This is a genomic window from Niastella populi, assembly GCF_002078015.1.
GTDB lineage: Bacteria > Bacteroidota > Bacteroidia > Chitinophagales > Chitinophagaceae > Niastella > Niastella populi.
Genome location: NZ_LWBP01000078.1, coordinates 1 through 115,343 on the forward strand (window position 1 = coordinate 1; position 115,343 = coordinate 115,343).

The 115,343-nt window shown below is 45.8% G+C and carries 98 protein-coding genes and 3 tRNA genes (1 of these 101 running past the window's edge); 50 read left to right on the forward strand and 51 right to left on the reverse strand.

Annotated elements, in window-relative coordinates; all coding sequences use genetic code 11:
- Positions 1-65: 65 nt before the first annotated feature.
- From A4R26_RS08275 to A4R26_RS08295, 5 genes are all read right to left on the reverse strand, one after another.
- Positions 66-677 (reverse strand): hypothetical protein, encoded by a 612-nt coding sequence (locus tag A4R26_RS08275; protein ID WP_081163320.1) that lies wholly within the window; start codon positions 675-677, stop codon positions 66-68.
- A gap of 497 nt (positions 678-1,174) precedes the next feature.
- Positions 1,175-1,260 (reverse strand) — tRNA-Leu (locus A4R26_RS08280).
- Positions 1,261-1,393: 133 nt separating this feature from the next.
- Positions 1,394-1,466: transfer RNA gene (locus tag A4R26_RS08285), tRNA-Gly, on the reverse strand.
- Positions 1,467-1,737: 271 nt separating this feature from the next.
- Positions 1,738-1,941, reverse strand: coding sequence for a hypothetical protein (locus A4R26_RS08290; RefSeq protein ID WP_081163321.1), 204 nt, complete (start codon positions 1,939-1,941; stop codon positions 1,738-1,740).
- Positions 1,942-1,986: 45 nt separating this feature from the next.
- Positions 1,987-3,015: a glycosyltransferase family 2 protein gene (locus tag A4R26_RS08295; RefSeq protein ID WP_081163476.1), complete on the reverse strand. Its 1,029-nt coding sequence runs from the start codon at positions 3,013-3,015 to the stop codon at positions 1,987-1,989.
- A 64-nt stretch (positions 3,016-3,079) separates the two neighbouring features.
- On the opposite strand from A4R26_RS08295, the gene A4R26_RS08300 reads away from it, so the two are divergent.
- Entirely contained in the window at positions 3,080-4,258 is a 1,179-nt protein-coding gene (locus A4R26_RS08300; protein WP_081163322.1) for a sensor histidine kinase, read from the forward strand.
- 72 nt (positions 4,259-4,330) lie between these two features.
- A tRNA-Leu gene (locus A4R26_RS08305) sits at positions 4,331-4,417 on the forward strand.
- Positions 4,418-4,585: 168 nt separating this feature from the next.
- Here A4R26_RS08305 and A4R26_RS08310 read toward each other — a convergent pair.
- The 3 genes from A4R26_RS08310 to A4R26_RS35415 all read right to left on the reverse strand — a co-directional run bounded on the left by A4R26_RS08310 (position 4,586) and on the right by A4R26_RS35415 (position 7,680).
- The gene (locus tag A4R26_RS08310) at positions 4,586-6,979 is read right to left on the reverse strand and encodes an ABC transporter permease (RefSeq protein WP_081163323.1); all 2,394 of its coding nucleotides are present in this window, start codon (positions 6,977-6,979) and stop codon (positions 4,586-4,588) included.
- Positions 6,980-7,220: 241 nt separating this feature from the next.
- On the reverse strand, positions 7,221-7,412 hold the full coding sequence (locus A4R26_RS35410; RefSeq protein ID WP_207625711.1) for a hypothetical protein: 192 nt from the start codon (positions 7,410-7,412) through the stop codon (positions 7,221-7,223).
- A 61-nt stretch (positions 7,413-7,473) separates the two neighbouring features.
- Positions 7,474-7,680: a hypothetical protein gene (locus A4R26_RS35415; protein ID WP_207625712.1), complete on the reverse strand. Its 207-nt coding sequence runs from the start codon at positions 7,678-7,680 to the stop codon at positions 7,474-7,476.
- Between the two features lie 156 nt (positions 7,681-7,836).
- Between A4R26_RS35415 and A4R26_RS08325 the strand changes: the two genes are divergently transcribed.
- Positions 7,837-8,454, forward strand: coding sequence for a hypothetical protein (locus A4R26_RS08325; protein ID WP_081163325.1), 618 nt, complete (start codon positions 7,837-7,839; stop codon positions 8,452-8,454).
- Positions 8,455-8,634: 180 nt separating this feature from the next.
- On the opposite strand, the gene A4R26_RS08330 is transcribed toward A4R26_RS08325, so the two are convergent.
- The 3 genes from A4R26_RS08330 to A4R26_RS08340 form a co-directional block, all read right to left on the reverse strand.
- Positions 8,635-8,970, reverse strand: coding sequence for a GIY-YIG nuclease family protein (locus A4R26_RS08330; RefSeq protein ID WP_081163326.1), 336 nt, complete (start codon positions 8,968-8,970; stop codon positions 8,635-8,637).
- Positions 8,960-10,537, reverse strand: a complete 1,578-nt coding sequence (locus A4R26_RS08335) for an Eco57I restriction-modification methylase domain-containing protein (protein ID WP_081163327.1) — start codon at positions 10,535-10,537, stop codon at positions 8,960-8,962. Before A4R26_RS08335 ends, A4R26_RS08330 begins: the two co-directional genes overlap by 11 nt.
- Before the next feature lie 119 nt (positions 10,538-10,656).
- On the reverse strand, positions 10,657-10,983 hold the full coding sequence (locus tag A4R26_RS08340; RefSeq protein WP_081163328.1) for a DMT family transporter: 327 nt from the start codon (positions 10,981-10,983) through the stop codon (positions 10,657-10,659).
- A gap of 139 nt (positions 10,984-11,122) precedes the next feature.
- Between A4R26_RS08340 and A4R26_RS08345 the strand changes: the two genes are divergently transcribed.
- From A4R26_RS08345 to A4R26_RS08355, 3 genes are all read left to right on the forward strand, one after another.
- On the forward strand, positions 11,123-12,115 hold the full coding sequence (locus A4R26_RS08345; protein ID WP_242674862.1) for a GlxA family transcriptional regulator: 993 nt from the start codon (positions 11,123-11,125) through the stop codon (positions 12,113-12,115).
- Positions 12,116-12,130: 15 nt separating this feature from the next.
- Complete coding sequence (gene gap, locus A4R26_RS08350; RefSeq protein ID WP_081163330.1) at positions 12,131-13,141, forward strand: type I glyceraldehyde-3-phosphate dehydrogenase; 1,011 nt, start codon at positions 12,131-12,133, stop codon at positions 13,139-13,141.
- Between the two features lie 158 nt (positions 13,142-13,299).
- A complete protein-coding gene (locus A4R26_RS08355) occupies positions 13,300-13,833 on the forward strand; it encodes a hypothetical protein (protein ID WP_081163331.1) in 534 nt (177 codons plus the stop codon).
- A 212-nt stretch (positions 13,834-14,045) separates the two neighbouring features.
- Here A4R26_RS08355 and A4R26_RS34820 read toward each other — a convergent pair whose 3' ends face one another.
- From A4R26_RS34820 to A4R26_RS08370, 3 genes are all read right to left on the reverse strand, one after another.
- Positions 14,046-14,186, reverse strand: coding sequence for a hypothetical protein (locus A4R26_RS34820; RefSeq protein WP_165760193.1), 141 nt, complete (start codon positions 14,184-14,186; stop codon positions 14,046-14,048).
- Positions 14,187-14,419: 233 nt separating this feature from the next.
- Positions 14,420-15,133 carry a Crp/Fnr family transcriptional regulator gene (locus tag A4R26_RS08365; RefSeq protein WP_242674863.1) on the reverse strand — a complete coding sequence of 238 codons (714 nt, stop codon included), beginning with the start codon at positions 15,131-15,133 and terminating at the stop codon, positions 14,420-14,422.
- Positions 15,134-15,710: 577 nt separating this feature from the next.
- Positions 15,711-16,013: a hypothetical protein gene (locus A4R26_RS08370; RefSeq protein ID WP_081163334.1), complete on the reverse strand. Its 303-nt coding sequence runs from the start codon at positions 16,011-16,013 to the stop codon at positions 15,711-15,713.
- A 1,477-nt stretch (positions 16,014-17,490) separates the two neighbouring features.
- Between A4R26_RS08370 and A4R26_RS08375 the strand changes: the two genes are divergently transcribed.
- Entirely contained in the window at positions 17,491-19,812 is a 2,322-nt protein-coding gene (locus A4R26_RS08375; protein ID WP_081163335.1) for a YCF48-related protein, read from the forward strand.
- 120 nt (positions 19,813-19,932) lie between these two features.
- Here A4R26_RS08375 and A4R26_RS08380 read toward each other — a convergent pair whose 3' ends face one another.
- Together A4R26_RS08380 and A4R26_RS08385 are read right to left on the reverse strand one after the other, a co-directional pair.
- Positions 19,933-20,409, reverse strand: coding sequence for a CAP domain-containing protein (locus tag A4R26_RS08380; protein ID WP_165760194.1), 477 nt, complete (start codon positions 20,407-20,409; stop codon positions 19,933-19,935).
- A 23-nt stretch (positions 20,410-20,432) separates the two neighbouring features.
- On the reverse strand, positions 20,433-21,197 hold the full coding sequence (locus A4R26_RS08385; protein WP_081163337.1) for a GH12 family glycosyl hydrolase domain-containing protein: 765 nt from the start codon (positions 21,195-21,197) through the stop codon (positions 20,433-20,435).
- Positions 21,198-21,502: 305 nt separating this feature from the next.
- Between A4R26_RS08385 and A4R26_RS08390 the strand changes: the two genes are divergently transcribed.
- Positions 21,503-22,255 carry a sulfite exporter TauE/SafE family protein gene (locus A4R26_RS08390; RefSeq protein WP_081163338.1) on the forward strand — a complete coding sequence of 251 codons (753 nt, stop codon included), beginning with the start codon at positions 21,503-21,505 and terminating at the stop codon, positions 22,253-22,255.
- A gap of 6 nt (positions 22,256-22,261) precedes the next feature.
- Here A4R26_RS08390 and A4R26_RS08395 read toward each other — a convergent pair whose 3' ends face one another.
- On the reverse strand, positions 22,262-22,645 hold the full coding sequence (locus tag A4R26_RS08395; RefSeq protein ID WP_081163339.1) for a response regulator: 384 nt from the start codon (positions 22,643-22,645) through the stop codon (positions 22,262-22,264).
- Positions 22,646-23,251: 606 nt separating this feature from the next.
- Positions 23,252-24,724 (reverse strand): aminotransferase-like domain-containing protein, encoded by a 1,473-nt coding sequence (locus A4R26_RS08400; protein ID WP_081163340.1) that lies wholly within the window; start codon positions 24,722-24,724, stop codon positions 23,252-23,254.
- 84 nt (positions 24,725-24,808) lie between these two features.
- Between A4R26_RS08400 and A4R26_RS08405 the strand changes: the two genes are divergently transcribed.
- Positions 24,809-25,453 (forward strand): pyridoxamine 5'-phosphate oxidase family protein, encoded by a 645-nt coding sequence (locus A4R26_RS08405; RefSeq protein ID WP_081163341.1) that lies wholly within the window; start codon positions 24,809-24,811, stop codon positions 25,451-25,453.
- Positions 25,454-25,608: 155 nt separating this feature from the next.
- Here the strand turns inward: A4R26_RS08405 and A4R26_RS08410 are convergent, their stop codons facing one another.
- The 10 genes from A4R26_RS08410 to A4R26_RS08455 all read right to left on the reverse strand — a co-directional run bounded on the left by A4R26_RS08410 (position 25,609) and on the right by A4R26_RS08455 (position 40,378).
- Positions 25,609-26,676, reverse strand: coding sequence for a hypothetical protein (locus A4R26_RS08410; RefSeq protein ID WP_081163342.1), 1,068 nt, complete (start codon positions 26,674-26,676; stop codon positions 25,609-25,611).
- Positions 26,677-26,882: 206 nt separating this feature from the next.
- Positions 26,883-28,265 (reverse strand): T9SS type A sorting domain-containing protein, encoded by a 1,383-nt coding sequence (locus A4R26_RS08415; RefSeq protein ID WP_081163343.1) that lies wholly within the window; start codon positions 28,263-28,265, stop codon positions 26,883-26,885.
- A gap of 168 nt (positions 28,266-28,433) precedes the next feature.
- Positions 28,434-29,831: a T9SS type A sorting domain-containing protein gene (locus A4R26_RS08420; protein WP_081163344.1), complete on the reverse strand. Its 1,398-nt coding sequence runs from the start codon at positions 29,829-29,831 to the stop codon at positions 28,434-28,436.
- A 722-nt stretch (positions 29,832-30,553) separates the two neighbouring features.
- On the reverse strand, positions 30,554-31,822 hold the full coding sequence (gene preA, locus A4R26_RS08425; RefSeq protein ID WP_081163345.1) for an NAD-dependent dihydropyrimidine dehydrogenase subunit PreA: 1,269 nt from the start codon (positions 31,820-31,822) through the stop codon (positions 30,554-30,556).
- A gap of 172 nt (positions 31,823-31,994) precedes the next feature.
- Positions 31,995-33,332, reverse strand: a complete 1,338-nt coding sequence (locus tag A4R26_RS08430) for an NAD(P)-dependent oxidoreductase (protein ID WP_081163346.1) — start codon at positions 33,330-33,332, stop codon at positions 31,995-31,997.
- Between the two features lie 74 nt (positions 33,333-33,406).
- The gene (locus A4R26_RS08435; protein WP_207625713.1) at positions 33,407-34,273 is read right to left on the reverse strand and encodes a nitrilase-related carbon-nitrogen hydrolase; all 867 of its coding nucleotides are present in this window, start codon (positions 34,271-34,273) and stop codon (positions 33,407-33,409) included.
- 137 nt (positions 34,274-34,410) lie between these two features.
- Positions 34,411-35,793, reverse strand: coding sequence for a dihydropyrimidinase (gene hydA / locus A4R26_RS08440; protein ID WP_081163348.1), 1,383 nt, complete (start codon positions 35,791-35,793; stop codon positions 34,411-34,413).
- The gene (locus A4R26_RS08445) at positions 35,777-37,261 is read right to left on the reverse strand and encodes an NCS1 family nucleobase:cation symporter-1 (protein WP_242674864.1); all 1,485 of its coding nucleotides are present in this window, start codon (positions 37,259-37,261) and stop codon (positions 35,777-35,779) included. The genes hydA and A4R26_RS08445 overlap by 17 nt, the downstream gene beginning before the upstream one ends.
- 132 nt (positions 37,262-37,393) lie before the next feature.
- Complete coding sequence (locus A4R26_RS08450; RefSeq protein ID WP_081163350.1) at positions 37,394-38,746, reverse strand: aminotransferase class III-fold pyridoxal phosphate-dependent enzyme; 1,353 nt, start codon at positions 38,744-38,746, stop codon at positions 37,394-37,396.
- A 174-nt stretch (positions 38,747-38,920) separates the two neighbouring features.
- The gene (locus A4R26_RS08455; protein ID WP_081163351.1) at positions 38,921-40,378 is read right to left on the reverse strand and encodes a CoA-acylating methylmalonate-semialdehyde dehydrogenase; all 1,458 of its coding nucleotides are present in this window, start codon (positions 40,376-40,378) and stop codon (positions 38,921-38,923) included.
- Between the two features lie 117 nt (positions 40,379-40,495).
- On the opposite strand from A4R26_RS08455, the gene A4R26_RS08460 reads away from it, so the two are divergent.
- From A4R26_RS08460 to A4R26_RS08475, 4 genes are all read left to right on the forward strand, one after another.
- The gene (locus A4R26_RS08460; RefSeq protein WP_081163352.1) at positions 40,496-40,966 is read left to right on the forward strand and encodes an Lrp/AsnC family transcriptional regulator; all 471 of its coding nucleotides are present in this window, start codon (positions 40,496-40,498) and stop codon (positions 40,964-40,966) included.
- A 414-nt stretch (positions 40,967-41,380) separates the two neighbouring features.
- Positions 41,381-42,775, forward strand: coding sequence for an FAD binding domain-containing protein (locus tag A4R26_RS08465; RefSeq protein ID WP_081163353.1), 1,395 nt, complete (start codon positions 41,381-41,383; stop codon positions 42,773-42,775).
- A 67-nt stretch (positions 42,776-42,842) separates the two neighbouring features.
- Entirely contained in the window at positions 42,843-45,152 is a 2,310-nt protein-coding gene (locus A4R26_RS08470; protein WP_081163354.1) for a xanthine dehydrogenase molybdopterin binding subunit, read from the forward strand.
- Positions 45,115-46,122 (forward strand): XdhC family protein, encoded by a 1,008-nt coding sequence (locus tag A4R26_RS08475; protein ID WP_081163355.1) that lies wholly within the window; start codon positions 45,115-45,117, stop codon positions 46,120-46,122. Before A4R26_RS08470 ends, A4R26_RS08475 begins: the two co-directional genes overlap by 38 nt.
- Here A4R26_RS08475 and A4R26_RS08480 read toward each other — a convergent pair.
- Positions 46,097-46,282, reverse strand: coding sequence for a hypothetical protein (locus A4R26_RS08480; protein ID WP_081163356.1), 186 nt, complete (start codon positions 46,280-46,282; stop codon positions 46,097-46,099). The two genes, A4R26_RS08475 and A4R26_RS08480, sit on opposite strands and share 26 nt — an antisense overlap.
- The gene (locus A4R26_RS36215; RefSeq protein WP_439330555.1) at positions 46,279-46,659 is read right to left on the reverse strand and encodes a DUF6934 family protein; all 381 of its coding nucleotides are present in this window, start codon (positions 46,657-46,659) and stop codon (positions 46,279-46,281) included. The genes A4R26_RS08480 and A4R26_RS36215 overlap by 4 nt, the downstream gene beginning before the upstream one ends.
- A gap of 311 nt (positions 46,660-46,970) precedes the next feature.
- Here A4R26_RS36215 and ureA point away from each other — a divergent pair, with 311 nt between their 5' ends.
- From ureA to A4R26_RS08525, 8 genes are all read left to right on the forward strand, one after another.
- Positions 46,971-47,273 (forward strand): urease subunit gamma, encoded by a 303-nt coding sequence (gene ureA / locus A4R26_RS08490; RefSeq protein ID WP_081163358.1) that lies wholly within the window; start codon positions 46,971-46,973, stop codon positions 47,271-47,273.
- Between the two features lie 93 nt (positions 47,274-47,366).
- On the forward strand, positions 47,367-47,738 hold the full coding sequence (locus tag A4R26_RS08495; RefSeq protein WP_081163477.1) for an urease subunit beta: 372 nt from the start codon (positions 47,367-47,369) through the stop codon (positions 47,736-47,738).
- Positions 47,735-49,456 (forward strand): urease subunit alpha, encoded by a 1,722-nt coding sequence (gene ureC / locus A4R26_RS08500; RefSeq protein WP_081163359.1) that lies wholly within the window; start codon positions 47,735-47,737, stop codon positions 49,454-49,456. Before A4R26_RS08495 ends, ureC begins: the two co-directional genes overlap by 4 nt.
- Positions 49,457-49,480: 24 nt before the next feature.
- Positions 49,481-49,984, forward strand: coding sequence for an urease accessory protein UreE (ureE, locus tag A4R26_RS08505; protein WP_081163360.1), 504 nt, complete (start codon positions 49,481-49,483; stop codon positions 49,982-49,984).
- Positions 49,981-50,667, forward strand: a complete 687-nt coding sequence (locus A4R26_RS08510) for an urease accessory protein UreF (protein WP_081163361.1) — start codon at positions 49,981-49,983, stop codon at positions 50,665-50,667. Before ureE ends, A4R26_RS08510 begins: the two co-directional genes overlap by 4 nt.
- Positions 50,668-50,687: 20 nt before the next feature.
- Positions 50,688-51,323, forward strand: a complete 636-nt coding sequence (ureG, locus tag A4R26_RS08515) for an urease accessory protein UreG (RefSeq protein ID WP_081163362.1) — start codon at positions 50,688-50,690, stop codon at positions 51,321-51,323.
- A complete protein-coding gene (locus tag A4R26_RS08520; protein WP_081163363.1) occupies positions 51,320-52,135 on the forward strand; it encodes an urease accessory protein UreD in 816 nt (271 codons plus the stop codon). Before ureG ends, A4R26_RS08520 begins: the two co-directional genes overlap by 4 nt.
- Entirely contained in the window at positions 52,125-52,826 is a 702-nt protein-coding gene (locus A4R26_RS08525; protein WP_081163364.1) for a hypothetical protein, read from the forward strand. Before A4R26_RS08520 ends, A4R26_RS08525 begins: the two co-directional genes overlap by 11 nt.
- 61 nt (positions 52,827-52,887) lie before the next feature.
- Here A4R26_RS08525 and pucL read toward each other — a convergent pair whose 3' ends face one another.
- Positions 52,888-53,733, reverse strand: a complete 846-nt coding sequence (gene pucL, locus A4R26_RS08530) for a factor-independent urate hydroxylase (protein ID WP_081163365.1) — start codon at positions 53,731-53,733, stop codon at positions 52,888-52,890.
- Between the two features lie 79 nt (positions 53,734-53,812).
- On the opposite strand from pucL, the gene allB reads away from it, so the two are divergent.
- The 6 genes from allB (at position 53,813) to A4R26_RS08560 (ending at position 59,607) form a co-directional block, all read left to right on the forward strand.
- Positions 53,813-55,162 carry an allantoinase AllB gene (gene allB / locus A4R26_RS08535; RefSeq protein ID WP_081163366.1) on the forward strand — a complete coding sequence of 450 codons (1,350 nt, stop codon included), beginning with the start codon at positions 53,813-53,815 and terminating at the stop codon, positions 55,160-55,162.
- Complete coding sequence (locus A4R26_RS08540) at positions 55,149-56,402, forward strand: allantoate amidohydrolase (RefSeq protein WP_081163367.1); 1,254 nt, start codon at positions 55,149-55,151, stop codon at positions 56,400-56,402. Before allB ends, A4R26_RS08540 begins: the two co-directional genes overlap by 14 nt.
- 1 nt (position 56,403) lies before the next feature.
- On the forward strand, positions 56,404-57,150 hold the full coding sequence (gene allE / locus A4R26_RS08545; protein ID WP_081163368.1) for a (S)-ureidoglycine aminohydrolase: 747 nt from the start codon (positions 56,404-56,406) through the stop codon (positions 57,148-57,150).
- Positions 57,151-57,245: 95 nt separating this feature from the next.
- Positions 57,246-57,758, forward strand: a complete 513-nt coding sequence (gene uraD, locus A4R26_RS08550) for a 2-oxo-4-hydroxy-4-carboxy-5-ureidoimidazoline decarboxylase (protein ID WP_081163369.1) — start codon at positions 57,246-57,248, stop codon at positions 57,756-57,758.
- A gap of 13 nt (positions 57,759-57,771) precedes the next feature.
- Positions 57,772-58,110, forward strand: a complete 339-nt coding sequence (gene uraH / locus A4R26_RS08555) for a hydroxyisourate hydrolase (protein WP_081163370.1) — start codon at positions 57,772-57,774, stop codon at positions 58,108-58,110.
- Between the two features lie 66 nt (positions 58,111-58,176).
- Positions 58,177-59,607 carry a DUF6986 family protein gene (locus tag A4R26_RS08560; RefSeq protein ID WP_081163371.1) on the forward strand — a complete coding sequence of 477 codons (1,431 nt, stop codon included), beginning with the start codon at positions 58,177-58,179 and terminating at the stop codon, positions 59,605-59,607.
- Positions 59,608-59,687: 80 nt separating this feature from the next.
- Here A4R26_RS08560 and A4R26_RS08565 read toward each other — a convergent pair whose 3' ends face one another.
- Positions 59,688-60,257: an RNA polymerase sigma factor gene (locus tag A4R26_RS08565; protein ID WP_165760195.1), complete on the reverse strand. Its 570-nt coding sequence runs from the start codon at positions 60,255-60,257 to the stop codon at positions 59,688-59,690.
- Positions 60,258-61,147: 890 nt separating this feature from the next.
- On the opposite strand from A4R26_RS08565, the gene A4R26_RS08570 reads away from it, so the two are divergent.
- Positions 61,148-61,468, forward strand: coding sequence for a hypothetical protein (locus tag A4R26_RS08570; protein WP_081163373.1), 321 nt, complete (start codon positions 61,148-61,150; stop codon positions 61,466-61,468).
- 126 nt (positions 61,469-61,594) lie between these two features.
- Here A4R26_RS08570 and A4R26_RS08575 read toward each other — a convergent pair whose 3' ends face one another.
- The 3 genes from A4R26_RS08575 to A4R26_RS08585 all read right to left on the reverse strand — a co-directional run bounded on the left by A4R26_RS08575 (position 61,595) and on the right by A4R26_RS08585 (position 67,693).
- Positions 61,595-62,803, reverse strand: a complete 1,209-nt coding sequence (locus A4R26_RS08575; protein WP_165760196.1) for a RagB/SusD family nutrient uptake outer membrane protein — start codon at positions 62,801-62,803, stop codon at positions 61,595-61,597.
- A gap of 195 nt (positions 62,804-62,998) precedes the next feature.
- Positions 62,999-66,271, reverse strand: coding sequence for a SusC/RagA family TonB-linked outer membrane protein (locus tag A4R26_RS08580; RefSeq protein ID WP_081163375.1), 3,273 nt, complete (start codon positions 66,269-66,271; stop codon positions 62,999-63,001).
- 126 nt (positions 66,272-66,397) lie between these two features.
- Positions 66,398-67,693 carry a FecR family protein gene (locus tag A4R26_RS08585; RefSeq protein WP_133054597.1) on the reverse strand — a complete coding sequence of 432 codons (1,296 nt, stop codon included), beginning with the start codon at positions 67,691-67,693 and terminating at the stop codon, positions 66,398-66,400.
- Positions 67,694-68,343: 650 nt separating this feature from the next.
- Here A4R26_RS08585 and A4R26_RS08590 point away from each other — a divergent pair.
- Positions 68,344-69,597: a DUF2130 domain-containing protein gene (locus tag A4R26_RS08590; protein ID WP_081163377.1), complete on the forward strand. Its 1,254-nt coding sequence runs from the start codon at positions 68,344-68,346 to the stop codon at positions 69,595-69,597.
- A gap of 59 nt (positions 69,598-69,656) precedes the next feature.
- Here the strand turns inward: A4R26_RS08590 and A4R26_RS08595 are convergent, their stop codons facing one another.
- Positions 69,657-70,301 (reverse strand): 4'-phosphopantetheinyl transferase family protein, encoded by a 645-nt coding sequence (locus tag A4R26_RS08595; protein ID WP_081163378.1) that lies wholly within the window; start codon positions 70,299-70,301, stop codon positions 69,657-69,659.
- A 90-nt stretch (positions 70,302-70,391) separates the two neighbouring features.
- Here A4R26_RS08595 and dcd point away from each other — a divergent pair, with 90 nt between their 5' ends.
- On the forward strand, positions 70,392-70,928 hold the full coding sequence (dcd, locus tag A4R26_RS08600; protein WP_081163379.1) for a dCTP deaminase: 537 nt from the start codon (positions 70,392-70,394) through the stop codon (positions 70,926-70,928).
- 181 nt (positions 70,929-71,109) lie between these two features.
- Here the strand turns inward: dcd and A4R26_RS08605 are convergent, their stop codons facing one another.
- Complete coding sequence (locus tag A4R26_RS08605) at positions 71,110-72,189, reverse strand: DUF3810 domain-containing protein (RefSeq protein ID WP_081163380.1); 1,080 nt, start codon at positions 72,187-72,189, stop codon at positions 71,110-71,112.
- A 198-nt stretch (positions 72,190-72,387) separates the two neighbouring features.
- Here A4R26_RS08605 and A4R26_RS08610 point away from each other — a divergent pair, with 198 nt between their 5' ends.
- From A4R26_RS08610 to rnhA, 4 genes are all read left to right on the forward strand, one after another.
- The gene (locus A4R26_RS08610) at positions 72,388-73,023 is read left to right on the forward strand and encodes a hypothetical protein (protein ID WP_081163381.1); all 636 of its coding nucleotides are present in this window, start codon (positions 72,388-72,390) and stop codon (positions 73,021-73,023) included.
- Positions 73,016-73,681: a catechol O-methyltransferase gene (locus A4R26_RS08615; RefSeq protein WP_081163382.1), complete on the forward strand. Its 666-nt coding sequence runs from the start codon at positions 73,016-73,018 to the stop codon at positions 73,679-73,681. Before A4R26_RS08610 ends, A4R26_RS08615 begins: the two co-directional genes overlap by 8 nt.
- A gap of 160 nt (positions 73,682-73,841) precedes the next feature.
- Positions 73,842-75,479: an acyl-CoA carboxylase subunit beta gene (locus A4R26_RS08620; RefSeq protein ID WP_242674866.1), complete on the forward strand. Its 1,638-nt coding sequence runs from the start codon at positions 73,842-73,844 to the stop codon at positions 75,477-75,479.
- Positions 75,480-75,514: 35 nt separating this feature from the next.
- Complete coding sequence (gene rnhA, locus A4R26_RS08625; RefSeq protein WP_081163383.1) at positions 75,515-75,994, forward strand: ribonuclease HI; 480 nt, start codon at positions 75,515-75,517, stop codon at positions 75,992-75,994.
- A gap of 353 nt (positions 75,995-76,347) precedes the next feature.
- Here rnhA and A4R26_RS08635 read toward each other — a convergent pair whose 3' ends face one another.
- The gene (locus tag A4R26_RS08635) at positions 76,348-76,914 is read right to left on the reverse strand and encodes a DUF6580 family putative transport protein (RefSeq protein WP_081163385.1); all 567 of its coding nucleotides are present in this window, start codon (positions 76,912-76,914) and stop codon (positions 76,348-76,350) included.
- Between the two features lie 110 nt (positions 76,915-77,024).
- Positions 77,025-78,245 (reverse strand): mannose-6-phosphate isomerase, class I, encoded by a 1,221-nt coding sequence (gene manA, locus A4R26_RS08640; protein WP_081163386.1) that lies wholly within the window; start codon positions 78,243-78,245, stop codon positions 77,025-77,027.
- Positions 78,246-78,280: 35 nt separating this feature from the next.
- Here manA and A4R26_RS08645 point away from each other — a divergent pair, with 35 nt between their 5' ends.
- Positions 78,281-78,640 carry a YraN family protein gene (locus A4R26_RS08645; RefSeq protein ID WP_081163387.1) on the forward strand — a complete coding sequence of 120 codons (360 nt, stop codon included), beginning with the start codon at positions 78,281-78,283 and terminating at the stop codon, positions 78,638-78,640.
- Positions 78,641-78,673: 33 nt separating this feature from the next.
- On the opposite strand, the gene A4R26_RS08650 is transcribed toward A4R26_RS08645, so the two are convergent.
- The gene (locus tag A4R26_RS08650; protein ID WP_165760197.1) at positions 78,674-79,213 is read right to left on the reverse strand and encodes a YkgJ family cysteine cluster protein; all 540 of its coding nucleotides are present in this window, start codon (positions 79,211-79,213) and stop codon (positions 78,674-78,676) included.
- Between the two features lie 146 nt (positions 79,214-79,359).
- On the opposite strand from A4R26_RS08650, the gene xerD reads away from it, so the two are divergent.
- From xerD to A4R26_RS08665, 3 genes are all read left to right on the forward strand, one after another.
- Positions 79,360-80,259 carry a site-specific tyrosine recombinase XerD gene (gene xerD / locus A4R26_RS08655; RefSeq protein WP_081163389.1) on the forward strand — a complete coding sequence of 300 codons (900 nt, stop codon included), beginning with the start codon at positions 79,360-79,362 and terminating at the stop codon, positions 80,257-80,259.
- Positions 80,260-80,392: 133 nt separating this feature from the next.
- Positions 80,393-80,920, forward strand: coding sequence for a DUF6934 family protein (locus tag A4R26_RS08660; protein ID WP_207625714.1), 528 nt, complete (start codon positions 80,393-80,395; stop codon positions 80,918-80,920).
- On the forward strand, positions 80,883-81,068 hold the full coding sequence (locus tag A4R26_RS08665) for a hypothetical protein (RefSeq protein WP_081163390.1): 186 nt from the start codon (positions 80,883-80,885) through the stop codon (positions 81,066-81,068). Before A4R26_RS08660 ends, A4R26_RS08665 begins: the two co-directional genes overlap by 38 nt.
- A 156-nt stretch (positions 81,069-81,224) precedes the next feature.
- Here the strand turns inward: A4R26_RS08665 and A4R26_RS08670 are convergent, their stop codons facing one another.
- Both A4R26_RS08670 and A4R26_RS08675 read right to left on the reverse strand, forming a co-directional pair.
- Positions 81,225-81,890 carry a peptidase associated/transthyretin-like domain-containing protein gene (locus A4R26_RS08670; RefSeq protein ID WP_165760198.1) on the reverse strand — a complete coding sequence of 222 codons (666 nt, stop codon included), beginning with the start codon at positions 81,888-81,890 and terminating at the stop codon, positions 81,225-81,227.
- 119 nt (positions 81,891-82,009) lie between these two features.
- Positions 82,010-83,065: a T9SS type A sorting domain-containing protein gene (locus tag A4R26_RS08675; RefSeq protein WP_081163392.1), complete on the reverse strand. Its 1,056-nt coding sequence runs from the start codon at positions 83,063-83,065 to the stop codon at positions 82,010-82,012.
- Positions 83,066-83,251: 186 nt separating this feature from the next.
- On the opposite strand from A4R26_RS08675, the gene A4R26_RS08685 reads away from it, so the two are divergent.
- From A4R26_RS08685 to A4R26_RS08700, 4 genes are all read left to right on the forward strand, one after another.
- Positions 83,252-83,854 carry an RNA polymerase sigma factor gene (locus A4R26_RS08685; RefSeq protein ID WP_207625715.1) on the forward strand — a complete coding sequence of 201 codons (603 nt, stop codon included), beginning with the start codon at positions 83,252-83,254 and terminating at the stop codon, positions 83,852-83,854.
- A 40-nt stretch (positions 83,855-83,894) separates the two neighbouring features.
- Positions 83,895-85,358, forward strand: a complete 1,464-nt coding sequence (locus A4R26_RS08690) for a carboxypeptidase regulatory-like domain-containing protein (protein WP_081163395.1) — start codon at positions 83,895-83,897, stop codon at positions 85,356-85,358.
- A 69-nt stretch (positions 85,359-85,427) separates the two neighbouring features.
- A complete protein-coding gene (locus A4R26_RS08695; RefSeq protein WP_081163396.1) occupies positions 85,428-86,267 on the forward strand; it encodes a DUF2911 domain-containing protein in 840 nt (279 codons plus the stop codon).
- 144 nt (positions 86,268-86,411) lie between these two features.
- Complete coding sequence (locus A4R26_RS08700; RefSeq protein WP_081163397.1) at positions 86,412-87,368, forward strand: bifunctional helix-turn-helix transcriptional regulator/GNAT family N-acetyltransferase; 957 nt, start codon at positions 86,412-86,414, stop codon at positions 87,366-87,368.
- Between the two features lie 30 nt (positions 87,369-87,398).
- Here the strand turns inward: A4R26_RS08700 and A4R26_RS08705 are convergent, their stop codons facing one another.
- The 5 genes from A4R26_RS08705 to A4R26_RS08715 all read right to left on the reverse strand — a co-directional run bounded on the left by A4R26_RS08705 (position 87,399) and on the right by A4R26_RS08715 (position 94,886).
- Entirely contained in the window at positions 87,399-89,147 is a 1,749-nt protein-coding gene (locus A4R26_RS08705) for a sodium:solute symporter family protein (RefSeq protein WP_081163398.1), read from the reverse strand.
- The gene (locus A4R26_RS35805; RefSeq protein WP_278248411.1) at positions 89,144-89,269 is read right to left on the reverse strand and encodes a hypothetical protein; all 126 of its coding nucleotides are present in this window, start codon (positions 89,267-89,269) and stop codon (positions 89,144-89,146) included. The genes A4R26_RS08705 and A4R26_RS35805 overlap by 4 nt, the downstream gene beginning before the upstream one ends.
- Positions 89,270-89,289: 20 nt before the next feature.
- Positions 89,290-89,445, reverse strand: coding sequence for a hypothetical protein (locus A4R26_RS34825; protein WP_165760199.1), 156 nt, complete (start codon positions 89,443-89,445; stop codon positions 89,290-89,292).
- A complete protein-coding gene (locus A4R26_RS08710) occupies positions 89,446-91,962 on the reverse strand; it encodes a PIG-L family deacetylase (RefSeq protein WP_081163399.1) in 2,517 nt (838 codons plus the stop codon).
- A 386-nt stretch (positions 91,963-92,348) separates the two neighbouring features.
- On the reverse strand, positions 92,349-94,886 hold the full coding sequence (locus A4R26_RS08715; RefSeq protein ID WP_081163400.1) for a M14 family metallopeptidase: 2,538 nt from the start codon (positions 94,884-94,886) through the stop codon (positions 92,349-92,351).
- 452 nt (positions 94,887-95,338) lie between these two features.
- On the opposite strand from A4R26_RS08715, the gene ggt reads away from it, so the two are divergent.
- The 4 genes from ggt (at position 95,339) to A4R26_RS08740 (ending at position 104,036) form a co-directional block, all read left to right on the forward strand.
- The gene (gene ggt / locus A4R26_RS08720; RefSeq protein ID WP_081163401.1) at positions 95,339-97,051 is read left to right on the forward strand and encodes a gamma-glutamyltransferase; all 1,713 of its coding nucleotides are present in this window, start codon (positions 95,339-95,341) and stop codon (positions 97,049-97,051) included.
- Between the two features lie 201 nt (positions 97,052-97,252).
- Positions 97,253-97,810 carry a DUF1572 family protein gene (locus A4R26_RS08725; RefSeq protein ID WP_081163402.1) on the forward strand — a complete coding sequence of 186 codons (558 nt, stop codon included), beginning with the start codon at positions 97,253-97,255 and terminating at the stop codon, positions 97,808-97,810.
- A gap of 200 nt (positions 97,811-98,010) precedes the next feature.
- Entirely contained in the window at positions 98,011-98,835 is an 825-nt protein-coding gene (locus A4R26_RS08730; RefSeq protein WP_081163403.1) for a KilA-N domain-containing protein, read from the forward strand.
- A gap of 584 nt (positions 98,836-99,419) precedes the next feature.
- Positions 99,420-104,036 carry a translocation/assembly module TamB domain-containing protein gene (locus A4R26_RS08740; protein ID WP_081163405.1) on the forward strand — a complete coding sequence of 1,539 codons (4,617 nt, stop codon included), beginning with the start codon at positions 99,420-99,422 and terminating at the stop codon, positions 104,034-104,036.
- A gap of 164 nt (positions 104,037-104,200) precedes the next feature.
- On the opposite strand, the gene A4R26_RS08745 is transcribed toward A4R26_RS08740, so the two are convergent.
- The gene (locus tag A4R26_RS08745; protein WP_081163479.1) at positions 104,201-105,403 is read right to left on the reverse strand and encodes a bifunctional 3,4-dihydroxy-2-butanone-4-phosphate synthase/GTP cyclohydrolase II; all 1,203 of its coding nucleotides are present in this window, start codon (positions 105,401-105,403) and stop codon (positions 104,201-104,203) included.
- A 629-nt stretch (positions 105,404-106,032) separates the two neighbouring features.
- On the opposite strand from A4R26_RS08745, the gene A4R26_RS08755 reads away from it, so the two are divergent.
- Entirely contained in the window at positions 106,033-109,302 is a 3,270-nt protein-coding gene (locus A4R26_RS08755; protein WP_165760200.1) for a TonB-dependent receptor, read from the forward strand.
- A 226-nt stretch (positions 109,303-109,528) separates the two neighbouring features.
- On the opposite strand, the gene A4R26_RS08760 is transcribed toward A4R26_RS08755, so the two are convergent.
- Entirely contained in the window at positions 109,529-110,353 is an 825-nt protein-coding gene (locus tag A4R26_RS08760; RefSeq protein WP_081163408.1) for an alpha/beta hydrolase, read from the reverse strand.
- A gap of 139 nt (positions 110,354-110,492) precedes the next feature.
- Here A4R26_RS08760 and A4R26_RS08765 point away from each other — a divergent pair, with 139 nt between their 5' ends.
- The 3 genes from A4R26_RS08765 to A4R26_RS08775 all read left to right on the forward strand — a co-directional run bounded on the left by A4R26_RS08765 (position 110,493) and on the right by A4R26_RS08775 (position 113,594).
- The gene (locus tag A4R26_RS08765; RefSeq protein ID WP_081163480.1) at positions 110,493-111,479 is read left to right on the forward strand and encodes an ATP-grasp domain-containing protein; all 987 of its coding nucleotides are present in this window, start codon (positions 110,493-110,495) and stop codon (positions 111,477-111,479) included.
- A gap of 160 nt (positions 111,480-111,639) precedes the next feature.
- Positions 111,640-112,752 carry a carboxylate-amine ligase gene (locus tag A4R26_RS08770; RefSeq protein ID WP_081163409.1) on the forward strand — a complete coding sequence of 371 codons (1,113 nt, stop codon included), beginning with the start codon at positions 111,640-111,642 and terminating at the stop codon, positions 112,750-112,752.
- A 308-nt stretch (positions 112,753-113,060) separates the two neighbouring features.
- On the forward strand, positions 113,061-113,594 hold the full coding sequence (locus tag A4R26_RS08775) for a hypothetical protein (RefSeq protein ID WP_081163410.1): 534 nt from the start codon (positions 113,061-113,063) through the stop codon (positions 113,592-113,594).
- 210 nt (positions 113,595-113,804) lie between these two features.
- Here the strand turns inward: A4R26_RS08775 and eutC are convergent, their stop codons facing one another.
- Together eutC and A4R26_RS08785 are read right to left on the reverse strand one after the other, a co-directional pair.
- Entirely contained in the window at positions 113,805-114,566 is a 762-nt protein-coding gene (gene eutC / locus A4R26_RS08780) for an ethanolamine ammonia-lyase subunit EutC (protein ID WP_081163411.1), read from the reverse strand.
- A 153-nt stretch (positions 114,567-114,719) separates the two neighbouring features.
- On the reverse strand, positions 114,720-115,343 hold the 3' end of the coding sequence (locus A4R26_RS08785; protein WP_081163412.1) for an ethanolamine ammonia-lyase subunit EutB. 756 nt of this gene lie beyond the right edge of the window; only the last 624 of its 1,380 coding nucleotides appear in the window; its start codon lies off the right edge, out of view; its stop codon occupies positions 114,720-114,722.

Genomic DNA, 115,343 nt, shown 5'->3' on the forward strand with positions numbered 1-115,343 from the left:
AGTTCGTTCGCTATTTTCATAATAGCGCATGTCGACCTTAGTAGAGATAGAAATAATTCAATACGTTATGTTTTAACCAAATCCTTTCTGAATATTTTTAGAATTGTTCCGTGTGCTACAATCCTTGCCCCTTCTGTTATATCAAATATAAGCCCTTCATATAATCTACCAATTTGTGCTTCTGGTGCAGCAAAGGCCATGTATGCGTTTACTATATTACCTGGATAACATTTAACCTGGCCAATAAATTCTTGTGCAGCCGAATTATATTGGCCATCGTAATGAAATGTACCCCGATAGCCACTGTAAATAAATGAAGATCTTCCGCCTTCTTCAGTTGTTAAGAACTGAATTTCAGCTTCAATTTCCTTCTCCTTGAGAGAAAAATTCTTTGCTTGGTTAAACCAGAAATCTGAAATTTTATTTTTGATTATTTCCTGTATATGCGTCAATTCCATTAATCCGGCAGCCTTATCGAGATTAAGCCAGAATTCATAAGTAAACCTGTCTTCCACTTCATCCGATAATTCGATTAAACTATCTAATGCCAGTTCATATTCATGGCGCTCCATGAACTCATGAAAATTTATAAGTTGCCTTTGTGCAAGAAACTTTTTGTCAACTAGTGTAGACGTGGCAATTAAAATATCTCTGGCTTTGCTTATTTGGTTAGGCATTTTGTCTTCACCCGATTAAATAAAATTAAACATATCCACCACAACTTAAGTAATTTGAGGCGATTGACCAGAGATCAGGATTACCTCCTTATTCGTACCCGATATAAGTGTTCGTCCCTTTTCGATCTTCATTGCCTCTGAGCAAATAAATAAGGTTTTGGTTGCTTTCCAAATGCTTTATTTTTCCCAAAGACAGACCGGATATTATGCCTTCCTGGTGAAGTCTATCAAAAAGAGATGTATTCAAGAATTTAGAGGTTGTTGACAGAAGGTAAATATAATTCTTTAAGTCCGCCCGTAAGCGTGCCTTGCGCCGCTTATATCAATGGCGTCTCCGCTGTTGTAACCGCGAAGGACAAACTAAGTGAAAAAGAGTAGTAGAGCTTAAAGATTTTATCCCAATTCGCGTGCCTGCTAAAAAACGTAAGTATTGAAGGAATATGGAGTTTCCTACAACGGCAAAAGCCCTCCGATGTATCGGAGGGCTTTTGTAAGAGTACCCGGGATGGGAGTTGAACCCACACTAGCATTGCTGCCAACAGGATTTTAAGTCCTGCGTGTCTACCAGTTCCACCACCCGGGTGTACCTTCTTCGCGTTTACTGGTTTTTCAACCAGGTAAACCGTATCTTAAATCTACACCAAATACCTGATCCCGGTACATAACCTTAGGACCTGTTCGAAACAAAAAATTCCACCTTGTGGATGGAATCTTTGAGCGGAAGACGAGGCTCGAACCCGCGACCTCAACCTTGGCAAGGTTGCGCTCTACCAACTGAGCTACTTCCGCATATGTGACCGAATAAAATTCGGTCTATTTTTAAAGAACTTATACTATTTTTTTCAGCCGCGACCTCAATCCGCCAACTGGCGGATTGCGCTCTACCAACTGAGCTACTTCCGCATATAACCGCCTTTTTCAAGGCGATCAAATTATTTTGAAAAGAACTTTTTTCCTACTTTAACCAGCTGATCTTCTTGTGATTAGCTATTTCGTTATTGGGATTGCAAAGATAGGATTTGTTTGATATCGGCAAAATTTTTTTTCGAAAAATTTGCCACTATTTATACTGTGGCGTGTACTGCGTATTCGCAGGAACTTCCACCTTCGGCTTTCCTTTATAACGATGCGTATACAAACTGTAGCAACCGCCCAGTACGAACGCCAGAACACAAAATACTTGCAGGTAAAACAAAAATACCGACGAATTTACCCAGCTACGTTTAAAGTCTTTATCGCGGGGATCTTTTTCCAGTTGTGCCATAACTCATTTAATTGCAGTGCAAAAATAATAGTTCAATCTAAAAATTCACCTTTTATTATCAACAATTTCTGTAAAAGTCTTTTTGCCTTTTACAAAATAACTCCACACCACGCTTTTGTGCAGATATCCGCCCAGCTCCCCTTTCTTTTTTGGCAGGAACGAACCCTTCTTTCTCGTCACGAATAACCACTTCAAAAAGGCGCCATGCGCCTTCATAACCGACCTGTAATAGGTTTTCTGCCCCGAAAGCAATGATTTAAAGGCAGAAATATAATCCAGCCAAAAACGATAACTTATCTTCCATATTGCCTCCCACCGCGGTAGATTCTTTGCCATCATCACCAGGTTGTTCCTGAAATTCAGAAAAACCTTCCGCGCATTGCCCTTCGGCAGGGTTCCTCCACCTACATGATATACAACTGATTGCGGACAGGCAAATACCCTGTACCCGGCCAGTTGCACTCGCCAGCAGAAATCGATCTCCTCCTGGTGGGCAAAAAAATATTCGTCCAGCCCCCCCAGCGCATGATACAGATTGGCCCTTACGAACATGGCGGCGCCACTGGCCCAAAAGATGGGCTCCGCCGTATCATATTGCCCCTCGTCCTTCTCGCAAACATCAAAAATGCGCCCCCGGGCAAACGGATACCCGAGGTGATCGAGCCAGCCGCCTGCCGCCCCTGCATATTCAAACAGGTCTTTTTGCGCATACTGCAGGATCTTGGGCTGACAAGCCGCTATGGTTCTGTCTTTCTCCAGCAGCGCTACCATGCCATCGATCCAGTTGGGCGTTACTTCCACATCGGAATTCAGCAGCACGTAATAATCCGCCTGAATATGTTTCAGGCCCTCATTATACCCCTGCGCAAAACCATAATTGTCTTTATTCTGCACAATACGTACTGTTGGCCAGTGCCGTTGCAGGTAACTCACCGAATCATCGGTTGAGGCATTATCGATCACCACCACTTCCTTATTATTATAAGTAGTAGCCAAAACCGAAGGCAGAAACTGTTGAAGGAAATTTTGCCCGTTCCAGTTCAGGATCACTATCGAAACACGTGGTGCCGCCATGCTGGTGTAAAAATAAATCAACGAAATAAAGGATGCAAAGGAACGGTTTTTATAAATTAGTTGAATGATTCAACCGCTTTTTAACTGGAGAACCGGATTAGCACTCATTGCCATAGCTATTGTAAGCGGAAGTATTTTCTATTCGCAGTATCTCGCCCGCAAAATTGCCCGTGAAGAACGGCAAAAGGTAATAGAATGGGTAGAAGCCACGAAATTGTTATTAAATGATACTACCGGTTTAAGCGATAAACTGGTTACTATTATAATAACGGAGAATAATACCGTACCCATCATAGTTACTGACGAGCAGGGGCACATTCTCGATCATGTGAACCTCGATTCGGCCAGTGTTGCCAGTGATAGCGGTTATGTTCGCAGGAAACTGAATGAATTCCGGGCGCAGAACCCGGCCATTGAATGGATAGATCCCCTGAAACCGGTGGAGAAAAACCTCTATTATTACGGACATACCTCATTATTAAACCAGGTGCGCTATTACCCGCTTGTGCAGTTGTTTATCGTAAGCATGTTCATTATTATTACCATTCTGGCGCTTACTACCAGTTTCCGCTCTTCGCAAAACCAGGTTTGGGCAGGAATGGCCAAAGAAACTGCCCACCAGTTGGGAACACCATTAACATCACTGCAGGGTTGGGTAGAAATTTTGAAAGATACCTACGCCGGCGAGAAGATCGTGCACGAAATGGAAAAGGACGTAGACCGTTTAAAGCTTGTGAGCGACCGGTTCGGTAAGATAGGCAGCACGCCGCACCTCGAAAAGCATAATATAGTAGCCCAGGTATCGAGCATGGTAGAATACATTCGCAAACGGGCCACAGGCAAAGTGCAGTTTGTGCTGAACACCAGAAATATCAATGAGATCTATGCCATGATCTCACCGCCCCTGTTCGACTGGGTAATTGAAAACCTGTTGAAAAACGCCCTCGACGCTATGGAAGGCAAGGGATCGATCACCCTCAATATCTGGCAGCAGGAAGGACAAACATTTATCGATGTCACCGATACGGGCAAGGGAATAGCCAAACAGAATATCAGCAAGGTTTTCAAACCGGGGTTTACCACTAAAAAACGCGGCTGGGGCCTGGGTTTGAGCCTGTCAAAACGTATTATTGAGCAATATCATAAAGGACAGCTGTTCGTAAAGGCTTCTGAACCGGGAAAGGGTACTACGTTCAGGATCGTGCTGAAGGAGATTGCCCAGCCTCAAAAGGCAAAAAAATAAGGTTCTGTATTTTTAGAAAAAAACATTTCTACATATCAGTAAATCAATTAAATTTGCAGCCCAATTTGAAGTGCCCAGGTGTTGAAACTGGTAGACAAGCCACTTTGAGGTGGTGGTGCTGGAAACGGCGTGCAAGTTCGAATCTTGTCCTGGGCACCAAAACTAAAAAGGCTTTAAGTCGTTGGACTTGAAGCCTTTTTAGTTTAGAGTAATTTCTCTTTTATCGACTAGAAATATTAAGTGATGGTAAAAGAGTAGTTTGGGTGGTTCGATTCCTGACGCCGGGCATAGCAGAAAACCAAATGTTGGTGGTAGTTTCTCTCCTAATTATTCCGTTCTCAAACTCTTTACAGGATTTGCAAGTGCTGCTTTTACTGTTTGAGTACTTAATGTAACAATTGCAATCAACAACATGGCAAATCCACATGCAGCAAAAATCCACCAGCTAATGCTGGTTCGATAGGCAAAATCCTGCAGCCATTTATTCATTGCCCAGTAAGCCAGCGGCGTTGCGATTACAGTTGCCACAATTACCAATTTCAAAAAATCTTTACTGATCAATTGAACAACGCTGCCGACACTTGCACCCAGCACTTTTCTGATGCCGATTTCCTTGGTCTTTACCTGTGCTGTATAAGTGGCTAATCCAAATAAACCCAGGCAGGAAATAAAAATGGCGATGGCTGCAAAAGTTGTAAACAAAGTGCCTGCACGCTGTTGGGATTGGTAATGCGATTCAAATGTCTTATCAAGAAAATTATAAAAGAAAGGTGCGTTGTTTGCATATTTTTTATACTGCTGTTCTACGGCTTTGATGGATGCCTGAGCACCTGCTCCGGTTGTTCGCACATATAAAGTGTTCTTTAATCCAGACGTTCTTATTAATAAAGGTGCAATAGGATCTTTCAACGATTTAAAATTAAAATCTTTTATTACACCTACTATTTCTCCATCGGCTTTCCCGTAGCCAATTTTTGTGCCGACATAGGGAGGTTTTAAACCCATAGCTTTTACTGCCGTTTCATTCAAAATATATTTATTATCATCAGAAGACGTTCCCGTAAAATTTGTTCCTGCAATAAGCTGGTACTTCATCGTAGGTATAAAATTTTTATCAGCCTGTACACGCCAAACTATAAATGGAACATCATCTGTTTTTCCATCCCAAATAATATCTCCTGAAATCTCTGTTACATTTGTAATGTCTGCCGCGCTGCTAAACGAAACATTTAATATGCTCTTTTGCAATTGCAATTCATTTTCTATAGCGTCAGCACTTTTCGCCGCTTCTTTGGGAAATGAAACCATAAAAACATAGTTCTTATCGTAACCCAAATCTTTATTTATTATATATGCCATTTGTTTTCCCATTACAATTGTGCTAACTAACAATATGAACGAGATTACAAATTGAAGAACGACTAATGATTTTCTAAATGAAGACGCTTTAATACCCAAAATACTTTTATCGCGTATGGCGCCTAAAGGATTGAAAGATGATAATAACAGTGCGGGATAAATGCCCGAAATTAGTATTGTTCCTAAAAAAGCGAAAAACAATACTTTTAACATAGAAAAATTGGAGAGGGAAAGAACTAATTGTTCGCCTGTAATTCTATCATACAGCGGCTTCAATAAAGTGATTAAAACAATTGCAATAAAAACAGCAAACCCGAATGTCAATACTGTCTCAGTAATGAATTGCAAAAACAATTGCCTTCTTTTTGCTCCAATGATTTTTTTTATACTTACTTCTTTACTTCTTACAAGTGCACGAGCCGTAGAAAGGTTTACATAGTTAATACTTGCTATGATCAATATTAATATTGCAACAAGCAACATTATTCTTACCATTTTTAATGCAGAATTGTCGCCATCAATTCCTGTAAGATGAAGGTCTCCTAAGTTCTGCAATTGAAAAGTTGTCGCAGCCTGACCATTGTCTGTTGCATTAAATAAATGTGTAAGTTTTGTTTCAATACCCGGAATACTAGCATTTGGATTTATCAGAAGAAATGTTCTGAAACTATAATCGTTTACATCTTCATCAATTGTTTTCCAACCATGATTGCCGCCATGAGCTGTGAATTGCTGAGCATAATAATCTACTGGAAAAATAGCGTCGTATTGCAGAGAAGAATTATGAGGAAAGTCTTGCAAAACGGCTGATACCGTGAAACTGTTTTTATCAAACCGCACAATTTTGCCAACGGCGTCATCCGTACCAAATAATTTTTTTGCTGTTGATTGTGTAAGTGCAACAGAATGCGCATTCGGCAAAAAGGCATTAAGGTTGCCATGCAACAATTTGTAGTTGAAGAAGCTTATAAAATTACTGTCGGCATAAAGAATATTGTTATTGTCGAATACTTTTGTAAGATCGATATTGGACAATACTTTATCAGACAGTGTTGGATTTTCATCATCACTTACTAATCTTAAAACAGAAATTACACCCGGAATTTGTTTTGCCATTATAGATAATGGTGCGGGTGACCCTTGCCAGACAAGTGATTTTTCTTCTAAAGTAATGTGCGAATTTACCTGGTAAATATTTTTATACAGATGGTTATATTTATCGTAGCTGAGTTCATTCTGCACCCAAAGCAGCAACATAAATCCTGTAGCCAATCCTACAGCCAAGCCGCCTATGTTCAGGATACTGTAAAATTTGTTGGCTTTCAAATTGCGCCATGACGTTTTGAAATAATTTTTCAACATTTAAAACGATTTTATAATTACCGGACACTAATCTAATGCAATTGATTCATAATCTTGGCAACCTAACTAAATTATCAAGTAAGTGATTTACAGTTGGTGTATGCTTTTGATATGGAACTTCCTGATTTTAATACAACTAGATTGAAATAAATTTGAAGTTGTCAGGTTGTGTCCAAATAAAATTGCCACCAACACTTTAATATATGCCGTTAACCGGCTTTCGCCCATGGGCGCTGTTATTTTACTCAGTTCCAAATATTTTTCCATTAAATGTATGTGTGCAACAACTGCAAAATGGTTTCATATCAATCGCTCTTAAATTTGGATTATTTTTTTGCAAAATGCGATTTTCGTCAACGAATAAACCAGAAAAATAGGTCGATTCACCAACTCTAATATAATCTTTCTTTTTTTCTTCATTTAAAGCAACCATCCAAAATATTGGTTCAGATTTATCTAACCTTGATTCTGCCTCACCAAAAACTTCATCCCAATCAGAACCAACTTTTGATAATAAAAATGGAAAGAAGTGGAGTATAATCTAAACCTCTTTCTTTTTTGCCTAACATTGTCCCTCTTATTTGTTGCAATGTTTCTTTCTTCTTATTTCTTGTATATTTATATTCTCCACCAAAATCATGGTGAACACCCCTTGTCTTAGTGTTCACTTTTCTATATAGTTTAGATTTTCCCCTATCCATTTTCGAATTTATTGCCTTTCGCTTAAATATATGCCGTTAGTTAGTCTTAACCCAAAAACAGGTATTTATAATCATAGCACAACGGCGGTTTTTACCACTCGCCTTGTATTCTTCAAAATTCTATTCTATTTTAGGCTGCCAAAACCTTCCATATATATGCCTCCTTCTAAACTGCTGGTCACTCTCTCCTTATTAATTCTTTCCTGCAATTATGGGCAGGTAAAAAAGCAGCATGCCGGCGCCGTTCAAATCGATACAAACCTGAAGAAAGCAATTGAAATTTCAAAAGAGGCGGCAAACCAGACAATGGCTATCCCCGCTGATACCACCTCATCAGATTATTTAATTTATTTATTAAAAAATGAAATGCCTGTAACGAGCTATTGGACACAGCAATTAAATAAGCTCGATGCATTTGAAATTCCATTCGACTCCACAACCCGTTTATCAATAACCCGTACCTGGCCAATCAACGATTCTGTTTCGGTTATTATTCTGCAATATTCCACTAATGTAGGTAGCGATGAATTTTTATTAACCGTAAAAAACAAAAAGCATTTTGTTGCGAAGGCTCATATCAGTAACCAGTACGACAGTGATGTAAGCCAAGAAAATCCAGATTACTATTATACGGAATATCAACTGATCGATGATAGAAAAATAAAGTTACTGCAGCATAAAATGAAAGATTACGACACAGGTAAGGAAAATGACATCGTTACCGTTGAGTATTTGTCAATACTGGGCAATGGGGATATACTTAAAAAAATATGATAAGATATCGTATTATTTCACTAAGACCCTCTACCGATAGTCTTTGCAAACCGCCCCGGCATATCCTCATTCACAAAACATGATGCGGTGTACAAGTTCAAAAGATATGAGGATGCCAGAAAGTGACAGGCCTGAACGTAAAAGACTTTTAGCTGCTTGTTAGCCTTGGTGTTTTTTGCATTAATAGAGATCAAAAAGCGGAATAAAGAACGAGGATAACCGTACGCTTGATTTTACCATGCGCCCGGAACAGGGATTCTTTATTTTTTTCTTTCTTAACAACCTGTGCACTTCCCTGTCTATAAATGCAGTGCCATCATTCTTCATAGCAGATTCCTCGTGAAGGATCCTGTATTTAACAGCTGCTGTTTTAGTTTGCTCATCGATCCGTATTTCGGATGAACGAAATGTATAGCCTACCTTCAACAATCCTGTATGTGATGGCACATCAATCAATTCATATACATAAAGTATAGGGCTGGCAACTGGCCGTTTGGGGAAGAATTTATTGCTCATTGTCTAATTTCATTCGACGAACTAATGTATTTATAAACTCCTGCTCACTTTTTGTGATACCATATTTTTTATAGAGCTTTTCATCGGTCCACGGTTCATTGAAGTCCTGCATGGGAACAAAAGCATACACCCCTTTGGGCACGTCCTGTGTATTTTTAATCAAGATCACTAAAAATCTTAAAAAACGCGTACATAAATACGTCATTACATTTTGTGCGGTTTCCTTTTTTTCAAACGGTCCAATTACAATGTAGGTTTCCGTACAACAGGAATCCGGTTCTGATAATAATGGAGTACCTAAAACCTGATGTGGGTATACATCGCTGCCCGGACTGGCCTTTGGAACAAGCACTTTATACTCCTTCACCCAACTTCTATTTTTCTCAACCTGGTTCAAACCAACATACCCGTTATCGCCAAAACGGTAGAGAAAAATATTTTTTTGAGCGGTTTCTGATTTTTCAAAGGCGCTGAAATTCGTTGCGAGGCCAAATGGTTTTCTTGAGCTAACGATCTGTTGAAATGACGCCTCTTTAAACTTTTGAACTTTTCTTAAAATACCAATGGCTTCATTATACCTGATAAATATTTCACTTCCCTCTTCAAGTAAAGGTCTTACCACAGTACTATTTGCAATTCCGGCCTTATGCGTTGTAACTGCACAATTTCCTTTATGCTCTTTGTCCCAAAGGAAATAACACACCCCGCCGCGTATATTCAACCCGGGGAAACAGTCGGAGGTTTCAGGAAAATCATGAATGACGGCAAGCCGGTTATCCGCCAGCATTTCACTTCTGAACTCATCCAGGCCTTTACCGCCTGAATACCACCGGGCCGGAATGATCATCGTAAGATAGCGTGGGTTGAGCTTTTTGGCTTGTTGAACAAATTTATGATAGATCGGACTGGCACTCTTATCATATCCACCATCACTCATCTGGTAAGGCGGATTTCCCACAATTACATCGAATTTCATACTCCTGATTACTTTTTTTGTCATGCTCGTATGAAATGGATATGCAGAAGATTCCAATACATCGCTTCGTTTGATCATCCCGTTTACAGAGGTCCATTCTGAAAACACAATAGGAACCGGGTTTTCGCCGGGTGTTCTTAAATTCAACGCATCACCCCAAATAATATTCATACCCAGGATACATGCTGCCGACCTTAAAAGATCAGCCTTTATTTCTTTGTAATTCTTTTGATAATAGCGGGTAAATACGCCTAATAGCCTGCCCTGGCAGGTTTGAACATTGTCTTCCAGGATATCGATACCATAAATACTTGTTATGGCAAGAATAGCGTATCGTTCATATTCTAACTGGCTTTTAGCGTACCGTTGTTCTATAACAGTCAATTTTCTTTTTAAAATTTCAACCAGAAAATTTCCGGTACCGCATGCAGGCTCTAAAAAACGGGAATCAATTCTTTCTGTCTCCTGTTGTACAAGGTCCAGCATCGCATTTACCTCACGTTGAGCTGTAAATACTTCACCATGGTCTGTAACCCGTTTTCTGGATCTTACCTGGTCTTCCGCTGGCATTTCTCCTGTAAATTCGTTCATACTTTTATTGATACACCTGGTACGCTAATGTACATTTTTAAGACATGTGTTGGCAAAAAAGCAGGGCCATTGCATTGCCTTTGTATAAAGATGGCAATTATTTTACACTTTCCCTACCCCTAATGCGAAACCGCCTTTAACCCCACAATTGACCCAATTAACGTAATTATAAAGAATATGCGCAGAAAATTGGCCGGCTCTTTAAATACCAGGATCCCTACCAACGCAGTTCCTACCGCTCCTATTCCCGTCCACACGGCATAGGCCGTTCCTATCGGAAGCGTTTTACTGGCTTTCATCAATAGCAGCATGCTTACCGTTAACGCCACCACAAACCCCGCGTACCAGCCTATGGCCGTATTTCCGCTCGATGCCTGCGCCTTTCCCAAACATGAAGCAAATGCTACTTCAAACAATCCCGCTACTATCAATATGAACCAATCCATAACATTCGTTTTGCGGGCAAAGGTCGATATACTTCGCTTATTTTCTCATTAAAATGTTGTAAACACAGGTTTGCTCCATGGCCGGAATTGTATAAAATATGTCATTTACGCCATGGCTCATTATTGCTATTTTTACATCATGGCAAAGGCAAAAAAGAAATTAATAGTGGTAGTCCCAATGCCAGGCATCTTTCTGCTCGATATTGCCGGCCCCTGCGATGTATTTGCCGCAGCCGACAAACTCCTCAATGGCAATGGCGGCTACGATATCCTGCTCGCTTCGCCCCTGAACTCGAAAAAGATACCCACCAAAGCAGGCATCGAAGTCATTTGCCAGGCTACCATTGGCACCATAACACAACATATCGATACCCTCCTCATTGGCGGTTTCTCTATGCCGCTGCTTGAAAACGGCGACCGCTTTTTTCACTGGCTGAAAGACGTATACCCCACCGTCAACCGCATCGGTTCTATTTGCGTGGGTGCTTTTGCGTTGGCTGAGGCCGGCATCCTGAATGGCAAAAAAGCCACTACCCACTGGGAATACAGCCAGCGATTCCAGCAGCGCTACCCGCATGTTCAGGTTGATACCGATCCGTTCTATACCCGCGATACCAATGTATATACATCCGGCGGCGTATCATCGGGCATCGATCTGGCGCTGGCCCTGGTAGAAGAAGATCATGGCCGCGATGTGGCCCTGCAGGTTGCCCGCAAACTGATCTTACATCTTAAACGCCCCGGCTATCAATCGCAGTTCAGCAAAGTGCTGGAGATCCACCGGCTTGAAAATTCCCTCGGCGGCAAACTATACGCCTGGATGATCAGGCACCTCGCTGATGACCTCAGCATTGAACAACTGGCCGAACACAGCCATATGAGTGTTCGCAATTTTGCCCGGGTTTTTCAGAAAGAAACAGGCATTACGCCGGCTAAATTCGTTGAAAAGGTTCGGGTTGAAGTGGCCCGCCGTTATCTGGAAGACAGCGACCTGAGCATTGACCAGATCGGCGTAAAATGCGGTTTAGGCGGTATGATCTCCATGCGCCGCACCTTTATCCGCCATATGAATATTTCACCCAGCGATTACCGCCGCACGTTCAGAACATCGCTGCAGGCAATGGAAGAATAACTTAAAATATACTATATGAAAGTAGCTATCAATGGTTTCGGCCGCATCGGCCGAATGACCTTACGCGCCCTGCTGAATAAAAAAGAAGTTGAAGTAGTGGCCATCAATGATCTTACAGATATCAAACTGCTCACCCATCTTTTCAAATACGATACCTCGCACGGTAAATTTCCCGGCGCCGTTGAACACCAGGATCAATACATGATCATAAACGATCAAAAAATATTGCTGCTCAACGAACGTGCACCGGAAAATCTTCCCTGGGCCAAATTACAGATCGACGTGGTAATTGAATCAACCGGCCGCTTTACCCAAAAAGAACAGGCGCAACAGCATGTAACCGCCGGCGCAAAAAGAGTATTGATCACCGCACCGGCCACCGGCTATGTAAAAACCATTGTGGTGGGCGTAAACAATGATCAAATAACGGATGCCGATGAAATACTGTCCGTTGCTTCCTGTACCACCAACTGTATTGCCCCGGTACTTTACCTTATCGATGAAGAATATGGTATTGAATCGGGTTTCATGAGCACCGTTCATGCATTCACGATGGACCAGATGCTGCAGGACGGGCCGCATAAAGATCTCAGAAGGGCAAGAGCGGCCACGCAATCCATTATTCCAACCACTACCGGCGCAGCCAAAGCCATTGGTGATGTGTTGCCCAACCTGAAAGGAAAAATGGACGGCTTTTCTTATCGCGTACCGGTGATCGATGGTAGTATTGCCGATATGTCGTTGAACCTGGTAAAAAAAGCTTCCGCCAGGGACATCAATGAAATGCTCAAACACCATGCAGCCACTTCTCTCAACGGCGTGCTGGAATATACCGAAGAACCGTTCGTATCGGCAGATATCCTCGGAAATTCCCATTCTTCCATCGTAGATGGCACATTGACCCGTTCAATTGACAAACTGACCAAGATCGTTTCGTGGTACGATAACGAGGTGGGTATTTCCAACAGGCTGGCCGAACTCACGGTTGAACTTGCCGGAAAAGTGAAAATGCCGGCTGAAGTATAAGATATGCGGGGATGTTTCCCTTTCAACCCGGCTCACCCAGAACTTGTCAGGTTGGGTTGCCTTACCAGGGCGGCCCAACCTTTTTCATGTACGCTTCATTTCCCGGTACCAGAAAAAAAATATATTTTAGCAGCTGGTAACTACCACAATCCGACATTATGAAAAAACCTGCAATCCGCGGCAAAACAATTGTGCAAAGCATCGACGACACCGCTGAGCCGGAGTCAAACAAACCATCCCTTCGCTGGATCATTCTCATTCCTTTTATAATTGTATTAGGGGTTATGGCTGCCATTGTGCGCGGCGGCGAATCTTCCACTGTTGAAAAAACAGAGAACGGAAAAGGTAAAAAGTCGGCTGTTACCGGCAGCGATGCAAACGTTAAAAAAACGATCAGGAAAAATATCAAACTATACGTACAGGCCGAAAGCAATGACTACGACACCAAAAGCCTCGGCGGTATTGCTAATCTGACGATCAGCGTAAACAATAATTCCGATTATACCATGGACAAAGTGCGTGTTAAGATCACGTACATAAAAGCCAACGGTGAGGTGTACGAAACAAAATATGAAGACTTCTTTTACATCCGTCCCAATTCGAAAGCCACACACAGAATACCCGATTCTAAACGGGGTACCAGCATTAAATATGAAATAGCCTCCATAAGATCAAAGGCGCTGGGTCTTTGATAAATACCAATTGATCACACACCATATTGACCGTGCCACGGCGGCTCCCGGTTTTTACCGGAAAGCAGTGGCACGGTTGCTTTTTTTATCCCTGAAAATACCGTGTTTTCACCCGTGTTATTTGTTGTTGTGTGAAATAATATCGTTAAATGAATGGGTTCGAAACGACTTTATGGATTAATAAAAATCACCCGTTGATCAATGTTATGGCCTTAAGTATGATCGATGTTTGCAGAACTGGGGTAAAAAGCAGGGTTGTACTGGTGGTCTTCGCCATCAGGAATGGTATTGCCCATGCTGAATGATCCGGAAAGAGAGAAACGACGTGGATGGGAAACGCAGACCAGATTCAAACCTGCACAATCTTTTGGCAAAAGAAACAACAGTGTGGGGCAAACCCGGGCGCTGGCCAGCCTTCATCTGCGAACATCAGTATAAAAGATGTAGATCGTGATTACTATGCCGGTGCCATAACAATGCTGTCAGAAAAAAAGGGTGTCCCGCATTGGCGGTACACCCCTGTTACACGAAGCGGCTGCACCCGCTTCGGTCCTATTGTCCCGTTCTAACAAAACCTTACTGAACCTTAGTTCAACATGGTCTTAAGTTTTGCTTCATTCACTATCGTTATATAGCCTTCGCTTATATCTATCAGTTTTTCCTGCCTGAACTCGCCCAGCGTTCTGATCAACGACTCGGTAGCCGTACCGGCAATGGCTGCCAGGTTATCGCGGCTGATCTTGATAGCGTCTTTATACTTTTTGCTTAACAGGATCAATGCTTCGGCTACTTTTTTGCGTAGGGAGTTATAGGCCAGGCCCAGCAGCAGTTTCTCTTTTTCTGATATATCCCTGGCCAGCATATTGATGAACTGGCGGGCTATCTGCCAGTCGGTTTCCATCAATAACTCAAACTCATCTTTGGGAATAACCGCCAACTCGGCATATTCAACGGCCACAGCAATATCTCTATAAACGGTTTCTTCAAGCAGTGCCACATAACCGAGGAATTCACCTTCGCCATAAATGCCGGTTATCAGCTCCTTGCCTTCCGAATTACATTTGAATGTTTTTACAATTCCTTTCTTTATGTAGAATAACTGCGAAGGGTGATTGCCTTCTGTATATATGATCTGTTTCTTCTTAAACTTTTGCAGGCTGGTGTTTTGGTTGAACGAAGCCATCAGCCTGTCGGGTTGTTTGCGCATATACGTATTGGCGCCATTATCGTACAGGTGTATGCTTTCCATTATATTATGGTTTTCCTTGTTATTATTTTCTACAGCAAGCAGTCTTTTCATTTTGGTAAGTTTTAAAATGGTCATGATCATAAATACCGGCGACGGAATTTATGATGATAATATTATTACGTGAGCCAGGCTGTTTTCAGAGAATTTCAGGACTGCAGCATGTTCTGCATGTTCTCAAGACACATTGATTAATGATTGTTTTCAGGAAAATCAGGGTTTAGGCGGCGCAACCAAAGAAGATTAAAACCCATCCGTTAGTGTTAGTCAGGCCACATTCTATCCACTGCCAAACAAATATAACAATTATTTTAAATATTCATAAGGATGGGAATTTTTAAATAGTGCAGTTGAGAGAATTATTGCTTTTTCCGTAAAGGGAAGCAATTAGTAAATGTGCCAATTAGCTAATGTGCAGATGTGCTAATTGAATACAGCTTTTTAGAATGCATTCGCATACGCGTTACTTTATTAAATACCTCAGGTATGTAAATAGTTATACTAACTATGCGTTGCCGCCCAATCGTCGAAATATCACACTAACTATTCGTTCCTACTTTATTCGTATTCCACACTATCACATCGACTCTCTTGTATTTGTATTGCATTATCGAATTATCACATTATCAAATTAGCTAATTGGCAAATTAGCCATCGTATCCGCCAGCATCTTGAACGCCGCCTTTTCTTCTATGGTTGCATTTCCCAACATTGCCGGACAAACGGAAATACCTGTCGATGGGTCATACCTCAACACGGCGATACCGGCGCCGAAATAAAATTGCCAGCAGATCGTATTGTCCTGCTGTTCCTTATTACAAAACGAAATGCCTATCTCATGCCTAAGCCAGTCTGCCGTGCTATAGAAAGTAGATGACTCGCATTGCGGAGCCAATACAACCTCTGGATATCCATTTTTGGTTTGTAATATCATAAAGAAATTTTTAACAGCTACTGAAGGGTGAATTTCGCAGGATATCTGAGTGGAAGGATGAACGTTGCATTAAGATATGTTAATTCCACATCACAAACCATGACGATGGTCATAGTTTTTACTTATCACCAATTAGTTGATCTGGGTTTAGTTTTATATACATGGTTTATCGGGAACATGAAATCAACAGCTGATCCGATGCATAAATAAATGCTGCATTTTCGCTCAGCAGGAAAACACGGTTTAGCTTCAATCACCGGCAAAAATCCCCTGCAATGTGCGCCACCAAACGGTTTCAGCAATTGACATTGATCAAAATAATTTCACAAACTGTCACACTGCTGGTACATATTTATTTGTAGTTCGTATATTAGTATCAGTTCGGTCGGGTGATGAGTTATATGTTTCACCCGATGTAAATTGGTATTTCAAGTATATGTTTGGCTTCCGGTTTAAGTATAGCCGGAAATTTATTTTGGCATCAAAGGCACAAAGAACATTCTTATCCTCTGTAGTTTTTTGTGCGGCGATAGATCCGGCAGTTTCTGTCCGGATCTATTTTTTTATAAAAAAACTACTTCAGTTGTCCGCCACTGTTTTATTCACCTGCACATCGATGTCAGGCTATCAATATCTGTCTGCATCACCTGCCTGTAAATTATAACGATCTGGTATTTGTTTGAACGGCCCTGAAATCATCAGCGCAGCAGCTGCACAGAGGAATAATGGTAGAAATCTGTCAGCGCGGTGTTCGCGCTGACAACTAAAGGTCGAAATCTGTTAGCGCGATACCAAAATCTGTCAGCGCAATGTTCGCGCTGACAACTAAAGGTCGAAATCTGTCAGCGCAATGTTCGCGCTGACAACTAAAGGTCGAAATCTGTTAGCGCGATGCCAAAATCTGTCAGCGCGGTGTTCGCGCTGACAACTAAAGGTCGAAATCTGTCAGCGCGATGTTCGCGCTGACAACTAAAGGTTGAAATCTGTCAGCGCGGCAGCTGCGCAAACAGCTAACGCACCGCTGCAAACAGAAAATGTATCGGTGCAAATAGATATTATACCGCGTCAACAGAAAACCCTGCCAAAAGAAACACTCTCAAACAATGATGAACCGCGAACTGAACAACTGAACAACTGAACAACTGAATAACTGTATTTCCCCAAACTGCCCCCTATTCTCCGGTAGCCGAAAACCATGAACTGAGAACTGAGAACAATGAACTATGAACTGTGAACTATGAACTATGAACTGTGAACTGTGAACTGTGAACTGTGAACTATGAACTATGAACTGTGAACTAAAAAGGGAATATTTTCTCAAAAAGGGAATAAACACTATGTAGAAACAACATCTATTTACTTGTACATCAACCAGTTAAAAAACTGGCAAGGGTATTGCCTTAGGAAACCCGCAAAAAACCCTTATTTCCCGACTGTATCCTATTATGAAAACCGTAATCCCAGTACCTAACCCGTTATGAAAACAGCTCTTTGCACAAAACCCCGCAGGGCATTGTATGCCCTGTTTGCAACATTATTACTTACCCAGGCCGCATCGGCCCAATGGTCGAACCTTAACAGCGGCACAGGCGAAAACCTTGGCGGCGTTCACTTTGAAGACGCCAATACCGGCTGGATCGCAGGCGGCGATGGCAGAATTAGAAAAACTACCAATGGCGGCGCCAACTGGACCACCCAGGGTGCCGGCTTAACCAACCAGCAATTAAACAGCGTATTCTTTGTAAATACAAATGACGGCTACATAGTTGGCGACAATGGTGTTATTCTCAGAACCACCAATGGGACCAACTGGAGCGTTCAAACCGTTGGCGGCAACGACTACCAGAGTTGCTTCTTTGTTGATGCCACTACCGGCTGGGCCGTTGGCCAGAACGGTACCATTCGCAAAACCACCAATGGCACTACCTGGAACGCTCAAACCAGTGGCACCACTGAACGCCTGTACGATGTGAAATTTGTTTCCAACCTTACCGGCTGGGCAGTAGGCGCCAATGGCGTTATTCGAAAAACCACCGATGGCGGCAGCAACTGGAACGGTCAAACCAGCGGCACCGGTCAGGACCTCAATGGTTGTTTTTTCCTGAACGCCAGTACCGGCTGGGCCGTGGGCGACAATGGCGTTGTTCTGAAAACTACCAATGGCGGCAGCAACTGGACGGCCCAAACCACCAACACCGCTACCGACTTCAACTGCGTTTTTTTCACCAACCCCAATACCGGTTACGCAGCCGGCCAGGGCGGTGAAATATATACCACCATCAATGGCGGCGCTACCTGGGGTTTACAAACATCCCCCACCAACCAAATCCTATATGGCATCTTCTTCGCAAACTTCAATACCGGTTATGCGGTAGGTAACAATGGTACATTGATAAAAACTTCCAATTCCGGCAGCTACCTCTGGTCTGAACAGAACAGCGGCACTGCCCAGGACATGAATGATATCTTCTTTACCAGTAACACTATTGGCTGGATCGCAGGTGATAATGGTATCATTCGAAAAACCACCAATGGCGGCAATAGCTGGACCGGCTTAACCAGCGGCACCACCCAGGACCTGCGCAGTATTCACTTTGCCGATGCCAATACCGGCTGGGTGGCTGGCGACAATGGCGTAATTCGAAAATCAACCGATGGCGGCGCCACCTGGACGGCCCAAACCAGCGGCGTTACGCAAACGCTGCGCAGCATACATTTCAATGACGTTAATACCGGCTGGGCAGTAGGATCAAATGGGAATATCGTAAGCACCACCAATGGCGGCAGTAACTGGACCGAACAAACAAGCGGCACAGGAAATGACCTCGAAGATGTTCAGTTTATCAACGCAACCACCGGCTGGGTAGTTGGTGAGAACGGCGCCATTCGAAAAAGTACTGATGGCGGTATAACCTGGACCGCCCAAACCAGCGGCACCACCCAGGACCTGTATGGGGTTTATTTCTTAGACGCCAATACCGGTTGGGCAGTTGGTAATAATGGCGTTATTCGCAAAACCACCAACGGCGGCGCTACCTGGACGGCACAAACAAGCGGTACCGGCCAGCGCCTGAACGAAGTGGTATTCACCACGGCCATCAACGGCTGGGCCGTAGGCGATAATGGCACCATCTTATATACCGAAGATGGCGGCGCCAACTGGACAGACCAAACCAGCAACAACAACGACGATATCAACAGCGTATACTTCGTGAATAACATGTATGGCTGGTCTATTGGAAATGACGGTACGTTACAAACATATATTTCGGTTACGCTTCCGGCCAGTTTTGCTTCCTTTGATGCAAACAGCACCGATTGCAGCATTGCCCGTTTGCAATGGCAAACCGCCGGTGATGCCAGCCACCACAGATTCGAAATCCTGTGGTCAACCGATGGCAGCCACTGGAAAACAGTTGGCACGGTGAACGCAACAGCTGCTGCTGCTTATTCGTATACATATAATGGTTTAGTGAAAGGCGCCAATTATTTCAGGCTGAAAGAAGTGGCGCCGGATGGTCAGGCCGCTTATTCAAAACTTGTTTCCATTTCAAACACGTGCGGGGTAACCAAAGCGATCTCCTTATATCCCAACCCTACCCGCTCAACCGTAACGGTTCAGTTGTTCAATACAACATTGCTGGGAACACAGGCCCGCCTCGTTAATTTGCAGGGTCATGTGCTGCGCCAGTTCACCATCAACAATGTAAAAGAAACTATCAATATGACCGGTATGCCTGCAGGTACGTATTTTATTATTACCGCCGGCAAACAGTCGTTCAGGATCATAAAACAATAAGGTTACTATAGCAAAAGTGCCACTCGTAAAATGAGTGGCACTTTTTTATTTGTGTGTCTTTTGCGAAAAACGACCTGCTTACTTGTTAACCCGTCAACCCGTCAACTGATCAAATCCACGCTAGTGGCCAAACTCCTGCACCCAGTACGAATTCACATTGGCGGCGCCTATAGCTGTTTGCGCACTATCCATCATGGCCTTACAATGTTCTTCACTTTGCAGCCAGGCCTGCATCAACGGTTTAATTGAGGTATACCCCTTTGCAATATTTTCCGTTACATATTTTCCGGAATATCCCAACATAATAGCCCGCTGAATGGGTGAAGTGCCGCCCGGTGAAATATGGCTGAAATAATTATTGGCATTCATATCGCGGGCATGCGCCAGCGCAGCCAGGGCCAGCGTATCGTTCCAGCGCAACGGCTTTACCGCCGGCATTTGGGTGGAACCGCAGGCGCACCCCGACTGGCGAAGCGCATTCACGGCCGCGAGCATTTCGCTTTTGACGGTTCGCTCAATATGGTTTTCCTTGCGGCAGGCCGGCAACATTACAATTACCATCAACAGCCTGCAGCAGCACTTTACAGCGGTATGCATTAGTACCATTATAAATTGCAAAATCAGTTAAAGCTTACAGAGTAACTGTTGGTTGTCCATTGCAAACCATTTCCATTGGTGCCGTAGCTCGAGGTGATCTCGTACCCGAACTGCACATCGCCAATGGTGATATTGCCGAACCAGCCCTGGTTCCTGATCCAGTTGGCGATGGCACGGATATCGACCGTAGTGTTATTGGTCTTCGATGTGCGCAGGAAGGAGTATACGTTGTTGGAGCCATTGCTGCCGCGAAATACATTCCAGGTAGCGCCGCCAACCGATAGGTTGGTGAATACCGGCACCGGGTTGCCCGAAGCGTTCCAATTGTAGGAAATGGGTTTAATGTTGCCCGAACCATTGCTGTTGCTGGTGTAATTCATCCAAAGCATAATTTCGTGCTGGTGGTTATTGTCCCACACATCGAAGCAGGAGGTCCAGGCGCCGCCCGATGGCGAAGTAACACTGATGCTGCTGGTGAGCGAGTTGAGTGAACCCAGCGCCCGGTTCACATTACGGGTACTGTTCGGGTACGATTTTATGCCGCCCGTGTTGGGATGGTTGGCCCAGATGCCCCAGTTGCTGTAACTGTTGGCCCAAATGGTTTGCGAGCCTGCTCCGCTGCCCCAGATATTATTGTACAGGGTATAACCGCCATTGTTCCAGGTGCCCCACTGGGCGCTGCTCGACCAGGCGGCCTGTACTTCAGGTTCGGGAACTGTCTTTTCTTTTTTACAATGAGTCAGCAAAATGGCAGTGCATGCAAGCGCAATCGTTAGTTGTCGATTCATGGTGATTTGTTTTATGGTTAATAATTGAAAAGACGCTCAATGCTGAACGCAAAACGCAGAACGCTAAACTCCGCTCCGGCTGGCTATACCAGTTATCTGAAACTTCGCAAAAATGCAGCGGGCTAAACACCAATACGGAATGCAGCACATTTGTTGCTTCGCGTTAAGCGTTACGCCTTCAGCGTTAAGCATCAGGCGGTCACTATGAATTTAATCAGGCATTCGCACTATGAGGGTAGTGGAATGTTTCAAAAAAGGTACCCGATTGTTATATTTGGCTTTTTTTATAATTATACTGATCGCACATGGATTTGTTTGCTGCATACGCTACCTCCAGCCTGATGCTGATAGCGCTTTCCGCCTTTATAATCGTGCTTTCAAAAGCCGGCTTAAAAGGCATCGATATGCTGAACGTGACCATTATGACAATCGTGTTCGGGGGAAAGGCCTCCACCGGTATCGTGCTGCCTTTATTATGCGTTGCAGATATCCTGGCGGTAAAATATTACCACCGCCATGCGCAATGGCCGCACGTAATAAAGCTGATGCCCTGGATGGTAATCGGCATCTTAATAGGCGTATTTGTGGGAAAAGACCTGAATGAAGCTATTTTCAGGAAGGTTATGGCCACCATCATTGTGCTTACGGTGGTGATCATGCTGGCGATCGAATTCCGGAAAGCAATGGTGATCCCCGGCAATAAATTATTTACCGCCGGTATGGGACTGGTTTCGGGTTTTACCACCATGCTGGGCAACCTCGCGGGCGCCTTTTCGAACATTTATTTTCTGGCCATGCGTTTGCCGAAAAATGATTTTATCGGAACCGGCGCGTGGATCTTTCTTATCATCAACCTCTTTAAATTGCCCTTCCAGGTATTTTACTGGAAGAATATTACCGCCAGCTCCCTGCTCACCGATCTGGCACTGGTACCATTTCTGTTGCTTGGGTTCTGGTGCGGCATAAAACTGGTGGCCCGCATAAAAGACGATCTGTACCGCCAGGTAGTGATCGTGCTCACGCTTATAGGCGCCATCTTTATATTTTTAAAACGGTAATATCGCTTATTCAGGCATTGTAACCGATAAAGCCTTTTTCAATTCTTCCATGGAAGCATCTTTCGACAGGAAGCCATCGGCTCCCAGTTGTTTGGCTTTATTCACAAACGCTTTACTGTTATGCATGGTAAAAAAAACGACTTTTATCTGCGGCCAGTCTCTTTTTAAAGTTGCCGCCGTTTCAAAACCATCCATTACCGGCATATTGATATCGAGCAGGCAAACATCGGGCGGCTCCGTCAACACAGATAATTTATCAAAAAAGTCTCTGCCATTCTCCGCTTCCAACACAATTTTATATCCCAGTAAACTCAATCGTAAATGAATGGCCTGCCGTAACATCGAATGATCATCTACAATAGCAATTGTAACCAACTGTGCATTTTCCATAGCTACTATTCAATAAGATATTTTAGACAAACAACCCTGCTTACCGGTTGATAAATATCAATGGTAATAACCTGTACTCTGTAATAAAGAAAGGGTTAAACCTTCAGCAGGGATGTAAAATGAACTACACTGGTTTCAGAATCGAACAAATCATTCCGGTGAAAGACCGGTAAGCCTAAAGCATTCGAAGGGATTGGAAGGCTCAGCAGGCAGAACAATGCTATTCGCGTTTGTATAACATATTGTCTGCTGATTGCATGCGAAATTAATTTAATAATTGCAACACTAACAAATATGGATGTGTGTAAAGATTGAAAAGCGTTTAATATTTTAACGCGATACATACTTTTATTTATTCGCCCCTAAAACGGGCTTGCTTTAAGTCAATAATTGCTAAACTGCTGTAGCGTATGATTAACCGAATTTGCTGCATCCGGCTTCTGGCCCGCAGCTGCATTTCCCTTTCAGCTGTATTTCGCTTACAGCTTACAGCTTGAAGCTTGCAGCTGTATTTGCCCTTCAGCCTTGTATTTCGCTTACAGCTTACAGCTTACAGCTTGAAGCTTGAAGCTTACAGCTTACAGCTGCACCCATAACCCTCCCCACTCACCTCTTCAACACCTTCTTCATGATCTCCACACAGGTTACCAGTTCATCGGGCGTAGAGGATGCAAAGCCCAGCCTTGTGGCATTCAGCACCGGTGTTACATCATCATTTCTGTACCCGGGCGAAAAGAATAATTCATGCGCCAATGCCTTTTGCGCTACGGCGTTTATATCAATGGCCGGATCAAAATGCGTCCATACGGCCATACCACCCACCGGCACCTGAAATTGGAGATAATCGCCGAGGTTATTTTTCAACAGCTCGCAAAACACATCGCGCCGCTGTTTGTACGTGCGCATCGCCTTGCGCAGGTATCGCTGAATGATACCATTCTGCAACAATTCGGCAATGGCATTCTCCAGCATATTATCGCCCTGCCTGTCGATGATGCGGCGCAGCTTTGCGAGGTGACGGATCACATTTTCCGAAGCCACCAGGTAACCTACGCGAAAAGCAGGTGAAATAGATTTGGTGAAGGAACCGCAATATAACACCATGCCCGCCTTGTCGGCGCTGGCCAGCGGCAGCAGCGGTTTGCTCAGGTAATGGAAATCGTAATCATAATCATCTTCAAAAATGATAAAGCCGTATTGCCCGGCCAGCCGCAGCAATTCAATTCTGCGATCTGCACGCAAAGCCGTAGTGGTTGGGTAGAAATGATGCGAGGTCACATACACGATGCGTACCCGCTGTTTGCGGCAAATAGCTGCCAGGGCCTCTACCACAATGCCATGTTCATCAACCGGGATCTTCAACAGTTTGGTGCCTGCCTGTAAAAAATTCATGTTGGCGCCATTGTAATTCAGCTCCCCTACTACCGCAATATCGCCGGGTTGTAAAAATGCGGTGCAGGAAAGGTACAGTCCCATTACCGTACCACGGGTGATCAGGATGTTGTTGGCGGTCACTTTCAGTCCGCGCGTATCGTTTAAATAATCGGCCAGCACCTGCCGTAACCACAGCGAGCCCATCGTATCGCCATAGCCTAAACGCACATACGGATTACCGGTAAGGAGTTGGCTGCGGTAAGCGCGTGCCAGTTCTTCCAATGGCGCCAGCCGCGAATCGGGGAAACCATCATCGAGGTGATACTTGTGCTTTGACCAAATGACCGGCCGGTCGAGGTGCGGCGCTTCCTCAAATTCAAAACCGGCCACATGCGCCGGGTTAATGGGTTTGACAGAACCGTTCAGCAAACTGCGCGGATGTATTTCCGGTAAATGTTTGGCCACGTACGTGCCGCTGCCCGTACGGCTTTCGATCCAGCCCTGCGCCAGCAGTTCATCATAGGCCTGTATCACCGTTTTGCGGTGCACCTGCAGCCAGTCGGCCATTTGCCGGGTGCTGGGGAGCCGGTGGCCGGCCTGCAGATTGCCATCTTTTATGAACACCATTAACTGGTTGGCAATTTGCAGATACACAGGTTGAATACTGTCTTTTTCGATCGAAATAAGGGTTGAAAGTGCCTGCATGGTAAAGTGGACTACTTACTTTATAAAAACCGGATGATTATACTCGTCCAATAAAGATACACTTTTGTAAAAAAACCAAGCAACATGGCACCACAACCACACCTGATTCCCAGCCGGTCGGCCAAAAGAGCGCATTACGATAAAGAAACCATCTATCCTATTTTAGACGAGGCGCTTTTCTGCACCATTAGCTATGTGTTCGACAACAAGCCATTTTCCATTCCTACTGCATTCGTCCGGTATGAGAATAAATTATATATCCATGGTTCCGTAGGCAGTCATTTTATCTGGGAACTGGAAAAAGGCGTACCGGTTTGTATAAGCGTTACGCTGCTCGATGCCCTGGTGGTTGCCAAATCGGCTTTCTCGCATTCGGTGAATTACCGGTCGGTAGTGCTTTTTTCAAATGGAGTAAAAATAGATGAAGCGAAATTAAAAGCCGATGTGCTGGAATGGCTTACCAATAAGATCGTACCTGACAGTTGGGATTACCTGCGCCCCATGAAAGACAATGAGGTTAAAAAAACAACGGTGATCGCTTTTGATATCGATGAAGCCTCGGCCAAGGTGCGCACTGGAATGCCGAACGATGAAGAGGAGGACAAACCGCTGCCGATATGGTCGGGTATTATTCCCATAGAAACCATTCGCCGCGATCCGCAGCCCGATCTATTGAGCCAGGAGATCCCGCTGCCGAAACACCTGATGCCGGGAAAGCTAATTAGCTAATGTGATAATTTGATAATGTGATAATGAGGGTTCGCGCTATTGCGCCGGCTTTATAAAACTGTAATTCCTTTCACAGTGGTAATGGCGAAATAAATTATTTACTTTTCAAACTAATTACCGGGTTCAGGATACAACCGCTGTTCAGTATTGAAGAATTATATTTTATCGGGCACCGGTTTGGCGGGCACTTCCGCCACTGGTACTGTTACGGGCACCTTATTCCGGTGGCGATAGAGCATGAAGCCATAGGCAAACATGGAAAGGGCCACGATGGCAATAAGCACACTCCATTTTTTATTGCTGTTATCGAGCGAATGTTTGCTTTCATTATAGCTGTCAACGGTCAGCAACGGCTCGCCGTTCATGGTAAGACTATACGTATAGATCGTAGCCCACTCGTAGTGTTTATCGAAATAACCCGGCACTTCGGTATTCCTGATCTTCACCGCATATTCGTGTTTAAGAATGCTGAGCTCAACCGGCGTACCGCGGGTAGCGCCGCTCAATTTCTTTTGACTGATAGAATTAAAACCCACCCCATCTATATGAAAGTTGATGCCGGGATATTCTATCAGGTATAATTGCATGTAGCTAAATGCGTTTCTGGCGGTTGGCCCTTTTATATCGGGCGGCATGCTGAGGCGGCCATTAAGTGTAATGAGTTTCGTGCCATCAACCGATAATTCGGGCATGATGATCGACTTTATCGTAAACCCAAACAGGAATGCCCCCGCAACCAACAGGATTACCCCTACTCCCCTGTTCTCGTATCGTGAATGGCGGGTAATGGGCAGTTCGAACTTTCGTTTTATTTTCCATTTCTGCAGTTGCTGTATCACATCTGCATAGTTGCTGATAAGCGGTTCGGGCAGCACTATATCTTCGGCCGTTGTTTTTATTACGATGTAATTGATCTGCTTGCGGGTAGTTTCAGAAAAGGCTTTAAGATCTACTTTATTGAATACGCGGGCAGAAAAACGCCATTTTACGGTGAGCCCGTCTTCATAAATATCAACCGACTTGAAACCCTGCATGGTTACCAACAGGATAAAACCGAAGAAAAGCGTTAAACTGGTAGCGGCCACCAATACTTCTACCTGAACACGCCGGTATGCGAATGCATGTTGAAAGATATAAAACGAAATAACCGACATCATGGCAAAAAGGATCAGGATCAAAAGCCACTGCCGGTTGTTGAATTTACCCTTTGATATTGGCGCCATGGTTGTAAAGTAAGATATCCACGGCTTTTTTAAAACAAAAGAGAGAAAAAAATTGCAATGGGGGATAAAAACAGGTAAGCAATTGCTGATTTAGAGATTTTGGATTTTATGATGTTCGGCATTAAACCAAATCTCAAAATCCCGAAATCCCTAAATCAGCAATTTTACCTTCTATTCGTTACTCGCCACAACCCACTGGCCTATTCCTACTTTACAAACTTCTTCGAAACCTGCCGTCCGTCCTTCACATACACCATCACATACACGCCCGGTAACAATGAATTAATATTGATGCGGTTGGCAACCGGTCTCGCTGTCATCACCTGTCTGCCCATAATATCGTATATCCGTACGGGAATGCCGGCCGGCCCCGCTGATCCAGGGAATATTATTTCCTGTTGCCCCGGTATATTTGAGATCCTGTCGTTTGTAGTTACCGTTTGCTCCCGCGCCGCACTGGCGCTGCTGATCACCAGCGACGATACCTTGTCGTTCCAGCCGTCATCGACCAGGCAGGCATCGCTGGTATTTTTGCCGAGAACGGAACCGGCGTAATTGTCGTCCCAGTACAGGGTCACCGAATAACCGCCTTCAACCGTCAGCGAAGAAATATCATCATTTAAAATACCATATGACCTCAGCCTGGTAAGCGTGTAGCTGCCCGTGGCCAGACTAACCGCATACCCCGTATAATTACAATCTTTAAAGAAGCGCGCTGCGGGCGTATTTACGGCGCCGCCGCCGAATACATTGTTGATGGCAGCGGCATAGGCTTCCGTACCGGTTGTATTATCGAAATCATCGTACAGCCACATAAAACCGCCATCGACACCACAGTTATTTCTCCAGGTTGTTAACTGGCTTTGTACCTGGCTGGTTGATTTTTCAGCATCCCACAAACCGGCATATACCGGTATGCTGCCGAAATTCCAGTTACAGGGATTGTTGCCTGCACCGCCGGCATAACATTGCAGATCGACACGGTCAACCGTACCCGGCCGCTGGTTATTGGTGTTGGTGGCAACACTTGTCCAGTACGACTGTGCGGTATACGGCACCAGCGATACCTTAAAACCCAAATTACCCAGCATCACCGCCAGCGCGGTAGAGGAGTTTACATCATACGTGCTTTCATCATCAAAGCCAATGGCATCCACCGCGGGAAACGTATTTCGCAATACTTCGAAATTCCTATACAGGATACTGGTTGAACCGGTGCCCTGCGCATTGATCAGGTTCCTGATATTGGCAAAGGTGGAGGAACCCCAGGCGCTTAAACAGAACTCCAGCCGGTTGATGGAAGTAGGCGCCGATTTCAGCGAGGCAATATCACCCGCGAAGTTCGGATAGGAAGATGCGCCAACATAAGCCCCATTCTGTACCAGCGGGAACTCGGCATTGAAGTTAAAATTACCACTGGCATCGATGTGAATGGTCCACACCACCACGCAGGTATAACCCGAGCCTTTTAATTCGCTGATGGAATAGTTGCGGTTCTTGTAAACAGGGCCGCCGGCGTAGATGCCTGAGTTGGCGTTTACTGTTTGCATAATGCATATAAGCAGGCAAATAGTTAGAAAATGTTTCATAGTTATAGTTTTAGTTATTCAGTTATTCAGTTATTCAGTTATTCAGTTGTTCAGTTGTTCAGTTGTTCAGTTCGAAACTCGCTATTGATTGCTATAGAACTCGGGCGCATCGGCGCCCTTAAAAAGTTAACTCAATAACTGAACAACTGAACAACTTACAAACTTTGATTATTGCTTAACAAACCTTCTTATGAAGCTTTTATCTTTATTGATCACCATTAAGGTATAAACCCCCGCTCCCAGCTTCGACACGTTTATGGTATTCGTAGTATATCGGCTTTGAAGCACTTCGCGGCCTGTTACATCGAGCACCCTGATCGTTGCACCCGACAATGGCAGGGTGGTATTGAAACGTAATTCTTCCAATACCGGGTTGGGATAAATAAGCAACTGTTTATCCGTTGCGGTTTCAGCAATGGTAGCAGCTCTTGCAGCTGCACCGGCGGTAGTTATTCTTACAGAAGTAGCCTTATCGTTCCAACCATTGGCAACCAGGCAGGAATTGTCGGCGGTAAGTGTAAGCGTGGTGCCGGTGAAATTATCGTCCCAGTATAATTGGATCTGGTAACCGCTGTTCACTTTTACCGATGAAATATCATCGTTCAACACCCCGAGGTTTTGTAACTGTCCCAGGGTATAATTGCCAACACCCAATGCCGTTACATAACCGCCATAGTTACAATGTTTGTAAACATTAACCACACCGGTGCCATAGGTGAAAGGAAAATCATTCCGCGCCTGGTTGAACTGGGTTTCAAAAGTGCTCGTCCAGCCGAAAGCCGCCGTAGCCAGCGGTTTAAGGCTTACACCCGCAGCGCCGCTCCAGAAATGAATGAATTCGCCCCAGTTCATATCGCGGCTATAGTTGTTGCCGCTTTTTGGAAAATACTGCGCGAGGTAAGTAAAGAAGCGGTTCAGCACCTGTGTACCGCCGTAGTTATTATAAATGGGATAGAACCAGTCGCGGAACCAGTGTGTGCCGGCCACCGGGAAATTATCGGTGCTGTTTTGCATCTGGTTATACCAGCGGGTAGCTTCACCTGTTTTGCCCAACTTCAGATACACATCATAGATAAAGATCTCGGCCCATTTGCTATCGCCCCAGATGGGAAAGGCCGGCGAACCATGAATACCTTTGCTGGCGCCTTCTACAATATGCGCCACTTCATGCGTAGTGATGTCGAGGTCGCCGCCGGTACCGCTTGTCCAGGGACCCGGGCCCACATCGATCACGTTGCGGTTATCGTGACTGGCATCGAAATAAGTGGAAGGATGCCCGCCGCTGTATTTATTGGTATGAAAAATGGCAAACAGGTGGGGATCGTTGCCAAAGTTGCCATACACGCTTTTTGTATAACGCCATACATCGCCAAGGAATGTATTGGGCCAGGTAACGGAATTACTGACGGCATTGTCGTAATATACCGCCACGTCGTTATCATAAAATTTCCGGCTAAGCAACTGGTTATGCTCAAACCAATGCTCCTGCCAGGTGGCGGGCGGTGTTTGTGCCAATGCCGTTTGTACAATAAAACCCAGGAATAAAGTGTAAATGACAGATTTCATAGTTTCAGTAGTTTAATAGTTATGGAGAATCGTTAGTTCACAGTTCATAGTTCACAGTTCATAGTTCATAGTTCATAGTTCAGTTTACAGTTCTTTGTTCAGGCGCCGGCGCCCGGGTTTCCTACGCATACAGGCATAACAATTTCAGGCTACAGGTTGCTGTAGCGAATACATCGCGAATACGCTAAATAACCGGTCGTTCAGGCAAATACAGCTTAACCCGATGAGCTCATCAATGGGCCAAAACAAAAGAGTGCATATGTTTCCGCTATAGAAACATCATGTTTGCCAATTCAATAAATTGATCTGAGTTGTACGAATTGTCTTTTAAAGAAGCGAGCCTTTCTGTCTATCCCTGTGCGTTAGGTAGTACTAATTTACCTTGTTTAGCAAGTACCAGCCAATAAAAAGGTTGCCTGGGTGGGAAATATTTTTATTCACATGAGTGTCTTCTGTTATATGGGGAGAACAGCCGTAAGCGAAAATACAAATTACGGTCGCAAGCTGCAAGCGAATGCAGGTCAAAGGTTAGGTCTAAAGCCATACATTTAATATCAAAAGGGTTTGGGTATGCCTTTATCAACCCGCCAACCAGTTAACTGGTTAACAAGTCAACAAGTCAACTCGTCAACAAGTCAACTCCTCCTGTATTCCCTTTTTCTTTTCTCATTTCCCTGTATTCACTTCAACATTGAAAATTCTACATTCAACATTCGATATTCCTAGTGATCATTCAAGGGCAGCCCTCTTGCCTGGTACTCCTTCCAGTTCACATAATCGGGTCCCTTGCGTTGTTCAACCATGGTGATGCAGTTATCGACCGGACAAATCAACATACACAGGTTACACCCCACGCATTCTTCCTCCTTGATGGTATACGTGTTGTACGGGTTTCCGTATTGCAGGCCGATCGACTGATGCGACCCGTCTTCACAGGCAATATAACAAAGCCCGCAATGAATACATTTTTCCTGGTCAATATTTGCAACGATATGATAATTGATATCCAGTTCTTCCCACTGGGTAAGATGCGGCACCGATCTGCCAATGAAATCATTGATGGTCCTGAACCCTTTTTCATCCATCCAGTTGTTAAGCCCCTCACACATATCCTCCACAATGCGGAAACCATGTTTCATGGCGGCCGTACATACCTGCACGGTTGTAGCGCCCAGCAACATAAACTCCGCCGCATCTTTCCAGGTGCTTACACCACCAATGCCCGATACCGGCACTTTACTGGTTACCGGGTCCTGGCTGATGGTGGCCAGCATTTTCAGCGCAATGGGTTTTACCGCCGGGCCGCAATAACCGCCAAATACTGATTTACCCGCCACATACGGGTTGGGCACAAAAGTATCGAGGTCGATACCGGTTACCGATTGTATGGTGTTTATCAATGACAATGCATTGGTGCCGGCTTCCACCGCCGCCTTTCCGGTTGGCACAACCGAATGCACATTGGGGGTGAGTTTTGTAATGACAGGGATAGTGGCTTTCTCCATAACCCATTCAACAACCAGGCGGGCTATCTCCGGGTCCTGTCCAACCACTGCGCCCATGCCGCGTTCGGTCATACCATGCGGACAACCAAAGTTGAGCTCCAGTCCGTGTGCGCCGGTATCTTCTACCTGGGCAATGAGCTCATGCCATTTCTCGCGGGTATTATCGGCCATCAGCGAAACGATCATGGCGCGATCGGGAAACAATTTGATGCACTCTTTTATTTCGCGCAGGTTGAGTTCGAGTGGGCGGTCGCTGATCAACTCAATATTGTTGAAGCCCATCACCTTCGAGCCATTGTAATGTAAGGCCGAGTAGCGGCTCGAGACATTTTTTACCTGGCTGCCCAGGGTTTTCCAAACCACGCCACCCCAGCCGGCTTCAAAGGCCCGCAGCACGTTGATCTTTTTATCGGTAGGCGGCGCACTCGCCAGCCAGAAAGGGTTGGGAGATTTTATCCCGAGAAAGTTTGCAGAGATATCAGCCATGTTATTTGTTTGTGGTTTGTGGTTTGTGGTTTGTGGTTTGTGGTTTGTGGTTGTTTATTTCAAGGTTCGCGACTGTTTAAATCCTGCTATTTGTAGTTACGATGCACAGAAAAAACAATAAACAACAAACCATAAACCATAAACTGCCTTTTATAAATAGTAATGTTCATTTCTAAAACAAATATTCTAATATAGCGCCTGCCCCAATTTTCCCCGCCTGCACCGCATCTACCACTTCCTTCCCTCCATTCACGCAATCGCCACCGGCAAATACACCGGCTATATTGGTTGCGCCATTGGTTTGCACCACCACCTTTCCATAAGTATTTTCCAACTGGCTAGCCGTTACCAGTTCTGAAAAAGGAATTTGTCCGGCCGCTTTAATAACCATGTCAACTTCCAGTATGAACTGCTCACCGGTTGCTACCGGGTAACGGCGGCCGCTGGTATCGGGTTCGCCCAACTGCATCAGGCTGCAAACCAGTTGTGTTACTTTTCCATGTTCGCCTTTCAACATAGCCGGCGCCGCCAGCCAGATTACGCGGCAGCCATCGAGCTTCGCTAGATCGAGCTCCGCTTCTGTACAGGGCATTTCCTCCTGCGTTCTGCGATAGACGAGCGTAACGTCTTTGGCGCCGAGTCGTTTTGCCTGCGTAGCCGCGTCGATGGCCGTCATACCCATTCCTATCACTGCAACTCTGTCGCCTACGGGCACCTGTTGGTATGCACCGGCGCGGATGTCATAAATAAACTTAATGGCATCCACCACACCGCCCAGTTCTTCACCGGGAATATCCAGTTGCCGCGCAAGGCCAACCCCAAAACCCAGGAACACCGCATCATAATTATTCTTTAGTTCGGCCAGCGTTAGATCTTTACCCAATTCCTGGTTGTATTTTATATGTATACCACCCAATGAGGTTATATAGTTTACCTCATCTTCACAAAAACGGGGCGTTACCTTGTAAGCGGCAATACCATAGGTCATCAAACCACCGCCCCTGCTTTCTTTTTCATATACAGTTACATCAATACCCTCACGGCTCAACACATGCGCACAGCTTAACCCGGCCGGACCGGCGCCTACGATCGCTACCTTTTTCCCGGTAGCCGGTTTGCGTTCGAACAACTGCCACTTTTTCTCCATGGCCATTTCGGTTGAATAGCGTTGCAACCGGGCAATGGGGATCGGCGGTTCTTCCAACAGGTTGAACACACAGGCGCCTTCGCATAATTTCTCTACCGGGCAAACCCGCGAGCAACCCGCCCCCATAATGTTGGATACAAAAATGGTATGCGCCGATCCTTTTACATTATCGGTAGTTATTTGTTTAATGAACTTTGGAATATTGATACTGGTAGGACAACTCTTGGTACAGGGCGCATCGTAACAGAACAAACAACGATTGGCTTCCACCAGCGCCGATTCCCTGCTGTCGAACGGCGGGTGAATATCACTGAAGTTCTGTTCGTATTGTTCAGCCGTTAAACGGTTATTCTTTATTGGCATTAATTCAATTTGAAATTAGTACATCTGTATTCCATTATCATATTATCACATTATCGAATTATCACATTAAAAATTTACAACTCCACCAATTTCCCATACGTTTCCGGTCTTCGGTCCCGGTAAAACTGCCACACACTCCTTACTTCTTCTATCATTCCCAAATCGAATTCCGCTACCAGCAGCTCATCTTTATCTTCCGAAGCAATGGCAAATATTTGTCCGCGCGGATCAACGAAATAAGAAGACCCATAGAACTTACCGAGGTTCCAGGGCTTTTCCTGTCCCACCCGGTTTATACAACCCATGAAATAACCATTTGCCGCAGCATGCGCCGGTTGCTCCAGCTTCCACAGGTATTGCGACAAACCCGCCACAGTTGCAGATGGATTATAAACGATCTCTGCACCATTCAGTCCCAACACCCTTGCACCATCGGGAAAATGCCGGTCATAACAGATATACACACCTACTTTTGCATACTTCGTATGAAATACGGGATACCCGAGGTTACCGGGTTTGAAGAAAAACTTCTCCCAGAAACCCGATGTATGCGGAATGTGGTTCTTGCGATATTTTCCGAGGTAGGTGCCATCGGCATCGATTACTGCCGCAGTATTGTATAACACCCCGGCCTGTTCTTTTTCATACACAGGCACTATCATCACCATGTTATATTTCTTTGCATATTCCGCCATGCGCTCTGTGGTTGGCCCCGGTACGGTTTCAGCCGATTCATACCAGGCCCTGTCCTGGCCCGGACAGAAATACGGCGTATTGAAGATCTCCTGCAAACAGAGGATCTGCACACCCTGTTCACCGGCGCGTTCAATATATGGAATGTGTTTTTGCACCATCGCTTCTTTGATCTCTTCTATGGTTCCCTCTCCCTCCGTCTTCGGCAAACTCATTTGTATCAATCCCGATTTAATAATTCGAGCCATAAATGCAGTTTATTGTTTATAGTTTATTGTTTATAGTTCTTCAGTTTGAGAAGCGTTTATTGTCTTTGTACCTCCGGTTCTTTCAGCAATCCCGCTACAGGATAACCATACACCAAAAACAATAAACCACAAACCCTTTATATTTTTCCTGCTACTTTATTCCGCTTTATAAACTTCCCGTATCCCTTTTCTATCAAACATTTTCCGTTGTCAATGGCTACCTGCCCGCGCAGCACCACCGTTTTTACTTTACCCGTTACAGGCCAGCCTTCATAGGCCGAGTAATCGACGTTCATATGGTGCGTGGCGGCAGAAAGCGTATGTTGTTCGTTGGGGTCGAAGATCACCAAATCGGCGTCGCTGCCCGGCGCTATGGTTCCCTTGCGGGGAAACATGCCAAAGATCTTTGCGGGATTGGTACAGGCCACTTCCACATATTTGTTCAGGCTGATCTTTCCTTTATGCACGCCTTCGCTGTATAATAATTCCATGCGGTTCTCGATAGCGGGATGCCCGTTCGGGATCTTTGAAAAATCATCTTTGCCCATCAGCTTTTGCTCCCATTTGAACGGACAATGGTCCGTTGCCACTACCTGCACCAGTCCCTGGTTGATACCCGCCCATAAGGTTGCCTGATCTTTTGGCTCACGCAATGGCGGGCTCATCACCCATTTCGCACCTTCAAAATCTTTTTCATACAGCGAGGCGTCGAGCAGGAGGTATTGAATACAGGTTTCTACAAATACTTTCTGGTTACGCCGCGTTGCATTGCGAACGGCATTCAATGCGCCTTCGCAGGTAAGGTGTACGATGTAACCCGGACAACCGGTGTAGTAAGTCATATCGGCAAACCGCTCCGAAGCTTCGGCTTCGGTTATCTCGGGTTGCGACAGGTAATGATACAAAGGCGATAATTTCTTTTCAGCGCGATGTTTGGCCACCAGGTAATCGATCATATCGCCATTGGTGGCATGTACGTTTATAAGGCCGCCATGCTGTTTTACTTCTTCCATTAACCCGATCATTTGCCGGTCGTCGATCATCAGCGCACCCTTATACGCCATAAAGGTTTTAAAGGAAGTAATGCCTTCCTGTTCTATCATCTTTTTTATTTCGGTGCGCGTGTTATCGTTGAAATCGGTCACCGCCATATGAAAACTGTAATCGCCCACGCAGTTATTATCGGAACGCGAGCGCCATTCATCGAGAGCGCTCTGTAACGAGTTGCCTTGTTTTTGCAGAATGAAATCAATGACCATGGTGGTACCGCCAAATAAAGCTGCCCTTGTGCCGGTTTCGTAATTGTCGCTGGAGAAGGTGCCCATAAATGGCATATCGAGATGCACATGCGGATCGATACCGCCGGGGAAAACCAGTTTACCCGAAGCATCGATCTCCCTGGCGGCTTTTATGTTCAGGTTCCTGCCAACAGCCTGAATAGTTTCACCATCCACGAATAGATCAGCGGTGAAATCAGCATCGGCAGTAATGATCCGTCCGTTTTTAATCAAGAGCGACATGCAGTGTTTCTTCTTTAGCGGTGAGTGAATCGGATACCAGCGGTTTGTACCTGCGCATCAGGAGCAGGTAAGACAACCCGGAAATAAAAAAGCCGACAAACCAGGCATAGTTGTATAAATGCGCGATCCAGGCCGGTACACTGTCAGCGCCAATGACCTTTATGGTAGTCAAAAAGCCCGGGATATTCGGCACTATGCCTGCCAGTAAGGCAATGATGGCGCTGTAATTAAACCCGTTCTTAAAAGTATATAGCCCGCTCACCTTGTACAGGTCGGCGGTTGATAACTGTTGTTTGCGAATGAAATAATAATCGGCGATCATGATACCGCCTACCGGGCCTAATAAACTTGAATATGCAATTAACCACGTAAAAATGTAACCGGTGGGGTCGGCGATCAGTTTCCAGGGAAAGATGAGAACGCCCAGTACACCGGTTATATAACCGCCTTTGCGGAAGGAGATCTTTGAAGGCGCGAGGTTGGCAAAGTCATTGGCCGGACTAACAATATTCGCGGCAATATTTGTTGCGAGCGTTGAAATGGCCACGGCTATCATGGCTGCGCTCACCAGTAGTTTGTTCTCAAATATCCCGGCAAGCACCACGGGATCCCAAATGGTAGTGCCGTAGATGATGGTTGTGGCAGAAGTGACCACCACGCCTATAAACGCAAAAAGCGTCATGGAAGGCGGCAAACCGAGGGCCTGACCTCTTATTTGCGCCTGCTGGCTTTTGGCGTACCGCGTAAAATCGGGAATGTTAAGCGAAAGGGTGGCCCAAAACCCAACCATACCCGTTAGGGCCGGAAAGAAGAAATCGGCAAACTGCCCGGCGGTGGTGAATTTGGAAGGTTGTTGTAATATAGGGCCTAAACCGTTGGATGCGTTGATAGCCCAGAACAACAAGGCCAGCGCCGCCACGGGAAGAAAAATAGCTTTGAACACCAGCAGTTTGCGAATACTTTCAACACCGAGGTAAACGATAAACATATTCAATGCCCAGAAAGCTAAAAAGCAAAGGAACGGAACAGCCTGTGGGAATAAGGCGGACGCATCAATTTCAGGCAACGAAGGACTCCATACCCTTATCATCTGGTAGATCGCTGCACCGCCTATCCAGGTTTGAATACCAAACCATCCACAGGCTACAATTGCCCGCAGCATAGCGGGAATATTGGCCCCACGCACCCCAAAACTGGCACGCGCAAAAACCGGGAAAGGAATACCATACTTCGCACCGGCATGTCCGTTAAGGATCATGGGTACCAGTACAATGGTATTGCCAAGAAATATGGTAAGGATCGCCTGCCACCAGTTCATACCACCGCCTATAAGCGAACTGGCCAGCATGTAAGTAGGGATGCAAAGGCTCATGCTGATCCACAGGGCGGCGTAGTTCCAGGTATTCCACTTGCGGTCGGCTACCGGAACGGGCGCAAGGTCTTCACTGTATAGCGATTTATTGTTCATTTCCATAATATGGTTATTCCATATGGCTATAGCGTGTGGTAAAGGAATTGTTGGGCGGGAACGGAAAAACCGCAGCTACGGTTAAATAGGCCAGGTGTGCCACACTTTAAACGTGTGGCACACCTTCTGATATCAATTTACGAATTCATCGGCAATTTTTATCGCCTCACTTATCATGGCCAGTCCTTCGTCTGCTTCTTCCTTTGTAATACATAATGGCGGCGCAATGAAGATATAGTTCCAGCGTACGAAGGTGTACAGCCCCAGCTCTTTCAGTTTTGCCGCTACTTTGTTCATTATGACCATTTCGTCGGGTTTGGCGTTATATGGCGCCATTGGCTCTTTCGTAGCCCGGTTTTTCACCAGCTCGATACAACCCAGCAAACCGGTGTTGCGGAAATCGCCGATGCTGGGGTGCTTGCTTTTTAACAGTGCTACCTGCTGATCGATATAACGTCCCATTTCGGCAGCATGCTGTAAAAGGTTTTCCTCTTCGTAAATTTTTAAGGTTTCCAGTGCGGCCGCACAACTTACCGGGTGCGCTGAATATGTAAGCCCCAGCCATAACATACGATCATCGAAATAAGAAGCGATGGCGTCACTAACGATCAATGCGCCGAGGGGAAGGTAACCGGAAGTTATGCCTTTGGCGGTGGCAATGATATCGGGCACCACGCCATGATAATCTACCCCGAACCATTTACCGGTGCGCCCAAAACCGCTCATGACTTCATCGGCTATAAGCAGGATATCGTATTTGTCGCACAGGGCCCTTACCTTTTGCAAATAATCCGGCGGATACTTTATACAGCCCGAGGTACCGCTTTCCCCTTCCATTATTATCGCCGCAATATTGCCGGGCCCTTCAAATTCGATCACCCGCTCGATATGGCTAACGCATTCGCGGCTGCAGGAAGTAATTTCCTTTCCCCAGGGACAACGGTAACAATACGGGTCTTCCACATGAACGATGTTTGGCACCTGCTGGCCGTCGGAAGCCAGTTTGCGCGGATCGCCGCCCGCCGTCATGGCGCCGTATGATGCGCCGTGGAAAGCCCGGTACCGGGCGATAATCTTGTGCCTGCCGGTATATAACCGCGCAAGCTTTATTGCATTTTCAATGGCTGAGGCGCCGCAAACGGTGAACAGGGTTTTCGTAAGCCCCGGCGGTGTTATAGCTGCCAGCTTTTTACCGAGGTCGCCGCGCACTTTGGTTACGCAACTAGGGGTTACATAACTTACCTGTTGCATTTGTTCCATAACGGCCTGTGCTATTCGCGGATGGCCGTGCCCGATGTTCACATTCATCAAACCGGAAGAGAAATCGAGATAACGTTTTCCATCGTAATCATACAGGTAAACGCCTTTGGCATATTTTACCGCAATGGGCGCAATGCCTTTTTGTTTGCTCCATGAAAAGAGCGTGTAATCCATATTATCACGAATGATCTCCTGTGATTCCGTAATGGTGGAAGAATATGACATATGAGAATTGATTGAAAATTTGGAATGGGGGGATTGGGGGCGATCGTGAAAACGTGAAACGGCAAACGTGAAAAGCGCTATCATCCTGTTATGCGAGATGCATGAAACGGTAGCGAACCTGCACACTCAGCAACCCATTATCACATTAGCATATTAGCAAATTATCACATTGACCTAACTCATCCAGTTAATCCCCGCTTCGGGGTTCCATTTCACGGTGCTCTTTTTCAGTTTCGTCCAGAATTCGATGGAGCTTTTCCCTGTAATATCGCCCACGCCGAATTTACTTTCATTCCAGCCGCCAAAAGAGAAGGGTTCGCGGGGAACCGGCACACCTACGTTAACACCGATCATGCCGGCGCTGGCGCGGTCGATCACATACCTTGCCATACCGCCGTTTTGCGTAAATACCGATGCTGCATTACCGTAAGGATTGGCATTTTCAATGGCAATCGCTTCATCGACCGTATTGGTGCGCATGATGCTGATGACCGGACCAAAGATCTCTTCTTTCGCCACCGCCATGTCGGGTTTCACGTAATCGATAACGGTAGGCCCAACATAGGTTCCCTGTTCTTTACCGGCCACGGTAGTATGCCTGCCATCAACCAGGATCTTTGCACCCTGCGCTTCCGCTTCGGTAATATAATGTTCAATACGTTCTTTGCTTTCTTTATTGATAACGGCGCCGAGGTTTTGTCCGGGTACTATCTTTTTCGCTTCGTCACAGATCTTTTGAATGATGTGATCGACATTCCCAACGGCCACCATAGCCGAAGCGGCCATACAGCGTTGTCCGGCGCAGCCGCTCATGGAGGCTGCGACGTTTTGTGCGGTCATGTCGGCTTTCGCGTCGGGCAAAACCAGCAGGTGGTTCTTGGCGCCGCCGAGGGCCAGACACCTTTTGTAATGATGGGTAGCCCGCTGATAAACGATCCGCGCCACTTTGGTGCTGCCCACAAACGATACGGCTGCAATACCCGGGTGATCGCAAATGGCGTTCACGATGGTGCTGTCGCCATTCACCACATTGAAAACCCCATCGGGCAAACCGGCCTCTTTCAATAACAACGCCAGGCGGCCCACACTCAGCGGCACTTTTTCAGAAGGTTTTATGATCATGCAATTGCCGAGGGCAATGGCATTGGGAATGGTCCAGTTAGGCACCATACTGGGGAAGTTGAATGGAACGATGGATGCCACCACACCCAGCGGAACATGTTCGGTGCGGCATTCAACACCTTTGCTTACTTCCAGCACTTCACCGGTAACCAGTTGCGGAAGCGAGGTAGCAAACTCGGTGAGCTCGATGCATTTTTCAAGTTCGGCAACCGCCTCACCCATTGTCTTTCCGTTCTCTTCACTTACCAGCGCTGCCAGCTCCTGCAGATCTTTCTCAAGCAAATGCCGGTAGCGGAACAACACCTGTACCCTTTCTTTAATAGGTGTATGCGCCCATTTTTGAAAAGCGATCTTTGCCGATCGCACCGCAGCATCCAGGTCTTTGGCAGAAGACATGGGAACCGCAGACAATACCGTACCATCGAGTGGTGAAATAACGGGCAGTGTCTGGTCTGTTGACGCATCCACAAATTGTCCATTGATGAAATTTTGAACAGGCGCGTACTTCATGAGCGGGTGTTTTTAGAACTACAGAATTTGCAGAAACAAGGATAGTAAATTAAAAATAATTTAGTACTATACCAAAAATTAAACAGTATTTTTATTTTTGTAGCATCATTGTATTGTATGGAGAAAAACGGTTTCCCACTTGACGATCTGGATTTTGCCATTTTATCGTGCCTGCAGCAGGACGGACGGATGTCGTTTACCGTTATTGCGGAAAAACTGAATGTATCCATAGGCACCATTCGTACCCGGGTGAACAAGCTGATCGAAGAAGGCACCATCAATATCATTGGACGCGTGAACCCCGATAAGGTTGGTTTTCGCGCCTATGCCCATATCGCTGTTTATGTAAGGCCCGCCACGTTCAAGGAAAAAGTGGCGCAAAAGATAAGCAAACGCCCCGAGGTGAGTTTTCTGGCAATGACATCGGGCGATTATGACCTCGAAGTGGATGTAATGTGCCGCGACAACGATCACCTGGTGCAGTTTGTAAACGATATTTCGAAAATAGAAGGTGTTTATCAAACGAAGACCACCCTGTATTTCAAAGTATACAAGTATGCACAGCCCGATCTGAAATTGCTGAAATAGCCAGCGCCGTCGCTGTGCATATTAGTAAATCAACTATGTCAAAGACCAGTTAACAAGGGCGCCCATGTTCAGTAAATATACAATACCCCCAGGGCTGCTTTTTCAAATATGTGATGGTGTCCTTCTCCTGATGTGACGGGCTCCGCAAACCGGTATGACGAACAGCGATTTCTCCCCGGAAAGGTATTTTCCGGCGTGACGAAGGGAGCAAAATGGTGTGATGAATGCAGGATATTGGTGTGATGAACTACTCCCGGACCCCGGGTTCTCCTCTTTGGGTCCTCTTTGCCTCCTCGAAACTACCTCGATGGGTCCTCCGGAGCCGAGGCACCAATGAGGTACCATTAAAGTCGCATCGGGCGCCCCCTTACGCTTTGCCCGGTTTTCGTTAACTTTAAAGAAACCGTTTAGCCTTTGATCAAATTCATTCTCAATAATAAAAACATTGCTACCGGCCTGCCGCCCGGGATGGTGCTGCTCGATTTTGTGCGGTATCACCAACATTTAATGGGCAGTAAGGTGGGCTGCAATGAAGGCGACTGCGGCGCCTGCACCATGCTTACAGGTGAGCTGAAAAATAATGAACTGCAATACCGTTCGCTAACCAGTTGTCTTACCCCGTTGGGCAATGTACATGGTAAACATGTGGTCACCGTTGAAGGATTGAATATGGAAGGGCTGAATCCCATTCAGCAGGCCATGTATGATGAGTCGGCCACGCAATGCGGATTCTGCACGCCCGGTTTTGTGGTTTCGCTCGCCGGATTTTGTTTAAGCGCCAAAACCGCCACGGCACAAAACGCCACTGCACATATCGATGGAAACATTTGCCGCTGCACCGGGTATAAATCAATTGAAAGAGCAGCAGCGAAAGTAGCGGAACTGATGCAGGGCAGACAACAGGAGGAACCAACGGCATTTGCTGCGGAGAAAAAGATCCTGCCCGAATGGTTTGCCGGCATCAAACAGCGGTTATATGCATTGGTTACGGAATTGAACGGACAGCTTCATTCATCATCCGCTACAGAATGGGTGGGCGGCGGCACCGATGTATATGTGCAAAAACACGAGGTGCTGCAGGATGCAGCTATCAGGTTCCTGCTCGATGACGAAGGCCTGAAAGGCATCTCGCAAAAAGGGAACCGCTGTATCATCGGCGCTTCGGCCACAGTAACCGAACTGGGTGAATCACCGGTAATGCAGCAATACTTTCCGCGGTTGCCGGAATATATCAGGCTGGTTTCTTCTACCCCTATCCGTAATATTGCTACAGTGGGCGGCAACCTCATCAACGCCTCCCCCATCGGCGACCTCACTATTTTCCTGCTGGCGCTCGATGCTACACTGCTTTTCAGTAATGGCGAACAAAAACGTGAACTTCCGTTAAAGCAATTGTACAAAGGATATAAAACGCTCGATAAACAACCCGGCGAACAACTGGAATCGCTTTCATTTGAGTTGCCGGGCAAGAACACTTTTTTTCATTTTGAAAAGGTAAGCAAACGCACCCACCTCGATATTGCCAGTGTGAACTCGGCTATTTGTATGACCATGCAGGGCGATACCATACAGGATGTTCGCATTTCGGCCGGGGGCGTTGCGCCCATTCCCAAATTGCTTGATAAAACAAATGCCTTTCTGAGAGGAAAAACAGTAAATGACCCAACGATAACAGCAGCCATCGCCATTGCGCAAACGGATATTTCACCCATCAGCGATGCGCGGGGAACGGCAGACTATAAACGATTGCTGTTAGGCCAGTTGATCAAAGCTCATTTTTTTACTGCAGTTGAAACAGTCTTTCGTTAAGCGTTCGGCGTAACGCGATTTGCATTAAGCGTTTTGCGTTCGGCGTTCAGCATTAAATGTTCTACGTATGAAAAATATCGATGCATATACACACGTGCGGGGCGAATCGGTTTATCTCGATGATATTCCCCTGATCCGCGGCACCCTGTTCGGCGCCTCGTTTGGCTCACCGGTGGCGCATGGAGTTATCAGCGCGCTCGATACCAGTGACGCAGAAGCCCTTCCCGGTGTAGTACGCATTTTCACGTATAAAGATATTACCGGCGAGAACCAGATCGGCGGCATTGTTCCCGATGAACCGTTGCTGGCCGGTGATGAGGTACATTTCTGTGGCATGCCTGTCGCTTTTGTCGTTGCCGATTCTGTAGATGCCGCCCGGGCTGCCGTGAAAAAAATTAAAGTAACAATTGAGCCCTTACCCGTCATCACCGACCCGCGCGAGGCGCAGGTACAGGGAGAACTCATTATTCCGCCGCGCACCTTTCAATTGGGCAATACATCGGATAGCTGGCCGCAATGCACGCATGTATTCGAAGGCCGGGCCGATACCAACGGACAGGAACATCTGTATATTGAAACGCAGGGCGCCTATGCGGTTCCACAGGAGCATAACAGCATAAAAATATATTCATCCACCCAGGGACCTACAGCGGTACAACGGGCCGTAAGCCGGGTGCTGGGTTTGCCCATGCATTTGGTTGAGGTGGAAGTGAACAGGCTCGGCGGCGGTTTTGGCGGCAAGGAAGACCAGGCAAATACCTGGGCCGCACTATGCGCACTGGCTGCCCATCATTTAAAACGGCCGGTGAAATATTCTTTACACCGCATGGAAGATATGGCCATGACGGGTAAACGCCATCCTTATTCAGCCGATTTCAAAATCGGGTTGAACGATGAGCTGAAGATAATGGCATACGAAGTAACGTTCTACCAAAATGCCGGCGCTGCTGCCGATCTGTCGCCGGCCGTTTTGGAACGTACATTATTTCATTGCACCAATTCTTATTTCATTCCCAATGTAAAAGCCACTGCTTACAGTTGCAGAACGCATTTACCGCCCAATACGGCTTTCCGCGGATTCGGCGGTCCACAGGGAATGTTCATGATAGAAGCGGCTATTGCCAAAGCCGCTGAAGCGCTGGGAATACCCGCTTCCGTTATACAGGAAAAAAACCTGCTGCAAACGGGCGATGAATTTCCTTACGGACAAAAAGCGCAAAGTGAAGCGCCCGAATGCTGGCATAAGGCCAGCGCATTATACAACCTCGCACAAATGCATAAGGAGGTGGAATCCTTCAACGCTTCCGGTAAATGGCGCAAAAAAGGCCTGGCCTGTATGCCCATTTGTTTTGGTATTTCATTTACAAAAACCCTGATGAACCAGGCGCGGTCGCTGGTGCATGTGTATACAGACGGAAGTGTAGGCATCACTACCGGCGCAGTTGAAATGGGCCAGGGGGTGAATACAAAGATCCTGCAGGTAGCCGCACAGGTGTTCTCCATTCAACCCGGTAAAATAAAGATCCATACTACCAATACTTTTAAGATCGCCAACACCTCTCCTTCTGCGGCCAGCGCCACCGCCGATCTCAATGGCAAGGCCACCCTGATGGCCTGCAACGCCATTGCCGGCAGGCTGAAGAAAATGATAGCGGAAGAACTGAATACCGATGTAGCTGCTATTACGTTAAAAGATGAATACGTTTGGGTAAACGGGGAAAGAACCGATCGTGACTGGAAATCGCTGGTAATGGCCGGACATATAAAACGCATTGGCTTATCGGAGCATGCCCATTACGCTACACCCGAAATACATTTCGATGCCACAAAAGAAAAAGGTCATCCCTTTGCCTATCATGTTTATGGCACCGCCATTGTTGGCGTAACGGTTGATTGTATCCGTGGCACTTATACCGTTGACACGGTAAAAGTAGTGCATGATTTTGGCGCCAGTATGAATATGGCGGTAGACCTGGGACAAATTGAAGGCGGCATTGTACAGGGCATTGGGTGGATGACCATGGAAGAAGTGGTGTATGACGACAAAGGAAAACTGCGCTCCAATGCGCTTTCAACATATAAGGTGCCTGATATTTATTCAGTGCCGGAAGAGATAGCTGTCGATTGTCTGCAAACACCGAACGACAACCTCGCCATCTTCCGGTCGAAAGCCGTTGGCGAACCGCCATTGATGTATGGCATTGGCGCTTATTTTGCATTACGTAATGCGGTACGCGCATTCAATGCTACAGGAGAATTTCCGTTCTCCGCCCCTATGACACCCGAAAAAGTATTGATGGCGTTATACGAAAAACAAAAGGAAGGAGCTATTGAAACCCATGAAGAAACAATTAACCATCTGGCAGTTGATAAATAAAAGCCTGCAGCAACAGGTACCGGTGATGTTGTTGTATGTGCTGCAGAGCGAAGGAAGCAGTCCGGGCCGGCAGGGATTTTTTATGGCGGTGAATGCAGCCGGCGACACCGAAGGATCGATCGGCGGCGGTATAATGGAGCACAAATTTGTAGAAATGGCAAAAGAGCAGTTAAAGGAAAACGTGCACCTGGGCTTTTCCGATCTGCGAAATGCGTATACGGTGGAACCGCAGATCACGATCAAAAAACAATTTCATAATAAATCTGCTGCCGGCAATCAAAGCGGTATGATCTGCTCGGGTGAACAAACAATGCTGCTTTACCGCGTTATGCCCCAGGATACTCCTGTAATACAAAAGATCATTAAAAGCCTTGAACAACATCAAAACGGCACATTGCAGTTATCTTCTTCCGGAATACAATTCAATGCGAGCGTTCCTGCCGGCAATTTCTATTTTTCCATGACCTCGGAAACAGACTGGGTGTATCGCGAAAAGACTGGTTTTATCAATCACCTGCATGTTATCGGGGCCGGGCATTGTGCACTGGCGCTTTGCCGTATGATGCAGGACATGGATTTCTATGTTCATTTGTATGACGATCGTTCAAGCCTGAAAACTTTTATCGAGAACCGGTATGCCCATCAGAAAAAAGTGATCGATGACTATGAAGCGCTGGCCTCCCTGGTGCCGGAAGGCGATAACCAGTATGTGGTGGTGATGACGGTAGGTTACCGAACCGATGACATGGCGCTGCGGGCGCTTTGGAAAAAGAAATTCAGGTACCTGGGCTTGTTGGGAAGTAAAAGTAAGATCGAGAAAATGTTCACTGATTACCGGAAGGAGGAGATACCGGAGACGCTATTACAAAATATTCATGCGCCGGTAGGAATTGCCATCCATAGTGAAACGCCGGAAGAAATTGCCATTAGCATTGCGGCGGAGATCATTCGGGTGAAGAATAGCGTTTGAGTATCTCATCCAGATTTTTAATTTTAGACAAATGCTCGTTTGCCTCTTCTATTTTACGAGCAACCGCGCCTGTAGGTTTCGCAGGCTTCAAATTATCATCAACAGTAAATGTAAACTCTCTTTTAAACAGCTTACTGTAAAATTTCAACTTCTTTTTCATATTTCAAATTTAATCAATTTTCTCTTAACTAAAAACGCCTTGACATTCAACTCCTTATGAAATGGAACAAACTCCCAGTTTCCATTTAGGTCAGCTAATATATCAAATGTCTCAGACAGCTCCTCCAAATGCAAACTAATCGCCATCCTATACAACCGGGTCCTATGCTCTGTACTACCTGCAAAGAATATATACCGTTCAGGAAATCTATTTGTATATCTATCAACGACATTTACGATAGTAGCTAAAATCTTATTCCTATCACCATTATTACTAATGGATAGATCATCAAGATTTCCATATTCATTAATATCTCCAAATGCCAGGTTAAAAATATAAGGTATTAATGTAGGTGTAAACAACACCTGCTTAGTAATATTGCCATTATGCCTTTACTGATAAACTCAAATGAGCTAAAGTCTGCACCAGTATTCACATTCTCGTATACCTCATACTTCATCCCTCAAAAATATAGGATACCCCTAACTGTTCCCCAATACCCTCAGCCTATTTCAATATTTCTTGATCATAAACAAATCAACACATCACATCAACCAGTCCCATTTTAAACTCACCCCACTAAAATTATTTACCCGCTGCACAAAACCGTATCGCTTTTTTGCTTAACTTAAATAATTGCCTGCCATTCGTATTTCCATTAATACATACCTGAATTTCATATTTATCTATGCATCTGACACCAAGAGAATCGGAAAAACTATTACTGTTTTTAGCCGGCGAACTGGCAGAAAAACGAAGGGCGCGTGGATTGAAATTGAATTACCCCGAAGCGATTGCGCTTATCAGCAGCCACCTGCAGGAAGCAGCCCGTGACGGCAGATCGGTTGCCGAACTCATGCAATACGGCGCAACTATCTTAACCCGCAACGATGTGATGGAAGGCGTGCCTGAAATGATCCCCGAGATCCAGATCGAAGCCACTTTTCCCGATGGCACCAAACTCGTAACGGTGCATGATCCTATCAGGTGATCTGGCCATTATAAATTTCATTATGGGTGCCATTAATAGCGAGCCTTGAAACGGAACAACCAGAAACAAAAAACAATAAACCATAAACTGCCTATGATCCCCGGAGAATACATTTTACAACCTGACGATATCATTGCCAATGCCGGCAGGGTAACCGCGGTTGTCACTGTTGTCAATACCGGCGACCGGCCGGTTCAGATCGGTTCTCATTTTCATTTCTTTGAAGTGAACCGGCAATTACAGTTCAACCGGCAGGCTGCATATGGTATGCGGCTTAACATACCGGCAGGCACAGCCGTAAGGTTTGAACCCGGGGAAGAAAAAGAAGTGCCGCTGGTGGCTTTTGGCGGCGCACAAAAAATATATGGATTCAACAACCTGGTAAACGGTGACCTCGCCGAAGAAAACAAAGCCCAATCGGTTCAAAATGCGTTGAGCAATAATTTCAAAAACCAGTCTGCATGAGCCTGCCCATCAACCGCATCAAATACGCCAATATGTATGGCCCAACAACGGGCGATAAAGTACGCCTTGGCGATACAGAACTAATTATAGAGATCGAAAAAGATCATACGGTATATGGCGATGAAGCCAAATTCGGCGGCGGCAAAACCATACGCGACGGCATGGCGCAATCTGCCCGCGCCACACGCAATGAAGGCGTACCTGATCTGGTGATCACCAGTGTAATGATCATCGATCATTGGGGTATAGTAAAAGCTGATATCGGTATCAAAGACGGGAAGATCGTGGGCATTGGCAAAGCAGGCAACCCCGATACCATGGATGGCGTGGATGCCAGCCTGGTCATCGGCGCGGCTACCGAAGTGCATGGCGGCGCAGGCCTCATTGCAACTGCCGGTGGTATCGATTCGCATATTCATTTCATTTGTCCGCAACAGATAGATCATGCATTGTTCAGCGGCATCACCACCATGATCGGCGGCGGTACAGGGCCGGCCGATGGCACCAACGCCACCACTGTTACCCCCGGCGCATGGAACATACAAAAGATGCTGGAAGCGGCAGATGCTTTTCCTGTGAACCTGGGCTTTTTAGGTAAAGGCAATTGTGCGGGATTACCGCCGTTGGAAGAACAGATCGCGGCAGGTGCATTGGGATTGAAGATCCATGAAGACTGGGGCAGTGCGCCGGCCGTTATCGACGCTTCGCTGCGGATCGCCGATCAGTTCGACGTTCAGGTGGCTATTCACACCGATACATTAAACGAAGCCGGATTCCTGGAAGATACCATCAACGCTATCAATGGCCGCACCATTCACACTTATCATACGGAAGGTGCCGGTGGCGGACATGCGCCAGATATCATAAAGGCTGCTATGTACCAGCACATTCTCCCCTCTTCTACCAACCCTACCCGCCCCTTCACCGTAAATACGATCGACGAGCACCTCGATATGCTGATGGTTTGTCATCACCTTGATAAATCGGTACCCGAAGATGTATCCTTTGCCGATTCGCGGATTCGCCCCGAAACAATTGCAGCGGAAGATATTTTACACGACATGGGCGTTTTCAGTATGATGAGTTCCGATTCGCAGGCCATGGGGCGGGTGAGTGAAGTAATTACCCGTACCTGGCAAACCGCCCATAAAATGAAGATCCAACGGGGCGCTTTACCCGAAGACAGCGGTAAAGGCAACGATAATTTCCGGGTAAAAAGATATGTAAGCAAGTATACCATCAACCCGGCCATCACGCACGGAATTGCTGCGTATGTGGGTTCGCTTGAAGTTGGCAAACTGGCGGATCTCGTTTTATGGAAACCTGCTTTGTTTGGCGCGAAACCTGAAATGATCATCAAAGGGGGTATGATCATCGGCAGCAGAATGGGTGATCCCAATGCTTCCATCCCTACCCCGCAACCTGTGCTCTACCGGCATATGTTCGGGGCTTATGGCAAAGCATTGCATACGACCTGCGCAACATTTGTGTCGAAATTATCGCTGGAGAAAAATATAGTACAGCACTATGCATTGCAAAAAATGGTGTTGCCGGTAATGAACTGCCGCAATATTGCAAAAAAGGATATGGTCCATAACGACGCCACACCCGTTATTGAAGTGAACCCCGAAAATTATGAAGTAACTGTAGATGGCCGGCCGGTAACCTGCGAGCCGATAGCCGTGGCGCCGCTGGCGCAACGATATTTCCTGTTCTAAGTTTAAAACCACCAATTTCCACGAATGATAATACAACAAAAATCAGGTAACCTAAACACGATCGACATCAACAACCGCAGTATCGACTGGCTGCAACTGGAATGGTTTGAGGCCAGTAAACGGATCCTGCGTAAACAAACCCGCTCAGGCAACGATATTGCATTAAAATTTCCTGACAGGAACCCGGCGTTCACCCAGGGCGATGTGCTGTATGAAGATGACACGATTATCATCGCTGTAGATATTTTGCCATGCGAAGTGCTGGCTATTCAACCGGCCAGCCTTTTTGAGATGGCATCGGTATGTTATGAGATCGGTAATAAACACCTGCCTTTGTTCTATGAAAAGGACGAACTGATGGTGCCTTTTGAAATGCCGTTGTTCCGGTTATTATCTGCCCAGGGTTATGTTGTAAAACAGGATAAAAGGAAATTGTTACAACCGCTAAAAACGACAGTTGCGCCACATGGGCATGGCAACAACAGCCTTTTCTCAAAGATCATGCAACTCACAAACGCCGGTGTATGAACCCTTCCCTGCTGCGTCTTTTACAATTAAGTGATCCCGCTTTGCCTGTTGGCGGCTTTTCGCATTCCGCCGGCCTGGAAACCTATGTACAATCGGGAATGGTAAACGACGCGGCCACAGCCAGCGCATTTATCACCGGCATGTTATCGCAGAACATTCATTATACCGATGCGGCCCTTCTTTCAATGGCATACGATAAGATTACCGATAATCAGTATACCGGCATTCAACAACTCGATGATCTGTGCACTGCCGTCAAACTCCCAAAGGAAATGCGGCAGGCCAGCCAGAAGCTGGGCATACGGCTCATAAAGATCTTTCAACCCTTATGCAATGATGAATGGCTGAACCGGTATGCAACGGCTATCCGGTCAAAACAATTGCACGGGCATTATTGCCTTGCATTTGGGATCATAGCCCACGCCCTGCAAATAGAAAAAACAGATGCGCTTACCGGTTTCTATTACAATGCAGCGGCAGGTTTTGTAACCAATTGCGTTAAACTGATCCCGTTAAGTCAGCAGGTGGGACAGCAGCTGTTGTTCTCCTTACAACCGCTCATCGCAGCGCTTGTTCAAAAGAATCAGCACCCTGATATTGAAATGACCGGCCTTTGCTGTACGGGTTTTGATCTCCGCAGCATGCAGCACGAGCAATTGTATTCGAGATTGTATATGTCGTGAAACCGAACAAAAACAAACACATGAACAGAACATATATAAAAATAGGCATCGCAGGCCCGGTTGGCTCGGGCAAAACGGCATTGATAGAACGATTGACCCGGCGATTGTATCCCGCTTATAGTATCGGCGTTATCACCAATGATATTTATACGAAAGAAGATGCCGAATTCCTTACACAAAACAGCGCCCTGCCTGCCGATAGAATTATTGGCGTGGAAACGGGTGGTTGTCCGCACACGGCCATCCGCGAAGATGCCAGTATGAACCTGGAGGCCGTTGAAGAAATGGCTGCGCGATTTCCCGGCGTGCAGATCATATTCATTGAAAGCGGCGGCGATAACCTGTCGGCTACGTTTAGTCCAGACCTGGCCGATTGTACCATATTTGTGATAGATGTGGCAGAGGGCGATAAAATTCCCCGCAAGGGCGGTCCCGGCATAACCCGCAGCGACCTGCTGGTGATCAATAAAATTGATCTTGCGCCCTATGTTGGCGCCAGCCTCGAAGTGATGGAGCGCGATGCGCGCAAAATGCGCAATGGCCAGCCATTCGTATTTACTGACCTGGTGAAGGGCGACGGGCTGCCCGATGTGATCAGCTGGATAAAAAAGTATGCATTACTGGAAGAAACAGCAGAACCGGTTTTATTCAGATGATCGCCCATTTGCACATACAAACCGCTTTGCGCAATGGTATCACTTACCTTAAGCAAAGTTATTGCACGCCGCCCTTTAAGGTTGCCAATATTACCGAAGATAAACAGGCCGGCCCGTTACACCTGATGCTGATGTGCTCATCGCCCGGCATCCTGGAGGGCGACGATTACCGGATAAAGATAAGCCTGGGAGAAAACAGCCACCTGCACCTGCATACGCAGTCGTACCAGCGATTGTTCAATATGAAACACGGCGCCCGGCAAAACATGGAAGTATACCTGCAAAAAGGCGCCGCACTTATTTACATTCCACACCCGGCAGTACCTCATAAGCAGGCCCTTTTCACCACCAACAATAAAATATACCTGCAGGGTAATAACCGGCTGGTGTGGGGAGAAATGCTCACCTGTGGCCGCAAGCTCAATGGCGAACAATTTGATTTCATCAAATATCACAGTATAACCGATGTATATCTTAACGGGCGGCTGGCCATCAGGGAAAACTGGCTCGTTCAGCCGGGCATTACCGATGTGTATGCCATTGGTCAATGGGAAGGGTATACACACCAGGCCAGTTTGATAATACTTGATGAACAGGAAAACATTACATCATACCACGACAATATCAATAGCTATTTATCGCAACAAAAGGAGATCACTTACGGCATCAGCGCCCTCCCCGTTACCGGCATTATTGTACGTATTTTAGGTTATAAAGCGGAACAATTGTTCAATTGCCTGAATCGCATCGCTGCGCTGGCCACAGCCAGCAATAGTGTTCCTGCAAAAAACCCGGGCAGGCATGTTATCTGAATTACAAATACTGGTATTTACGGCCGCAGGCATTGCCTGTTTGCATACCCTTACCGGGCCCGACCATTATTTACCATTTATTGCGTTGTCAAAGGCAAGGGGCTGGCGTTTTGGCAAAACCCTTATGTGGACCATCATCTGCGGCTGCGGTCATGTGTGGAGCTCTGTGATATTGGGTTTGGGCGGTGCTGCCCTTGGCTGGTCATTATCAAAGATCGCGTGGCTGGAGCATATTCGCGGGGGAGCAGCAGGCTGGTTTTTATTGCTGTTCGGATTTGGCTACGGCATGTGGGGTTGGGTCAGGGCTTACCAAAACAAAACCCATAAACATTTTGATACTGTTGAAGACGGAACTATTTATGTGTACGAGCATAAACATGGCGAAGCGGTGATGCCCAAAGAAAGGTATAAGGTAACACCCTGGGTAATGTTCATTATTTTTTTATTGGGCCCCTGCGAACCGATGATCCCGCTGTTGTATTTTCCGGCAGCCAAAAATAATTGGTGGGGCATGTGTTTGCTGATCATTGTATACACTTTCTTCACCATTGCCACCATGGTAGCAATGGTTATTATGGGTTATTATGGGGTGTCATTTTTGAAAACGGAAAAGCTGGAACGGTATGTTCACGCCCTTGGCGGACTAACCATCTTTATTTGCGGTTTTGGAATGCTGCTTTTAGGCTGGTGAGTGATCTCCATTCGCAGCGTGAAGCTTGCGGCCTGTATTTGTATTCGCTTGCAGCTTGTACTCACTCCCTCACAACAGTGCCGGTAATATACCCATACGGTTCATCGGTAGCTATGAAGATCTCGTTCTTATTATCCACCCCAAACTGCTCGAGGTTGAAAAGGATATGGTGTTTGTTCGGCATGTTCAATGTGATGTCGTTCACCGCTGCATATTTCTCCAGCACCGCCTCTCCCATGGCGAATAACGTATGTTGCACCGAAAGGCTTTGATGATTGGCAAATGTTTGCAACAGGGTAGTTCGTATGCCATTGAATAACTCAACAAAAAGCACATTGGAGGAATTGTAGGTCCAGCTTACTTCGCATTGGGTAGAAAAAATGCGGTCGCTGGTTTCTTTCAATGTGGTATACTGATCTTTTATATAATGCTCAAAACCTGAGTCGGTAGTTTTTAAGATCAACAGATCGGTAATACCGGAAGTAACTGTAATGCCTTTATCATTCTGTACAATTACGGCGGTATGTTTTTCATTGCCCCCGCTGCAATAGGCATGTGGATGGTAAGCGCCGTCAAAACGCAAGCGCTTCCAGCTATGTTCGGTCAATTCAATTCGCGCCTGGGAAATAGACGGGTTATTACTGATAAAGTAATTGGCGAGGTACAAACCAAACGACTCTATGGAAGAAACAAAATGTTCCTTCGCCAATGCATACACCGTGTTCTTTTGCGTATCGGTAGGAAGTATTTTGGTATTGTCGCCAATGGTATGGGCCGTTTCGAAATCACCTTCCAGCACCACATTCACGGAGATCTGCCTGAACTCATGGTATTCGGGGTGCCGGATGATCTTTGACAGGTTTACAGCGTTCTTACCATACGTGTTCTTTCCCAGTTTAATAGACATAGCAGCGTATTTTGGTTAATGTATACTCAATTTAAAGAATTAATTGTCTATTTTTAATAGCAACTACAATTATTCAAATATGAACTTCCGGGTCATCAGCGGTAAGAATATCTGCACACCTGAAGGGATCAGGGAAGGTTATGTATCTATACGTAATGGGCTCATCGAAGGTTTCCATACCGGCGAATCACCAGCCTGCAATCACGAAGCCATTGATATTGGCAACTTGTTGCTGATGCCCGGGCTTGTTGACCCACATGTTCACCTGAACGAACCTGGCCGTACCGGTTGGGAAGGGTTTGCTACCGGCACGAGGTCAGCAGCAGCCGGCGGTATTACCACCCTGGTAGATATGCCGCTGAACTCCTCACCCGTTACCACAACCGCCACCGCGTTTGATAAAAAAGCCGAAGCCGCAACAGGACAGTTACAGGTAGATTGTGGTTTCTGGGGTGGCATTATTCCCGGAAATGAAAAAGAGATACCCCAACTGGCAGAAAAAGGCGTATTGGGTTTTAAAGCGTTCCTTACGCATTCGGGCATCGATGAATTTCCCAATGTTACGGAACACGACCTGCATAAAGCCATGCCCGTTATCGCCCGGTATAATTTGCCATTGCTGGTACACTGTGAACTTAGCAATAACCAGCAACCCCAGCCGGGGAATGATGAGCGTTCTTACCGGCACTATCTCTCTTCGCGGCCAATGGCCTGGGAAGATGAAGCCATTGCATTGATGATACGGCTGTGCGAACAGTACCAGTGCCATGCGCATATTGTACACCTGTCATCAGCGGGTTCAATTGCACAAATAAAACAGGCCAAAGCAAAAGGACTGCCCCTCACTGTTGAAACGGCCCAACATTATTTGTATTTCAATGCAGAAGAAATACCCGATGGGCAAACCGCTTTTAAATGTGCGCCGCCCATTCGCGAAAGAGCAAACAATGAACAACTATGGCAGGCATTGCAGGAAGGAATCATTGATTTTGTTGCTACCGATCACTCCCCTGCCCCTCCGGATATAAAAGAAATAGCATCGGGCAATTTAATGAAAGCCTGGGGCGGCATAGCTTCGCTGCAACTGGCATTGCCCGTTCTCTGGACGGCGGCACGCAGCCGAAATATACCAGTTACCGATATGGCCAGATGGCTTGGCACGAACCCCGCCCAGCTGCCTGCAGGATTAAGTAAACTGAAAGGTAAGATCGCCCGGGGCTATGCAGCCGATCTTGTTGCATGGGACCCCCATAAAAAATTCATCGTTACCCCCGAACAATTGCATCATAAACATAAAACGACCCCGTACCTGAACCAGGAATTGTATGGTGTGGTAGAACAAACCTGGCTGGCCGGAGAATTGATTTATGACAATGGAAAATTCCCTGCACTAAATAAAGGAAAAATAGTTACACTTGATACCCCATAATCAACAACTGGCAACCGTCATCCTGCAACGGATCAATGAACTGGCTTCCATTAGTGAAGCCCCCGGCGTTATAACCCGTACGTTTGGCACCGATGCATTTGTAAAAGGACAAACGCTTGTTGCCCAATGGATGCAACAGGCCGGGTTACAAACCCGCATCGACAATATCGGCAATGTAAGAGGCAGACTGCCATCTTCCGTACCCGGCGCCAAAACCCTGGTGATCGCATCACACATAGATACCGTGTTCAATGCCGGTAAATTCGACGGGCCGCTCGGTGTGCTGCTCGGGCTTGCCCTTATTGAACAACTTATTGAGCAAAAGAGAACGCTGCCCTTTCATCTTGAGCTTATCGCCTTCAGTGATGAAGAAGGGTGCCGGTTTCATACAACCTACCTGGGCAGTAAGGTTGTGGCCGGACAATTTGACGCCCAACTGTTGAATAAACAGGACGCCAACGGAACTTCACTGGAAAATGTATTACAGGCCATGGGCAGCCATACTACATTACTGCCACAGGATGCCATTCGCGCCGGCGAATGGTTGGGATATTTTGAGGTGCACATTGAACAGGGGCCAGTATTGTATGAAAAAAATATTCCTGTTGGCATAGTTACCGCCATTGCAGGGCAAAAAAGAATAGCGCTCACCTTTAAAGGCGAAGCAGGTCATGCAGGCACCGTACCCATGCATATGCGAAACGATGCGCTATGCGCTGCTTCTGAATTTATACTTGAAGTGGAAAGGTTTGCCGGCAGCCATATGCAATCCGTGCTGGCAACCGTTGGCACAATGAACATTCACAATGCCGCCAGCAATGTTATCCCGGGCGAAGTAAGTTGTACCCTCGACCTTCGCAGTCCCAACCACCAGGTATTGTCATCCTGTTATGCCTACCTTGAACAATTGGGCACGGCCATTTGCCAGCGGCGAAATATTATTTTTGAGTGGAACCTTGTGCAGGAAACAAAACCGGTAAATTGTGATGCCAACATGAGCAGGTTGCTGGCTGCTTCGGTTCGCCAGTGTGGTTATGAGGTCGTTAACATGGTAAGCGGTGCAGGACACGATGCGGTGGCCGTTGCACCGGTATCGCCGGTAACCATGTTGTTCGTTCGTTGCTTTAAAGGCATAAGCCATAATCCGTTGGAAAATGTAGAATTGAAAGACCTGGCCGCTGCGGTAGATGTATCGGCAGCATTTTTACAATCACTTATTCAAAAATATAACAAGGGGTAATATGGAAATATCAGCGCTGACAAGAACGGTAGTAAAAAGCAATCATGCGGTTATTTGTCCCGATGGATATGTTAACAGTAATGTGCCCGGCTGGACGAACTGTACGGTCAATGTGATCATCAATGAACAAATGGGCGCACGGCTTTGTCAAACCCTGGTCACTTTGCAAAAAGACGGCAGCCTTACCGGCAGTACCCAACAATCGCAAATATTCTTTTATGTAATAGAAGGCGAATGCAAGGCCTCGGTAAATGGGGAAACAAAAATACTGACCGGCGGACAATTCGTATATGTGCCCATTCAAAAAGAATATGTGTTTGACGATCCTGCGCCCGGCACAAGGATCCTGACCTTTCATAAAGTGTATGAGCCTTTACAGGAAGCGCCGGTGCCGTTAACCCTTTTCGGCGATGCGGCTGCTGTGCCCGGTCCGGTTTACCTTAATGATCCTGCATTGCGGCTACAGGTATTATTGCCCGATAATTTATCGTTCGATATGGCGGTGAATATTTTCACCTATGATCCCGGCGGTCATTTACCGTTTGTAGAAACGCATATCATGGAACATGGTTTGCTGTATTTGCAGGGGCAGGGGGTTTATATGCTCGACAATCAGTGGTATCCAATAAAAAAAGGCGATTCTATCTGGATGGCCCCTTATTGTCAGCAGTGGTTCACCGCCATGGGCAAAGAACCGGCTGTTTATATCTATTACAAGAACGTGAACAGGTTTCCCACAGTTGTATAAAGTGAGAGAATTTGATATTTACAGGACTTTCACAGCCTGCGCCGATGAAGCCGGGGATTTGCCGTTTCACGTTCACGTCTTAAAAATCAATAACTATGACCATTGCCGAATTCGATCATCTTGATGTGGAAGAGAAAAAGAAATTGCTGCATAGCTGTTGTGGAAGCAGTACCTGGGTAAATAAAATGATATCGGCATTACCGGCCGAAGACCTGGTAGATCTGCTGGAAATAGCCGAAGAACAATGGTATGCCTGTCAGGAAGCCGACTGGCGGGAAGCATTTTCACAACATCCTAAAATTGGCGATCTCGATTCGCTGAAAGAAAAGTTTGCCGCTACGGCAAATTGGGCGGAAGGAGAACAATCATCGGTAAAACAGGCATCGGAACAAACCCTTGAACAACTGGGCGAAGGCAACCAGGTATATGAACAACGGTTTGGTTACATCTTCATCGTTTGCGCCACCGGTAAATCGGCCGATGAAATGTTGCAGTTATTAAACCAGCGGTTGTACAACAATCCGGAAGTGGAGATCCAGATTGCCATGGAAGAACAACTGAAAATTACCAGGCTAAGACTGGAAAAACTGTTCGGCATAACGACCTAAATCATAACCATACATGAGCCAGTTAACCACCCATATTCTCGATACCACCCACGGTAAACCTGCGGCTGGTGTGCAGATCGTGTTATACAGGCAGCACCATCCCGATTGGAGAGAAATAGTGCGCGGCTTCACCAATAACGATGGCCGCATTACCGACTGGCTGCCGAAAAACGAATTGCTATCCCCCGGGCAATACAAGTTGAGGTTTGAAACGGGTGAATATTATAAACATTTGATGATCGATCCATTTTATCCGTTCGTGGAAGTGGTATTCTCCATTTCCGATTCATCGCACTATCATGTGCCTTTGTTGTTAAATCCGTTTGGTTATTCCACCTATCGCGGCTCCTGATGGGCAGGCCGGAAAATGGCCACCCAACCTGTTGCAAAAAATCATATTTTACAATAAAGACGAACTATGAAATTTTCCATACCGGAAAATGAGCAATCTGCGCTGATGCAGCAATTGCAAACAGCCAATCTCAGATTCCAGCAAACATATCCCGGCGACAAACCTGATCGCCAACCCGTGCATACGGTATATGGCGGCGCCAATTTATTCAAAGCCGACACCTGTGTTAAAATGGGTGAGATCGCATTGAAGAACCTGCAAACGTATGCGCCCAATTTTGTAGTGCTGGCGAATGTATTGCAGTTGAACGGATATGAACATTTACCAAAGCATGAAAGCGAAATAGAAGCGCTGGCAAACAAACTGGCTGCAATGACCGAAACACAGCGCAAACAGGAACCAGCCTGGCTTGCGTTTACGGTGTACAACAAGATAATTGCCAAACTGCAAACAGAGGCGGTGGAAGATTTCAGAATTGATTTTGAGGACGGGTTTGGCAACCGGCCAAATGAGGAAGAAGATGCTACAGCGGTACAAGCTGCGCGGGAGTTGGCGGCGGGAATGAAAAACAACACGATCTCCCCTTTCATCGGTATTCGCATAAAACCTTTTACCGAAGACCTGAAACTTCGCGGTGTACGCACGTTGGATATTTTTCTGTCTGCCCTGCTTGAACAAACCGATGGTATATTACCGCGTAATTTCGTGGTGATGTTGCCGAAAGTTACTATTCCTGAACAAGTTGTGACGCTTGTTCGTTTGTTTGAAATACTGGAAAAAGCGAATGGGTTAGCCCCGGGGTCGTTAAAAATGGAAACCATGGTAGAGGCAACCCAGATCATAATGGATGAAGAAGGCCGAAACCCTTTGTTACGGATAATCAAAGCCAGCGAGGGGCGATGTATTGCCGCGCATTTTGGAACGTATGATTATACTGCTTCCTGTGGAATTACGGCCAAATATCAAACTATGGCGCATCCTGTTTGCGATTTTGCCCACCACATGACCAAGGTGGCGCTTGCAGGAACCGGTATTTTTTTATCGGATGGCGCAACTAATGTGATGCCCATTGGTGCACACCGGGGGCACCAGCTCAGCTTTGAGCAGATGGCTGAGAACCGGGAATCGGTACACCAGGCCTGGCGTACAGGTTTTCACCACACCATGCATTCGCTTATCAATGGCTTTTACCAGGGGTGGGACCTGAACCCGGCCCAGTTACCCATGCGTTATGCGGCTACCTATAATTTCTTTTTGAATAGTTATGAAGATGCGGTTTTCCGGTTAAAGACCTTTGTTGAACGCGCGGCTATTTCTACATTGACAAAAGACATCTTCGACGATGCCGCTACGGGGCAGGGACTGCTGAATTTCTTTTTAAAAGCGATGAATTGCGGCGCCATTACCGCGGAAGAAGCCACGGCTACCGGACTTACGATCGATGAAATACGCAGCCGGTCGTTTTATCGTATACTGGAAGGAAGAAGAAAAAAATAGTTACTGTTATAAATGCAACAACCCATCAGGGCCCTTCGGCTATGATGGGTTATTGCATTTATATAAATCGGTAAGCCAGATTACAGGATGGGGACAAACTCTTCTCTAAAACGGAAGCGGTTCCTGACCAAGTGCACACCCCTGTTTTTCTGATTCCTGACGGTATGCACCGAAAGCCGCATTTGCCGGGCTATTTCGTGGCAATCGAGGCCTTTGGTATAACTCAGCAACATGACTTCTTTACATTTTTCGGGAAGCTCGTTTACAATATTATGAACCTGTTGTAAAACCTCGGCATGAATAGCTTCATTCATGACCTCAGTTTCAATATCGTTCGATTGCTGACGGATGTTTTCCCTGATGCGGGCTTGGTACTGAGCCTTCTGATTATGGTTTAAACAGGCATTGCGGGTACTGATGTACAAAAACGCTTTTACCGCATAAACCGTTTTAAAGTCTGACTGCCTTTGCCAGAGCTTTACAAATACATCAGTGACTATATCCTGGGCAATGGCAGCATCATTGACAAGGCGGCGGGCAAAGAAACAAAGAGCTGGGTTGAACAAATGAAATACTTTTTCAAACTCGGGTAACTTCTGCTGCTTAAGACGTTTACTTTTCTCATTCGTTAAAGTGTCTGTATTCCTCATGATCATGTAGTTTTTGAAATGTCGCAACACATTTTTTAGTCTTTCCTTTTCATGGCTTCGTTGAACAAGTGGATATTTTGGAGGTTGATACAGGTTTCGTTAAAGACCGGCTGCAGCCCCGATGGCCAAACAGCCGGTGCGTTCTTCCATGTGATAAAAAGTTGTTTATTATGCTGTTAATAAACTGATTGCTGACTTATCATTTCTGTTGTACAAGTTTGCTGTAGCCTTCCCGGGATGAAACAAATTCCATTTTTGTTACTACCGGGCCTTTCCATTGTGTAAAAAACTTTCTAATACTTTCCATTATATAAAAACACCGGTGATGCCCGTTTTTACTAAAGCCGGGAAAAATAATTTCATTTATAATGGTTGCAATGTTAACTATTTATACATATGGGTGATTTTGAATTGATAAGGATCCCTTTGGAAAGCTGCAGGAGATAAACAGAGGAATTCTTTACAATAGCGGCAGAGAGAATAAACAAAGAATGAAGATTTTAACCATAAACATTAAACATTTTACTTAGTCGTATTTTGCGTTTTATCAATAAGTAATCAATAACGAAATATTTTTATAATATCTATTCGCTTTCTCCTAACTTTATTTGAGAAATGAAAATGAGATCATGCTTTCAGCTCATTTTCTACCACCATCCTACTTACCTTCCCGTGCCCCACTTTACCACTACAAGCAAGCCATATTCTTCGTAACCTTTTTCTGGCATCCCGATCCCTGACAAACTTCTCCAATTGCGTTACTGCCACCGCTTTGACTTTCCGCTCTAAACAGCGGACCGGGAGACTTATGCCCATCAACCAACGGGTACAATAATTCTCAATACACTCAATGTTTTTCCTGCTTTTTGAATAATAAAAGCAGCAACATTATGAAACAGACAAGACTACCCTTGTTCCTGTTGGCGTTTGTTATTATGCTAACGGCCCTATCTGCCGTAACCCCTGGTTTCGAATCCAAACCGGTGAAAAAACAGATCAATTATTATTGGTTCGACATTACTAACACCTGGCTTGGCCGACAGAACACCGTTACCAATGAAATGGCGCTTACCGGTCTCGATGAAAGTATATCGAATCCCAAAACACTTGTAGAAAAAGGCTGGGCTCCGGCCAATTGCATGATTGACGGTTTTGGCGTTCCTACACCCATCACATCCAACCCCGACAAAGCGCTGTATTCTCACCCCTGATTCCCGCACCGGCAGGGCGTATCATGTTTAAATACGGATATTCATGCATGCACTTTACGTTAGTAAAGCCGGGATGTGTATGTCCATAAAAAAGGCATGATACGCCTTTCTTTTTATTAGAATTCGTTACTCGTAACCAGGATTTTGTTTCAGGTTGGGCGCAGTTTCCAGTTCAGCAAATGGTATGGGATAGAGTTTATCGTTAGCCTGCCAGCTACTTCCTTTTATTGCACTTAATACTTCATCGGCGCGATTGGTACGTTTTAAGTCGATCCAGCGATGCCCCCATTCGGTAAATAACTCGGTACGTCGTTCCTGTTCTATGGCCTGTAAACATTGCTCTTTGCTGATAGTGGTTGCCAATTCCGGTAAGCCGGCCCGTGTACGGATAATATTGATATCCGATATCGCTTCTTCAACCCTGTTCTGTTTGGCCCGTGCTTCAGCCCGTATCAGGTACTGTTCTGCCAACCGGAATACAACATTATATTCTTCAGGAGGAGTACCGACTGGCGAAAGGTTTAATTTGTATTTGAAAGGAAAATTATAAGTTTGTCCGTTTGCCATGACTGATCTTATCCAACTGCCCTTTCTTAGGTCACCAGTTTCAAAAGCCTTCCACAAGTGATCCGACACACTATAATTAGGCCTGCCGCTCCCCAAAGGAATAAACATAAATCCTTCTGCTGAATTCTGCCTGTTCTGTACCGGCGCCCATTGAAAAATGACCTCCCTGCTTTGTGATTTAAATACCTCACTTAAATTGTCTTCCATATGGAATTGTCCAGAGTTAATGATGTCAGAAGTAAGCTCATCTGCCCTACTCCAATTACTCAAATGCAAATTAACCCTTGCCAGCAACGCCTTTGCAGCAAAAGACGTGGGGAACCTTTTATCGTTCACTCCGGTCAAGGCATCACCGGCGGCATTTAGATCAAGCACTACTTGATTATATACCTGATCTTCCGGCGTACGCGACATAAGCATATTTACATCAGCATTGGTGCCCAGCACCAGGGGCACATCGCCAAATAAATTCACTAAATAATAATAACACAATGCGCGCACAAACTTCACCTCACCGGATAACCGAGTTTTCAATCCCGAAGTAATACTGTTCGATCTCTCCAACCCTTGTATACAAATATTGCATTGGTATATATACGCATATGCCGCCTTCCATAAATTGGAATTAATCAACGTATTATTTGAATTCAAAATATTCCCGGTAAACTGATCTTCGAAACTGAAAACCATATTTCGTACCAGTTCGTCTGAAGAAAGAGAGGGAAACAAGCTCATCCCCCCATTCAACAGGAATTTGCTATTGCTCATAATTTTAATATACAACCCGGATATCGCAGCCTGCGCCAGCGAATCGCTTGAAAAAACTTCTGGTGAAGTCATCGAATCATCGGGTTCGCCCACCTGAACCAATTTTCTACATCCCGCAGCAGTTAGCATACTGCATATTACTGCAGTACAAAAGCATACTTTATATTTTAACCACATCTTTCTCATACTAATAATTTAAAAACTGAGTTCAATACCGGCAGCTATTGTTCGCAATGGTGGCAATGTATTCAAATCACGCAATTCCGGATCAAGTCCTTTATATTTCGTAATAGTAAACAGGTTTTGGGCCTGTAGATATAACCTGCAATGTTTTATAGCAATATTCTTCATCCATAACGCCGGTAACTGCCATGACAGTTCAATATTTCTTAACCGGGCAAACGTAGCATCTTTGATAAATCCATCCGATGCTACAAATCGTTTCATAGATTCCTTTGCAATATCATTGGCGCTAGTAGTATATTGTTGTATCCCACACTGTTCCAAACATTCCGGCCAGCGATGCAATACCATTACCGGTTGGTTTACCAGTTGTGTGCCGGGAGGATAGAATGAATACATTGGATATAAATAACTACTTGCCCGTTGGTTTCTAATCTCCCAAAATATATCCAGCTGCCAGCCTTTATAATGCACATTTGTTTGCACAGAACCATACCATGCTGGATCTGTATGGCCAAGTATGCGGTAATCTTCCGGAGAACTTATTTCGCCATTGCCATCCTGATCAATAAAATCAAATAACCCTGTTGACGGATCTACTCCTTTATATTGAAAACCGGTCAAAGAAGAAAGTGACTCGCCTATCGTCAGCTTGGTTTTATAGGATGATGTGGAAAGGTTTGGAAATGCGATCAATTTATTACGCGGAATAGTCAGCATTACATTTCCACTTAATTGCCAGTGCTTATTCAGCCGGTTCTTTGTTTGCACCTGCAGTTCCCACCCGGAATTTTGTACAAGGGCCGGGGAATTTTTAGCCGCATAATTATTGAAACCGGTTATACCCGGTAACACATATGCGATCAGTTGATTACCGCTACGGTTGCGGTAATGGGCCGCCGTGATCAGTACACGGTCTTTAAACAGCCCCATTTCAATAGCCGCTTCCAGTTTACGGCTAACTTCCCAACTGTAATTACTGTCGGCCAACTGAACAGGTGTAATACCCGCCCGCCCCAGATAAGCCGAACCAATAATATCCTGCCATTTGTCGAGGTATTTATAATCACCAATCTGGTCATTACCCGTAACGCCATAACTGGCCCTTAACTTCCCAAAACTGATAAAGGGCAAGCGGTTTTTAATAAACGCCTCATTGGAGAAGATCCAGCCAAGGCCGGTTGACCAGAACGTACCTACCTGCCTGCCCGCACCAAACCGGCTGCTGCCATCGGTACGGCCGGTAAGATTGATCAGGAATTTATCAAAGAGAACGCTGTTCAACCGGGCAAAAACGCCACCGTACCGGTATTCTGTTTTTAATTCCTTATGAACCAGGTGGCCGGCAGCATGTACATTTCGTAAATGGTCATCGCCGGGAAATTGTGATGCATCAATAGTAGAAACAGTATTATGTTGTACCTGCATTGTGCTTCCCACCAAACCACTGATCCTGCCAAACCCAAAATACCTGTTATACTCCAGTTGCGGTTCGGCAATCACACTGTTATAACTTACTTTGCCAAAATAGGACAAGCCTTTCGGATCGGGCGTTGTAACCGGATTGATACTTGCCGAAGGCACAATGCTTATTTCATCGAATTGCAACCTGTTGTACCCAAGGCTTGTTTTAAAAACCAGGTTCTTTACAATGCGGTAACTAATATCAAGGTTCCCCAAAATATTGGTTGCTTTTGATTCATACTTCTTATTCAATAAAGCCAGCGGATTGTTGAATGAAAGCGTACCCTGCTGCCAGTTAAACTTACCCGCCGAATCGTATAATACCGGCGTATGAGGCACCAGGTCTTTTATCAGCGCTGTGAGATCATTCTGTATCGACCAGTTTTTATCTCTAAGCCCGATTACCGATAATGTAACATTGAAGCCCGAATCCCTGCTTTGGTAATGAAGGTTAACATGCCCGGATAACCGCTCATTCTTCAGATCACCGGGGAAAACCGTTGTTTCGCGGTGATAGCCTGAACCCAGATAATATTGCAACCGGTCACCGCCGCCTGATAAAGAGAACTGAACGTTATTGGTTACCGCTTGCCCGCCAATAAGCATTTCTTTGAAATCGGTATTCCGGGTAGTATCCCAGTCTATAAGGTCAGGCGCATTTTTTGTATCCACTACCAACCCATCATTCTTCAATGCTTCATTACGCATCAGCACATACTGTTGCGTATTCATCATCTCGGGGTACCGGGTTATTCTGCCAACACCGGTTCTCACATTCAGGTTAAAGACCGGCGTCCCGATCTTTCCTTTTTTGGTGGTGATCAGTATTACCCCATTAGAACCGCGGCTGCCATAAATAGCCGTAGCATCGGCGTCTTTCAAAATTTCGATGTGATCGATATCGCCAATATTAATAAAGGAGAAAGGACTTCGGCCCGATTCCCCAAATATCGAACCGGATGTAACGCCAATGATGGGATAGTTATTGGGCGCATAAGGAACGCCATCTATAATAAACAGGGGATCGTTGGGCGGTAAACTGCCGGGCACAATGCCAATGGAACTTTGCCCGCGTAACTGAACCTTATAGGTAGACCCCGACAGGCCATTGCTTTGGGTGATCAGCAAACCCGGCACCCGCCCCTGCAAAGTACCCAGCGGATCGCTTACCGGCTGCCGGGCAATATCTTTATGATCTATTTTATAAATGGAGCCGGTATTGTACCGTTTTGACGTTTTCCCATACCCGGTGATAACGGTTTCATCAAGGTCTATCACCTGGTGCTTCAACCGGATGGTTACATGTGATTTTCCGTTTATAACCCTTTGCACCGGTTCATAACCCACACTGGAAAAACTCAATAATGTATTTGGCTTAACGGTAATGGAGAATTGCCCTGTATTTGAAGAGAAAGTACCTGCACTGGAACCGCTTTCCGATACTGATACATTTTCAACCGGCTCGCCGGTTTCATTTATGACCTGGCCGGTAACTGTAATCAATTCCTGCTGGTGTATCTGCGCGAAGGTTGAATCGGGGCGAACGGTGATCATATTACCAACGATGAGGTAATTTAGCCCCAGGCCTTTCAGCGCCTGCAGCATCACCTCGTCGATGGTCCCGTTTTTTACGTGTACTGTAACACGATCGGCATGTTGTACAAATTCAGTCCTGTATGCGAAATAATATTTACCATACTTTTCAATCTGCTTCATTACTTTCTTCAATGGAACATTATCCACCGATATAGTATAGGTTTGTGATTGCGCATAAACCGGAACACACGCCACCATACAAAGCATTAACAAGATTCTAGTCATGTCCTACTCTTTGTGATTAGCATTACGCTAATATTACACTAAATAAAAACCAATACACCGGTTATAACCGGTTTGCATAATTCATATCGCATCGGTACACTCAGCACTTCTACCCCTAACTACACTTTATTGAGAAACAATTATCTTACGTCCTTCAACTGTAAACTGTACCCCGCCCGACAACTCAATTACCCGTAACACCTGGTCAAGCGTTGATTGCCGGGTCAGCGTGAGCGTATAATGACCATCAACCCTGTCCGCAAACTCCACATCGTAATCATAATGCCGGGCAATTTGTTGCATGATCCTTTTTATATGCTGATCGTTGAACATAAACAGGTCCTTATGCCAGGCCATCACTTCATGAATATCTGCATACTTAATTACCTCCAACCTGCCATTACCGCTTATCTGCGCCTGTTGTCCCGGTATTAGCACCGTTGTTTGCAATGCGGCACTTTCATTGCCCTTTTCCACCGGCTCGTTCACCACTCTGCCGGTGCCTGCCACCTGCAGGAACTGGTTACTGATCTTCACCTTTCCCTGCAACAACGTGGTTTTGATCACCGGTTCATCACCGTAGGCATTTATATTGAAATGAGTGCCCATTACTTCCACTTTTGCACCAATGCCGAGGCTGCCCGGTATTGAATTAACATATACTATAAACGGTTTCTTTTCAACTTTGCCCAGCGCAACAGGTTCATGGTTCACCTCAAAATATACTTCCCCGGTTATTTGAACAATGCGTTCTTTACCAATAAATGCCGTTGGGTAAGTAATGCTTGAAAAAGCATTTAACCAGGCTTTACTGCCATCGGGCAATTCCAGTACAAACTTTCTTGCCCGCGGGGTTATGAGGGTGTTATACTCCAGTTCAGGTTGTGCATTTCCGGTTGACCATTCATACCGTACCATATCACCACGCTTAAATATAGCCGACCGGTACTGTAAAGCGATATGGCCGTCAACCGCACTATCAAGGTATACCACATCACCGTTAGCCAGTTTCAGTTGAACGCGGTGCAGATCCGGCGCTTTATTATCGTTTATAGCCGACCCCCGCTGTTGAACCAATTCATTCTTTTTATATCTGTCTTTTTGTTTATTGAAAATTGAATTCAAGGCAACCGCGGTAAACAGCAAACACATTACAATGCCTGCATATCCCAGGGCTTTTATAAAACGTTTTCTTCGTTGATCCGGAAACAGCGGCCGCACTTTTCCGCCCGTTTCGGTTATGGATAAACTGTTATATAATTCAACCATGTTATCATAACCCGGACCACTCAACCTTTCAAACAGCAATTGGTTCTCCCCGCAAAGGTTACACCATGCATTCAGTTCTTCATTTTCCTGCACGCTTAATGTATTCCTACGGTGTTTGATAATGAGTTCAGCAATATGTTTATGGGTAGCCACGGCGAAGGGTTTGGTAAACAAAATGATTAACCGTTAGATATAACTAATTACCATACGTGTAAATACAAAATCATCATTCGCATACATCCATTGGTAAAATCGGGAAATCAACCTTCATGTTTGAGCTGCCTGATTAGTAATCAGTGCCACCTTTCAGAATTACTAATTGAGGTTTAACCAGTGGTATCTAAGCCATAAGCCGCAGTAAACATATTGTACGGTATAACAATGACTTGAAATACATGTTATAAAGGACAAGGCAGATTGCATAGATCTGAGGGATATAGAATTATTGGCAATCTCAGTTCGCTATTGGCTGGGGCTGCACGGGGAACGTTATGTGCAAGCATATACGAAAGTAGTAAAAAGAATTCTGAATGGTAAAAAAAAATGAGGGCTTGCAATAAAGGTGACCGTTTTCCGGTATAGGCACGTTAAAGGGCAGCTCCTGATCAAAGGTCTTTCAGTAATGTGGAACCTTTTAACTTGTCAACCCGTCAACACGTCAACCCGTCAACCCGTTAACTTATTAACCTGTCAACCAGTACTCATATGTAATCCCCTGTCAGTAACAGTCATTTCGAACCCCGGGGCGGGTATACCGGCCTTCATCCCTTTCGTTTTCCTTAACTTGCGCGCAAAATTCGTACATGGCCACAGATATCAAATGCCCCAGTTGCGGACACAAGTTTGCCATAGAAGATGCTGTTTCTGAAGAATATAAGAAGAAGTTGCGGGAGCAAATGCTGGTTTTTGTAAAACAGAAAGAAGATGATTTTGCCCGGCGCGAAAAAGACCTGATCGCTCAGGCCCAACATAAAGAAGCAGAGTTTGCCAAAAAGTTGCAGGATGAAACCACCCGCATTCAGCAATCTGTTGAAGTGAACCTTCGCAAAACCATTTCAGCAGATTTCGAGACCAAAATGCAAATGCTGCTGCAAACCAATAAAGACCAGGAGAACAAACTGGTGCAGGCCCGGCAAAAAGAACTGGAATTCCTGCAAAAAGAGCAGGCCCTTAAAAACAAAGAGGCCGAGCTGGAGCTTTCGGTTCAACGTAAACTGCAGGAAGAACGCGTAAAGCTGTCGGAAGAATTGCGCAAACTCGAAGAACAGAAAACAGCTGCCCGGGAAACCGAATACCAGTTCCGGTTACGCGAACTGGAAAAACAGCTCGACGACCAGAAAAAACTGGCCGAAGAAATGCGCCGCAAAGCCGAGCAGGGTTCCATGCAATTACAGGGCGAGGTACAGGAACTTATCCTGGAAGAAATGCTCAAAGCCACTTTCCCCTTCGACCTTGTGAGTGAAGTAGGGAAAGGCGTGCGCGGGGCCGACTGTATCCTCATCATTCGCAATAACCTGGGACAGGAATGCGGAAAGATCATTTTTGAAAGCAAACGCACCAAACATTTCGATAAGAACTGGATCGAAAAACTAAAGGCCGATATGCGCAGCACCTCGGCCGATATAGGGGTTATTGTAACCCAGGCCCTGCCCGACCAGGTGAATACGTTCGGCCAGCTCGACGGCATCTGGATCTGCTCTTTCAGCGATGCGCTGGCATTGGTGCATGTGCTGCGCGATGGGATCCTCAAGATCTTTATGGCCACCAAAACACAGGAAAACCGGGGCGACAAAATGAATATGTTGTATTCCTATTTAACCAGCAATGAGTTCGGTGAACAGTGGAGCGCTATTCGCGAAGGGTTCAGGGCCATGAAACAATCCCTGCAAAAGGAACGCGATGCCATGGAAAAGCTTTGGAAGATGCGCGAAAAGCAACTGGAAAAAGTACTGCTCAACGCGGCCCATATCAAGGGCTCCATTGAAGGCATCGCCGGCAACGACAATATTCAACTGGACCTGATCGATGATGCAGATGCTTTGTTGGTGGATGAATGACCGTTAATATCAGAAGCCAGCCTACTTACAACTTAAAACCTACAACTTAAAACTTCCAACTACCCTCCCGTGATCACCCAGGCAAGCGCCACCTGATCGAAGATCCTGGCCTCTACCGTTAAGGGAATGGGTTCCTGTTTTTTGAACACGAACGGCAGTACAATGGTTTCGTCGGCCTTGAAGGTGATGGGCCCCGATAACTGCATGTGCTGCCTGAAATCAAGTTCCCCATGGCCATACCATTTATAAATGGCCTCTTTGGCGCTCCATAATACAGTAGTGAGCTCGAGGTGCATTTTGGTGAGGTGCAGCCAGTCGTTCAGGAACACCTTTTCGTTGTGATGCAGGAATTTATGTGAAATAGCTACTATACGTGGCGATACCAGTTCAATATCGACCCCCACCCTGCTGGTGCTGCTCACAATAGCTGCAGCGAAATTACCGCCATGGGAAATGGAAAAATGGTACTGCTCGCGCTCCAGGAATGGTTTACGGGTGTCGGCTACCAGTATCTCTTCCAGCGGAAAATCTTCAAACAGGGTCGGCAGCAGGAACCGGCCTGCCAGGTGCTGCAACCGTTTATATGGGTGAGATACTCCCTTTTTAAGGGGTACTTTTTCGAGGTAAAATGCTTCGGGCTCTTCTATTCGCCAGATGCCCAATTTTGTATGTACGTTAATATTATGTGTATAAAACAATGCCACAGTAGCGTTTTAGATTTTACATTGCACCAATTTTCGGGCCGCAGCAAAAAGCCTGTTAATCAACAATCAAATATAAACTAATCACATCACATGATCTTGTCGGATAAACGCATACTGGAAGAAATTGAGAAAGGCAGCATCCGCATTGAACCCTATAAACGTGAATGCCTGGGCAGTAATAGTTACGATGTGCACCTTGGCAAATACCTGGCTACCTACCGGGAGCATATTCTGGATGCCAAAAAACATAATGAAATTGAGTATTTCGAAATACCTGAAGACGGTTTTGTGCTGTACCCCCATGTGTTTTACCTGGGCGTAACGGCAGAATATACCGAAACCCACGCCCATGTGCCTTTCCTGGAAGGAAAATCATCTACCGGCCGCCTCGGTATCGACATTCATGCCACCGCCGGCAAGGGCGATGTTGGTTTTTGCGGCAACTGGACGCTGGAGATCTCGGTAAAACAACCGGTAAAAGTGTACAAAGGCATGCCCATCGGACAACTCATCTATTTCCCGGTAGAAGGGGAAATTGCCGTTAAATACAATGAAAAGAAAAACGCCAAATACAGCGGTCAGCCCGATAAACCGGTTGAAAGCATGATGTGGAAGAATAAATTCTAATGTGCTGATTTGCTAATGTGCTGATGTGCTAATGAATACAGGTAATGAGGATGGATGCTTCGCGGGAGCTTTGCGAATTTAAAGACTGCCAGCGCCTGAATATATTAGCACATTAGCTAATTATCACATTAACACATTTGAACCTCCCCGGTACAAATAAATCAATTCAACAAACACTTTTTTATATAGCAGCTGGCCCATATTTCTTATAATAAGCCACCAACCACGCCACCACTTCATTGTAACTTAATTTTCCGCCTGGCTGGTTATTGGCTTTGAGGTATTCCCCATACAAAAGATCGATGACCGCCTCTATGGGGTTACGGTATTTTTTCACGAACTCCCTTAATTCGCGGTAATCGGCTTTGATACCTGCAGGCAATTGCGCATCGAGCTTCTTGGCTGCCATCGAATCCTGCGCAAACAGGTAATATCTTGAATAGCTGTAAAGGTCAAAATAAACCGAATACCTGAACAATGCATCCTTTGATGATTTGGCTGAAAGATACCCGGCAAAATTGGCTTCGTTCTCCTTTGCATATCCCAACTGGTGGCCTATTTCATGACAGGTGGTAAACGGTTGAATAAACAGCGGCACCGTTGTATTCACCTGCGCTTCACCGCTAAACGGATTATAATAACCCGTATACCCAAGGTAATTGCCGAGATAACTGTATAACGAAGGTTTTACCGACCGGAATGAATAGGTAAAATCCGCCTCACTGCGGGCCAGTTGATCATATGCCGAAACAGCGCCATCGAATAAATTCCTTTTGCGTGATATCGCTTCGCGGTTTACCCGGGAAGCGGAATCGAGCGCATTCAACCGGAACACGATCTGTTCCATCAGCTTTATCAGGTCTTCTTTTGAATAGCGTTGAACGTTCAGCTCTAACTGGTAGGCCACCCCGCGACGGTTGTAATTCAAACCCCATAATAAATTGAACGATACATACACTATTACCACAACAAAGGCGGTTTGCAACAGGGCATACCGCCAGTATTTTTTACTGGTTTGCCTTTTTAAAACACGCCTCACCGTATGATACAGTTTGTATATCAGCCATACGATCACCGATCCGTAAAGTATATCGCCCACACTAAATGGCAGCCAGCCGAAAATGATACGTTGTAATTTAGAAACAACCGGATAGATCCCTTCAGCATAATATTTTTCCACCGCATCGGGGAATAATGAAAAGATTTTAATACAAATAGCCAGACCTAATAATACTAACCAGGCTGTTTTTTTCCTCCACATAAATTGTTAATTAGCTAATTTGCTAATGTGATAATATGCTAATGCTTCAAGATCGGGCAGCTCCTATAAAGCGAAGCTTACGCGGAAGCATTCATAGTAGCCTGTATTTCATTAGCACAACTTGTCCCGGCTTTAGTCGGGATTAGCAAATTAGCACATTATCGCATTATTCTTTAAATTCACAATAACAATACTACTATGAAAAGTTTATTTTTTGTTGTGGGTATGTTCATAACCTGGTCTGTACGTGCGCAAAACTACCCGTTTGCACAGGAATTTGTACCGGGAACCATTATATTAAACGATGCTACCCAAAAAAAGGGACTGATAAAATGGTTCCCTTCGCCCTATGAAAAACTCCGGTTCAAACAGGATGTGGAACAGGAGGAAAAATTCGATGTTACCGATCTGCAGGGGTTCTCTACCGATAGCCTGCATTTCAAAACACTTACCAACCTGGAAGTATATGGAGAAGAATTTACTTCACGCAACAGGTTATCGGTGCTAAAACAATCGTTCGCCCAGGTTATTTATACCGGCAAGATCAATATTTACTACGTGCTCTATTATGGATACGATGCGCGGCGTGGGGGCATTACCACTTTCCCCAATATCATTTTTGAAAAGACCCGGGCCGAAAGGCAGGAGTATGCAGCATTTCCTGTTTTAACAAAAATGAATGAAAAGAAGTACGAACAGGCCAAACAGAACCTTTATCCTTTCTTTTCCGACTTCCCGCCCATTCTTGAAAAACTGAAAAAATACCATCAGCAAAACAATATCATTTCTCTGGTAGAATTCATTAAACAAATTCCGGATACTACAAATGAATAATGAAATTTTTGAATCGGTTGACCATTACATCGGTAATTTGCTTGGCCATGAAGATGAAGCACTGATCGCTGCCACCAGGTCGTTGAAAGAAGCCGGTATGCCGGCTATCAGCATCTCCCCCAACCAGGGTAAATTCCTACAGATACTAGCGTTGTTATGCAATGCCAAAAACATACTTGAACTGGGCACCCTGGCTGGCTACAGCACCATCTGGATGGCCCGCGCTTTACCGAAAGACGGCAGGCTGATAACACTCGAATATGATCCCAAGCATGCGGCAGTAGCACAAAAGAACATTGAACGGGCAGGCCTGGCTGAACAGGTGCAGATTAAAACAGGCAGGGCACTGGATATACTTCCCCAGTTGCATGCCGAAGGCGCCGGCCCTTTCGATATGATCTTTATTGATGCCGATAAACCGCCATATGCCGATTACTTTGAATGGGCGCTTAAGTTATCGCGTTCCGGTACCCTTATCGTTGCCGACAATGTGATACGCGAGGGTAAAGTACTGGATGAGAACAGCACCGAGGCAGCCGTGAACGGTGCCCAACGCTTCAATAAAATGCTGGGCGCCAATACCGCCGTTACCGCCACCATTCTTCAAATGGTTGGCGTAAAGGAGTACGATGGAATGGCGCTTGCAATAGTGAAGTAATGTGATAATTCGATAATGTGATAATGGAATACAAAAGAAGGAAATACTAAAAAAATCAGCATACTGAATACAAAGGCAGGAATCATGAATAACAGAGGGCCTTTCACAGCCTGCCCCGATGGAGTCGGGGTTTGCCGATCACAACTCATTATAAAACTACATGGATAATATAAACATCGAATTTAACCGCAACGAAGACATAATGAAACGGGCGCTTAGCGAAATGCAACAACGTTTTGCACAGGTAGCCCTGGGCGGTGGTAAAAAAGCGATTGCCAAACAGAAAGAAAAAAACAAATTAACGGCGCGTGAGCGCATTAGTTATCTGCTCGATGCCGACACCCCTTTCATAGAGATCGGGGCTTTTGCCGGTTGGGAAATGTATGAAGAACAGGGTGGTTGTCCGTCGGCCGGAACGGTTGCCGGTATAGGCTATGTAAGCGGCCGCCAGTGCGTAATTCTCGCCAACGATCAAACCGTAAAGGCAGGCGCCTGGTTCCCCATCACCGGAAAAAAGAATCTGCGTTTACAGGAGATTGCCATGGAGAACCGTTTGCCGGTAATCTACCTGGTTGATAGCGCTGGCGTTTTCTTACCCATGCAGGATGAGATCTTCCCCGATAAAGAACATTTTGGCAGAATATTCAGGAACAATGCCCGCATGAGCGCCATGGGTATCACCCAAATTGCAGCGGTAATGGGCGCCTGTGTGGCAGGCGGCGCTTACCTGCCCATCATGAGCGATGAAACGCTGATGGTGGAAGGCAATGGTTCAATTTTTCTCGCAGGTCCTTACCTCGTTAAGGCGGCCATTGGCGAAACCATCGATACCGAAGCATTGGGCGGCGCCGTTACGCACAACGCCATCAGCGGTATTGCCGACTATAAATTCAAAACCGAACAGGAGTGCCTCGACCAGGTAAAAAAGATCATGTCGAAACTGGGACATCCTACCAAAGCCGGCTTCGATCGCATAAAACCAAAAGCGCCTAAAAAAGAGGCGCAGAATATTTACGGTATTCTACCCGCCGATGCTACCCGCCCCTACGATATGCTGCAGATCATTGAGCAAATTGTCGACGATTCGGCATTCGAACCCTTTAAACAGGATTACGGTAAAACCATCCTTTGCGGTTATGCCCGCATCGATGGCTGGGCGGTAGGCATTGTGGCCAACCAACGCACCATGGTAAAAAGCGCCAAAGGAGAAATGCAAATGGGCGGCGTTATTTATAACGACAGCGCCGATAAAGCCGCCCGTTTTATCATGAACTGCAATCAGAAGAAAATTCCGCTGGTGTTCCTGCAGGATGTTACCGGTTTTATGGTAGGCTCGCGCAGTGAACATTCAGGCATAATAAAAGATGGCGCTAAAATGGTGAATGCCGTGGCCAATTCGGTAGTGCCAAAGATCACCGTCATCGTAGGCAATTCCTACGGCGCCGGTAATTACGCCATGTGTGGTAAGGCTTATGACCCGCGTTTCATTTATGCCTGGCCCAGTGCAAAGATCGCCGTTATGGGTGGCGAACAGGCGGCCAAAACACTTTTACAGATCCAGGTAAGCGCCATGAAGGCCAAAGGCAGCGAGGTATCGCCCGAAGAAGAACAAAAGCTTTTGAACGATATAAAAGGCCGGTACGAAAAACAAACGACCCCTTATTATGCAGCAGCACGCCTGTGGGTTGATGCGATAATCGATCCGGCACAAACAAGACAGATCATTTCTGAGAGTTTGACAGCAGCCAATAACAATCCCGATCTTCCACCTTTTAATACGGGTGTCATTCAGGTATAGTATCTTGCCGGCTGAACCAAAAATCTGTATTCATTTTGGCTACTACTGCGAACAAAGAACTCGTTATATATACTGATGGTGCATCGCGCGGCAACCCCGGCCCCGGGGGCTATGGGGCTATTTTACAATGGGGCGGCAGCCGTAAAGAACTATCGGCCGGTTTTCGCCGCACTACCAACAACCGAATGGAATTGATGGCGGTGATCGCCGCCCTGGAAGCCCTTAACCGCGAAGGGCTGAAGATCACTATTTACTCAGATAGCCAGTACGTAGTAAAAGCCGTTATGGAAGGCTGGCTGAATAACTGGATCAAAACAGATTTCAAAGGGGGCAAAAAGAACAAAGACCTCTGGACCCGCTTTTACAGGTTGATGCAGAAACATCAACTAAAGTTCGTTTGGGTAAAAGGCCATGCCGACAACCCTTTCAATAACCGCTGCGACCAACTGGCCACCGCCGCCGCCGATGGCGGTAACCTGCAGGAAGATGCAGGTTTTGGAAAAGAAGATCTGTAATTTCTAAATTACCTGTTACATTTTTTGCCTTTTTAATAAAATACCCTCCACCCGGAGGGTATTCTGTTTTTGCCCGAACTCAAAGGGTTCCCGGGCTGGCCTTCTTTGGGTTTGATTTTATTTAAGCGCAAACCAACCCCACACCAAACGCAGACCAAGCCCAGACAAACCCCAGGCAATTGTTTGGGTTGGTATGTGTTTGATACGTGGTACAGGTATGCTATATGTATGTTTAATTACAATAAAGTATGGAAAAAGCCAGGCCCAAACCTTACTGATCCTTAAGAGCAGGGCAATAAAAAAAGCCATCCCGACAGATCGGAATGGCTCTCAATATGATTAGTTGGAAAAACCTAGGCGGCAACAACCGGCTTTTGAACCCGGCGGTTGATGAGGTACCAGCCACCGAACAAGGCGGCGCTGAATAAAACGCAGCTTATCAATCCGTTATAATAGAATGGTAAACCGGCCACATAACAGGTAACCAGTCCGGCCCCGGTTTTAGGATACATATCGTACCCGCCTACGCCAGCCCAGGTAAGGAAATTGCTCACCAGGAAAAAATAGGTTGGTGCGGCCAGTGATACCAGCAGCACGTTTACCACCCGCACTTTTTTGATCAAAAAGCCAAACATCACAACGGAAGCATACAGCAGGTAATTGATCCATTGATCGGGATAGAAACCATAAATGGAAGATAAACCGGCATTGTATAAAACCTGGTACAACAGGTCGGAAATGAACATGGAAACCAGCGGTAACACTAAAGCCACTTTTTTATCCTTTATGATCGCGCCGCTGAACAGGGCCAGCGCCAGCTGCGGTTCAAACCCAAATGGACGGCCGGGAATAACGCGGTACAAAGCGGCCACTACGACCATTACTATCAGCGACCAGATGATTGATTTGTTGATTTTCATATCTATAGAATAATAACAAAGTTAATTTAAAATATAAACATTGCAAGACCTTCAAGGTGAGCCACGTTATCCTGAATTGTCGAAAGCAAAAGTGGCACATCGCCTTACCATCAATGCGGTACAGTTGCGTTGAACATCACCGTATGCTGCGATGGGGTCAATTCAAACGAAGCGCCGGCGGTAGCCAGGAGCGTTTCGCCGCTGCCCAATGAAATTTCATTGTTGCCATCGCTGGCCGATACCGCCCCTTCATACACAAACAATATTTCGGCAGTAGCAGCTGTGAGCGTTACGGGCGAACCCGCCTTCAACGTAAGCCGGTGCAGTTCGAAATCGGCAGCCGGCGTAGGGAACACGGTTTCGCCAATAACCGGTCCATCGGTGCCTTTTAAAATATCGGGAATAACCGGCTCAAATTTCGTGTGATGCATAAGCTCCGGTACATCGATGTATTTATTGGTCAGTCCGCCCCGCAATACGTTATCGCTATTGGCCATCAGCTCCATGTTCTGTCCTTCGAGATAAGCATGCGGAATACCGGCATCCTGAAAAATGGCTTCACCGGGTTTCAGGTTCACCAGGTTGAACAGGTAGATGGAGAAGATACCGCGATCGAGCTTATTGGGTTCGCAAAAAGTTTTAGCAGCGCGCGCCGCCCAGAAATCTTCCTGGCTCCGGTTTAAAAATCCTTTTTCGTATAGAGGAACAATGCGATCGAGCAGGGGTTGCAGATGCTCATCCACTTCATGCTGGTCCATGGTCATTACCATTTCATACAACGCATGATAGTTCTTTCCATCAAATACCGGTACCAGGAACTGCAGTTCGGGTGTTTGCATCAGGATGGTCACCAGTGCCTGTGGGGCTTTAAAGCCATGCAGCAGCCAGAAATCGCTCAATGCAAGCATTAATTCGGGCTTATGGTTATCGTCTTTGTAATTACGATTGGGCGCATTCAGCGGCGTACCCTTCCGGTTCTCCGCATCAAAGGCCGATACTGCTGCCTGTTTGGTAGGGTGCACCTGTATCGACAACATATCTTTTACATCGAGCACCTTGAACAAATACGGCAGGCGGCCGAAACGCTCATTAACCGCTTTTCCCAATATGCCGGCTGCATCCTGTTTTACGAAGGCATTCAGCGGTTGCAGGCTACCGTCAGGCAGCACCACTTCCGATGGCACGTTATCATGCGCACCCATCCAGTATTCGGCAAAAGGTTTCTTATCGTTGTTGGGCAAATGCAACAGGGCAGGAATAAAATCCGTTCCACCCCAGGTATAATGTTGAACCTTGCCTTGTAATTTGAATATTTTAGTATTGTTCGCCATATATCTTCAGTAATTTGCAATGATACAAAAATGCAATGAGCTATCAGCATCATGATACCGGTAAAAAAGGGGAAGACATGGCTGTTGATTATCTGCAACAACAGCGTTTCACTATTTTACATCGCAACTGGCGTTATGCGCGGTATGAGATCGATGTTATTGCTTCGCGCGATGACCTGCTGCACATAATAGAGGTAAAAACGAGGTGCAGCCTGCTGTTCGGCCATCCCGAAGAAAGCGTTTCAAAAAAGAAAATAAACAATATGCTTCACAGCGCCAGGGCATATATGAACAAAAACCCGCAATGGCGGCAGGTGCAGTTGAATATATTATCCATTACCATGCTGCCGGGGCAGCCGGTTGAATTCTTTTTTATTGAGGATGTTTATTTATGAGTGCTGAAATATTCAGCAGGCGTTCAGCAATGTTTAGCTTTTTGCCTTGTGTATCTTTCCTTCTTCTTTGAGTTTTGTAACCACAACTTCCGCTTTACCGGCAGTTGTGCCTTCTATCATACGTTCAACGAGCCTGAAGGTAGCCGGACAATACTCAATGTTCTGTTTGAACACGTGCATATAGTCGACCATATGGCGGCGGGTGTGGTGAGGGAAGCCCGAACAGTCTTTGGGCCGCACTTCATAAATTGAACACTTATTATCCCTGAGGTTAAGGAACTGGCACGGCTGGCGGGTATTGATCCAGTCACCGGCGCGGTCTTTCTTCAACCATTTCTTTTTAAACGCATCCTCAGTCATGTTAAGATGGGCCGAAATGCGCTTGATATCGGTATTGGTGAAGGTAGGCGTCATGGTCTTGCAGCAGTTGGCGCAAGCCAGGCAATCTGTTTCTGCCCATACCAGCTTATCGGTTTTTACCGCCAGGTTATCGAGCCCACGGGGCGGCTCCTTCTCCAGTTTGGTAAGGAACCTTCTGAAAAGAGACCGGTTAAGGAGCATCTTTTTCTTCATCTTACTTAAGCTAAGCAGCATGGGAACAGTTGATTTAAAAAGTGGCCAATAAAATGGATGCGTTATTTTTGAGCAACGAATATAGCAAATTTTGTTACGGTTAACAGCGTTGTTGGCATAACCTTATTTAGCATCAACCATACACTATGTGGGACCCTTATAAAAAAGGATTTAAGGCTTTTCTGCAACTGGAAAGATCGCTTTCCGATAACTCGGTGGAGGCGTACCTGCGCGACATTGAAAAGCTGACCCAGTTCCTGCTGGAAAAGAACAATGTGCAAAGTCCGGCCAATGTTACCCTGCCCGATCTGCAACAGTTCATCCGCTGGGTAAATGAACTGGGTATGACGCCCACTTCACAGGCCCGCATTATTTCGGGCATTCGTTCGTTCTATAAGTATTGTCTTATAGAGAACATTGTAACCAAAGACCCCACTACCCTGCTGGAGGCGCCAAAACTAAAACGCGCATTGCCCGATGTACTCACCTTTGATGAAATAGAAAATATCATTGCACAAATTGACCTTAGTAAACCTGAAGGCGGCCGTAACAAGGCCATTCTTGAAACCATGTATAGTTGCGGTTTGCGGGTAAGCGAGGTAGTGAACCTGAAATTGTCGGCACTGTACCTCGATGTTGGTTTTATTCGGGTAACAGGTAAAGGCGATAAGGAACGGCTGGTGCCTATCGGAGATTCAGCCGTAAAATATATTACCATATACAAAAGGGATATACGCGTGCATGTGCCGGTAAAAAAGGGTCATGAAGATTATGTGTTCCTGAACCGCCGCGGCGCCAAACTAACGCGGGTAATGATCTTCCTGATGTTGAAAGACCTGGTAAAAAAAGCAGGCATTACAAAGAATATTTCACCGCATACATTCAGGCACTCGTTTGCCACACATCTTGTAGAAGGGGGCGCCGATCTGCGTGCCGTGCAGGAGATGCTGGGGCATGAAAGCATTACCACCACTGAGATATATACGCACCTCGACAGGGAGTTCCTGCGCGATACGCTGCAGCAGTTTCATCCGGCGTTTAAATGATGAAAGAAAACATTTGCACTCATACAAGTACAAATTTGCATACACACAACTAATGAATTATTTAGTGTATCTATTGTTGTTACTATTAGCGTTTTACTTAACTTAACGGTACAATAATATATGTAGTGGGTATATGAAGTATGAGATGTATACTGAACTGCTTGTGACAAGTGATTACCTTGTGTATGAGTTTGCCAGCGTAGGACCTAAAGGTACTATTCCTAAGATCATTCAATTTTCCTCTTATAAAGATGATAAATCCATATACAATTTAGCATTTGGAACTAAAAAATACGATGGCAGTTTAGACGATTTAGCAAGAGATAATAACAATGATAGAAATAAAATACTTGCAACCGTCGTATCTGTGTTAAGGGTGTTCTTTGACAAATATCCTGACAAATGGGTATACTTCACAGGAAGCAGCCCCGAACGAACAAGACTTTACCGGATGGCAATCACACTAAACCTGGAAGAATTAATTCTTGATTTCGAAATAGTTGGTACACACAATGAGGAGTATACTATTAATAAAGAGCCATTTGAAAAAGGGGTTAATTATTTTGGCTTTTTAGTTCGACCTAAAAACCTTAACTTTAAGTATCAATATAAAATTTTATTGTATGAGCCAGAAAGAGAACAAGGAGGAACAACAACTTGAGAAGGAACGGATCATTAAGTTCGCCGCATCTCTGGGTATTAACTTAACAGTACTCGATAAGCCATCTGATAAAATATATTTCCCTGAAAAGGTTGAAGAAGCCAATAGAGTATTATCCCAACTGAACCTTGACGATTTAAAAAGATAATTTTTTATCACCTATATTCAGCCATCCCGACAAAGTCGCGATGGCTTTTTTATTTATAAAAAATACCGGCCCTGCGGCCGGTATAGAACCATGAAATAGAAATAATCACTACCTCATTTTACTTCCTGATGAACCCGTAGAAAAAGGAAAAGGGATTTATTTTTCTTTCTTACATTTTTCTTTACCCTTGCTTGTAGTATCCAATTGCACTAAAACCGCCCCCATCAAAGCCTCTTCTTTTATTGCCACCTCTACATCATTCCAATCGGCATAGTTATTCAACTGCACTGTATTTGTGAAGAAGTTTTGCGCAGTAACTTCTAATATTACAGCTTTACCGGTATCATTTCCTAAGCTGAACTTACCCATTGAATCGGTAACTGCAGCTTCTCGGGTACTGCCCAATAAACGAACCTGTGCGCCTGCCACCGGTAAACCTGTATTCAAATTGTATACTTTCCCATTTATCTCTAACGGCGGCTGGTGACATGTGACACTATCATCAACTGCTATTTTACCTAGTACTTCGTTATCTTCTACTATTTCAACACGCTCCACCTCCCCTGTTGTACTGTCATCACACGACTCAAAAAACAACATACCGGCCAGCAATACATTCCAAATGTATGGCACTGAAAACCGCCGTTTATTAATCGCCGGTTCTATCTTCCTGTGCAACTGATCATTGGCAAAACGCCCGCACAGCGGCTGGCCTGCTGCTTTGGTGATAGTATCGAGCATTTCCTTATCGCTCATCGCAGTAAAATCAACTACTGTTTTCCGGCACGAACCGCAAAAGCGCCCCTTTTCTTTAGGTGTCATGTTCTGCCAGTTCTCATGGCAGGGTTGCGGTATATGAATTTGTACGGATCTTGACATAAGTGCGGTTTTAATTAAGATGCCCGAGTAAACAAAATTCCATAAGTATTTCGCTGTAAAAACTATTGCAGCAACAATTTACTTTGATAAACATTCTTTGTATCGGGCGATGAAATGCGCAACCAGTAAATACCGGCGCTCCATGCCACCTGTGTATGCAGATCGATCACCTGTTCCTTTGTTTGCATCAACAACGGTTGTACCTGCATAACCTGTCCGGCCGCGTTCAAAACCTCCAGTTTGTATGCACCGGCCTGTTTTAGCGATAAAAGTATCTGCAGGCTGTTACCGCGTACTACCGGGTTGGGGTATAACCTGGTATCTTTCTTCGGCAACAAGTCGTTTATATTGCTTTTTATTTTTTCAGTTCTGGTATGAGTAACACGGTAACTTACACCGCCCATTCTGACATTACACCTCTTTGTAATTTCAGAACTATTAACAGTAACCTCTGCCAACCCAACAACGGCAGGTTTCAATGCAACCTGAATATCACTCCTGTTGGCAAGCGCATCAATTTCCAGGGTTTGCGTTTCATACCCGATAGCACTGAACTCCAACACCACCGCTTCGGTCTTCTCCACTTTAAGGGTGAACTTACCCGCTGTATCGGCCATACACCCAATGCCGGCATCTTTCACGCGTATGCTGGCGCCCATTACCGGCTGGTTATTCCTTTCATCGAGCACCAAACCTTTCATTTCAACAGGTATTACAGTTTTCTTTACACCAGCCCGGGGCCCATAAGCCACCTTCCCCATGATTGGCCGGTCTTCACTAATAATTTCAACCGGTTTCTCAGGTTTATCTTTAACCTGTGCATCTGCCTTTGTCATAAGAAAAGTGGCCACCAGAATATTCCACACGTACGCCCATGAAAAGCGTTTCTTCGTTTCTGTTATTTTCAGTTCCCTGTTCAACTGGTCATCGGCCATACGGCCGCACACGTTGTGATCTGCCTTTAAAAAATAGTTCAATACTTCCTGGTCGCTCATCATGGTGAAATCAACTACCGTCTTTTGACACGAACCGCAAAAACGGCCCTGTTCCTGCGGGGTCATATTTTGCCAGTTCTCATGGCAGGGTTCGGCTATGTTTAACTGTAAAGATCTTGGCATAAAGAACGTATTTGCCAATATTGATGTGGCTGCCGCAAAAATTACATAACCCGGAAATAAAAATATTTAAGCCCATGCCGGGCAGGCTTTTGAACCTGCATAAGAACATGGCAACCAAAGCGCGGAATTATCGTCTTATTATTTACACAACCAACTTGTTATATCTTTTGTTAATTTTAAGCGTCGGTGGCATTTTTAAAGAACATACCAACCAGCGAGTTGCCCGATAGGGAATTGGTCAGCCTGTTTCGCACATCCGGGAATATGGATGTGCTGGCGGCGCTATTTCAACGGTATATGGACCTGCTATATGGCGTTTGCCTGAAATACCTGAAACAACCCGAGCCGGCGAGAGACGCGGTGATGCAGATCTTTGAAGAGCTGGTGGTCAAATTGCCCAAACATGAGGTGGAAAATTTTAAAAGCTGGCTGTATACCCTGGCTAAAAACTACTGTCTCATGCAGTTACGCACACCGAAAAACCTGAGAACCACAGAATTTAATCCCGATAGTATGCAATTGGAGGAAGAAGTGCATCTGAATGGCATACAGGTGAGAGAAGATAACCTGCAAAAACTGGAGCGTTGTTTGCAAACTTTATCAACGGAGCAAAAAACAGCTGTGGAATTGTTCTATTTGCAGAACAAATGTTATAAAGAAATTGCAGAAGCAACCGGCATTGAATGGAATAAGGTTCGCAGCTTTATCCAGAACGGCAGACGGAATTTAAAAATTTGTATGGAGAAACCGGAAACGGAAACCGTTGAAGCCCGTAATACCAGGTATTGAACGGTTAATGGAAAAATAAACTGACCAGGCTTTACCAGTCATGAACGATCATAAAGAACATATCAGTCAATATTCGGCAGCAGATATCCAGCGATATGTGCAGGGGAAACTACCTGCCGCAGAAATGCACGCTATGGAAAAAGCGGCGCTTGACGATCCGTTCCTGGCCGACGCCATTGAAGGTATGCAACAGGCTTTTGAAGAACATGAAGAAAAGGTTGTTACCGGTCAGTTACAACAACTGCATCAGCAATTTCAAACCCGTACAACCGGCAAAGGCCGGGTAGTGGCGTTTAAACCTTTCCGCTACTGGCAGGCCGCTGCAGCCGCGGTTATAGTGATCATCAGCGGCGTGTGGATCTACACCCTTGTTAACCGGAACACAACGGAAAACAATACAACCGCTTTTGCCAAAACAGAAAATCAGCAACAGCAACAAGCGCCCGCGCCTTCGCCTGCCGATAGTAAAAATATCACCATCGATACCGATTCGGTAACACCACCTGTTGAAACACCCAAAACAATCAGTCGATACCCGAATAAACAACAGGTTGTAACGAGCAAAGAAAGCGCACGGGCCGCAACAGGAAAGTCGGAGCAACAATCGAATGTTTTAAATTATTCAACACAGGCGCAGGCTGCACCCAATAAACAGACGTTAGACAACCCTGACAGGTATTTTGCCAATCAGGAAAAGAAAGACGTGCCGGCCGAAAAGAAAGTGGAACCCACGCCTTCGGCTCCTGCTGCCGCTGCAGCGCCGGTAGTGTCTAAAGCCGTTAAAAGTGATGATGCAAAATTTCAGGATAGAGAAGCTGAGACCGAACTGATAACGATAGCCAAACCGGAACGTCGCTTAAAAAAAGCGGTCTCAAAAGACAAGAACCTGTCGGGTTTTATCAAAGGCCAGGTAACGGACCCATTCAACAATCCCGTTGCTAACGCCTATGTACAAATACAAAAAAATAACAATAACAACTTCTTCAATAATTTCACCACCGACAAATCGGGATTTTTTAAAATACCGGTTTCCGATTCGGTAGTGAACGTGGCGGTGAATGTAAGCGGTTATGGAACGCAGAATTTCGTTCTTCAGAACAATGCATCAATGAACCAACTGCAACTGCAACCCGCGAACCATGCGGCCAATGCAAATTATTACACCCCAACCGCACCGGGAGTTGTCAACGGCAGAAAACAGCTGGCAAACAACTATAAACTCCCGAATGTAACCGTTTATGAAGCGGAACCTGCATACGGCTGGGTTGCGTTTGGGCAATACCTGGAAAAAAATAAAAACACACCGGCCGGCGCCGACAGTCTTTCAGGAAATGTAGTGCTCTCATTTGAAGTAAATAAAAAAGGCGTTTTAGCCGATTTCAAAATAGAACAGTCATTGTCAAAACTACACGATGAAGAAGCCATCCGCCTTATTAAACAGGGGCCTTCCTGGAAATTGCGGAGTGGACGTAAAGCCCGGGTTACCGTTATGGTACGTTTTTAATGATCCGTTCATCCAAACTTCTCATTGCGCAATTCTTTTATATCTTACTTTCGCGCAAATACCTTCGTCATGAGAAAGACTATAATGATTGGATGCTTGCTCGCATTTGCTGTTACCACTAAAGCGCAGCTTAAAACACCTGCGCCTTCCAGTACACAAACCATTAAACAGGATTTTGGCCTCGGTTCCATTGAATTGTCATACTCCCGCCCAAACATGAAAGGCCGCAAAATTTATGGCGACCTGGTGCCTTTTGGGAAAGTATGGCGTACCGGAGCCAACCAGGCTACCACCCTTACCTTTTCCGATGAGGTAACTATCGGCGGCACAAAAATACCAGCCGGTAAATATGGTTTGCTTACTATTCCTGATAAAGGTTCATGGACGTTCATCATTACCAAATCAGTAGATGTAACTTCACCATCAGCTTACAAACAGGAAAATGATGTAGTGCGTGTACAGGCAAAACCTGTAAGCATCAAAAACAAAATGGAAACCTTCACCATGCAGTTCGCCAATGTAAAGCCAACAAGCATTGAGCTGCATTTGATGTGGGACCAAACCGATGTGGCTCTTCCCATCAGCACCGATATAGAAGGCAAAGTAATGGCCCAGATCGATGAGCTGATGAAACAGGAAGACGCTAAAAAACATCCTTATTTCGGCGCTGCCATGTATTATATGGACAATGGCAAGGACCTGAACCAGGCCCTTACCTGGTTTAACAAAGCGGCAGAACAAAATCCCAAAGCCTTCTGGGTACTTCACCAGAAAGCCAATTGCCTGGCAAAACTGGGCAAAAAACAGGAAGCTATTGAAACAGCCAACAAATCAATTGAACTGGCAAAAGAAGCCAAGAACGACGATTACGTGGCGTTGAACCAAAAGCTGCTTGCTACTTTAAAATAGCATTCACAATCAATGTTTTAAAGGTGTGTTTCAAAAGAAACACACCTTTTTTAATTACCGCCCATGTATAAAAAACACGTTTTTCTTTTGCCGGAAAATAACAATGTCTTAAATTACGTAATCAATTACATAATTAGTTAAACAATGGACTTTTATAACAATGCCGGCAAAATGGCCCTGGGCAGCCGGTTGCGCCGTCTGAGTGAGCAAATAACCGAAGATGCCGGCCAGGTTTACCAGATGTACAACGTATCGCTGCATCCCAAATGGTTCCCTGTATTTCATGCCCTTTCGCAGGGGCAGGACAAAACCATTACCGCAATTGCGGAAGAGATCGGCCACTCCCACCCTTCGGTAAGCACTATCATCAGGGAAATGGTGAAACAGGGTATCGTAACTGAAAAAAAAGATAAACAGGATGGCCGCAAGAATGTGGTTTGCCTTTCGAAAAAAGGCAAAGAAGTAGTTAGCAGTATTGCCCCGCAATATACAGATGTTACCAATGCCATCGAGGATGCGCTGTCGCAAACCCGCCACGATCTTTGGAAGGCCATTGAGGAATGGGAATTCCTGTTAAAACAGAAATCGCTCCTGCGCCGGGTTCAGGAACAAAAGAAAATGCGCGAAAGCCGCGATGTACAGATCGTGGATTACAATCCAGCTTACCAGGAAGCGTTCAAACAACTGAACGAGGAATGGATCTCCAAATATTTTAAAATGGAAGCGGCCGATCATAAAGCGCTGGATAATCCACAACAAAACATCATTGACCCGGGCGGCCATATACTGGTAGCGTTATATAACAACGAACCGGTGGGTGTATGCGCGTTAATGAAAATGGATGATCCCGTTTATGAATACGAACTGGTGAAGATGGCCGTTTCGCCAAAGGCGCAGGGAAAAAACATTGGCTGGCTGTTGGGAATAGCCGCCATTGATAAAGCCAGATCATTAGGCGCTAAAAAACTATACCTTGAAAGTAATACCATACTGAAACCAGCCATCAACCTGTATCACAAATTAGGGTTTCAGAAAGTAATAGGCCATACCACCCCGTATGAACGATGCAACATACAAATGGAACTGGTGATCGGGATTTGATAATTAACCCAGGAGCAGTAGTATTATAACTTATTTCGGTAATGCTTTTTCCCGTTGCGGGGCGCTAGCCGAAGAACGAAAAAACAGTACCTGCAACAAAGAGCTGAATATAATTACCGCCACTGCGCCTATCAGGTTCAACCATAAGAACGAGAGCCAGTCGAGGGTGTATACGCTGATAACAATGATCTCCGCTATAATAGCACCAATGAAAACAGCATGCCCTCCTATCCATTTAAAGTAAAAAGCTACGAGAAATATGCCGAGGATGGTGCCATAGAACCAGGAACCGAGGATGTTCACCGCTTCTACCAGACTATTACCGAGATTGTAACTGAACTGGGCCACTATTACTGAAAATATACCCCAGATCAACGCATAGGTTTGCGACCAGCGGTATTCCTGTAAAGGCGTAGCGGCCCGCTTCGATAATCGTTTGTGAAAATCTACCATGGTACAGGATGCCAGCGCATGCAGGGCCGCGGCGATGCTGCTCCAGGAAGCCAGGAAGATAATAGCAATGATCAACCCTACCAGGCCATTGGGTAAAAAGTCGCCAACGAAACGAAGGAAAACATAATTGGCGTCATTTCCATCGCTGCCGGGTATGGTCTTTTTTACAATATTCGAAATAGAATCGCGCACCTGACGCGCTTCCTGCTGTTGTAGCTGCAGTTTCGAGCGTAACTGATCAATTTCCGTTTCATTATCATTTTGCAGAGCATTGCCCAATGCCACAACGGTTTTTCTTTTTTCATCCTGCACCTGTTGATATCGCTGATCGGCCGTAGCAAACTCACCGGCGTTGGCGCTTTGCTTTATGGTTTGCTCCTGGGCAAGGTTAAAAAAGGCCGGCGCTTTATTGAACTGATAAAACACAAACAACAATACACCTATCAGCAATATGCAAAACTGCAGCGGAACTTTTACCAGCCCGTTCATCAGCAAACCGATCTTGCTTTCCTGTTCACTGCGGGCAGTTAAATACCGCCCCACCTGGCTTTGATCGGTGCCGAAATAACTCAATGCCAGAAAGAAACCGCCTATTACACCGCTCCAGATATTGTAACGGTCTTTCCAGTCGAACCCTTTTTCAGTAACACCCGTAGTGATCACATTCAGTTTGCCCGATTTACCGCCGATATGCAATGCATCGGTAAACCCAATCCCTTCGGGTAACATTTTAATGGCCCACCAGGCAGCCAGGAACATGGCTGTATAAATAATGATCACCTGCAACTGTTGCGTATAGGCCACCGCTTTGGCGCCACCGCTTACGGTGTAAACGATCAGCAGTCCACCCATAAATATATTGGTTGAGGTTATATCCCAACCCAGCATACTATGTAAAACAATAGATGGCGCAATGATGCTTACCCCGGTTGAAAGGCCACGCGATAGCAGGAAAAGAGAGGAAGTAAGCAAACGGGTCTTTACATCGAACCGCTGTTCGAGGTATTCATATGCGGTAAAGACCTTTAACCGGTGAAAGATGGGTACAAACGAAATACAGATCACCACCATAGCGAGGGGCAGCCCGAAATAATATTGAACAAACCGCATGCCGTCGCTGAAGGCCTGTCCGGGCACGGTTAAAAAAGTAATAGCACTGGCCTGTGTGCCCATGATGCTCAACAACACCAGCCACCAGGGCATTTGGCGGTCGCTTAATAAATACCCTTCCAGGTTCCTCGACGTACGGCTGCGATACACCCCGTACACGATGATAAGCAGCAGGGTGAAAACAAGCACCGTCCAGTCTAACCGGGAAAAGTTCATGCAAAGAATTTAGTGAAGCAATAAAACAAAACCACCAGCACTAACAAAAACCCTATCACCAGCCAATACCAATGCCGCCATTTCTTAAAAACAGGGATCTGTTCTTTATCGATCGTTGACATGCGTATTCGTTTTTGTTGGGTTATTTCCGTTTGTTCGAAACGATCATTACGGCCATAAATGCCAGTAATAATCCCAATGCCAGTCCAATGGTCATTTTTTTCAGCAGCCGGCCCAGTATCAACCCGGCACCAATAGCTATTATAAAAAACCATTCACGCTTTGATAAACGAGTCATCTAAAATCCCTTCTTTTTATTTAATGCAATAATGTTCGCCAGCAACCTGTAAGCGCCCGGTACACCTGCAGGCAGTTCGCGAAAGAACACCAGCCCCGTATAAACGAATTTGCCTTTTCCATGACTGGCAATGATCAGGCTTCCCTTCTGTTCTTTCTCATTCGGGTCGGCCATCGACAAGGGCATTTCATAAGCCGCATCTGCCTGGTCGGCGAAATAAATACCCCGCTCCTGCACCCAGTTGTCAAAATCTTTTGCGGTGATCTTATTAGGATAGTTCAAAACCGCATGCCCGGGCAACAAAAAGTTTACCGTTGCCTTTTCATCAGTTACGCGGTTACGTGAGATCGCAAAGGGATAAGGCCCTATTTTTGAAGTTACCGAACTGATAAAATTGCTGGTATTATACTGAACAATGAGGTTACCGCCATTCTTTACATAATCCATCAGCACCTCGTGTTTTCCTCCAAGGTAATCATGCACATTGTACGCCCGTACGCCGGTTATGACGGCATCAAATTGTTTTAAGTTAAACGGGTTGATGTCCTTTTCTTTTAAAATGGTTACCTCGTAACCCATCTGTTGCAATGCAATGGTTACCTTATCACCTGCGCCTTCAATATAACCAATTTTTTTACCTGCCGTTTTAATATCCATGTTCAGTACCTTGATGGCATCCTGGTAAAAATAATGGATGTGCGGAATATGATCGTAACGGATGTTGTTCAGGTTCAGGTAAGCGGGCTGTTCTTCTTTCCCGTTCTTCAACTCAACAAAGGCCTGCACGAAATCATGCTCTTTATCTTTCAGCATGCCATTGTCGATATTGAAGAGGTATTGGCGCTGCATGCCCGGTTGTAAAGAAAAGTTGCTATCTGTCTTTATACTGTTATCATAAGTAAGCCGCTTCGAGATCTTAGCGGTATAATCCGAGAACCGCTTATTGGCTGTTACGGTAATGGCTACTTCGGCGCTTTGCTTTTCATTTTTACGGAAGATAATAACGCTTGGTTCGGTGGTAACTGTGGCTGAAGGCACAACAACCAGCGGCTGGTATAACTCGCCCTTCACCGGATCGGTATGTTTGTATTGCACCGGTTTTGTAAAAGAGAAAGGCTGGTCTGCGATCACCAGGTCGAAACGCACCTGGTAAGCCGGTTCGTTCTGTGGTTTACCGATCAAAGACTGTTCGTTGACGGTAAAAGAGCCGTCGCTCATTTTATGCTCGAGCCAGTAAGGCTGTGAAATTTTCTTTGTAGTGAACACATAAATTGTGCGCTGCAGGTTTAAGTTACGGTTCTTTTCGAGGCGCTGGTTTATAGTGGTGTCAAGTACATCGAGGTTAACCTTGTTTAAATGTACCGGCGCGCCCAGCCTGTTATTGATAGTAATACTGATCTTTATTGAATCGCCTGAAACAGCCTGCTCATTACCTGTAGTGGCTTCCATGAACAATCCGCTGCAATATTCTACCAGGCGCTGCACTTCTTCCATTTTTTGCCTCTTCCAGTAACCATCCTTCAATGCCTGCATTGCCTTATACAAATTCACCAGGGCGGGAACCGAGTTTTCGGGATTGGCGAGCGAATAATTCTTCATGATATCATCTATCATGTTTTCGATGGCGGCGCCGCCTTCCACTTTTGCCCAGCCAGTATTCACTCCTTCCATGATGTCGTTCTGTGCAGCTTCACCATCGGTGAATGAAAAATACTCAAGTTGTGCGCCTCTGCTTCCCGGTACGCCAAAGCCCTGGCTTTTATGCTGGCTACGGCTCTCCGCCGCTATTTCACCATAACTTTTTCCCACTAAAGCGTTGTAACCGCCTACATCTATTTTTAGCTGTTCATTGCTGGTAGTATTGGTACTGCCGAAATTGTAGGTATTCCAGAAAATGCGTTTCACCTTCCAGGGCTGCACCCCGTTCTTCAGTTGTTCAGGGAATTTTGCAGGGTCGGCCGCGGCACGAAATGCTTCATGGGCTATTACTGCCGATGCAGAATGGTGGCCATGACCGGCGCGGCTGTCTTCCGGGAAACGGGTTATTATAATATCCGGCTGAAAATTGCGAATGATCCAAACGGCATCGCTGAGCACTTTTTCCCGGCCCCATTTTTCCAGTGCTTCGTCTGTACTTTTGCTGAACCCAAAATCAAAGGCGCGGCTGAAGAATTGTTCGGCGCCATCGGTACGGCGGGCGGCCAGTAATTCCTGGGTGCGTATCAGCCCAAGATCGATGCCCTGTTCGTCACCAATGAGATTCTGTCCTCCATCACCACGGGTGAGAGATAAATAACCGGTGCGGTATAACCGTTCGCGGGCAAGCCAGGCTAATAAACGGGTATTTTCATCATCGGGGTGGGCGGCAAAATACAATACCGACCCCAGCACCCTGAGCTTCTTTAATTGCAGGAAAATATCGGCCGACGTATTGGTTACGGGCGGTTGCGCTGAAACTGGCAGTACATACAGTAAAACGATCAGCAGCAGTAAGCGCCCGGGGTAAAAATCATTCATCTAAAAATTATTATTTTCTTTTAGCCAGATGCCCGCCCGGACGACCCGTTCGGACGGGGAACTTACCATAGCAAAATCTTCATTGGCTTTATACTATAATGAAAATTTTGCCGTGGACGTTTCATTCTTATAGTTTTAAGCTGAAAACGGGGGCAAAATAACACAATGCTGAGCAGTGTGCCAATCCGCTGGTAAATTTTAACATGGTGAAAGGTGAATGGTCAATGGTGAATGGGCTCCCTAATCAAATTTTAATATGTGGCTGTTGTGCTGCCCGAAATTTATTGCCTTCTACCTTTGCCGATTTCTCATTATGAGTCCTGAGTAGACGACTTTCACTTTTCACGCTTGCCTATTGTTTTCCATTATCACATTATCAAATTAACCTATTGCCCTACCATAAAAACCGCATTGCTGAACAGCAGCTTTCCATTCTCCCAAAAACTTCTGAACAGCGGGTCATCGGTGAGGTAAATAATATTGCCCTGCCCCATATCCTGCACCCCAAACAGCAAGCCGTCTTTCAGTTTATCTTTCAGCTTCGAACCCACAAAACCGGCCACCTGGTTGTCTTTTTTGATCACTCCCACATTCCAGCCCATTTCTTTAAAGAACTCATAAATGGTATTGTCCTGTTTGAGGGTATAATAAGCGGTATCATAGCCAAAAGCCAGGGGATGTGAATTATCAAGTTCTACTTTATAAATGGATCCGGGATTGTATCCCGGAATAAAATCACGTTCGCGGTTCTCGTAGCGGCGCAGCAGGCTGTAATCTTCTTTTTTGTCTTCTTTTTCCTTTTCCTCATCGTTTTTCTTGATCTTAATGCCCCAGTCGGCAGCTGATAACTGTCCAACTGCGCTTTCCAATGCAATCAGGCGGCCCCCATTGGTTACCCAGTCTTTCAGGGCCTCATTCATCTGGCGGTCGCTCAAAAAGCGGTAATTGCCATCGGGTAAAATAAGTACGTCCAGCTCTTTCAGGTAATTTTTTGTAAGGTCGTTCGCCCAGATAACATTTACCGGATAACCGATCTGTACATCGAAATAGTGCCAAACCTCACCCATACTTAAAGAGTTCACGCCATCGCCTGCCAGCAACCCGATGCGGGGCGCCAGCATGCCATGCACTTTTTCTGACCCAAAATCAAATCCTTTATCAACAAAAGAGGAAGTAACGGGTACATAGCCGATACCGGCTTTACGCGCCGCGTTAAAAATGATCTTGCCAAGGGAAGCGCCCAACGCCTGGTTGCTGGTACGGGTAATGATGAGGGTGCCTTTTTCAAATTCATCATTGCCAATCTTGAAGGGTTGTTCGGCATAACGCACTTTTATTTTCTGCTGCATGATCTGACTCAGGAACTGCACACTGTTCAAACCGTTCCAGCGTACGACCCACGCTACTGTAGATTCTTTTATAGGTGAGAATATGGTATCGCTGTATATGGGTTGATTATCTATCACCCCGCTTATATAATTGTTGATGCCGTATGTGGTAAGTCCATATACAAATGGAACCGACCAGGCCGTGATATCATATGTTACGGTATCGGTAAGCCGGGAATTCCTTTCAAAAAGCACTTTCAATAAATTGGCATTGGGTTGATTGGCATTGATAACGACATCCGCTCTGACTGTTTTTACCGATTCGGTTTTACCGGTAAAATAGTTCACACCTGAAAAACTGCTTCCATTGTTGGCAAATGCCCATCTTATATTATTACGGTCGAGCAGCTCCTGCAGCCTGACGATCTTTTTTCCTTCATCTGCCTTTATTACATATGACTTGAATTCACCGGGCGGTGATGTACGCGCTTTATCATAATACTTTTTAAACTCCTGCACCACTTTTGGCGCATTTTGCGCGGTAGCTTCGATGGTGCTCATACCGGTAGTATAGTGATGGTATAATCTATCCCATAAGGTGAGGGTATCGCCATCGCGGTTAATAACTGCCGCGCCGCCACGGCTATGGCCTCCCTGTTCGTAGGTCATACCGATGGCGCCTTTGTACAAGGGGTAAGTATCGCCATAACTGGGGTAGAAAAGATCGAATCGTTCTTTGGTAAAGAACAACCAGCCGTTTTCATCGAAATACTTTGCATTGTTTCTGCCTATAATGGTTTGAAACTCGCGCTGCCAGCCGGTGATCACCTCGTGGTAAGGTTCGGCGGCCGGTGCGAAATAATACGGGTTATTATAGTATTGTTCGTGATAGTCTACATGTATATGCGGCAGCCACTGGTTGTATTTTATAATACGCTGTTGTGTTTCAACCTGTGTTTGCCAGGCCCAGTCGCGGTTCAGGTCAAAATAGTAGTGATTGGGTCTTCCGCCGGGCCAGGGTTCCGAATGTTCACGGGTGTAGGGCTGCGGGTTCGGTTTTGCGCCTACCACCGAATTGAACCAGTTCACATAGCGGTCGCGGCCATCAGGATTTATACAGGGGTCGATGATCACCACGGTTTGCTGCAGCCATTCTTTTGTTTTGGCATTGGCCGGGTTAACCAGTTCGTACAGGGTAAGCATGGCGGCCTCAGAAGAAGAGGTTTCGTTGCCATGTACATTATAGCTCAGCCACAGGATGGCGGGCGCTTTTTCATCCGGCGCCATTTTATCGTAGGTCATTCCGGCCAGCCGCCGGTTATTCTGCCTTATTTCCTCGAGGCGGGAAAGGTTACCGGGCGATGTTACGTATAGTAATAGTAAGGGCCGGCCTTCATTGGTAGTGCCATATTGCTCCAGCTTTACCATTTCGGGCGCAGCTTCGGCTACCTGCCTGCAATAGTTCACTATATTAAAATGAGGGGTATAACGGGCGCCCAGTTTATAACCGAGAAACTGTTCGGGTGATTTTACCTGGGCCAGTGCCAGGCCGGAAATCAGTAACAACAACGCTACGCCTGCGGTGACTTTCTTCATATTTAAAAATGTACTGTGAAAGTAACTAAATCGGTGAAAAAGAAAAAAGCACCCCACCTAAGTGAAATGCTTTTATTTTCTCATGTGACCACTAAGAGTTTATAATGAACGCAATAATATTGCGTACTAGTGATCATGTGTGTAACCTTGCAGGACCTTACCTGCCGGAGGCATTATTTATGGAAACGTCTGCGTGAAAATTATGGCATGCCAGTGAAATGGATTACTGACCAACAAATGGAATGCAAAAGACGGCAAAACACATTGGAGCTGAGAAGAATGGAAGGTTGCTATAAGTTGCGTACAATGGTACTTTCTCATAAGCTCATGTGGTTTGGACCCCGTAAACAGTTTTTGTTAGTGTTCTAAAATTAGAACATTTAACGCAAATATAAAAAAAACCGGAAGCTAATTTTGGTTTGTTAATTTTAGCTACTCTAACTTATTTTAATATGAAAGCTTTTTTTTCGTACACGTTGCCGTTAGTAATGCTTTGCTGCGCCTGTTCAGGTCCACGTTCCGCCGCTACATTACAAATTAACCCTTATGAATACACTATACAAAAAAAGATCATCGGTTCAAATGGTGCAGTAACTTCTGCACATCCACTGGCGAGTGAAACCGGTGTTTCCATAATGAAACAGGGCGGCAATGCCATTGACGCTGCCATTGCTACACAACTGGCGCTGGCAGTAGTATACCCCGGCGCAGGGAATATTGGCGGAGGTGGCTTTACAGTTATGCGACTGTCTAACGGCACCAACATTACGATCGACTATCGTGAAAAGGCACCGGCTAGGGCACACCGTGATATGTACCTCGACAAACAAGGCAATGCTCAAACGGCTTTAAGTCAAAATGGTCACCTCGCGGCGGGTGTTCCCGGTACAGTTGCAGGTTTATTCGGGTGCATGAAATATGCCAAACTTCCCTTTACCAAATTAATTCAACCCGCCATTGACCTCGCCGAAAACGGTTTCGTAATCACTGAATCGGAGGCCCATGACCTGAACCGTACCCGCGACGCCTTTATTAAATATAATACGGTTACCCCCGTATTTGTTAAAGCGGGTGGCTGGAAGGCCGGCGATACGCTGGTTCAAAAAGACCTGGCCAATACCCTTAAACGGATCCGCGATAAAGGCATGGCCGGCTTTTATGAAGGGGAAACCGCCCGCCTTATTGTTGAAGAAATGAAAAGGGCCAACGGCATTATCAATTATGACGACCTGAAAAATTACCAGGCCAAAGAGCGGGAACCGGTTGTATTCGACTATAAATCCTACAAAATAATCACCATGCCCCTGCCCAGCAGTGGCGGTGTTTTGCTGCCGCAAATGATGCAGATGATAGAAGATCAACCGGTGAAAGCATATGGTTTTCTGTCGGCCCGGGCGGTACAATTGATGACGGAAATAGAACGCCGCGCTTATGCCGACAGGGCAAAATTCCTGGGTGACCTTGATTTTTATAAAGTGCCGGTAAAAAAGCTCACCAGCAAAGCCTATGCGGTGGAAAGAATGAAAGATTACAATGACCAAACGGCAGGCAGCAGTGAGACCACCGGGGCCGGACTTATTCCCGAAAGTGAAGAAACAACCCACTTCAGCGTATACGACAAAAGCGGTAATGCCGTTTCCGTGACCACCACCCTGAACGGCGGGTACGGCAGCCGGACCGTTGTGGGCGGCGCCGGTTTTTTACTAAATAATGAAATGGATGATTTCAGCATAAAACCCGGCGTACCCAATATGTATGGCGCGGTTGGCGCCGATGCCAATGCCATTGCCCCCGGTAAGCGGATGCTTAGCTCCATGACGCCAACCATTGTTTTAAAAGATAATAAACCGTTCCTGGTCGTGGGCACGCCGGGCGGCACTACGATTACAACGTCGGTATTTCAAACGCTGATCAACATTCTGGAATTCGACATGAGCACGGAAGATGCCGTGAACAAACCAAAATTCCATCACCAGTGGCTGCCCGATGAGATCTTCGTGGAAGCCGCATTTCCCCAACCGGTAAGAGAGCAGCTACGGCAAATGGGTTATAAAGTGACCCAGCGAGGCGCCATCGGCCGTACCGAGGTGATACGCATCGATGCGAATGGCACCATTGAGGCGGTGGCCGATAAACGCGGCGACGATTCGGCAGCAGGATATTAACAGGTTTGTGGTTTGTAGTTTGTGGTTGCTGCCCCATTGGGCAGGCATTATTAAGATGAGTTCATATAAGTTCAGCGTTTTGGAAGTTTGGCAGAAATATGGACTGCCCGACTTTAAAGAACAATAAACCATAAACTAAAAACCATAAACTGTTTCTTTTGCCGCTATTGTAGCTTTCATAACTTGCATCAAATCTATGTTATGAGCGCCTCACCCGGAACCGAATACCTGCAAACAGCCATCAAACGGTTACGCTATTATAAAGAATTAGGCGAAAAAACGTTCGACCAGCTTTCAGCGGCCGAGCTGCATTATGCGCCCAATGCCGCTAGCAACAGCATTGCGGTTATTATTCAACATATGGCGGGCAATATGCTCAGCCGCTGGACCAACTTTCTAACCGAAGATGGGGAAAAGCCCTGGCGGCAACGCGATGAAGAGTTTGAGGTGCACAACTACAGCAAACAACAACTGCTTGAAATGTGGGAAAAAGGCTGGAACTGTTTCCTCGATGCGCTCGCCCCACTCACCGAAAACGATCTGTTGAAGACCATTTATATCAGGGAAGAACCGTTGCTGGTGATCGATGCCATCAACCGGCAGCTGGCGCATTATCCTTACCATGTTGGACAGATCATTTACATCGGGAAACTCATCAAAGACGCGGGCTGGCAAAGCCTTTCCATCGAAAAAGGAAGATCGGAGGCTTATAATAAAGGCGATGGGGTGAAGGACCCGGCGAATATCAACAGGCAATAAGCAATTGGCAATAGGCAAAAACAATATCTTAGGACACCGGTTCGAATCCGGTCACCACAACTAAAGAGTGATATTCAAGTTCAGGAATACACCACACTAGGCACACATTTTCACTTAGTTATCTCACTTTTTTTTGATCCATATCAATCAGCGCATATTCAACTTTGTTGTACTTTCAAAGTCCCAAAACAAGTAATGATATGCCGAATAATAAAGTCATTGTGGTAAAAGATACCCCGGTAAAAATTATAGAAGTAAATGAGCAGGATTATATTTCATTGACCGATATGGTACGAAATATGGAAGAAGGGTCTGTAGTTATAGAAAAGTGGCTTCGAAACAAAAACACCATTGAGTTTATTGGTATTTGGGAAAAAATAAACAACTCAGCGTTTAATTCCCCCGAATTCGGGGGAATTATGATGGAAGCAGGATTAAACCGGTTTACTTTATCAGTTAAAAAATGGATAGTACGAACTAATGCAATTGGGCTTATTGCAAAAACCGGTCGTTTTAATAGCGGCACCTACGCCCACAAAGACATCGCCTTTGAATTCGGCAGTTGGCTCAGCGCCGAATTCAAACTATACCTTATCAAAGAGTTTCAACGCCTAAAAGATGAGGAGAATAAAACCCACCAACTGGAATGGAACCTGCAACGAACCCTTTCTAAAATAAACTACCGCATTCATACTGACGCCATAAAAGAAACACTCATTCCGCCACAACTCACCCGCCAGCAAACCGGAACCATTTATGCCAGCGAAGCCGACTTGTTAAACATGGCGCTTTTTGGAAAAACAGCAGCAGAATGGCGTAAAGAAAATCCTGGCAAAACAGGAAACATCCGGGATGAGGCTACTTTGGAACAACTTGTCGTACTCAGTAACCTCGAAAGTATCAATGCAGTTTTATTACGACAGGAGCTTCCACAATCAAAACGCCTCGAGCAACTCAATGAAATTGCCATTTCCCAAATAAAATCCCTGCTGGCAAACAATTCCATGAAAAAGCTGAAACAATAAAATCGGCTTTGCCATTTTATAAATTTTGATCAGGCATCGGGGCTGTCAAAGATTGACAGTGGCCCTGCCGATTGCCGGTTCACGATATTTACCCACTCCCCCGCTTTGATTCCCTCTTTCTTTGGTCTATCTTACCAACTCCTTTCCCCCGGCCGGGAGCGATCATTTACCCCGTTTACCTGTATTGAACCATTTACCCAAATTATTCGTTAAAAACCAATGGAATATCCAACCTTCGTGGCCATTTTACGTATGTACAATTCATCAATACCCGCTTTACGCGTTATACGGTATGTTAAATGCCCGGAAAAGTTGAATAAAAACATTGCATTGGTATTGATTTTGTGCCATATAGAGATCGGTTTTATTACTTTTACATTTAATACGCTCCAACCCTGAGAAAGTTTTGGAAAATATCCCGGACCGTCCTGCTGGTACTGATCGGCCTGATCATATTAGTCTGGCTGGCTATTCAGACCTCACTGGTTCAAAACTGGCTGGTAAGGCAGGTTACGGGCAAACTTTCCAAAAACCTCCACGCAAAAGTTCAGATCAAACACGTTGATTTCGCCCTCTTCAATAAAATGGTGCTCGAAGGCACTCTCGTAAACGATCAACACAACGATACCCTCCTGTACGCCGGGGCCGTTAAGGTGAACATTACCGACTGGTTCTTCCTGAAAGACCGCGTAGTGCTCAGCTATATCGGGCTCGAAGATGCGGTTATTCAGCTCAAGCGTACCGACAGCACCTGGAACTACCGCTTCCTCGAAGATTATTTCAGCAGTCCCAAAAAACAACAGGTAAAAAAACAGGACGATATCGACCTCGATCTTGAAAAGGTCGAATTTAAAAATGTAAAGCTGAAACAGATCGATGGCTGGCGCGGGGAAGATATGACCCTGGTGCTGGGCTCGATGGACGTCGACGCCGAAGAGATCAACCTGAAAAAACGGTTAGCCCATATCAACGAAATTCAGATCGACAAACCTTTCTTTTCCATTTACAACTATACAGGGAACCGGCCCGATTCACTCAGGCCCAAACACAATTCCGTTCCTATTGTAAATGATCCCGATAACCTGCGCTGGAACCCGGGCAACTGGGATATTGCCGTTACAAAGCTCACGCTGAACAAAGGCACTTTTCTAAATGATCTCCAAACCGACAGGCTGCCCTACGAGTATTTCGATGGCGCTCATATTCGCTTTGCCGATATTAACGCAACCTTTAACAAGATCGCGTTAAAACAGGACACCTTAACCGCCCGCATCCTGCTTTCAACCAAAGAACGCAGCGGGTTTGTGGTTAAAAAACTTAGCGCCCGCCTTACCTGGCATCCTGAGGCCATGGAATTCGCCCGCCTCGATATTCAAACCAATCGAAGCCACCTGCAGAATTTCTTTGCCATGCGGTATGCCACGTTTGACGACATGAGCGACTTCGAGGAAAAGATCCGCATGGAAGGCGATTTTACCAATGCGGTTATAAACAGCGACGACATTGCCTATTTTGCCCCCGAGCTGCAGGCCTGGAAAAAAGAAATTCGCGTAACCGGTAAAGCAAAAGGTACGCTGGAAAGCATGAGCGCCCGTAAACTGGTGATCGAGGCCGGTAAAGACACCTACCTCAACGGAAACATTCGCATGAACAGCATTACCAATGTCGATAAAATGTATATCGACTTTGAGGCGAATGAATTGCGCACCACTTACCGCGACGCTATCACCATCATCCCCGATCTTAAAACGATCACCCAACCCCGGCTCGATAAACTCGAATACCTCCGCTTCAGAGGTAACTTTACGGGTTTTATAAAAGACTTTGTAACCTACGGCACCATCGAAACCAAACTCGGCGTAATAGTGAGCGACGTGAACATGAAGTTCCCCGATAATGCGCCAACCGTTTATACAGGTGGTATTGAAACCAGGTCCTTTGCCCTTGGCGAATTCGTTGATGTGCCTCAGGTTGGACTGATCAACTTTAAAGGATCGGTTAACGGGCGTGGACTGAAAGCCTCAACCCTCAACGCCAAACTCGACGGCAACATCCGCTCGCTCGACGTAAACAATTATAACTACCAGAACATCGTGGTAAAAGGCACCTTTGCCAAACGGTTGTTCAATGGAGAAGTCATCAGCAACGACCCCAATTTAACCGCCCGCCTCAACGGGTTGGTCGACTTCAGCCAGAAAATACCGGCATTCAATTTCGAAGCGGAGGTAAGCAAGGCCGATCTGCGCAATGTAAAACTCACCCGCGACAGTATTGAAGTGAAAGGTAAGTTCAGGATGAACTTTACCGGCGATAATATCGACAACTTTTTAGGTACCGCCCGCATTTACGAGGCCGCCGTGCTGAAAGATGGCAAGCCGCTTTCGTTCGATTCATTAAGCATTGAATCGAAAGCCATGGGCAAAAACAAAGTGATCACGGTAGTAAGTAATGAATTCGACGGTGCGCTGGTGGGTGAATTTTCGATCAGGGACCTGCCCGATGCGGTTCGTTCTTTCCTGAATAAATACTATCCCAGCTATATAAAACCTTCGAAGACCGAGCTCAAGAACGAGAACTTCAGCTTTGTGTTCACCACCAAAAAAGTGGATGAATACATGAGCTTCATTGATAAAAACCTAAGCGGTTTTAATTACAGTACCGTCACCGGGCGTATCAACAGCAAGGAAAACCTGCTCGATCTCAATGCCGAAATTCCCCAGTTCAACTATAAGAACATCGCTTTTTATAACGTGAACGTGAAAGGCACCGGTAATTACGATACACTTGCGTTAACCAGTTCAATAGCCGATGTATACATCAACGACAGCCTGCATTTCCCCGGTACCGACCTGCGGGTGCGCTCGGCCGACGACATGTCGCTGGTTCAATTAAAAACAGCCGCCAATCAAACGCTTAACTCGGCCGACCTGTTCGCCCGCGTGCAAACCATGCCATCGGGTGTTCGCATTACCTTCAACGAATCGCACTTCGATCTGAATGGTAAAAACTGGACCATTGAAAAGAACGGCGAACTGGTATTGAGTAAAGAACTGGTATCGGCCGATGGGGTAAAAATTTATAACGGCCAGCAGGAAATTCTGGTTACCACCCACCCTTCCGATGAAGGCAGCACCAATGATATAAAGGTAGAACTGAGAAAAGTGAATATAGGCGACTTTGCACCATATGTTGTAACCGATAACCGCCTGGAAGGATTGCTGACTGCCAACGTCGACATCGTTGATCCCTTTGGAAAATTACAGGTTGACCTGAATGGTGATGCCGAAATGTTCCGGCTCGATAACGATTCCATAGGCAGGCTGAAGCTGAATGCCAATTACAGCCAGCGTACCGGCAAGGTCAACTTCAGCACTATTTCAGAGAACGACAACTATAATTTCGATCTGAAAGGGTTGTACGATCTCCGCGACACCGCCAACAACGCACCGCTTGATATTTCCGGTAACTTCAGGGATACAAAGATCGGTCTGCTCGATAAATACCTCTCAGAGGTGTTCACCGATCTCAACGGGTTTGCCACCGGTCAGTTACGCATCGTAGGCCCACCCAATAACCTGAAATACCTTGGCCGCATGCAACTGCGCAATGGTGAGCTGCGGGTTATTTATACAAACGTATTATACAAAATACCAGCGGCAACATTTGATTTCAGGGATGGCGCTGTTGACTTTGGCAATTTTGTATTCAAGGATGAATACGGTAATACCGGGCATATTACAAAAGGGATCTTAAGGCACCAGGCCTGGGACGACCTGTATTTCGATTTTGCATTCAACACCAATAAACTGCAGGTGCTGAACACGCCGCCTACCAGCAAAGACCCCTTCTTCGGGAAGCTGATTGCAAAAGCAAACGCCACGTTCCGCGGTCCGCTCGAAGATATGCGGCTCGATGTTCGCGGAGAACCTGCCGATAGTTCCGAACTGTATATCCGTTCACAAACGGGTCGTGAAAGCGGTGAAGCCAATTTTGTGGTTTGGAAAAAGTACGGAACCGAAATGAAAGCCGTGCGCAGTTCCGAAGCAAGCAACCTGCATGTGTCGCTCGATGTGGTAGCAAACAACTATGCCAAAATGTTTGTGATCATCGATGAGCTTACAGGTGACATCATCACCGCCGTTGGCCATGGAAACCTGAAAATGGAAACCGGCACCGATGGTAATTTCAGTATCAACGGCCGGTACGATATAGATCGCGGAAATTACAACTTCAATTTCCAGTCGCTGCTGCGCAAGCCATTTAAACTGAAGGAGAATGCCGGTAATTTTATCCGCTGGAGCGGCGACCCATATGATGCCGAAATAGATATCGATGCAGAATATGTGGCCGACGATGTACGGTTCAGTGATCTGGCTACCAGTGCGGTTACCAGCGCAAATGACAATGTGCGCAAATACCGCGGTAAAGTAATTGTAGTGGCTATGCTTACCGAAAAATTAATGAAGCCTGAAATCAAGTTCCAGATCGAGCTGCCCACCGGTAGTTCGATCAAGGATGACCCTGATGCGCTGGCCATTCTGCAATTGATCCAACGCGATCAGAACGAGCTCAATAAACAGGTGGCCTTCCTCATCGTGTTCAACAGCTTTGGCCCTATTTCATCATCGAGCCAAAGTACCATCGGCGGCATCGCATTCAGCGGTGTTGTGGTGAACAGTATTTCAGGTGTGTTGTCGGGCGCGCTCAGTAAACAATTTTCCAGCATCTTCCAGAAGATCTTCAACGATAAAAGCATCAAGGTCAATTTCAACGCGCAGTTGTATAACGGCAGCAATCTTATAGATAATATCGATCGCAGCCGGCTGAACATCGACCGCACCAACCTCAATTTAAATATTGGTAAAAGCTTTTTGAACGAACGGCTCACCTTTACATTCGGCAGCGCGGTAGATTTTGGCTTGTCGTCACAACAGGTGCAGGCCACCAAGAACCTGCAGTTCCTGCCCGATATTTCGGCCGACTGGAAGATCCGCCAGGATGGTAAACTGGTGCTCACCTTCTTTTACCGCGATTCTTACAATTACCTATCGGGTACAGGCGCCCGTCAAAACCGTTCCGGCGCCAGTATCAGCTATCGCCGCGACTTTGAAAAAATAAGCGATCTGTGGCGGGTTGATAAAAAGAAAAAATTAAGGCCGCCGCTGGTAGATACTTCAGCAAATGATAACGGGAGTAATTAAAAGTCAGTTTATGGTTTGTCGTTTGTCGTTTGTGGTTGTTTTATCCGGAGCATCCTTTCTGTTTTAGGCAGACCGAACAGGCCAGCTCAGTGCCTAAAAAAAATATGGCTACCATTTGAAATAAACGGTAGCCATAAACCAAAAACAAAAAACTATAAACTAATTTATTTCTTCAGAATATCGTGCCCTAACTTATCTCTCTTGGTAGTCAGGTATTTTTCGTTATGCGGATTGGGCACTACTTCAATGGGAACAGCATCTACAATTTCAAGTCCGTAACCCAGCAAACCAGCGCGTTTTCTCGGGTTATTGCTCAGCAGGCGCAATTTCGAAATGCCGAGGTAGCGCAGGATCTGTGCCCCGATACCATAATCACGTTTATCCATCGGGAAACCAAGATGCAGGTTCGCTTCCACGGTATCAAAACCACTTTCCTGCAACTTGTAAGCTTTCAATTTATTCACCAGGCCAATACCCCTGCCCTCCTGGTTCATATATAATATTACACCCTTGCCTTCTTTTTCCACCTGCTGCATGGCGGCATGTAGTTGTTCACCGCAATCGCAACGCATAGAACCGAGGATATCGCCGGTAAAGCAGGATGAGTGCACGCGAACCAGCACCGGTTCGTCCTTCTGCCACTCTCCCTTTATAAGGGCAAGGTGTTCATTAGGCGTTCCTTTTTCATTAAAGGCGATCAGTTTGAAATTGCCCCATTTGGTGGGCATATCAACCCGAACGATCTCTTCTATCAGCGAATCGGTCTTAAGGCGATACTCTATCAGGTCTTTTATTGAAATTAGTTTCAGATCGAACCTTTTGGCAATTTCTTCCAACTCGGGCAGGCGGGCCATTGAACCATCGTCGTTCATGATCTCCACCAGCACGCTGGCAGGTTCAAAACCGGCTAAGCGGGCGAGGTCGTTACCGGCCTCGGTGTGGCCGGCCCGGCGTAAAACACCACCTTTTTTTGCTCGGAGTGGGAAAATATGCCCCGGACGGCCGAGGTCCTCAGGTTTTATGGTTGGATCTATCAGTGCCTGAATGGTTTTTGACCGGTCATGTGCCGAAATGCCGGAAGTACAGCCGTGGCCCAGGAGGTCAACCGATACGGTGAAGGCCGTTTCGTGCAATGCCGTATTATTATTTACCATCAGGTCGAGTTGCAGTTCGGCACAACGCTCCTCTTCCAGCGGCGCACAGATCAGTCCACGCCCGTATTTACTCATAAAATTCACGACCTCGGGGGTCACATTTCGTGCTGCTGTTAAAAAATCACCCTCATTTTCACGGTCCTCATCATCCACTACAATAACCAGCTTACCATTTTTTATGTCCTCTATGGCACTTTCTATAGAATCCAGCATGTTTTGAAATTTCGGCAAAGTTAACATAAAACAGGGAAGCAAACAGCCTTTTTGGAACATGAAAAGGCAGCGGCGAAAATTGCGCCCGGGCCTAACCAGTCGTGTAATCGGTTGATTATTTGTTTGCTACGACATTTATATAACAGGTATACGAGCAATTTGTTCGCCAGGTAGCCTTTACGCACAAAAAAAGTATGCAAAGATTTTAAGTTCCTTTGACTTATATCAACCATGCAGCCTTTTTACATTCCCGCTTGCCTGTATAGCAGATAGCTAAGGAAAATATATACTTACCGGAAAATAAATAACAGTGGGAGTTTCAGGTGTTTGGGTAAAATTCAGGGTATTGGTTAACGTTAATAACGTGTGCACTGCTTTTAATATAGAGATAATGTGAATAATTTGAAATTCAGCTACATTTGCTGCGACATTCAAAGAAACTGCCCCGTATACAGCCATGAATACAAACCAGCCATGGTTTGCCTGATTAAGCTATAATTCCAATATCAATTGCTTTTAATATTTATAGAAACCTGTGCGGCTGTAATTACATAACGATGCTCCTTGCTCAAAACTTTTGCTTTGCCTGTACCCGTGAATGAATGAGTACAAAATCAAACATCGCATATATGAGAAATTTTAAGGCTTATTTATTAACCCTTTTACTGCTTTGTGCCGGACTGCTGAGCGGGTATTCCCAGGTTACTACCAGTAGTATGACGGGGGTTGTTAAATCAACTAAAGGAGAACCCCTGGTAGGCGCAACAGTGGTAGCCCGCCACGAACCAACCGGTTCAATGTTCACAACCCTTACAAGAACCGGCGGCGTCTTCGACATTACTAATATGCCGCCCGGAGGTCCGTATACAATTACAATTACATATGTAGGTTATACCGCTTTTAAAAAAAGCGAGGTAAATATTCCGTTAGGTGAAAAGTTCGACCTGCAAACCGAAATGTCTGATAAAGAATTACAATCGGTAGTGGTTACTGCGGCAGGCCGTAAAGGGATCACTGAAAAAACGGGCGCTTCGACCAACATCAGCAACCGGTTGGTACAAAATATGCCCAACATTGCCCGTAGCTTAACCAACCTTACCCGCGTTACGCCTCAAAGCAACGGGAACAGTTTCGCGGGCATGAATAACCGGTATAATAATATCATGATCGACGGTTCGCTGTTCAACAACAACTTCGGCCGCAGCGGTGATGGTATGGTGCCCGGTGGCGCCACTTCGGCTATTTCTGTAGATGCCATAGACCAGGTGCAGGTAAACATCGCCCCTTATGATGTTCGCCAGGCCGGTTTCGTAGGCAGTGGTATCAACGCCGTAACGAGAAGAGGTACCAACAACTGGTACGGTACGGCTTATGGCTATTACCGCAACCAGGATTTCACCGGTAAAAAAGTGAAGGACAGGGATGTTCCCAATGCCAAACGCTCAACCAAGATCTTTGGCGGCAGTATTGGTGGCCCCATCATCAAGGACAAACTGTTCTTCTTCTTCAACATGGAATCGGAAAAAAGAACGCAGCCGGGCCAGACGTGGGTGGCTAAAACAAGTGCATCAGATAACAATCCCAACTCTACCTCGGTGTTGGCCAGCGACCTCGATGCGGTGAGAACATACCTCATGAATACACCTAAATTTGGCGGTTTTGATCCGGGCGCTTACCAGGGGTATGATTTTGAAACCGATAATACAAAGTTTCTGGGCCGTGTTGACTGGAATATTACCAGCAAGCACCGGGCAACATTCCGTTTTACTACATCGGAGACCAATGACGATGATATGGTGAACTCGTCCAGTACTTCAGGCCTTTCGAATGTAGCCGGTATCAACAACAGCCGTCGCGGCGGGCCAACCGGCGGTATGGCCTATACCGGTACCAATTTCAAGAACAACGTGAAAGTGTGGTCGGGCGTTTTTGAGTTGAACTCCACCTTCAACGGCCAGTGGAGCAACCAGTTCATCGCTTCTTATACCAAAAACGAATTGGTACGTGTGCCCAACAGCAATGTACCGTTTGTTGACATCATGAACAATGGTTCCAACAACGTATATATTTCATTTGGCACCGATCTTTTCTCTTACAAAAATGAGATCCGTGATAAAGCCCTTAATATATCGGAGAATGTTACTTATGTAACAGGCAAACACTCAATTACTGCAGGGATTAACTTCGACGCCATGCAGTTCGCCAACTCATTCACCAGTGCTGCCGGCCCTGGTTATTACCGGTATTCCAGCCTGGCATCATTCCTGGCCGACGAAGCGCCTTCGGTATATGCCCTCGCCTACGACCCAACCAATGCAACCGGCATAAAGGTTCCCGAAGCGAAATTTTCACAGTTAGGTTTTTATTTGCAGGATATTTTCTCGGTAACCAATAAATTGAAACTTACTTATGGTTTGCGGGTCGATCTGCCAATGTATCCATACGATCCGCCACGCAACCAGGCGCTGGAGCAGGTTGTGTTCAAAGACCAAAACCTGATGGATGAGCAGTTCGATGTAAGCCAATGGCCATGTGCCAAACCGCTGTGGTCGCCCCGCTTCGGTTTCACCTATGATGTAAAAGGCGATAAATCGCTGATTGTACGTGGTGGTACCGGTATTTTCACCGGTCGCATCCCATTCATCTGGCTGGTAAACCAGGTAGGTGATAATGGCGTTGTTCGCGCCCTGTACCAGCCCACCGGCGCTACGCTGGCAAACATCAGATATAGTACCGATAGAAATGCCCACCTGCCGCCAACGCCGCTTCCTCCGGTAGGAACCACCATCCCTAACGGGTCGTCTTATAGCGCAGCAGCTCGAGATTTCAGAATGCCGCAGGTATGGCGTTCAAATCTGGCGGTTGACAAACGTTTTGCGGGCAGTTACACCGCCACTTTCGAGGCTATATATACGAAAATGATCAACAACGTGTATTTCCGCAATGCTAACCTGGGTGAACAAAGTGGCACGCTTGGCGGCGTGGCTGATAAACGCCCAACCTATACACAAAGGTTGAACTCCGGCATTAACCAAATGATCGTTATGGACAATACCAGCAGAGGCTACAGCCTGGCATTGACCGGTCAGTTACAAAAGGCATTCTCTAACAAATGGGAAGCCGGTATCGCCTATACTTACACCCTGGCTAAAGAAGTGGCTATCGGAAGCTCTGACCAAAGCGCCAGCGGTTTCAACACCAATAACATTATCAACAATCCTAACCAGCCTGACCTCGGCCATTCAAACTTTGCCGTTCCTCACCGTATCGTAGCGAACGCCTCCTATCGCCTGGAATATCTGAATAAAAATATGGCCACTACTTTCAGCCTGTTCTATTCGGCACAGCCACAGGAACGTTACACGTACCGTTACGCCAACGATATCAACGGCGATGGCCAGCGTAACGATGCCATCTATATTCCAAAAGATCCATCAGAAATTGCATTTGTGGAAGGCGCAACGCTTGGCGGTAAAACCTATACAGCACAGGAACAAAGCGATGCTTTCTTTAAATACATTGAAAACGACCCGTACCTGAAAAAACACAAAGGTGAATACATGGAAAAGTATGGCGCCGTACTTCCATGGAACCATACCGTTGACCTGAGAGTTTTACAGGACTTCATTTACAGAAGAGGGGCAAATAAACATACTTTACAATTCAGCGTAGATGTAATTAACCTGCTGAACCTGTTGAACAGCGAATGGGGTTACCGCTATGCTTATACATTCGGAACCTTCCAGGATATGGGGGTGTTGGGGACACAAAACCCTTTCAACCGGGCTGCACCAAGATATACTTTCGATCCGGCCGGTCCAGCTAAGGGATATCAGCCAAACTACTCAACAACCAGCACCTGGGGCATTCAACTTGGTTTAAGATATATCTTCAACTAATAACAACATCCGCGATGTTAAAAGGGTGGGCCGCGAATGCGGCTCACCCTTTTTTATTGTTGTCAGGTTTCAAATTGTAGCGGGATGGAAAAAATTGTTAACGTACCGGTTCAAAATTAAAATCGTCTGGAACGTATTAAACTGATGCGTTTTCATACGATAAATTAATGATCCTTTTATTGAAAATCAAGCGAAGAGGAATGTGAATTGTAAATACTTATTTCAACTACCCCTTGCTCTTATTCCGCCAGCCCCACTTCAAAAACACGGGTAACGCTTTTGCCCAGGAACGGATGTCATGTTTGCCATCGGGTAATTGCAGGTAACGCATGGCTTTCCCTTCCAGCCAGCCTTTCGCCAGCAGTTCGCGCATCACATCTATGGTATCGTCAATAGAGTCGATCACATTATTACCATTGCGGTCTTCCGTTTCATCGAGCTCCCCGGCCTGAAAAAAGAATTTCAAGTTGGGATTGTATTGTCCCTGCCGTATCTGGTTGTGCATCAACCGATGGGTAGCTTCATTGAAGTCCTTATCTTTCCGGTCTTTTGAGCGCCACCACAATGAACCAGAGAACACACCCACTTTCGAAAACACATCCTGGTTGTTCCAAACCAGGTCAAGGGCGCTTAGTCCGCCCAACGAAAAACCGGCAAATGCGATCTCGTTGAAAACAAGGTTGCTATAACGCGAATGAATATATGGTAATAATTCCTCTAAAATAAACTGGCGGTACTGAGGGGCTTTGGAACCGCGGCCCTTGAAGTCGGGGCTGCTGATCATCCCATATTCATCGAGGCGGTCTTCCCCGCTATGAATACCAACACATAATAAAGGGGTGATGGTTTCGGTCTGCAGCAGATAACCGATCATTTTATCAAAGCCCATGGCTTCAACATCCTGACCGTCATTGAATAATAATAAACCCAGCGGGCTATCTCCGGCATTGCCGGCCGGACCGTAACAATTTATCGTTACTGTACGTTGGAGCGCTTCAGATGGCAATTCAACCGTTTCTACGATTATCCCGGTACTAACTTCTGTTTGCATGGCGCCAAAAATAGTTAAATCTGCAATAGTGGTAACGTTAAAAGTACAGGAATTGTACGATTTGTTTATTCACTATGCTTCCGATAAATTTGGTAGCAGGGACCTGAATTCAGGGATCGCATCACACAAATGTGCTTGTATGAAAAAAATAGGTATTCTTTTCGGCCGGGAACGAACTTTTCCAATGGCATTTATAGAACGCATCAATAGCAGGAATACACATGATATTGTTGCAGAACCTGTTCATATAGACAAAGTAATACAAGGCGCCGGGGTTGAATATGATGTGATCGTCGATCGCATTTCCCACGATGTTCCTTTCTACCGTTCCTATCTTAAAAATGCAGCCATTTGCGGCACTGCGGTCATCAATAACCCTTTCTGGGGAAGCGCCGATGAAAAATTCTTCAACAACTGCCTTGCGGTGAAGATCGGGGTGCCGGTACCAAAAACCGTCATTCTGCCCTCATATGAAATGCCACCCGAAACCAGTCCCGACTCATTCGTTAATCTCGCCTGGCCGCTTGACTGGGAAAAGATCTTTGACTATGTGGGGTTTCCGGCCTACATGAAACCCTTCGCAGGCGGCGGCTGGAAAAATGTTTACAAACTGCATAACAGCGAAGAATTCTTTCATATTCACAAAGAAACCGGCCAGCTGGTAATGCTGTTGCAGGAAGAAATTGTGTTCGAAGAATATTACCGGTGCTATTGCATTGGCGGAAAGTATGTGCACATAATGCCATACGAACCGCATAACCCCCATCACCTGCGCTATACCAAACAATACGCGCCCACACCAGACAAAATACAGCAGATGTCAGCAATCGTATGCCGCCTCAATCAATACCTGGGCTATGATTTCAATACAGTTGAACTGGCCATACGCGATGGTGTTCCTTACGCAATCGATTTTTGCAACCCGGTGCCCGATGCTGACCGGCCCAGCATTGGCGACGATAATTTTGAATGGGTGGTTGAAACCGCTGCTACCTATGCCATTGAAAGGGCGCTAACACACCAGCCGGGACACGATAACCTTACCTGGGGCGAATTTACCAAACGGAGTATGACCCGCGAAGAGTTGGGCGAAATAAAAAACGAAGTACTGGAAACGGAGGAATGAGTTGACGAGTTGATGAGTTGACTGGTTGACTAGTTAAAAATGGAACAGCATATCAGTAAATAAATAGGTGAACCGTTAGTTGAACGAAATACCTTTGTACCAAATAAGCATCAAATCATAAAAGCCCCCTGTAGGGGTTGGGGGTAATAAGAACATACGAATGGCAAACATAAACTTTTCGCAATTCACGCTTGGCATTGAAGAAGAATACATGGTACTCGATCCTGTTAACAGAGAGCTGAAAAGCCACCAGCAACGGATCGTTACCGAAGGACAAAAGGTAATAAAAGATAAGGTAAAAGCAGAAATGCATCAGGCCGTGGTGGAAGTTGGCACCGATGTTTGCCGCAATGTTGATGAAGCTTTTAAAGATGTAGGCAACCTGCGCCGCACCATCTCACATATAGCCGGTGATCTGGGTTTTTGGGTTGGCGCTGCCGGCACCCATCCCTTCAGTCATTGGGAGAGCCAGTTGATAACCGATCATGCGCGCTACAAAGAAATACTGGATGTATTACAGGATGCCGCACGCAGCAATCTCATTTTCGGGCTGCACGTACATGTAGGCATGGAAAGCCGCGAAATGGCCAACCACATAGCCAATTCAACCCGGTACTTCTTACCGCACATTTATGCGTTGAGCACCAACTCACCCTTCTGGGAAGGCCGGAACACCGGTTATAAATCGTACCGGTCGAAGATCTTCGACAAGTTTCCCCGTACCGGCATACCCGAAACCTTCGATACCATTGAGGACTATGACAATTTTATAAAGCTGCTGGTTAAAACCAACTGTATCGACAACGCCAAAAAGATCTGGTGGGACCTCCGCGTTCATCCATTCTTCAACACGGTGGAGTTCAGGATCTGCGATGTTCCTTTAACCGTACAGGAAACAATTTCCATAGCCGCCTTATTCCAGGGCGTGTGCGCCAAGATCTATAAACTGCGTACACAAAACCTCAACTTCATTCAATATTCCCGGGCACTTATTAACGAAAACAAGTGGCGGGCCAGCCGCTATGGCATCGATGGCTTACTGATCGACTTTGGGAAAGAAGAAGAGATCAATACCCGTGTGCTGATCTATGAGCTGCTCGATTTTGTAGATGATGTGCTCGATGAACTGGGCAGCCGTCATGCCATTAATTATATTACCAAACTAATGGAAGAAGGTACCGGGGCCGACCGGCAGTTAAAAGTATTTCAGCAAACGAACAGCCTGGTGAATGTGGTGGATTATATTCGTAGCCAATTTTTGGCGGGAATATAGGCAAGTTGTAAGTTATAAGTAATAAGTTGTAAGTTCCTGAATTCAAACCTCGCTGTTAAATAAAGGGCTGCACGCTTTTCAGAAAATTGTAGCTGGAATTGCTGTTAGCATCAGGTCGTTGGTTTTAAGTTTGCCCGTTATATATAAATTTTCACCATAATACAAGGCTCGTATTTGCCGCATTAAGGCACTACCAGTCTTATGGGCACAATATTTGTTAACATTTGCCCGTTCATTATTTCAATCCCGTCCCTATATCCACATGGAATTCCCGAAATAAATTACCTGGTTAAACAAATCTGTCCGGTATGAAAAAGTTCCTGATCAGTAGCTGGCCTGCTATTCTATTGCTGTTTTTGATAGCGTCGTGCGGCAAAGAAAAAAGCCTGGAAGAAGACCTTGCACAATACTATATTAAATGCAAGGTAGGCAGTGTTGACAAAACATTTAATATTGGCGCAGTGGCTTCCCAGCTAGACCTTGGCGGTGGCCTGATCAGCTATTCTGTTTTTGGGAAAACAGTTTCTGACCCCAATAACCTGGAGAGCCTCGGTTTTACCATTCAGCTCTCCGTTCCTTTTGCCACAGGCACCTACAAGGAAACCGATCCTACTACCGACTATTCCCTGGCAGGCATTTATAATCCTAACACAACCGAGGCTGCGGAAATATTTGCCAGCCGGTACGATGAGGAAGATCCATTCCAGATCACTTTCACCGAGATCACGGGCACTACGTTAAGCGGAATCTTTAAAGGCAAGTTGTTTGTCAATAACGCCGATCCCGATGCAGATTCGCTGGTGCTTACAAACGGATCGTTCAGAGTGAAATTTCAGAAGTAGTTCCTGAGGCGTGAAACGGCAAACCCCGACTCCATCGGGGCAAGCTGTGAAACGTGAAAGCCCCCCATTCTACTATTAATCAGCCTGCGGCACAGAAACCCTTTATCAACTTTATCACCTCTATCAACATTTCAACAATTCTCCAAAATTCCCTGTATTCCATTAGCTAATTATCGAATTATCACATTAGCTAATTATCGAATTATCACATTAGCTAATTAGTCTTCCATTGTCTTTCAAACCAACGCCCGAAAGTTGCAGCCGCAATGATTCACTGATCATATAGAATATCCTTTCTGCCGCAGCAGGGTAGTTCAATCCCTCCGGCCTGATGTTGGAAATGCAGTTGCGTGCTTCATCGGTTAACCCCGGCGCAGGGCGCCAGGTAAGATATACGCCTAAGCTATCGGGTGAGCTCAATCCGGGCCTTTCTCCTATAAGCACCGCAACCAGCCTTGCCTTCAACAAATGGCCGCATTCGTCACCAATGGCCACCCGGCCTTCCTGTACAATACATACAGGCGCAACCGATAGTGACGCTTTTTCAAATAGCGGCAGCAATAATTTCAGAACGGGAATGGCATGGCTGTTAATAGCCGTGGCAGATAATCCATCGGCCAGCACCAGGCAAAGATCATAACCGGTACTATTGAATTCCGTTAACTGATCATGCGATGCCGTATGCAGCCGCCGTCCTTTATGTGGGTATTGCAAATATTCGCTGCGGCTGGCAGCCTGTGTTTGTAAGGTAAAAGATGCCTGTTGTAATGATCGCAATTCGTTCAATAACACCGGCTGATCCAACACCGCATAAACCGCATCACGCGCATGGGCGTGCGCCAGCCTGAATTGCAGCAAAGCCTGCAATGGCTCTGCCGTGCCGGTTCTTCCCAAAGCAATACGGGCGGCGGTAAACTCTTTTAAATTAGCCCAGGGATCTGTTTGAACGATATGTTTTTCTATGTTACCCATTCAATTATTGAGTTATTCAGTTATTCAGTTATTCAGTTGTTCAGTTGTTCAGTTGTTCAGTTCAAAACCCGCTATTAATTACCTGTAAACATGGGCGCATCAGCGCCCTTAAAAAATTAACTTAATAACTGAACAACTGAATAACTTATGAACTTAGCTATTCATCAATTGCAACAACTTATGCTTGTCCTGCACCGGTAACAAAGTTCCTTCTTCATTCATGATGCCCTGTTTCAACAACCATTGCTCAAACTCAGGGGCGGGCTTCAGGCCAAGCACCCTGCGCACATACAACACATCATGAAATGAAGTGCTTTGATAATTCAGCATTATATCATCAGCGCCGGGAATACCCATTATATAATTGCAGCCGGCCACACCTAATAAGGTAAGCAGGTTATCCATATCATCCTGGTCGGCTTCGGCATGGTTGGTATAACACACATCAACTCCCATCGGCAAACCAAGCAGTTTACCACAAAAATGATCTTCCAGCGCCGCCCTGATGATCTGTTTACCATCGAATAAATATTCCGGACCAATAAAACCAACCACTGTATTGACCAGCAAGGGCGAAAACTTTCTGGCCACCGCATAGGCCCGTGCTTCGCAGGTTTGCTGATCAACCCCTTCATGCGCATTGGCCGATAAGGAACTCCCCTGCCCTGTTTCAAAATACATAACATTATTACCCAGCGTGCCCCGTTGTAACGACAAAGCCGCCTCGTACGCCTCCTGTAATAAAGCCAGGTCAATACCAAAACTTTTATTGGTCTT

Excerpts from the sequence above, each read along its gene's own strand:
- A4R26_RS08390 (WP_081163338.1), top strand. The coding sequence starts at position 21,503 with ATGGATTTGTTTGCTGCATACGCTACCTCCAGCCTGATGCTGATAGCG.
- A4R26_RS08660 (WP_207625714.1), top strand. The coding sequence starts at position 80,393 with ATGAAGTATGAGATGTATACTGAACTGCTTGTGACAAGTGATTACCTT.
- A4R26_RS08745 (WP_081163479.1), bottom strand. The coding sequence starts at position 105,403 with ATGCTGGATTCTATAGAAAGTGCCATAGAGGACATAAAAAATGGTAAG.
- A4R26_RS08695 (WP_081163396.1), top strand. The coding sequence starts at position 85,428 with ATGAGAAAGACTATAATGATTGGATGCTTGCTCGCATTTGCTGTTACC.
- dcd (WP_081163379.1), top strand. The coding sequence starts at position 70,392 with ATGATCTTGTCGGATAAACGCATACTGGAAGAAATTGAGAAAGGCAGC.
- A4R26_RS08705 (WP_081163398.1), bottom strand. The coding sequence starts at position 89,147 with ATGAACTTTTCCCGGTTAGACTGGACGGTGCTTGTTTTCACCCTGCTG.
- preA (WP_081163345.1), bottom strand. The coding sequence starts at position 31,822 with ATGGCTGATATCTCTGCAAACTTTCTCGGGATAAAATCTCCCAACCCT.
- A4R26_RS08290 (WP_081163321.1), bottom strand. The coding sequence starts at position 1,941 with ATGGCACAACTGGAAAAAGATCCCCGCGATAAAGACTTTAAACGTAGC.
- A4R26_RS08380 (WP_165760194.1), bottom strand. The coding sequence starts at position 20,409 with ATGCATACCGCTGTAAAGTGCTGCTGCAGGCTGTTGATGGTAATTGTA.
- A4R26_RS08275 (WP_081163320.1), bottom strand. The coding sequence starts at position 677 with ATGCCTAACCAAATAAGCAAAGCCAGAGATATTTTAATTGCCACGTCT.
- A4R26_RS08760 (WP_081163408.1), bottom strand. The coding sequence starts at position 110,353 with ATGCAAACAGAAGTTAGTACCGGGATAATCGTAGAAACGGTTGAATTG.
- A4R26_RS34825 (WP_165760199.1), bottom strand. The coding sequence starts at position 89,445 with ATGACTCGTTTATCAAAGCGTGAATGGTTTTTTATAATAGCTATTGGT.
- A4R26_RS08770 (WP_081163409.1), top strand. The coding sequence starts at position 111,640 with ATGGCAAACATAAACTTTTCGCAATTCACGCTTGGCATTGAAGAAGAA.
- A4R26_RS08520 (WP_081163363.1), top strand. The coding sequence starts at position 51,320 with ATGATCGCCCATTTGCACATACAAACCGCTTTGCGCAATGGTATCACT.
- A4R26_RS08665 (WP_081163390.1), top strand. The coding sequence starts at position 80,883 with ATGAGCCAGAAAGAGAACAAGGAGGAACAACAACTTGAGAAGGAACGG.
- gap (WP_081163330.1), top strand. The coding sequence starts at position 12,131 with ATGAAAGTAGCTATCAATGGTTTCGGCCGCATCGGCCGAATGACCTTA.
- A4R26_RS08670 (WP_165760198.1), bottom strand. The coding sequence starts at position 81,890 with ATGACACCTAAAGAAAAGGGGCGCTTTTGCGGTTCGTGCCGGAAAACA.
- A4R26_RS08620 (WP_242674866.1), top strand. The coding sequence starts at position 73,842 with ATGGATAATATAAACATCGAATTTAACCGCAACGAAGACATAATGAAA.
- allE (WP_081163368.1), top strand. The coding sequence starts at position 56,404 with ATGGAAATATCAGCGCTGACAAGAACGGTAGTAAAAAGCAATCATGCG.
- A4R26_RS08480 (WP_081163356.1), bottom strand. The coding sequence starts at position 46,282 with ATGAAAAAGAAGTTGAAATTTTACAGTAAGCTGTTTAAAAGAGAGTTT.
- A4R26_RS08340 (WP_081163328.1), bottom strand. The coding sequence starts at position 10,983 with ATGGATTGGTTCATATTGATAGTAGCGGGATTGTTTGAAGTAGCATTT.
- A4R26_RS08675 (WP_081163392.1), bottom strand. The coding sequence starts at position 83,065 with ATGCCAAGATCTTTACAGTTAAACATAGCCGAACCCTGCCATGAGAAC.
- A4R26_RS08565 (WP_165760195.1), bottom strand. The coding sequence starts at position 60,257 with ATGAGGAATACAGACACTTTAACGAATGAGAAAAGTAAACGTCTTAAG.
- hydA (WP_081163348.1), bottom strand. The coding sequence starts at position 35,793 with ATGTCGCTCTTGATTAAAAACGGACGGATCATTACTGCCGATGCTGAT.
- A4R26_RS08510 (WP_081163361.1), top strand. The coding sequence starts at position 49,981 with ATGAACCCTTCCCTGCTGCGTCTTTTACAATTAAGTGATCCCGCTTTG.
- A4R26_RS08370 (WP_081163334.1), bottom strand. The coding sequence starts at position 16,013 with ATGATATTACAAACCAAAAATGGATATCCAGAGGTTGTATTGGCTCCG.
- A4R26_RS08610 (WP_081163381.1), top strand. The coding sequence starts at position 72,388 with ATGAAAAGTTTATTTTTTGTTGTGGGTATGTTCATAACCTGGTCTGTA.
- A4R26_RS08430 (WP_081163346.1), bottom strand. The coding sequence starts at position 33,332 with ATGCCAATAAAGAATAACCGTTTAACGGCTGAACAATACGAACAGAAC.
- A4R26_RS08765 (WP_081163480.1), top strand. The coding sequence starts at position 110,493 with ATGAAAAAAATAGGTATTCTTTTCGGCCGGGAACGAACTTTTCCAATG.
- A4R26_RS08450 (WP_081163350.1), bottom strand. The coding sequence starts at position 38,746 with ATGTCATATTCTTCCACCATTACGGAATCACAGGAGATCATTCGTGAT.
- A4R26_RS08570 (WP_081163373.1), top strand. The coding sequence starts at position 61,148 with ATGAAACAGACAAGACTACCCTTGTTCCTGTTGGCGTTTGTTATTATG.
- A4R26_RS08470 (WP_081163354.1), top strand. The coding sequence starts at position 42,843 with ATGAAAAATATCGATGCATATACACACGTGCGGGGCGAATCGGTTTAT.
- allB (WP_081163366.1), top strand. The coding sequence starts at position 53,813 with ATGAACTTCCGGGTCATCAGCGGTAAGAATATCTGCACACCTGAAGGG.
- xerD (WP_081163389.1), top strand. The coding sequence starts at position 79,360 with ATGTGGGACCCTTATAAAAAAGGATTTAAGGCTTTTCTGCAACTGGAA.
- A4R26_RS08445 (WP_242674864.1), bottom strand. The coding sequence starts at position 37,261 with ATGAACAATAAATCGCTATACAGTGAAGACCTTGCGCCCGTTCCGGTA.
- pucL (WP_081163365.1), bottom strand. The coding sequence starts at position 53,733 with ATGTCTATTAAACTGGGAAAGAACACGTATGGTAAGAACGCTGTAAAC.
- A4R26_RS08415 (WP_081163343.1), bottom strand. The coding sequence starts at position 28,265 with ATGAAACATTTTCTAACTATTTGCCTGCTTATATGCATTATGCAAACA.
- A4R26_RS08700 (WP_081163397.1), top strand. The coding sequence starts at position 86,412 with ATGGACTTTTATAACAATGCCGGCAAAATGGCCCTGGGCAGCCGGTTG.
- A4R26_RS35805 (WP_278248411.1), bottom strand. The coding sequence starts at position 89,269 with ATGTCAACGATCGATAAAGAACAGATCCCTGTTTTTAAGAAATGGCGG.
- A4R26_RS08635 (WP_081163385.1), bottom strand. The coding sequence starts at position 76,914 with ATGAAAATCAACAAATCAATCATCTGGTCGCTGATAGTAATGGTCGTA.
- A4R26_RS08400 (WP_081163340.1), bottom strand. The coding sequence starts at position 24,724 with ATGCAGGCACTTTCAACCCTTATTTCGATCGAAAAAGACAGTATTCAA.
- A4R26_RS08755 (WP_165760200.1), top strand. The coding sequence starts at position 106,033 with ATGAGAAATTTTAAGGCTTATTTATTAACCCTTTTACTGCTTTGTGCC.
- A4R26_RS08615 (WP_081163382.1), top strand. The coding sequence starts at position 73,016 with ATGAATAATGAAATTTTTGAATCGGTTGACCATTACATCGGTAATTTG.
- A4R26_RS08295 (WP_081163476.1), bottom strand. The coding sequence starts at position 3,015 with ATGGCGGCACCACGTGTTTCGATAGTGATCCTGAACTGGAACGGGCAA.
- A4R26_RS08710 (WP_081163399.1), bottom strand. The coding sequence starts at position 91,962 with ATGAATGATTTTTACCCCGGGCGCTTACTGCTGCTGATCGTTTTACTG.
- A4R26_RS08775 (WP_081163410.1), top strand. The coding sequence starts at position 113,061 with ATGAAAAAGTTCCTGATCAGTAGCTGGCCTGCTATTCTATTGCTGTTT.
- A4R26_RS08420 (WP_081163344.1), bottom strand. The coding sequence starts at position 29,831 with ATGAAATCTGTCATTTACACTTTATTCCTGGGTTTTATTGTACAAACG.
- A4R26_RS08580 (WP_081163375.1), bottom strand. The coding sequence starts at position 66,271 with ATGACTAGAATCTTGTTAATGCTTTGTATGGTGGCGTGTGTTCCGGTT.
- A4R26_RS08385 (WP_081163337.1), bottom strand. The coding sequence starts at position 21,197 with ATGAATCGACAACTAACGATTGCGCTTGCATGCACTGCCATTTTGCTG.
- A4R26_RS08410 (WP_081163342.1), bottom strand. The coding sequence starts at position 26,676 with ATGGCGCCAATATCAAAGGGTAAATTCAACAACCGGCAGTGGCTTTTG.
- ureG (WP_081163362.1), top strand. The coding sequence starts at position 50,688 with ATGAACAGAACATATATAAAAATAGGCATCGCAGGCCCGGTTGGCTCG.
- uraH (WP_081163370.1), top strand. The coding sequence starts at position 57,772 with ATGAGCCAGTTAACCACCCATATTCTCGATACCACCCACGGTAAACCT.
- A4R26_RS08730 (WP_081163403.1), top strand. The coding sequence starts at position 98,011 with ATGCCGAATAATAAAGTCATTGTGGTAAAAGATACCCCGGTAAAAATT.
- A4R26_RS08590 (WP_081163377.1), top strand. The coding sequence starts at position 68,344 with ATGGCCACAGATATCAAATGCCCCAGTTGCGGACACAAGTTTGCCATA.
- A4R26_RS08300 (WP_081163322.1), top strand. The coding sequence starts at position 3,080 with ATGATTCAACCGCTTTTTAACTGGAGAACCGGATTAGCACTCATTGCC.
- A4R26_RS08455 (WP_081163351.1), bottom strand. The coding sequence starts at position 40,378 with ATGAAGTACGCGCCTGTTCAAAATTTCATCAATGGACAATTTGTGGAT.
- ureC (WP_081163359.1), top strand. The coding sequence starts at position 47,735 with ATGAGCCTGCCCATCAACCGCATCAAATACGCCAATATGTATGGCCCA.
- A4R26_RS08650 (WP_165760197.1), bottom strand. The coding sequence starts at position 79,213 with ATGAAGAAAAAGATGCTCCTTAACCGGTCTCTTTTCAGAAGGTTCCTT.
- A4R26_RS08690 (WP_081163395.1), top strand. The coding sequence starts at position 83,895 with ATGAACGATCATAAAGAACATATCAGTCAATATTCGGCAGCAGATATC.
- A4R26_RS08405 (WP_081163341.1), top strand. The coding sequence starts at position 24,809 with ATGGCACCACAACCACACCTGATTCCCAGCCGGTCGGCCAAAAGAGCG.
- A4R26_RS08740 (WP_081163405.1), top strand. The coding sequence starts at position 99,420 with ATGGTGCTCGAAGGCACTCTCGTAAACGATCAACACAACGATACCCTC.
- A4R26_RS08605 (WP_081163380.1), bottom strand. The coding sequence starts at position 72,189 with ATGTGGAGGAAAAAAACAGCCTGGTTAGTATTATTAGGTCTGGCTATT.
- ureA (WP_081163358.1), top strand. The coding sequence starts at position 46,971 with ATGCATCTGACACCAAGAGAATCGGAAAAACTATTACTGTTTTTAGCC.
- A4R26_RS08575 (WP_165760196.1), bottom strand. The coding sequence starts at position 62,803 with ATGAGCAATAGCAAATTCCTGTTGAATGGGGGGATGAGCTTGTTTCCC.
- A4R26_RS35410 (WP_207625711.1), bottom strand. The coding sequence starts at position 7,412 with ATGGTTGCTTTAAATGAAGAAAAAAAGAAAGATTATATTAGAGTTGGT.
- manA (WP_081163386.1), bottom strand. The coding sequence starts at position 78,245 with ATGGCGAACAATACTAAAATATTCAAATTACAAGGCAAGGTTCAACAT.
- A4R26_RS08310 (WP_081163323.1), bottom strand. The coding sequence starts at position 6,979 with ATGTTGAAAAATTATTTCAAAACGTCATGGCGCAATTTGAAAGCCAAC.
- A4R26_RS08460 (WP_081163352.1), top strand. The coding sequence starts at position 40,496 with ATGGAGAAAAACGGTTTCCCACTTGACGATCTGGATTTTGCCATTTTA.
- A4R26_RS08325 (WP_081163325.1), top strand. The coding sequence starts at position 7,837 with ATGCCTCCTTCTAAACTGCTGGTCACTCTCTCCTTATTAATTCTTTCC.
- A4R26_RS08330 (WP_081163326.1), bottom strand. The coding sequence starts at position 8,970 with ATGAGCAATAAATTCTTCCCCAAACGGCCAGTTGCCAGCCCTATACTT.
- A4R26_RS35415 (WP_207625712.1), bottom strand. The coding sequence starts at position 7,680 with ATGGATAGGGGAAAATCTAAACTATATAGAAAAGTGAACACTAAGACA.
- A4R26_RS08335 (WP_081163327.1), bottom strand. The coding sequence starts at position 10,537 with ATGAACGAATTTACAGGAGAAATGCCAGCGGAAGACCAGGTAAGATCC.
- ggt (WP_081163401.1), top strand. The coding sequence starts at position 95,339 with ATGAAAGCTTTTTTTTCGTACACGTTGCCGTTAGTAATGCTTTGCTGC.
- A4R26_RS08725 (WP_081163402.1), top strand. The coding sequence starts at position 97,253 with ATGAGCGCCTCACCCGGAACCGAATACCTGCAAACAGCCATCAAACGG.
- ureE (WP_081163360.1), top strand. The coding sequence starts at position 49,481 with ATGATAATACAACAAAAATCAGGTAACCTAAACACGATCGACATCAAC.
- A4R26_RS08395 (WP_081163339.1), bottom strand. The coding sequence starts at position 22,645 with ATGGAAAATGCACAGTTGGTTACAATTGCTATTGTAGATGATCATTCG.
- A4R26_RS08525 (WP_081163364.1), top strand. The coding sequence starts at position 52,125 with ATGTTATCTGAATTACAAATACTGGTATTTACGGCCGCAGGCATTGCC.
- A4R26_RS08715 (WP_081163400.1), bottom strand. The coding sequence starts at position 94,886 with ATGAAGAAAGTCACCGCAGGCGTAGCGTTGTTGTTACTGATTTCCGGC.
- uraD (WP_081163369.1), top strand. The coding sequence starts at position 57,246 with ATGACCATTGCCGAATTCGATCATCTTGATGTGGAAGAGAAAAAGAAA.
- eutC (WP_081163411.1), bottom strand. The coding sequence starts at position 114,566 with ATGGGTAACATAGAAAAACATATCGTTCAAACAGATCCCTGGGCTAAT.
- A4R26_RS08560 (WP_081163371.1), top strand. The coding sequence starts at position 58,177 with ATGAAATTTTCCATACCGGAAAATGAGCAATCTGCGCTGATGCAGCAA.
- A4R26_RS08475 (WP_081163355.1), top strand. The coding sequence starts at position 45,115 with ATGAAGAAACAATTAACCATCTGGCAGTTGATAAATAAAAGCCTGCAG.
- A4R26_RS08345 (WP_242674862.1), top strand. The coding sequence starts at position 11,123 with ATGGCAAAGGCAAAAAAGAAATTAATAGTGGTAGTCCCAATGCCAGGC.
- A4R26_RS08435 (WP_207625713.1), bottom strand. The coding sequence starts at position 34,273 with ATGGCTCGAATTATTAAATCGGGATTGATACAAATGAGTTTGCCGAAG.
- A4R26_RS08375 (WP_081163335.1), top strand. The coding sequence starts at position 17,491 with ATGAAAACAGCTCTTTGCACAAAACCCCGCAGGGCATTGTATGCCCTG.
- A4R26_RS08645 (WP_081163387.1), top strand. The coding sequence starts at position 78,281 with ATGAGCTATCAGCATCATGATACCGGTAAAAAAGGGGAAGACATGGCT.
- A4R26_RS08495 (WP_081163477.1), top strand. The coding sequence starts at position 47,367 with ATGATCCCCGGAGAATACATTTTACAACCTGACGATATCATTGCCAAT.
- A4R26_RS08365 (WP_242674863.1), bottom strand. The coding sequence starts at position 15,133 with ATGAAAAGACTGCTTGCTGTAGAAAATAATAACAAGGAAAACCATAAT.
- A4R26_RS08355 (WP_081163331.1), top strand. The coding sequence starts at position 13,300 with ATGAAAAAACCTGCAATCCGCGGCAAAACAATTGTGCAAAGCATCGAC.